This is a genomic window from Streptococcus sp. 116-D4 (assembly GCF_009731465.1).
Lineage (GTDB): Bacteria > Bacillota > Bacilli > Lactobacillales > Streptococcaceae > Streptococcus > Streptococcus pseudopneumoniae_E.
Map to the genome: position 1 here is coordinate 295,343 of NZ_AP021887.1, position 115,343 is coordinate 410,685.

Genomic DNA, 115,343 nt, shown 5'->3' on the forward strand with positions numbered 1-115,343 from the left:
ACCGAAGTTGAAATAGAAGAAGAAACAGAATAAACTAGAGGCTTTTGTCACCATGCGTGACGGAGCCTTTTTCAGTTGATTTCAAAAGGGGATTGTGTCCTCGAAAAGCTTAGCCCCAAACTTACCCCAAAAGTTTTTAAAAGTTATACGTATTGATTCGAGGAAAAAGAAAAAAGCCCTTTATACTGGGCTTTCTGTTTAAATGAAACCTGATAAATCAAGTTATAGAAGGCGGTAGACGGATTTGAACCGACGATCAAGCTTTTGCAGAGCCGTGCCTTACCACTTGGCTATACCGCCTTAACGTTTATTATTATACCTTGAAAATGATTTTCAGTCAATAGCTTTTTCAGATTTTTTGTATCAATAAGCCTAAATATTCTGAAAATTCGTTTACTTTTCTTGAAATCTATGATATAATTGATGATAACCTATACTTTATAAAGAGGAGTAAATAAATGAAAAAAAGTCAAGTGCTTGCTGTAGCGGGGGCTACCTTATTAGCGTCAGGAGTTCTAGCTGCGTGTTCAAACACTAGTTCAAATAATGCTAAACTAGCAAAAGATTACCAATATGTTTATCAAACAGACCCAGAAACTTTGGATTATATCGTTAGCAATATCGATTCAACATCTTTTATCACAACAAATGCTGTAGATGGTTTGTTGGCTAACGATAAATATGGTAATCTGGTTCCTTCTATCGCTGAATCATGGACAGTTTCAAAAGATGGTTTGACTTATACCTATAAAATCCGTCAGGATGCTAAATGGGTGACAGCAGAGGGAGAAGAATACGCTCCTGTAACTGCTAAAGACTTCGTTACTGGTTTGAAACATGCTGTAGATGGAAAATCAAAAGGACTTTCAATCGTTAGCTCTTCTATTAAGGGGTTAGAAGGCTACATCAAGGGTGAAACAAGCGATTTTTCAACCGTTGGTGTAAAAGCACTTGATGACCAAACACTAGAATATACCTTGAACCAGCCAGAAACTTTCTGGAATGACAAGACAACTAGTGGTGTTTTGATGCCAGTTAATGAAGAGTTCTTAACTTCAAAAGGGGAAGGTTTTGGTGCCCCAACAGATGCTAACTCTATTCTTTATAACGGTCCATTTGTCTTGAAGGCTGTAACTCCAAAATCATCCATCGAGATGGCTAAAAATGACGCTTACTGGGACAAAGAAAATGTAAAAATTGAGAACGTTAAGTTCACTTTCTGGGATGGTAAGGACCAGGATGTGATTGCTAAAGGTTTTTCTGATGGTCAATATAGCAAGGCTCGTATCTTCCCTACAAGTTCTACATATGAAAAATATGCAGCTGACTTCAAAGATAACATTTACTTTAATGAACCAGGTGCGGGTGTTGCAACTGTCAGCTTGAACTATGGCCGTACAACCTATAACCACACTGCCAAAACAAGTGATGCTCAAAAGACATCTACTCAGAAAGCATTGCTAAACAAGGAATTCCGTCAAGCCTTGAACTTTGCAGTCGATCGCAATTCTTATTCTGCTCAAACAAATGGTACTGATGGAGCTGCAGTAGCCATCCGCAATACGTTTGCACCTTATAATCTTCAAGTTGGTAAGAAAACATTTGGTGAATTGGTACAAGATAGCTTGGCTAAGACAAATTCTTCTACTTGGTCAAACGTGTCTCTAGCGGATTCTCAAAATGGACTTTACAATGAAGAAAAAGCGAAAGAAGTCTTTGCTAAAGCTAAATCAAGCCTGCAAGCTGAAGGTGTTGAATTTCCAATTCACTTGGATGCTTTGGTTATCCAAGAATCAACAGCGGTTGTAAACCGTGTTCAATCATTGAAACAATCAATTGAAAAAGTATTGGGTTCAGATAATGTTGTTGTAGACTTACAACAAATGACTCAAGCAGAAGCTTTACCAATTTCATTTAGCGCTCCAACAGCTAAAGAGCAAGACTGGGATATCCATACCTTACTAGGATGGAACCCTGACTATCAAGATCCTTCTACTTTCTTGGATCAGTTCGTCCTTAAGGGAGGAAGTACTCGTCTTTACCTTGGTATTGACCAAAATACAGATGCATCAGTAGTGGGCAAACTTGCTTTAGCTGATTATGGAAAATTACTTGATGACGCAAACAGTGAAAACCAAGATGTTCAAAAACGTTATGAAAAATACGCAGTAGCACAAGCTTGGTTGACTGACAACGCTTTGACAATTCCAGTAATGGCTTCTCCTAAAGAAACAGCCGTTTCATATGTTTCAAAAGTTCTACCATTTAGTTCTTCATATTCTGTAGCTGGCCTTAAAGGTGAAAATGCAGGATACCTGAAGTACACTGAAGTTGGTGAAAAAGCAATCACCAAAGAAGAGTATGAAAAAGCTCGTGAAAAATGGTTGAAAGAAAAGACTGAATCAAACGAGAAAGCTCAAAAAGAATTGGCAAGTCATGTGAAGTAAATAATGTTCAATAGAACTTTCTCTCCATGAGGAGAAGGTTCTTTTGGGATTTTTAAAGGAAATGATATGAAAAAATATATTTTTATGCGTGTTTTACGGTCATTGGTTTCTATCTTCTTAGTAACAACTTTGACTTACACGATTATCTATACAATGGTTCCTCGAAAATTGATTTTCAAACAGGATACCAACTATAACAAAATTGCGACAACTGCTGATAAACGTGATAACTATGAAAATACTGTTTATGAGCGTATGGGCTATATCGAGTACTACGATACCAAAGAGTTGCAAGAAAAAGCTAGTCAGATGGATGCTTCTGTAACCGTTGAAGCAAATGATACCAACAAGGCTATCTACGAAAAATACATCAAACAAATCGGTCATGGTTGGACCTTGGGAGAATTTACTGAAAGTGGCCAATTCTACGCTACTCGTGAAATCCCAATTTTCGAGCGTGTGTTCAAATTCTATGCAAACTTGCTTGACATTGACCATACAAACAAGATTCAAGACCCGGAAAATCCTAATTTAGAGCGTTATTTGCGATTTGAAAACGATCCGGCTATTGGATGGTCTCTAGTAGGTTCAGGGACTAAACATAAATACCTCTTGTACTTCAACAGTCAATTCCCATTTGTTCACCAAAACTTTGTCAACTTGAACTTAGGAGATTCTTACCCAACTTATGCCAATACTCCTGTTCTTCAAGTTATCACACAAGGTCAAGGACAAACCAAGACTTCAGAAGTTCAATTCCCAACTGGTAAGAAAACTTCTTCTGTAAATATTTACTCAAGAACCTACAAGTCTCCTAGTCAGGCTGATTCACGTGAAATAGCCAATTATGGGAAAGATGATCCTTATACAGCTACAGAAAGCAACTACCAATATCCTTCTATGATTGCTAGCTCTGCAGTCGTTGGATTGATTGGTTTGGTAATTTCTTATGCGATTGCTGTGCCACTTGGTTCAGCAATGGCTCGCTTCAAGAATACTTGGATTGATAGCTTTTCAACAGGGGTTTTGACCTTCTTGATGGCTCTTCCAACCATTGCCTTGGTTTACATTGTTCGTTTGATTGGATCATCAATTGGTCTTCCAGATTCATTCCCTATTTTGGGTGCTGGAGATTGGCGTTCGTATGTTTTACCAGCAGTGATTCTTGGTTTGTTGGGTGCTCCTGGTACAGCTATTTGGATTCGTCGTTACATGATTGACTTGCAATCACAGGACTTTGTTCGTTTTGCTCGTGCCAAAGGTTTGTCTGAAAAAGAAATTTCAAACAAACACATCTTTAAAAATGCCATGGTTCCGCTGGTTTCAGGAATTCCTGGTGCCGTTATCGGGGTTATTGGTGGTGCAACCCTTACTGAAACAGTCTTCGCCTTCCCAGGTATGGGTAAAATGTTGATTGACTCTGTAAAAGCATCTAATAACTCTATGGTCGTTGGTCTTGTCTTCATCTTTACATGTATTTCTATCTTCTCACTTCTTTTGGGAGATATTTGGATGACTATTATTGACCCACGTATTAAATTGACTGAGAAAGGAGGCAAATAATGTCTACAATCGATAAAGAAAAATTTCAGTTTGTAAAACGTGACGATTTTGCCTCTGAAGCTATTGATGCGCCAGCTTATTCATACTGGGGTTCAGTGTTTAGACAATTTATGAAGAAGAAATCAACTGTAGTCATGTTGGGAATCTTGGTAGCTATCATTTTGATGAGTTTCATCTACCCAATGTTTTCTAAGTTTGATTTCAATGATGTCAGCAAGGTAAACGACTTTAGTGCTCGTTATATCAAGCCAAATGCTGAGCATTGGTTCGGTACAGACAGTAACGGTAAATCTCTTTTTGACGGTGTCTGGTTCGGAGCTCGTAACTCTATCCTCATTTCTGTGATTGCGACAGTAATTAACTTGGTTATCGGTGTTTTTGTCGGTGGTATTTGGGGAATTTCAAAATCAGTTGACCGCGTGATGATGGAAGTTTATAACGTCATCTCAAACATCCCATCTCTTTTGATTGTCATTGTCTTGACTTACTCAATCGGAGCTGGATTCTGGAATCTGATTTTTGCCATGAGTGTGACGACATGGATTGGGATTGCCTTCATGATCCGTGTGCAAATCTTGCGTTATCGTGACTTGGAATACAACTTGGCGTCACGTACTCTGGGAACACCAACCTTGAAGATTGTTGCCAAAAATATCATGCCTCAATTGGTATCTGTTATTGTGACAACCATGACTCAAATGCTTCCAAGCTTTATCTCATACGAAGCCTTCTTGTCATTCTTCGGTCTTGGATTACCAATTACCGTGCCAAGTTTGGGTCGTTTGATTTCGGATTATTCACAAAACGTAACAACCAATGCTTACTTGTTCTGGATTCCATTGACAACTCTTGTCTTGGTATCCTTATCCCTTTTCGTAGTTGGTCAAAACTTAGCGGATGCTAGTGATCCACGTACACATAGATAGGAGTAGAAATGACAAAAGAAAAAAATGTAATTTTGACTGCTCGCGATATTGTCGTGGAATTTGACGTTCGTGACAAAGTATTGACAGCCATTCGCGGCGTTTCCCTTGAACTAGTTGAAGGAGAAGTATTAGCCTTGGTAGGTGAGTCAGGATCAGGAAAATCTGTTTTGACAAAGACCTTCACAGGTATGCTTGAAGAAAACGGTCGCATTGCCCAAGGTAGTATTGACTACCGTGGTCAAGATTTGACAGCTTTATCTTCTCACAAGGATTGGGAACAAATTCGTGGAGCTAAGATTGCGACTATCTTCCAAGATCCAATGACTAGTTTGGACCCAATTAAAACAATTGGTAGTCAGATTACAGAAGTTATTGTAAAACACCAAGGAAAAACAGCTAAAGAAGCGAAAGAATTGGCCATTGACTACATGAATAAGGTTGGGATTCCAGATGCAGATAGACGTTTTGATGAATACCCATTCCAATATTCTGGAGGGATGCGTCAACGTATCGTTATTGCGATTGCCCTTGCCTGCCGGCCTGATGTCCTGATTTGTGATGAGCCAACGACCGCCTTGGATGTAACTATTCAAGCTCAGATTATTGATTTGCTAAAATCGTTACAAAAGGAGTATCATTTCACAACAATCTTTATTACCCACGACCTTGGTGTGGTGGCAAGTATTGCGGATAAGGTAGCGGTTATGTATGCAGGAGAAATCGTTGAGTATGGAACTATTGAGGAAGTCTTCTATGACCCTCGCCATCCATATACATGGAGTCTCTTGTCTAGCTTACCTCAGCTTGCTGATGATAAAGGGGATCTTTACTCAATACCAGGAACACCTCCGTCACTTTATACTGACCTGAAAGGGGATGCCTTTGCCTTGCGTTCTGACTATGCAATGCAGATCGACTTCGAACAAAAACCCCCTCAGTTCTCAGTATCAGAGACACATTGGGCTAAAACTTGGCTACTTCATGAGGATGCTCCAAAAGTAGAAAAACCAGCTGTGATTGCAAATCTCCATGATAAGATTCGTGAAAAAATGGGATTTGCCCATCTGGCTGACTAGGAGGAAGGAAATGTCTGAAAAATTAGTAGAAATCAAAGATTTGGAAATTTCCTTCGGTGAAGGAAGTAAGAAGTTTGTCGCGGTTAAAAATGCTAACTTCTTTATCAACAAGGGAGAAACGTTCTCGCTTGTTGGTGAGTCAGGTAGTGGGAAAACAACTATTGGTCGTGCCATCATTGGTCTAAATGATACAAGTGGTGGTGATATTATTTTTGATGGTCAAAAGATTAATGGTAAGAAATCGCGTGAACAAGTTGCGGAATTGATCCGTCGAATCCAGATGATTTTCCAAGACCCTGCCGCAAGTTTGAATGAACGTGCGACTGTTAATTATATTATTTCTGAAGGTCTTTACAATCACCATTTATTTAAGGATGAAGAAGAACGTAAAGAGAAAGTTCAAAATATTATCCGTGAAGTAGGTCTTCTTGCTGAGCACTTGACTCGTTACCCTCATGAATTCTCAGGTGGTCAACGTCAACGTATCGGTATTGCCCGTGCCTTGGTCATGCAACCAGACTTTGTTATTGCGGATGAGCCTATTTCAGCTTTGGACGTTTCTGTGCGTGCCCAAGTCTTGAACTTGCTCAAAAAATTCCAAAAAGAACTTGGCTTGACCTATCTATTTATTGCCCATGACTTGTCGGTCGTTCGTTTTATTTCAGATCGTATCGCGGTTATTTACAAGGGTGTTATTGTAGAGGTTGCAGAAACAGAAGAATTGTTTAACAATCCAATTCACCCATATACTCAAGCCTTGCTTTCAGCGGTACCAATCCCAGATCCAATCTTGGAACGTAAGAAGGTCTTGAAGGTTTACGACCCAAGTCAACACGACTATGAGACTGATAAGCCATCTATGGTAGAAATCCGTCCAGGTCACTATGTTTGGGCTAACCAAGCCGAATTGGCGCGTTACCAACAAGGGTTAAACTAATAATGGTTTTATAATTTCCATGTCAACTTTTTATGGGAATTATAAACCTTTTTTGTTGGACTAATTTGAAAAACTTTGAAAGCAGCTTGAAAGAATTTTCGAAAGAAATAGAATTCTTAGAAAATCATTGAATTATAGTGAGATGAAATAAAATCTGAACAACTCGATTAGGAAAGTCAAATTAATTTCTAGAAATGATTTAGAAGTCGCGGCGTATTATTCTAGCTTCAATCTACTATAGTCTAATACTCTTCGAAAATCTCTTCAAACCACGTCAGCGTCGCCTTACCGTAGATATAGGTAACTGACTTCGTCAGTCTTATCCACAACCTCAAAGCAGTGCTTTGAGCAATCTGCGGCTAGCTTCCTAGTTTGCTTTTTGATTTTCATTGAGTCTAATATCTATAATGTAAAAAACTCTAGCTATCAGGTAGTCGATAGTTAGAGTTTTTTCCTATTCATATGATTTAATGAGATTAAATAAGGCTTCTGCTTCTGATGACAGTGTAGCTGATTTGAGATAAGCGTAATAAACTGTAAATGTTATCTGGTCCTCCGGTATTAGAGGAATTTTTATTAAATCATCATCTTCATCAGAAAGTGCGATATCAGCCAGTAAACTAAGGCCAATCCCTTTCTTTAAAAGTTCTTTAATGATGACAATGTCGTCACTCTTAAAGAATATTTCTGCCTTGTTTTGATACTTTTGATTAAGCATTTCAAAAGCTTTCAGGTGAACAAAGTGTTCGTCTAAAAGTATAAAGGATTGATCTACTAAATCTTCAAAAGTGAGGGAAGGAGCAGTAGCAAGAGGATGGTTCTTTGATAAAACGACATACAGTTCTTTATGAAAGAGTTCATGTGTCTCTATTGAAGGATGATTGAGTGGTTCAATCAAGCCGAGTAGGCTTGCATCAAGGTCTCCTTTGAGGAGAAGATTTAATAACTCTACGGAGCCACCGCGGATAGGGCGTACTTTTTTTAAAAAATCGAATTTATCTTTTTCGTTTAAGGCAGCAAAGAGATACTGAATGATAATAGGAGGAAATCCTACAGTAGAGTATTGGGCCAAGGAACGATTGATTTCTTTGCGAGTAGAAATAACCTCAGGTAGGATCTTTTCTGTATGCTTTAGAAGGATTTGCCCTTGAGGAGTGAGTTTGAAGGAACGATGCGAGGGATCGTGGTGAATCAATTTGCAATTAAAAGATTCCTCTAAGCGCTTGATGGCATAAGAAATAGATGGTTGGCTGACTTTATGTAGTTTTGCTACTTCCGTATAGGATTGAAGCTGGCAGAGGTCATAAAAATATTGTAGATCTTTTAAATTCATATGGGCTCACTTTCATTAGTTGGAGAAGGAAAATAAGTGGAAATCACCAGATAAATACTTTTTATCCGTACACTACAATTTGACTATACGAGTATTCACCAGTTAAAATGTAAGTGAGTCAGGGATATCAAAGGTTATCTAAGATACTTTCAAAAATGACCAACATCTTTTCTCGTTTATCAATAGGGAGTTGTTTAATCTTCATGTTGATTCTTTTGAGTGAAAGATTGTCACTCTTATCAGAGGTTAATTCAAGGCTATCAAAATTGAAAAATTCCTCTGGGGTCATTTCTAGGGCATCAATCACTTTTTCAAGACTGTGAATGGTCAGATTCACATTTTGGTTTTCAAGTTGATTGATATACTTAAGTCCGAGTCCTGCTTGTTCCGAAAGTTCTTCCTGGCTCATTTTATTCTGTGTTCGAAAATATTTCACTTTTTGGGAAATATATTGTTGTAAATAGTTTTTATTCGTCATATAAATAGAATACAAGTTTTATATGACAAAAAAACACCTTGAAAAATACAAAGTATTATATAACATACTTATATGATATTTATTTTAATTCGGATTATCAATTTGTATGATTGGTTTCTTTTACTCGAAACTTTTAATAAAGAGTGATTATCGAGAGTTTGATGAGTTCAGAAATTTATAAAATAGAACAACTTAAAGTGCCATTAATAATAGTGTTTTAAGTATAAAAGAGCCTATTAGAAAATGTCTTCGTAGACTCATTATAACATATGCGTACACAATAGTATTTTTTAAACAACAAAGTTTTCCAAACAATTCATTTAAGTGGTATAATAGAAGTAAAAAGGAGGTTGCACTATGACTGCACATGATATTTTAAACAACCCTTTCCTGAACAAGGGGACTGCCTTTACCTTAGAGGAGCGAAAGGAACTAGGTCTTATTGGTTTATTGCCACCGTATGTTCAAACGATTGAAGAACAAGCGGCGCAAACTTATGCACAAATGCAAACAAAAGCCAATGATTTGGAAAAACGTCTTTTCCTAATGGAAATTTTTAATACCAACCGGACTCTTTTCTATTACCTCTTTTCTCAACATTTGGAGGAATTCAATCCAATTGTATATGATCCAACCATTGCAGATACCATTGAAGGCTATAGTGACCTCTTTGTAGATCCCCAATATGCGGGATATCTTGATATCAATCATCCTGAAAATATTGAAGCCACTTTGAAAAATGCTGCTGGGGATCGCGAGATTCGTCTCATTGTTGTAACAGATGCAGAAGGAATCCTTGGAATCGGTGACTGGGGAACAAATGGTGTCGATATTTCTGTCGGGAAATTGATGGTCTACACGGGTGCTGCTGGAATCGATCCTGCTATGGTCCTTCCTTTAGTTATTGATGCAGGGACTAACCGTGAAGAACTTCGTAACAATCCTAATTACTTAGGAAATCGTCACGAACGGGTTCGCGGAGATCGTTACTACGACTTTATTGACCAATTTGTTCAAACAGCAGAACGTCTCTTTCCTAAACTCTACCTTCACTGGGAAGATTTCGGCCGCTCGAATGCTGCCAATATTCTTGAAAAATACCGGAAACAAATTCCAACTTTTAATGATGATATTCAAGGTACAGGAATCGTTACCTTGGGTGGTATCTTTGGATCACTGGATATTAGTGGTGAAAAATTAACAGATCAAGTTTATCTCTGCTATGGTGGTGGGACTGCAGGTGCAGGAATTGCCTCTCGTGTTCTTCGTGAAATGGTGAGCGAAGGTCTTTCTGAGGAAGAAGCCTATAAACGTTTCTTTATGGTTGATAAACAAGGTCTTCTCTTTGATGATATGGATGACTTAACACCAGAGCAAAAACCATTTGCTAAGAAACGTGCTGACTTTAGTAACGCAGACAAGTTGACTGACTTGCTTGAAGTAGTGAAGACTGTGAAGCCAACCATTCTTGTAGGAACTTCGACTCAACCTAATACCTTCACTAAAGAAATAGTAGAGGCTATGTGTGAAAACACAGAACGCCCGATGATTTTCCCTTTGTCAAATCCAACCAAACTAGCAGAAGCTAGTGCCAAAGATTTGATTGAATGGTCAGATGGCAAAGCTTTTGTCGCAACAGGAATTCCTGCTGATACGGTTTCTTATAAAGGTGTCGACTATGTGATTGGTCAAGCCAATAATGCCTTGATTTACCCAGGTCTTGGTCTAGGTATGCTGGCTTCTGAAGCAAGTCTTTTGACTGATGAAATGATTGGAGCAGCAGCTCATTCATTGAGTGGTATTGTCAATCCAGGTCAACCAGGAGCTCCTGTCTTGCCACCATTCAAGTATGTAGCAGATGTTTCTATTAAAGTAGCAGAAGCAGTCGCTAAAAAAGCACAAGAGCAAGGCCTTGCGCGTGCTAAAGAAACTGATATGGCTAAAGCAGTTCGTGATTTGAAATGGTATCCAGAGTATAAATAATTCATTCCTGCTGTCTATCCTTCACTAGCGACAGATTTGTATGGACTGTGGACTTAAGTAATTTAGAAAGGATACCTATGTCACTCTTTTTAACCTCGATTACGAGTATCATTCCGATTATTGCTATCATTGTTTTGGGGTATATTCTTCAGGTGAAGGGATGGTTTGGAGATGCCTTTGGACCTAACCTGTCTCGTTTGATCATGAATGTAGCCTTGCCAGCGTCAATCTTTGTGTCGGTGATGAAATACCTAACTCTAGATAAACTAATCAGTCTTTCTGGAGGTCTCCTTTATACATTTGTGGCCTTTATCTTGGGCTATATCGTAGCTTATATTGCAGTTATGGTTTTCAAGGTTCGTCCAGGACGGCGAGGAACCATGATTAATACCTTTGTGAATGCCAACACTATTTTTATTGGTTTACCTTTAAACGTTGCTCTTTTTGGGGATCAGGCTCTTCCTTATTTCTTAATTTACTATATCACCAACACGATTTCCACCTGGACATTGGGCGTGTATTTGATGACGAGTGATAGTAAGTCGGGTCAAAGCAAGAAGACAAGTAAATTTGACTGGAAGAAATTGCTACCAGCTCCGCTTGTAGGTTTTCTTGTGGCTCTACTGTTTTTGATTCTCCGAATCTCTATTCCAGATTTCGCAACGAATACCTTAACTTATGTTGGAAATATCGTCACTCCCCTATCTCTGATTTATATTGGTATCGTTCTTGCAAAGGCAGGCTTGAATACGATTACTTTTGATAAAGATACAATTGTCACTTTAGTTGGACGCTTTATCCTAGCCCCTCTAATCATGCTTCTTGTATTGAAGTTCTTTGCACCAAATATGGCGACAGTAGAATTTAAGACCTTTATGATTCAGTCCGCTACACCAGCTTTAGCTGTTCTCCCGATCCTTGCTAATCAGGGAAAAGGAGATGTTGAATTTTCAACGAATGTGGTCACTCTAAGTACGGTTCTATTTATCCTTGTTATTCCAATATTACAAACTTTATTAGGATAAGAGGAAGATGGAAGATATCATACAAGAACTGGAGAAGGAAGTTATAAAGTTCACCCTTAATCGGCGATGGACCAGAATACCTTTTGAAAGTAGATGAGTATAAAAATCTTTGAAATTATCCTAAAAGAATTGGAAGAATTTGCCAAATTGAAAGCAGCTGTCAAGAATTTTCGAAAAATTTTAAAAAATTCTGAAATATTCTTGACAGGTGAAGAAAAAGGTGGTAGGATAGGAAACATCAAAAAAGAAAGCAGAAAAAGAAATGAATAAGAGACAAGCTGTAACGATGAATCAAAACTTTTACTTTAGCTACTTTAGATAGTGTTTGTAGACATGTCACCATGGATGCAAACAGTTCAAGCAATTTGTTTGTATCTATGTGGCTAAGATTTTTGATTGTGGTCCATATAGATGAATATCTAAATGGACTAGCTAAGTTATAACTTGTTAGATTATTTCAAGCATCCGTTTAGGTATTATCTAGGCGGTTTTTTGTTTTATACTCTTCGAAAATCAAATTCAAACCACGTCAACGTCGCCTTGCCGTACTCAAGTACAGCCTGCGGCTAGTTTCCTAGTTTGCTCTTTGATTTTCATTGAGTATTATCTTTTCTGAGAAGGAGTTTCATTATGAAAGTTGTTCGAAAATTACTAGCCCCCCTCTTGGTAGTAGGGATTCTCTTGACCTCTCTGATCAGTTTGCATCAGTTGAAGGCAGATAAGAAAAAAGATGTTTTTCGTATCGGTATTTCGCAGTTTATTACTCATCAATCTTTGGATGCTACTAGAGAAGGTTTTGTGGATGAGCTGGCCAAGCAAGGCTATGTTGAAGGGGAAAATATCGAGATTGATTTGCAAAATGCACAGGGTGAGCAAAGAAATCTAAAAACTATTTCTCAGCAGCTAGCAGAATCTAGTGATGTCGTTCTAGCTATCGCAACGCCTTCTGCTCAGAGCTTGGCCAATACAACACAAACGACACCGGTTATCTTTTCAGCGGTAACAGATCCTGTCAGTGCCAAGTTGGTTGAGTCAAGAGAGCACCCTGGGGGCAATGTAACTGGGACAAGTGATCAGTCATCAGATGCCATTTTAACCCAAATCAATTTGATAAAGAAAGTGTTACCAAAGGCTAAAACGATTGGAATCCTCTATACTCAGAGCGAGGCAAACTCAGTTGTCCAAAAGGATGAAGCTAAGCGCCTTCTGGAAGAAAAAGGCTTTACCGTTGTTGAAAAAACAATCTTGGACAGTAACAACGTCAAGGCAGCAGCAGAAAGCTTGATGGCAGAGGTGGATATGGTTTTTGTACCAACGGATAATATCATTTCATCAACCATGGAAACAGTCAAGCAGATTTCTATTAAACACAAGGTTCCAGTATTTGGTGGTTCAACAGAAATGGTTGCGGTTGGTGGCTTGTATAACTACGGTACTAATTATGAAGAATTGGGAAGACAGACAGCACGCATGTTGATTCGTGTTTTAAAAGGTGAGAAGCCAGAAAATATAGCAGTTGAGTTGCCTGAAAAACTGGAATTGCATACCAATCAAGAAATGGCAGAAGCATTGGGAATTGATATTAGTAAGTTAGAAGGCAAGGAATAAGGAGGTTTAAGATGAATTTTGTATTATCTAGTTTATCAGAAGGTTTACTATGGTCGATTATGGCGATTGGGGTCTACTTGACTTTCCGTATTTTGGATATTGCGGATATGACTGCTGAAGGAGCCTTTCCACTGGGGGCGGCTGTTGTCGTATCTCAGATACAGGCAGGGACAAATCCTTGGATTGCGACCTTACTTGCTTTGCTGGCGGGTATGGTAGCAGGTCTTGTATCAGGAATGCTCCATACCAAGATGAAAATTCCAGCTCTCTTGACAGGAATTGTGACCTTGACAGGGCTTTATTCAATCAATATTAAAATCATGGGAAGTGTCCCCAATCTTTCCTTGGGAGATTCTTCGACTGTCTTTAAACAATTGGCGAGTTTGGGGGTGTCAAATGAAGAAGCTGTTTTCTCATTCAGTTTAGCCTGTCTCTTACTTGTCTGTCTAGTCTTGACTCTTTTGATGAAAACAGAGATTGGCTTGGTCTTGCGTTCGACTGGAGACAATATTCCGATGAGTGAGGCCAATGGGGTCAATGTAGACACCATGAAGATTGTTGGTTACATGATTTCAAACGGTTTGATTGCCCTATGTGGTTCCTTGTTTGCCCAAAATGATGGATTTTCGGATGTAACTTCTGGGACAGGAACTATCGTTGTTGGTTTGAGTGCAGTCATTATTGCGGAAGTTTTGATACACGACTTGACCATTGGAGGCCGCTTATTATCCATCGGAATCGGTGCTATTGTTTACCGTTTGATTATTTTAAATATCTATGAGATTCCAAATCTAGATCAAAATCTAGTTCGTCTCTTTAATGCAATCTTGTTAGCCTTAGTTTTATTTGCGCCAGAATTGCAAAAGAGATTAAAGATTCGTGGCCTGAAATTGAGAAATGAATAGGAGGAGAAAGTTATGGCAAGTTTGTTAACACTTGAAAATATTCACAAAACATTTGAAGCAGGGACGGTCAATGAGAATCATGTCCTCAAAGGATTAGATTTAGAGGTTGAAGAGGGAGATTTTATCTCTGTGATTGGTGGAAATGGAGCAGGGAAATCCACTTTGATGAATATCTTGGCTGGCAATCTATCGGTGGACGAAGGTGACCTTTTATTGGCAGGCAAATCCATTAAAAATCTGAGTGTAAGAAAGAGGGCCAAGGATATCGCCCGTGTTTTTCAAGATCCGAAGATGGGAACGGCTTCTCGTTTGACGATCGAGGAGAATATGGCTATTGCCTTGAGACGTGGACAAAAAAGAGGTCTTGGTTGGGGCGTGAAAGAGAAGGATAGAATCCGGTTCCAAGAGGCCTTAAAAGAGTTGAATATTGGCCTTGAAAATCGCTTGAAAGTGGATACCCAATACCTCTCAGGAGGACAAAGACAGGCCTTGACCCTAGTCATGGCAGCTCTGGTGAAACCCAAACTTTTGCTTCTGGATGAACACACTGCAGCCCTTGACCCGAAAACGAGTCAAATGGTGATGGATTTGACGCAAAAGATTGTGGAACAACATCAATTGACGACGTTGATGATTACCCATGATATGAACCATGCGATTGAGTATGGCAATCGTCTCATTATGCTCTATCAAGGCAAGATAGTGGTGGATGTCAAGGGAGAGGAGAAAAAGCATCTAACGGTTGAAGACCTCATGCATCTCTTCCAGAAAAATAGTGGCCAAAGCCTAGTCAGTGATGAATTGGTTTTAGGATAAAGAAAAAGGCTGAGATCTAGTGTCTCAGTCTTTTATTAGTACAAATGGATAGGAAGAAATATGAAATTGATACTCTTCTAAAATCTATTCAAACAACGTAAGCTTTATCTGCAACCTGCGGCTAGCTTCCTAGTTCGCTCTTTGATTTTCATTGAGAATGAATTTGTATAGTTGTGTGATTATTTATGACTAGAAATTCTTCAAAGGATAGACACTAGGTTTAACTGTAATCTATCAGATGGTAACTAGATATACGATATTAAAACCAGTCCTCAAGACAAAAAGGACTGGTTTGTAGTTTAGAATATTATCTTAAAAGATATCAGTTAAATGGTAAATGAAATGCTACATACCAAACTTGTGTCACTCTCGGATGAGATAGCTCTCTAAATCACTCTTAAAAGTTTGTAGTTTTAATCCTTCTTGTTTTTTAATAAGAAGATTGATGTTAAGACTAAACTAAGTCCTGCTAAGAAGAGGAGTAAATTTGAGAATTCACCAGTTTCTGGAAGTTGTTCTCTGTGATGAGTATTTTCCAGCTGAGTTGGACTATCGGTAGTTGAAGCCTGTTCAAGGTTTATTGAAGTTGGTTCTGAAGGGGTTTCCATTGTCTTGTTTGGTGTAGTTTCTTGAGAATGGCTAGATTGATAGACTACCGCGTAGGTGCTAAAATGGCTAGTGGTAAATTCTGCCATACCATCTCGAACTGTAAAATCAAGTGCTTCCAATTCCTTAGTTGGACTTAGGTAATAGACATTTTCTACTTTAGATGAAATTGGTAAGCGAACCAAAACAGGGCCTTTTGGTTGCATATTGCTATTTGATTGGTTTTTAAGTTGAATATCATAAGCATCATATGTCTTACCAAATAGTTCTTGAGCTAGTACTTTCTTGCTAGAGACATATAAAATTCCCTCTAAGTTATTGCTATCACCGATAATTTCAACTCCAGTTTTTTCATCTTTTAAGACATGTGTCTGGATTTTAGGGACACTAAGAGTTGAAGGAGATTGGTCGTTATTGCTTCCGATAGGTTGATTAGGCTTAGGTGTGTTGACTTCAGATGGTTTGACTTCAGATGGTTTGACGTGTCCAGCGGTTCCAATAGGTTGAGTGTATTCAGGGCTGTTTACTACAGGTGGTTGTTCCTGTCCAGCGGTTCCGATAGGTTTAGTATACTCAGGGCTGTTTACTACAGGTGGTTGTTCTTGTCCGGCTGTACCTATAGGTTTAGTATACTCCGGAATATTTACTACAGGTGGTTGTTCCTGTCCAGCTGTAGCAATAGGATTTGTGTACTCAGGAATTTCAACTGTAGGAGCTGGCCCATTTCCTTTGCTTGTCGTTGATTGCTCTGTATCATTCTGGTTATCATCGACATTAGGAGTGAAGATACCAACAACTGGGCTACTTGTTGTATTTCCTTGGATAGAATAAGCCTCTATCACATTTCCAACCTTCCGATTAGTTTTATCAGGAATAGGGATTTGTACCTGATTTTCTTGGACTGATAGCACCGTCTGATCTCCAGTTGTAAGCAGGTGATGATCATCAACTTTTCGCAAAACGAGTGGATCTTTGACACCTGGGAAATTGATTGCAATTGCTTCCCAGTCTCCGGTTGGTAGAGTTAAGGAGACAGTTTTATCATTTGTCTTAAGAGGAGCAATACTTGGAAGGTCTAAACCAATAGCTGGAGATTTTATAATATCAAATGAGTCGAGGGAAATTTTCTTGCGTCCTTCTGGTGAGTTAGGATCAACTCTCAACGTCAAGGTATGTGGACCATCAGCCAGATTTGTGAATTCTCCAATAAAGGCTCTCTTTTCAGTTGCTTCTGAAGTATAGAAATCTAAACTAGGCATCTCTTTTCCATCTAGTGTCACCAGTGCTTTGCCCAATTCAGAGGTTTTTAAACCATAAATACGAATTCCTGTACCTGTGAAGGAAATAGTTGCTTGAGATTCTGAAGCTGCACTGGATGAATTGTTATTGATATCAGCATATTTCTCTGTAGCTTCGTAGAGCTCAGGGTCGCTCCAGTTTTTAAATTGAGAACCGTATTGGATTCGAGGGTCTCTGTCATCCATTTTTTCAATAGTACGCCCCTTTCCAGATAGAATTTTGAAGTAGTCAAGAATGATTCTTGATCCCTCATTATCTCGTCCTTTATTAGTTCGTTTCACACTGATAGTGAGTGTATGAGGCTTTTCTGATAATCCGGTGAAGCGACCGATTAAGCTGCTTTTTTCTGTTTCTCCAGCGGTATGGAAATCAAGTTCACCGACTTCTTTACCATCGATTTTTGCAGTTGCAAGGCCTAAATCAGATGATTTTTGCCCATAAACTTCAATTCCAACCCCAGTGAAAGGAATTGTGGCAGTGATATCTTCATCAGAATAATCATAGTATGAAAGATCAGCATATTTTTCAGTTCCTCTATATAACTCTGAATCTGTCCAGCTTCCAAATCCGGCACCGTATTGAATTCGACTATCTCGATCGTCCATCACTTCACTATAGGTTTCTGCACTTGCTTTTTCAGAAACTTGTGTCGAGACATCTCCGAACATGGCTTTAACAGTATAGGTATAAGCAAGCTTAGGATCTAGTGAGCTGTCGATAAAGTGAGTTTGATTGGTAACAAATTCTTTAATTACAGGAGCTTGACCTGAATCATTCTTTACTTCTCTTCGGATGATATAATTTGTCGCTCCATCTACTTGATTGAAGTTGAGTTCAGCAGCTAAGCCATTTTGTCTAGCGGCAGTTAAAAGTGTCACTCGGCCAGGGACCTGTTCGAAAGAAACAACATCACCTTTTTGAGTAGTAAGTTGGATACGATTGTTTTTAAGAACAGTTGCTTTGACAGGTTTGCCATTAACCTTGATTTGGCTAGCTTCGATATTTGGATAGTCTACGACGAGGTCTCCACCAACATTTGAAAGGAAGGACAGATTTTGAAGATTTTTATCTTTCCACTTCATATTGACTTCAAAGTTGCCACGAGCAATTAAACCGGATACTTGTCCATCTTTCCATACATCTGGGAGGGCAGGCAATGGTGAGATATAGCCAGTATGAGATTGAAGAAGCATTTCTGAAATACCACTGGTTGCACCAAAATTTCCATCGATTTGGAAAGGCGCGTGTGTATCCCAAAGGTTTTCAAGAGTTGAATACTTAAGTTGTTCTGCAAGTAGGCGATGGGCACGGTTACCGTCTAGCAGACGAGCCCAGAGGTTGATTTTATTTGCCTTAGACCAACCAGTCCCCCCATCACCTCTATGGTTCAAGGTAGTACGCGCGGCCTCTAAGTATTCAGCTTGGTCTTTGTTAAAGAGAGTACCTGGGAAGAGACCAACTAGGTTGGAAACATGCCGGTGATGCTTTTCTATCCCTTCATTGGTGAATTGCGGACTGTCCTCCTCGTACCATTCCTTGATGCGTCCTTCTTTGTTGATGTGAAGTGGTTTGAGTTTGTCAAATTTATCCTTGACCTCTGTGACTAAGTCTTGGTCGACTTTTAGATGGTTGGCTGCTTCCATATAATCATGGAATAATTGCCAAACAAGTGATTGGTCAAAGGTATTTCCAATGGTAATAGTACCGTGTTCTGGTGAGTAAGAAGGAGAAGACACCCAACGATCACTAGATTTGTCATAATGTAAGAAGGAATTCCAAAACTTAGCTGTTTCCTTGAGCATTGGGTAAATCTTTTCTTTGAGATAAGTTTCGTCCTTGGTGAATTTATAGTAGTCATAGACGTTCTGCATCATCCAAGCATTAGCAGCTGGAGACCAACCCCAATAGTAGTTCCAACCCGGAGTAGTCCAGCCAAAGGGTGTTGCTTGAGTGTGGACCAGCCAACCATTTTCTTGTCCATCTTTGGATTCGATGCCAGCGTATTCCTTAGCAGCAATACGACCATAAAAGCGCATGTCATCAATATAATTGATCATTGGCTTGGCGGTTTCAGCTAGATTGCTCATGTAGGCAGGCCAATAGTTCATTTGCAAATTGACATTGAGATGGTAGTCAGCGTTCCAAGGTGGATTGTCTACAGCATTCCAAACTCCTTGTAGGTTGGCAGGAAGGGCATCTGTGCGATCACGAGATGAACTAATCAATAAATAACGTCCGTATTGGAAGAAGAGTTCTTCCAGTTTTTGCCCTTTGGTAGGCGTGTAAGTTCGAAGTGCCTCTTTTGTAGTCAGGTTAGAGTTATTTCCGCCTAGATTTAATTTAACACGGTTGAAGAGCTTTTGATAGTCTTTGATATGGTCTTGCTTTAATGCTTCGTAGTCCTTTGCTTTAGCAACCTCTACGATATTTTTAACAGTTTTTTCGAGGTCAATTTCTTTTCGATAGTTTGTTTTTGGATTTTGAGCAAAGTTGGTTTTGGCACTGAGATACAAGGTGGCGTAATTCGCCCCTGTGACCGTTAAACTATCATCATGGACAGTAACGTTTCCGTCCGTTTTAATTCCTAGATAGGATGCAAACTGGAGGCCATTATCTTTGACCGTACCTTTTAGTAGGATACCATTCGGGTCTGTCGTAACATGGCCACTCTTGTAGTTAGAATACTCCGCTGAGTAGTCTCCGTTAGCAATCAAATCTTCTGTTAAGCTATTCCAAACTGTAAAATCAAGTTTTTTGTCCCCTTTTTGAGTCAAGTGGGTAACTGTAACATCATCAGGGTAGCTTGAGAAGGTTTCTCTTTTAAAGGTAGTCCCATCTTGGGTGTAAGAAGTTGTAGTAGTAGCTTCTGTTATATCCAAACTACGATGATAGTCTGTGACGTTCTCTAATCCTTTCTTTTGGTTGGTGAATACCATAGAGATATCACCAAAAGCTAGATAGCGACCATATTGGGGATTATTTGGACCAACTAGATTCTGTTCAGCGAGTTGTTTTGCTTTTTGACGATCTCCGTCTTCAAGAGCCTTACGAATTTCTGCTAAAATTTTATACCGCTCCTGGTAGTTTCCTCCATTATAGTCGGTACTGTCGGGACGTGGTCCACCCGACCAAAGAGTTTTTTCGTTGTATTGGATTCTCTCCTCACCGATGAGACCAAAAACCTTAGCACCCATCTCACCGTTCCCAACTGGAAGGGCTTGTTTTTCCCATCCATCATAGGAAGGAGCTGTTGGCTGATCGTAGTTGAGTTGATAGTTGTTTTGTTTTGTCACAGGTAGTTCTTGTTTTTCGGTTTCCTTATTTTCGTTAGGTTTGACAATAGCTTCGGTACTTGCTTGGTTAGCTGTAGCAGAAGTAATATCAGCCTCAACGGGTTTGCTTTCAGATGCACTATTGTCGGCTAGAACTGGTTTTGTATGATCAATTGGTTCGTTTGGCTGTGTGTGCTCAGTTAATTCACTTGCTTTCGTTACAGTGTCTGTCTTAACTGTAGTCTTCTCTAATGCAAGTTCGTTTTGCTTTACTTCGATAGTATCAGCAGAGACGGTATGACTAGCTAGAAAAACCGCTCCAAGCAAAACAGAGGCTGTGCCGACCGTTAGCTTCCGAATACTGTAGCGACAGGATTTCTCCCTACAAATTTTTTCCATAGAAACCTCCTTCATTAATTAAAAGCGCTTTCATTTTTTAAAAAGCGAACTTTCTTGTTTCTATATTGTGTTCTTACTCTAATTTTAAGAGCTAACGAGGTATTGTCAAGGGGATTTAAGAAGGATATATATTTGATATTGTTTTATATTAAAAAAGTGGAGGAAATGAATGGTAAGGGAGTGTTTTTTTATATTATTTCTAGTTTTAACTAGAAAGATAAGCCAACTTTAATTACAGCCCACCCCTCCCTGAAAGCGTAAAACAAACTGGTCAGGGTGGCTAGTTTGTGGTATAATGAAAGAGACTCAAAAAGAAACAGGAGAAATATGATGGATTTACTATTAGCAATTGTATTGATTGTGCTAGCTTTTCTAGGAGGAGCTCTTGGAGGAATGTACTTGGTTCGTAAGCAAATTGAAAAAGAATTCGCTGACAACCCACGTTTGAATGCTGAAGCAGTTCGTACTCTTTTGAGTGCAAATGGTCAAAAACCAAGCGAAGCTAAGGTACAACAAGTCTACCACCAAATCATTCGCCAACAAAAAGCAGCCCTCGCTAACAGCAAAAAGAAAAAATAAAAGCTCTTTTGAACTATAAATAGGAAAAGTCTGGGATGAAAGTTCCAGACTTCTCACTATGTTGGCTAAGAGTTTAAGGATGAGACTTTTTCCTTGCATTCTATTGATATTTGATTATGATTAATAGAGATAGTTGTTGATGAGGCAGTTATTCAGTTCTTACAGACAAGTAATCATAATGAACTATCAATCAGAAAAAAGACTAGAAAGAAGACTGTATGGATAATCGACCAATTGGTTTTTTGGATTCGGGTGTCGGGGGCTTGACCGTTGTGCGCGAGCTCATGCGCCAGCTTCCCCATGAAGAAATCGTCTATATTGGAGATTCGGCACGGGCGCCTTACGGGCCCCGTCCTGCTGAGCAAATTCGTGAATATACTTGGCAGTTGGTCAACTTTCTTTTGACCAAGGATGTCAAAATGATTGTCATTGCTTGTAATACTGCGACTGCGGTCGTCTGGGAAGAAATCAAGGCTCAACTAGATATTCCTGTCCTGGGTGTAATTCTGCCAGGAGCTTCGGCAGCTATCAAGTCGAGTCAAGGTGGGAAAATCGGGGTGATTGGAACGCCCATGACGGTCCAATCAGACATCTACCGTCAGAAAATTCATGATCTGGATCCGGACTTACAGGTGGAGAGTTTGGCCTGTCCAAAGTTTGCTCCCTTGGTGGAGTCGGGTGCCCTGTCAACCAGTGTCACCAAGAAAGTTGTATATGAAACCTTGCGTCCCTTAGTCGGAAAGGTGGACAGCTTGATTTTAGGTTGTACTCATTATCCGCTTCTTAGGCCTATCATCCAAAATGTTATGGGCCCTAAGGTTCAGCTGATCGATAGTGGAGCTGAGTGCGTACGGGACATCTCAGTCTTACTCAATTATTTTGAAATCAATCGTGGTCGCGATGCTGGACCACTCCATCACCGTTTTTACACAACAGCCAGCAGCCAAAGTTTTGCACAAATTGGTGAAGAATGGCTTGAAAAAGAGATTCATGTGGAGCATGTAACATTATGACAAATAAAATTTATGAATACAAGGATGACCAGGACTGGTATGTTGGGTCCTATAGTATTTTGGGTGGCATTCGGACTTTGACGGATGATGACTTAGAGTTTCCTTTGTTTGATTTAGCCAAAATCTTTCGAGATGAGGAGCGAGGTTTTCCTATTTCTGTGATTGTTTTACGCTATGATTCTCTCTACCGTTTATTGTCTTTTGTGGTAGATATTCTTAACCAAGAAGCAGGACGAAATTTGGAAGTCATTCAACGTCAGGGAGCTTTGCTCTTAGTTGAAAATGGGCAACTCCTGCATGTAGAATTGCCTAAAGAAGGTGTTGATGTAGAAGCCTTCTTTGAGACAAAGAAGGTCAAAGAAACCTTATTGATTGCGACTCGTAACGAGGGCAAGACCAAGGAATTTCGTGCTATCTTTGATAAGCTAGGCTATGATGTAAAAAATCTTAATGACTATCCTGACCTACCTGAAGTAGCAGAAACAGGCATGACATTCGAAGAAAATGCCCGTCTCAAGGCAGAAACGATCTCTAAATTAACAGGCAAGATGGTTTTGGCTGATGATTCTGGACTTAAAGTCGATGTCCTGGGTGGCTTGCCAGGTGTCTGGTCAGCTCGTTTCGCAGGTGTGGGAGCTACTGACCGTGAAAACAATGCCAAGCTCTTGCACGAATTGGCCATGGTCTTTGAACTCAAGGACCGCTCGGCTCAATTCCATACAACCCTAGTCGTAGCCAGTCCAAACAAGGAAAGCTTGGTTGTTGAAGCAGAATGGCCTGGCTACATTAACTTTGAACCTAAGGGTGAAAATGGCTTTGGCTATGATCCTCTCTTTCTTGTAGGAGAGACAGGCAAGTCCTCAGCTGAATTAACCCTTGAAGAAAAAAATAGTCAATCCCACCGTGCCTTAGCCGTTAAGAAACTTTTGGAGGTATTTCCATCATGGCAAAGCAAACCATCATTGTAATGAGTGATTCCCATGGCGATAGCTTGATTGTCGAAGAAATCCGTGACCGCTATCTGGGTAAAGTTGATGCCATTTTTCACGATGGTGACTCAGAACTCCGTCCTGATTCTCCCCTTTGGGAGGGTATCCATGTCGTCAAAGGCAATATGGACTTCTACGCCGGCTACCCAGAACGTTTGGTGACTCAACTTGGTCCTACAAAGATCATCCAGACTCACGGACATTTATTTGATATCAATTTCAACTTTCAAAAGTTGGACTACTGGGCTCAGGAAGAAGAGGCTGATATCTGCCTCTATGGGCACTTGCATGTGCCAAGTGCTTGGATGGAAGGCAAGACCCTTTTCCTAAATCCAGGCTCCATCAGCCAACCACGAGGAACCATCAGAGAATGTCTCTATGCTCGTGTGGAGATTGATGATAGTTATTTTAAAGTGGACTTTTTGACACGAGACCATGAGGTGTATCCGGGCTTGTCTAAGGAGTTCAGCCGATGATTGCCAAGGAGTTTGAGACTTTCTTGTTGGGGCAAGAGGAAACTTTTTTGACTCCTGCTAAAAATTTAGCTGTGTTGATTGATACCCACAATGCAGATCACGCGACCCTCTTGCTCAGTCAGATGACCTATACCCGTGTTCCCGTTGTGACAGATGAAAAACACTTTGTTGGGACGATTGGGCTCAGAGATATTATGGCTTATCAGATGGAGCATGACTTGAGTCAAGAAATCATGGCAGATACGGATATCGTTCATATGACGAGAACAGACGTAGCGGTCGTCTCGCCTGATTTTACTATTACGGAGGTCTTACACAAGCTGGTAGATGAGTCCTTCTTGCCGGTTGTGGATGCGTCAGAGGTTTTCCAAGGGATTATCACGCGCAAGTCTATCCTCAAGGCTGTCAATGCTCTCTTGCATAACTTTAGTAAGAAATATGAGATTCGATGCAAATGAGAAACAGGATTTCAGATTTCTTAGAGGACAAGCAAGGTTTGTCTGCCAATTCTAAGCAGTCCTACAAGTATGATTTGGAGCAATTTTTAGACGTTGTGGGTGAACGGATTTCTGAGACCAGTCTCAAGATTTACCAAGTCCAGCTAGCCAATCTAAAAATGAGCGCCCAGAAGCGAAAGATTTCGACCTGTAACCAATTTCTCTACTTCCTCTATCAGACAGGAGAGGTGGAAAGTTATTATCGTTTGGAATTAGCTAAACAAGCTGAAAAGAAGGCCGCTAAGCCAGAACTGTTAAACCTAGACTCTTTTTGGCAGGAAAGTGCCTATCCAGAGGGTCGCTTGCTAGCACTCTTAATCCTAGAAATGGGGCTCTTGCCCAGTGAGATTTTAGCTCTCAAGGTTGCGGATATCAATCTGGACTTTCAAGTGTTGAGAATCCAGAAGGATTCCCAACAGAGGATTGTCAGCATTCCCACGCCCTTACTTTCAGAATTGGAACCCTTGATGGGGCAGACCTACCTCTTTGAAAGGGGAGGGAAAGCCTATTCTCGTCAGTGGGCCTTTCGTCAGTTAGAATCTTTTGTCAAGGAGAAAGATTTTCCATCCTTATCAGCCCAAGCTTTGCGGGAACAGTTCATTCTAAGACAAATAGAAAACAAGGTCGATTTGTACGAAATTGCAAAAAAATTAGGATTAAAAACAGTCCTGACCTTAGAAAAATATAGATAATGGATATTAAACTAAAAGATTTTGAAGGACCTCTGGACCTGCTCTTGCACTTGGTTTCTAAGTACCAGATGGATATCTACGATGTGCCCATTACGGAAGTCATCGAACAGTATCTAGCCTATGTCTCGACCCTGCAGGCTATGCGGCTGGAAGTGACGGGGGAGTATATGGTCATGGCTAGTCAGCTCATGCTGATCAAGAGCCGTAAACTCCTCCCCAAGGTAGCGGAAGTAACAGATTTGGAAGATGACCTGGAGCAGGATCTTCTTTCCCAAATTGAAGAATACCGCAAGTTCAAGCTCTTGGGGGAACACTTGGAAGCCAAGCACCAAGAACGGGCCCAGCACTATTCCAAAGCGCCGACAGAGTTGATTTACGAAGATGCGGAGCTTGTGCATGACAAGACGACCATTGATCTCTTTTTGGCTTTTTCAAATATCTTAACTAAGAAAAAAGAGGAGTTTGCACAAAATCACACGACCATCTTGCGGGATGAGTATAAGATTGAGGACATGATGGTTATCGTGAAAGAGTCCTTGACTGGACGAGATCAATTGCGCTTACAGGATTTGTTTAAGGAAGCCCAGAACGTCCAAGAGGTCATCACCCTCTTTTTGGCAACCCTAGAGTTAATCAAAACCCAGGAGCTGATCCTCATGCAAGAGGAAAGTTTCGGAGATATTTATCTCATGGAAAAGAAGGAAGAAAGTCAAGTGACCCAAAGCTAGACGTCATAGAGAGGAAAGATGAGTACTTTAGCAAAAATAGAAGCGCTCTTGTTTGTAGCGGGTGAAGATGGGATTAGAGTCCGCCAGTTAGCTGAACTCCTCTCTCTGCCACCGACAGGCATTCAGCAGAGTTTAGAAAAAATAGCCCAGAAGTATGAAAAGGACCCAGATTCCAGTTTGGCTCTGATTGAGACAGGGGGCGCTTATAGATTGGTGACGAAACCTAAATTTGCAGCTGTTTTGAAGGAATATTCCAAGGCACCAATCAACCAGAGCTTGTCTCGGGCTGCCCTTGAGACCTTGTCCATCATTGCCTACAAACAACCCATCACACGGATAGAAATTGATGCCATCCGTGGGGTAAACTCGAGTGGGGCTTTGGCAAAGTTGCAGGCTTTTGACTTGATACGAGAAGATGGGAAAAAAGAAGTGTTGGGTCGCCCCAACCTCTATGTGACTACGGATTATTTCCTAGATTACATGGGAATTAACCATTTGGAAGAACTGCCAGTGATTGATGAGCTTGAGATTCAAGCCCAAGAAAGCCAATTATTTGGTGAAAGGATAGAAGAAGATGAGAATCAATAAGTATATTGCCCACGCAGGTGTGGCCAGTAGGAGAAAAGCAGAAGAGTTGATCAAGCAAGGTTTGGTGACGGTTAACGGCCAAGTGGTACGTGAACTAGCAACGACCATCAAGTCAGGCGACAAGGTCGAAGTTGAAGGTCAACCTATCTACAACGAAGAAAAGGTCTATTATCTGCTTAACAAACCACGCGGTGTCATTTCCAGTGTGACAGATGACAAGGGGCGTAAGACGGTTGTCGACCTCTTGCCCAATGTGAAGGAGCGCATCTACCCTGTAGGTCGTTTGGACTGGGATACATCAGGAGTCTTGATTTTGACCAATGATGGGGATTTTACGGATGAGATGATTCACCCTCGTAATGAGATTGACAAGGTCTATGTCGCGCGTGTTAAAGGTGTGGCCAATAAGGACAATCTCCGTCCCTTGACCCGTGGACTTGAGATTGATGGTAAGAAAACCAAGCCAGCTGTCTATGAGATTCTCAAAGTGGATCCAGTCAAAAACCGCTCTGTGGTGCAGTTGACTATCCATGAAGGGCGTAACCACCAGGTTAAAAAGATGTTTGAAGCTATCGGTCTTCAAGTGGACAAGTTGTCACGGACTCGTTTTGGACATCTAGACTTGACAGGACTCCGTCCGGGAGAATCTCGTCGTCTTAATAAAAAAGAAATCAGTCAACTACACACCATGGCTTTAACCAAGAAATAATGAAACGAATTTTAATAGCGCCTGTGCGCTTTTACCAACGGTTTATCTCACCAGCCTTTCCACCCTCTTGTCGCTTTGAGCCTACCTGCTCAAACTACATGATTCAGGCTATTGAAAAACATGGCTTCAAGGGTGTTTTGATGGGCTTAGCTCGGATTTTACGTTGCCATCCCTGGTCAAAAACAGGGAAGGACCCCGTCCCAGACCATTTTTCCCTCAAACGGAATCAAGAAGAAAAATGAGGCTAGGTAAAAATATTTTAGTGAAATGATAAAAACGCATCCTATCAGGTTTGAGTGAGCTTGATAGGATGCGTTTTATCATGTAAAGATGTGATTGAGTTTGAAGCAGCTTATTTTAAAGCTTTTTGTGCGTCTTCAATCATGAGTTTAGTTGATTCAAGACCGCCTCCACTTAGATACCAGAGGTCTGGTGTTAGTTGGATAATTTTACCATTTTTAGCTGCAGGTGTTTCAGCAATGAGGGCATTTTCTAGGACGCCATCGTTGCTTGAGTTGTCACCACCGATAGCAAGGGTACGGTTGATGACAAAGAGGATGTCAGGATTGATTTCTTTGACACTTTCAAAGCTGACTTCTTGTCCGTGGCGTGAGTCTTCGAATTTAGTGTCAGTTGGCTTGAATTTCAAGGTTTGGTACAAGAAAGAGAAACGAGATTGGGCACCAAAGGCAGCCATTTTTCCTTCGTTGAGGAGGATAGCAAGGGCTTTTTTGTCAGAACTTTCGTTTTTAGTTGCGACTTCTTGGATGCTCTTGTCTAGCTTGGTCAATTCTTCCTTGGCTTTCTGTGTACCAGTTTCACCAAAGGCGCTTGCTAAGGATTCGATATTAGCCTTGGTAGAAGTCCAGTAGTCTTCTTTTCCTGCTTCAAAGAGCACGGTTGGAGCGATTTCTTTGAATTTGTCTACGAACTTTTGGGTACGTGGTGAAGCAATGATCAAATCTGGCTCAAGAGCAGCAATGGCTTCTAGGTCTGGCTCAACCATAGAACCAACATTGTTAACTTTTCCAGCTAGGTCTTTGAGATAATTCGGAACAGTTTTTGTAGGCATTCCAACGATATTCTTTTCAAATCCTAGAGCACGAATAGTATCCGCAGCGCCGAGGTCAAAGGTAACAATCTTTTCAGGGACTTTTGAAAGTGTGACTACACCTAGTGAACTTTTAATGGTTACCTCTGTTGGAGCAGAGCTACTTGACTCCGTCTTACTAGTGCTTGAGTTTGTGTTTGTACTACATGCACCAAGTAGAAGCAAGAAGCTGGCTGCTAGGGCAGTGAGGTAAAGTTTAAGGGATGTTTTCATGATTTCTCCTTTTTAAAATGTGATAACGATTTAGGGAGTCTCTAGGTTTTATTGACTAAGAGACTGAAGGTTCTATAACTTGAGTTTCTATGTTACTAGCTATAGATACAGATCTTTTTGCCATTGATATCAGCTAGCGTGATGGGAATCTCATAGAGTTGACTGAGCAGGTCAGCCTGCATGATTTGATTGGTTGTTCCCTTGCTAAAGACTTGACCGTCCTTGAAGGCAACAATTTCATCCGCATATTGGCTAGCCATGTTGATATCGTGGAGGACGATGATAATGGTCTTGCCGAGCTCTTCCACTAGTCGCTTGAGAATCTGCATCATACTGACACTTTGTTTGATGTCGAGATTATTGAGTGGTTCGTCCAGCAAGATAAAGTCTGTATCCTGGGCCAGTACCATAGCGATAAAGACCCGCTGGAGTTGTCCTCCAGACAGGCTATCGATGTAGCGGTCTTTTAGGTTAGTCAGTTCTAAATAGGTCAGGGTTTCTCGGATTTTTTCCCAATCTTCTGGTCTCAGTCGACCTCGGCTGTAGGGAAAACGTCCAAAACTGACTAGTTCTTCAACCGTCAATTTGGCTTGGTAATTGATCTTCTGCTTTAGGATAGTCAGCTCTTGAGCCAGTTCTTGCGAATTCCAACTTTCAATTTCACGACCTTTGATACTGAGAATCCCCTGATCCTTCTTGGTCAGTCTGCTCATGATGGAGAGGAGAGTCGATTTTCCAGCACCATTGGGACCAATAAAGGCTGTCAGTTTCTGAGGACTGACTTCAAGCGAAATGCCTTGCAAAATATCCTGTTTTTGAATGGATTTGCCAATGTTTTCCAGTTTCACTGACGCGCCCTCCTGTAGAGTAAGATAAAGAATAAAAGGCCACCCACGCTCTCGATAATCATGCTGATGCGAATTTCCAGTGCAAAGACTCGTTCAATCAGGGCCTGTCCCAAGGTTAAGCTAATAAATCCAATCAGAATGGCCACGATAAAGAGTAGCTTGTGCCGATAGTCTTTGACAATCAGGTAGGTGAGGTTGGCTAGCATAAAACCGAAGAAGGCCATAGGTCCTACTAAAGCTGTGGCCGTTGAGGTCAAAAGCACGATACCCCAGAGGAGTTCTCTCTGTTCTTTTTCAACATCGAGTCCCAATATCTGAGCTGTTTCTCTTTGCAAGTGCAAGACATCCAGAATGACTGCTTTTCGAAAGAAAAAGATGGTCAAAGCAAGGATAATCAGAGAACCAATGGCTAGGATGGAAGTGTTGAGATGTTGAAAGGAAGCAAAGAGACTGTTTTGCAGTTTATCGTATTCGTTTGGATCCATCAGAACCTGAAGGAAGGTACTGCTATTTCGAAAGAGACTTCCAAGGGCTAGACAGATTAACAGAATGAAGACCAGATCTTGTTTCATCAGTTTCTTCAAGTAGCCTTGCAAGGCGAGAAAGAAGAGGGATTGGACGAGAAGTAAGATTAGAAATTCTAAGATAGGAGACTTGCCAAGTTGAAGAAACTTGCTTTCAAAAACTAGTAGTAGAGTTTGCAGTAGGATATAGAAGGATTCGATTCCCAAAATACTTGGCGTCAGGAAGCGATTTTCTGTCAGGGTTTGAAAACTAATGGTCGAAATCCCTGTCGCGATAGCTACTAAGAGATAGACGATGATCTTTTGGGAACGCAACTTCCAAGCAAAGGCAGACAGCTGGGTGATAGACCAAAAGTAGAGGAGAGAAGCTCCGATGGCTAGAATAATGAGAAGCCAGAAGAGCTTGGTATGTTTGCTTTTAAACTGCATCTTTTCGTCCCCCTCTCCATAGAAGTAGGATAAAGAAGAGGCTACCGATGATTCCTAGCAAGAGACTAACAGACAGCTCATAGGGCCGAATCAGAACTCGAGAGAGGATATCGCAGGCCAGAACCAGATTGGCTCCGACCAGCGCGACCATGAGTTTGGTCTGACTTAGATTATCTCCATAGCGCTTACGGACTAGATTAGGAACGATAACCCCGAGAAATGGTAAGGCACCTACGGTAATCATGGTGACACTTGTCGTTAGCGCCACCAAAAAGAGGGCCAGCTTTTCAAGTAGGGAGTAAGAAATCCCCAAACTTTCACTGGTTTCTTTGCCTAAATTCATGATGGTAAAAGTTTGGGATAATTTCCAAACGGTCATCAGGATAATGAGCCCTAAGAAGAGCCACTCATACTGATGGGTCTGAATCATGGTGAAGGATCCCTGGGTCCAAGCTGTCATACTCTGAACCAGATTGAAACGGTAGGCGATAACTTCTGTTATAGAACCGATAATCCCACTATAGATAATCCCGATCAGAGGTAACATCCCCCTTTCCTTTATAGAAAAAATAGTCATAAAGGCTAGGAAGAAGAGAGTAAAAACAATCGATGAAACAAAAGCAAAGAGCATCTTTTGGGTCAGACTAGCTGATGGAAAGACAAAGAGGCTCAATACCATTCCTAGTTTGGCGGCTTCAGTAGTTCCAACTGTACTCGGTGCAGCAAATTGATTTTGAGTGATGGTCTGCATGAGGAGCCCTGCCATGCTCATACTAGAGGCGGCCAGGAGAATGCTGATGGTTCTTGGGAGACGCGATTCTTGAAAGAGAAGCCAGGTCTGCTGGTCAAAAGCAAAGAATTTTGCCCAAGAAAAATCACTGGTTCCAATGGTGATGGAGAGAAAGACCAGGAGTAGAAGTAAACCTGTTAAAAGATGAGAGAGTTTCATACCCCGTCCTTTCATGTAGATTTGGTACCCAAAGATACCTGCGGATATAAATGTAACATGATTTCTTTAATCTGTCAATAAATTTTCTGACAATTTAATAAATAAAACAAGGAGAGAGCCACAAGACTTTCTCCTTTGTTAACCTATTCTAAAATATTTTTACCTTCTTTAACACGCCAACGATAATCTGATAAAATAATATCTTCGAGGGAGTAGCTAGTCTTCCAATCGAGATATTTTTTTGCTTTTGATGCGTCTGCTAGGACGCTAGCTGGGTCACCAGCACGGCGAGCAACAATTTCGTGTGGTATTTTTTGATTCAGTAATTCTTCAGCAGTTTTAAAGATTTCTTTGACGGTATAGCCTTTTTCAGTTCCTAAGTTAAAGATTTGAGAAGAACTGTCTTCTTGAAAGAGGTAGTTCATTCCTTTAACATGAGCTTGTGCAAGATCCAAGACATGAATGTAATCTCGAATACATGAACCATCACGTGTATCGTAGTCATCTCCAAATATTTTTAGACTATCATTTTGTCCCAATGCAGTTTTGTTGATATTGGGAATGATATGAGTTGGATTTTTTACACGTAGACCATTTGAAGCATCCATTTCAGCCCCAGCTACATTAAAGTAACGGAAAATGACATATTTCCAATCGTAGCGATTGGCCATCCAGTAAATCATTCGTTCGCCCATCAATTTTGTTTCTGCATAAGGATTGACAGGGTCGAGCAGGGTATCTTCAGTAGCTGGTTTGTCAATACAGTTATTACCATAGAGGGAAGCAGTCGAAGAGAACATGATTTTTTGAATGCCAACTTCAGATAGGACTTTGAGAACTTGGTTCATACCAGCAACATTGGCAGTGAAGTATTTACTTGGATTTTCAATACTTTCGCTCACAACAATTTCACCTGCACAATGGAGAACAGCATCAATTTGATTTTCTTCCAAATAAGCCTTTAAGGCGCTAGCATCATAAACATCCAGTTGTTTAAAGCTAGCACGACTATCTACAGCCGCTCGATTTCCTGTAGAGAGATTATCTAGGACATGCACCTGGTAGTCAGCATTTAAAAGAGCTTTAACGGTATGGGAGCCAATGTAGCCAGCCCCACCTGTAACAAGAATTGTTTTGGTCATGATTTTTTCCTTTTCTAGTTTTGTACTATTTTAAAGAAATAAGAAAAGAAAGTCAACTACTTTCTGCAAATTTCATGAAAAACTGAACAAATATAGCATGGAATTGTTTTTTTGTTTGGGAATTAATAGTTTGCTTGGTCTTGAAATCGTTCTTAGAATTCACCTCATATGCAAGAAAATACTATCCTTTTCTAAGATAGAGCAAGACTAATACTCTTCGAAAATCTCTTCAAACCGCGTCAATGTCACCTTGCCGTAGATATAGGTAACTGACTTCGTCAGTCTTATCCATAACCTCAAAGCAGTGCTTTGAGCAACCTGCGGCTAGTTTCCTAGTTTGCTTTTTGATTTTCATTGAGTATAGGATACTAACATAGAAATCCAACTTCCCGCTATCCTTCTCCTATAAAAAGTGGTAAAATGGATGAAAGAAAGAAGGAACTGAAATGACAACATTATTTTCAAAAATCAAAGAAGTAACAGAACTTGCTGCGATCTCAGGTCATGAAGCGCCTGTCCGTACCTATCTTCGTGAGAAGTTGACTCCGCACGTGGATGAAGTGGTGACAGATGGCTTGGGTGGTATTTTTGGTATCAAACATTCAGAAGCTGCAGATGCACCGCGCGTCTTGGTCGCTTCTCATATGGATGAAGTTGGTTTTATGGTTAGCGAGATTAAGTCAGATGGTACTTTTCGTGTCGTAGAAATCGGTGGTTGGAATCCTATGGTGGTTAGTAGCCAACGTTTCAAACTCCTGACTCGTGACGGTCGTGAAATTCCTGTGATTTCGGGTTCTGTTCCTCCACATTTGACTCGTGGTAAGGGCGGGCCAACTATGCCTGCTATTTCAGATATCGTCTTTGACGGTGGTTTTGCAGATAAGGCTGAGGCAGAAAGCTTTGGCATTCGTCCTGGCGACACCGTCGTACCTGATAGTTCTGCAATCTTGACAGCCAATGAAAAAAATATCATTTCAAAAGCTTGGGACAACCGCTACGGAGTTCTCATGGTGAGTGAGTTGGCAGAAGCTCTGTCAGGTCAAAAACTGGGAAATGAACTCTATCTTGGCTCTAATGTCCAAGAAGAAGTTGGCCTTCGTGGTGCTCATACTTCTACAACTAAGTTTGACCCAGAAGTCTTTCTGGCAGTTGACTGCTCACCAGCAGGTGATGTCTACGGTGGTCAAGGCAAGATTGGGGATGGAACCTTGATTCGCTTCTACGATCCAGGTCACTTACTCCTCCCAGGTATGAAGGATTTCCTTTTGACAACGGCTGAAGAAGCCGGTATCAAGTACCAATACTACTGTGGAAAAGGCGGAACAGACGCTGGCGCAGCTCATCTGAAAAATGGCGGTGTCCCATCTACAACTATCGGTGTCTGCGCTCGTTATATCCACTCTCACCAAACCCTCTACGCTATGGATGACTTCCTAGAAGCTCAAGCTTTCTTACAAGCCTTGGTGAAAAAATTGGATCGTTCAACGGTTGACTTGATTAAACATTATTAAAAATAAGGGAGGTGGTAGGAATGGGAAAACCAAACCTAGAAAGCCTTATAAAAGATCTTTACAATCATGCTCGACATGATTTGAGTGAGGATTTAGTTGCTGCTCTCCTAGAGACTGCTAAAAAACTGCCTTCTACAAATGAGCAATTGCTGGCAGTTCGTCTCTCAGGCATGGTCAATCGTGAATTGTTCCTTAATCCCAAACATCCGGCACCTGAGTTGCTCAACTTGGCTCGTTTTATCAAAAGAGAAGAAGCCAAGTACAAAGGAACCGCAGCTTCTGCGCTTATGTACGGGGAGGCCTTTAAAATGCTTTGATTCCATTGTGAATCAAAGCATTTTTCTATATGTTAAAAAAGCAATTCTTAGGTAGGCAAAGAAAAAAGCCATCCTAATTAGGATAGCTTCTTGGTTCTTAAATTTGTTCAGCGATGACCTTTTCAGCTAGATTCATAGCGTGATCAGACACACGAGTATAGTGGGAAATGATGTCGATAAAGTTGACCCCAGCTCGTGTTGAACATTCACCCTTGTTGAGGCGTTTGATATGGGTCTTTCTGAGAACACGTTCCATATTGTTGATTTCTTTATGGCGTTCAATCAGACTTTGAGCTTTTTCAATATCATTGTTTTCTACACTATCAAGGGCATCCTTGATAAAGTCAGTGGTTTTTTGATAGATATCAGCCAATTCCCGCAAAGCGGCTTCAGAGAACTCAACATTTTTACGTTGAAGATAGTCAGTTAGGTTGAGAAGAGCTTCTGCGTGGTCCCCAATCCGTTCCAAATCGCGGGATGAATCAAGGATGTTGGTCAAGACTTCACTTTCTTTCTGGCTAAGGGCTTCACTTGAAAGGGTAATGAGGTAACGAGTCAATTTTTCATCAATGGTGTTGATGGCTTCTTCCGTCTTGTGGCCTTTTTCAGCGACCTTTTCATTGAGGTCAATGATGTAGTTGTATGAAAGGTCAAAGGCTTTAGAAGCATAATTTCCCAAGTGAAGGAGTTCTTTCTTGGCATTTCCGAGAGCGATTGATGGAGCTTGTTTAATCAAATGCTCATCAAGATAAAGTGGCTCGTACTTGACAACTTCGTCTTCACCAGGAATGAGCTTGGTTACAAAGTAGGCCAAGGCTCCGATGAAGGGAAATTGTACAATGGTGTTACTTACGTTAAAGGCACCGTGAGAGAAGGCTATGGTCATCTCAGGTGAGAGATGAAGGAGTGCCTGGAAGTATTCAATCATTGACGTAAATGGGCCTAATAAGATTAAGCAAAGAATAGTCCCTAAAACGTTAAAGATAACGTGGGTTGCAGCAACTCGTTTCGCAGAGATATTGGCTCCAGCTGCCGCGAGGATAACTGTTAGGGTTGTCCCGATATTATCTCCGAAGAGAACTGGTAGAGAACCTTTAAGGTCAAGGAATCCACCTGCATAGAGACCTTGCAAAATCCCGATTGTCGCAGAAGAAGCTTGGATGAGAACGGTAATTACTGCACCGGCCAAAACCCCCAACACAGGATTTTGGCCCAAGGTTACCATGTATTCCTTGAATTGTGGTAAATCTTTAAGAGGGCTCATACCGGCACTGATGAGGTTGAGGGCGTAGAAGATTCCCCCTACACCAAACAGGATGCGCCCGATATTGTTTGCTGTTCTATTTTTGGTAAAGAAGAGGAACATGGTTCCAAGGAAAATCAAAGGTAAAGCATACTCACCAAGTTTGAAACCGATGATAAAGGAAGTAACGGTGGTTCCGATGTTGGCTCCCATGATAATTCCGATAGCCTGCCTAAGAGTGAGAAGACTAGCGCTGACCAGTCCAACCGTGATCACTGTAACCCCTGTACTTGACTGAATCAGGGCAGTCACGATAATTCCAACTAGAACACCTAAAAAAGGATTGCTGGTGTACTTGTCAATGTAAAAACGAAGGCGGTCTCCAGCAGCTTGTTGTAAACCGTCTCCCATGGTCTTGATACTATATAAAAATAGTCCCAGACCACCTAAAAAGTGAAATAAAATTTCCTGCCAATTAATGGACATTTCTTTTTCCTCCGAAAAATAATAACGGAATTTCTCCTATTCTATTTTAAAGGATAAAAGTAAATCTAACAAGTATTAAACTAAGATTTTAGAAAGAAAATTCGTTAGAATGATCCTTAATTATATTAATTTTACCAATTTCTAACCTAGATATAGGTATTTCCTTTTATATATTGACATTTAAAAGAAATATTTTAAAATGAGGGAGGAATTATCTTGGTCCCTGTGATTGGGATAAAAATTTTATAAAGAAAGTTAAGCGCTTTCTTTTGTGCAACAAAATCAATCTTTTAGGAGGAGAAAATGAAGAATCCATTTTTTGAAAGACGTTGTCGCTACAGTATTCGTAAGTTATCAGTAGGAGCCTGCTCGCTGATGATTGGGGCTGTTTTATTTGCTGGTCCAGCCTTGGCCGAAGAAACTGTAGTTCCTGAAAATAGCGGAGCCAATACAGAGCTTGTTTCAGGAGAGAGTGAGCATCCAACTAATGAAGCTGACAAGCAGCATGAAGAAGAATCTGCTAGAGAAAACAAGTTAGAAAAGGCAGAAGGAGTAGCGACAGCATCTGAAATTGCTTCACCAGCAAGCAATGAAGCTACAACTACTGAAACTGCAGAGGAAACCAGTGTAGCTAAACCCGAGGAAAAACTAAGCGAGGTGGTTGCAGAAACACCATCTGCAGACGAAAAACCAAAGTCTGACAGAGAAGCAGAAGCAAAACCTGAAGCAACTAGCAAAGGGGATGAGTCTAAGCCAGCAGCAGAAGCTAATAAGACTGAAAAAGAAGTCCAGCCAGATGTTCCTAAAAATACAGAAAAAACATTAAAACCAAAGGAAATCAAAATTAATTCTTGGGATGAATTGCTGAAATGGGAACCCGGAGCTCGTGAAGATGATGCTATTAACCGCGGGTCTGTTGCCCTTGCTTCACGTCGGACAGGGCATTTGGTCAATGAAAAAGCTAGCAAGGAAGCAAAAGTTCAAGCCCTATCAAACACCAATTCTAAAGCAAAAGACCATGCTTCTGTTGGTGGAGAAGAGTTCAAGGCCTATGCTTTTGACTATTGGCAATATCTAGATTCAATGGTCTTCTGGGAAGGTCTCGTACCAACTCCTGACGTTATTGATGCAGGTCACCGTAACGGGGTGCCTGTATATGGGACACTCTTCTTCAACTGGTCTAATAGTATTGCAGATCAAGAAAAATTCGCTGAAGCTTTGAAGCAAGACGCAGATGGTAGCTTCCCAATTGCCCGTAAATTGGTAGATATGGCCAAGTATTATGGCTATGATGGCTATTTCATCAACCAAGAAACAACTGGGGATTTGGTTGAACCTCTTGGAGAAAAGATGCGCCAGTTTATGCTCTATACCAAGGAGTATGCTGCTAAGGTAAATCACCCAATCAAGTATTCTTGGTACGATGCCATGACTTATAACTATGGACGTTACCATCAAGATGGTTTGGGAGAATACAACTACCAATTCATGCAACCAGAAGGAGATAAGGTTCCAGCAGATAACTTTTTTGCTAACTTTAACTGGGATAAGGCTAAAAATGATTACACTATTGCAACTGCCAACTGGATTGGTCGCAATCCTTATGATGTATTTGCAGGTTTAGAATTGCAACAGGGTGGATCTTACAAGACAAAGGTTAAGTGGAATGACATTTTAGATGAAAATGGGAAATTGCGCCTTTCTCTTGGTTTGTTTGCTCCAGATACCATTACAAGTTTAGGAAAAACTGGTGAAGATTATCATAAGAATGAAGATATCTTCTTTACAGGTTATCAAGGTGATCCTACTGGCCAAAAACCAGGTGACAAAGATTGGTATGGGATTGCTAACCTAGTTGCAGACCGTACGCCAGCAGTAGGTCATACTTTTACTACTTCTTTTAATACAGGTCATGGTAGAAAATGGTTCGTAGATGGTAAGGTTTCTAAGGATTCTGAGTGGAATTACCGTTCAGTTTCAGGTGTTCTTCCAACATGGCGCTGGTGGCAAAAATCAACTGGCGATAAGTTGAAAGCAAGCTATGATTTTGAAGATGCTTATAATGGTGGAACTTCTCTCAAATTTGCAGGGGATCTTTCAGGCGCGACCAAGCAAGATGTGAATTTGTACTCTACTCGCTTGAAGGTGACAGATACCACCAAATTGCATGTTGCCCACAAAGGAGGCAAAGGGACCAAGGTTTATGTAGAATTTGCAACCAAGAAAGATTATACCTACGGTGATGAAGCTGCCCGTAAAGAATTAACAGTTTCAGATGACTGGACTACCAATGATTTTGATTTGAGTGCCTTGGCAGGTAAAACAATTTACGGTATTAAACTCTATTTTGAAAATGACAAAGACTTAAAAGGTTATCAATTTAATCTGGGGCAATTGACTATCAGCAATAATCAAGATGCTCCTCAGGCACCAACCACAGTAGCTGTAGCCAAACAAGTCCTTAAAAATGCCCAAGAAGCGGAAGCAGTTGTGCAATTTAAAGGCAACAAGGATGCAGATTTCTATGAAGTTTACGAAAAAGATGGAGACAGCTGGAAATTACTAACTGGCTCATCTTCTACAACGATTTATCTACCAAAAGTTAGCCGCTCAGCAAGTGCTCAAGGTACAACTCAAGAACTGAAGGTTGTAGCAGTTGGTAAAAATGGGGTTCGTTCAGAAGCTGCAACCGCAACCTTTGATTGGGGCATGACTGTAAAAGATACCAGCCTACCAAAACCACTAGCTGAAAATATCGTTCCAGGTGCAACAGTTATTGATAGTACTTTCCCTAAGACTGAAGGTGGAGAAGGTATTGAAGGTATGTTGAATGGTACCATTACCAGTCTGTCTGACAAGTGGTCCTCTGGACAGTTAAGCGGTAGTGTGGATATTCGTTTGACCCAGCCACGTACAGTTGTTAGATGGGTGATGGATCATGCTGGGGCTGGTGGAGAATCTGTTAACGACGGTTTGATGAACACCAAAGACTTTGACCTCTATTATAAAGATGCGGATGGTCAATGGAAGTTGGCGAAGGAAGTTCGTGGCAATAAAGCCCATGTTACAGATATTACCCTTGATAAACCAATCACAGCTCAAGATTGGCGCTTGAATGTGGTCACTTCTGACAATGGAACTCCATGGAAGGCTATTCGTATCTATAACTGGAGAATGTATGAAAAGCTTGATACTGAGAGTTTCAATATTCCGATGGCCAAGGCTGCAGCCCGTTCTTTAGGCAATAACAAGGTACAAGTTGGCTTTGCGGATGTACCAGCTGGAGCAACTATTACCGTTTATGACAATCCAAATTCTCAAACTCCTCTTGCAACCTTGAAGAGCGAGGTTGGAGGAGATCTAGCAAGTGCACCATTGGATTTGACAAATCAATCTGGTCTTCTTTACTATCGTACTCAGTTGCCAGGCAAGGAAATTAGTAATGTCCTAGCAGTTTCCGTTCCAAAAGATGACAGAAGAATCAAGTCAGTCAGCCTAGAAACAGGACCTAAGAAAACAAACTACGCCGAAGGGGAGGATTTGGACCTTAGAGGTGGTGTTCTTCGCGTTCAGTATGAAGGAGGAGCTGAGGACGAACTCATTCGCCTAACCCACGCAGGTGTATCGGTATCAGGCTTTGACACGCATCACAAGGGAGAACAAAATCTTACTTTACAATATTTAGGGCAACCGGTACATGCGAATTTATCAGTGACTGTTACTAGTCAAGATGAAGCGAGTCCGAAAACTATTTTGGGAATTGAAGTAAGTCAGGAACCGAAAAAAGATTACCTAGTTGGTGATAGCTTAGACTTGTCTGAAGGACGCTTTGCAGTGGCTTATAGCAATGACACCATGGAAGAACATTCCTTTACTGATGAGGGAGTTGAAATTTCTGGTTACGATGCTCAAAAGACCGGTCGTCAAACCTTGACGCTTCGTTACCAAGGTCATGAAGTCAACTTTGATGTTTTGGTATCTCCAAAAGCAGCATTGAACGATGAGTACCTCAAACAAAAATTAGCAGAAGTTGAAGCAGATAAGAACAAAGTGGTCTATAACTTTGCTTCACCAGAAGTAAAAGAAGCTTTCTTGAAAGCAATTGAAGCGGCAGAACAAGTGTTGAAAGACCATGAAACGAGCACCCAAGATCAGGTTAATGACCGACTTAATAAATTGACAGAAGCTCATAAAGCTCTGAATGGTCAAGAGAAATTTACGGAAGAAAAGACAGAACTTGATCGCTTAACAGGTGAGGCTCAAGAACTCTTGGCTGCCAAACCAAACCATCCTTCAGGTTCTGCCCTAGCTCCGCTTCTTGAGAAAAACAAGGTCTTGGTTGAAAAAGTAGATTTGAGTCCAGAAGAGCTTGCAACAGCGAAACAGAGTCTAAAAGATCTGGTTGCTTTATTGAAAGAAGACAAGCCAGCAGTTTTTTCTGATAGTAAAACAGGTGTTGAGGTACACTTCTCAAATAAAGAGAAGACTATCATCAAGGGCTTGAAAGTAGAGCGTGTTCAAGCAAATGATGAAGAGAAGAAATACTTTGCTGGAGAAGATACCCATATCTTTGAAATAGAAGGTCTAGATGAAAAAGGTCAAGATGTTGATCTCGCTTACGCTTCTATTGTGAAAATTCCAATTGAAAAAGATAAGAAAGTGAAGAAAGTCTTCTTCTTACCTGAAGGAAAAGAAGCAGTAGAATTGGCTTTTGAACAAACGGATAGTCATGTTATCTTTACAGCCCCACACTTTACTCATTATGTCTTGGTTTATGAAACTGCTGAAAAACCACAACCTGCTAAACCAGTAGAAGAAGTTATTGCAAGCAAGGAACCAGCTGAAGGTATCAAGAATTTGGTTGTGGATACTCCGAAATTAGAAGTCGAAGAAACAAGTATCGCCTTCGAACACCAAGAACGTCCAAATCAAAATCTCCCAGTCGGCCAACGTCAACTTGTCCAAGCGGGAGTTGAGGGGCAAATTCGCCGCTTGATTGAAGTAGATATCCAAGGCAATCGTACGCTTCGCGCTACAGAAGTTTTGAAAGAAGCAAGTCCTGAAATCGTAGAAGTAGGTACTGGTCTTATTCCTGCCAATCCAGCACCACAAAACACAGACCTTCCAAAACCTACGAATCAATCGGCGTCAGATCAACAAAAGGCTCCTAAATTGGAAGTTCAAGAGGAAAAGGTTCCTTTTGATCGTCAAGAACATGAAAATGCTGAGATGCTAGTTGGGGAACAACGAGTCATCATACAGGGACGAGATGGTCTATTAAGACATGTCTTTGAAGTTGGTGAAAACGGTCAGCGTCGCCTTCGTTCAACAGAAGTCATCCAAGAAGCGATTCCAGAAATTGTTGAAATTGGAACAAAAGTAAAAACTGAACCAGCAGTAGCGCCTACACAAGAAAAACCATCCCAAAATACAGCAGTTAAATCAGAAGAAGCAAGCAAACAATTGCCAAATACAGGAACTGCTGATGCCAATGAAGCCCTAATAGCAGGATTGGCCAGCCTTGGTCTTGCTAGTTTAGCCTTGACATTGAAACAGAAAAAAGAAGATGAAGATTAAATATCGAAAAATCTTGTGAAATCTTTCCTTATATTTCCAAAGTGTGATATAATAGTTTCGAATAAAATAAATAAAGGGGTTTTTGTAACATGGCAAAACTTACTGTTAAAGACGTTGACTTGAAAGGTAAAAAAGTCCTCGTTCGTGTTGACTTCAACGTACCATTGAAAGATGGTGTAATCACTAACGACAACCGTATCACAGCAGCTCTTCCAACTATTAAGTACATCATCGAGCAAGGTGGACGTGCAATTCTTTTCTCTCACCTTGGACGTGTGAAAGAAGAAGCTGATAAAGCTGGTAAATCACTTGCTCCTGTAGCAGCAGACTTGGCAGAAAAACTTGGTCAAGACGTTGTTTTCCCAGGTGTCACTCGTGGTGCTGAATTGGAAGCAGCGATTAACGCTCTTGAAGATGGACAAGTTCTCTTGGTTGAAAACACTCGTTTTGAAGATGTTGACGGCAAGAAAGAATCTAAAAACGATCCTGAACTTGGTAAATACTGGGCATCACTTGGAGATGGTATCTTCGTAAACGATGCCTTCGGTACAGCTCACCGTGCACACGCATCTAACGTTGGTATCTCTGCAAACGTTGAAAAAGCAGTTGCTGGTTTCCTTCTTGAAAACGAAATTGCCTACATCCAAGAAGCAGTTGAAGCCCCAGAACGTCCATTCGTGGCTATCCTTGGTGGTTCAAAAGTTTCAGACAAGATCGGTGTTATCGAAAACTTGCTTGAAAAAGCTGATAAAGTTCTTATCGGTGGTGGGATGACTTACACATTCTACAAAGCACAAGATATCGAAATTGGTAATTCACTTGTAGAAGAAGATAAATTGGATGTTGCGAAAGCTCTTCTTGAAAAAGCAAACGGCAAATTGATCTTGCCAGTTGACTCAAAAGAAGCAAACGCATTTGCTGACTACACTGAAGTGAAAGACACTGAAGGTGAAGCAGTTGACCCAGGTTTCCTTGGTCTTGACATCGGTCCAAAATCTATCGCTAAATTTGACGAAGCTTTGACTGGTGCCAAAACAGTTGTATGGAACGGACCTATGGGTGTATTTGAAAACCCAGACTTCCAAGCTGGTACAATCGGTGTGATGGACGCTATCGTGAAACAACCAGGCGTTAAATCAATCATTGGTGGTGGTGACTCAGCTGCCGCAGCAATCAACCTTGGCCGTGCAGATAAATTCTCATGGATCTCTACTGGTGGTGGAGCATCAATGGAACTTCTCGAAGGTAAAGTATTGCCAGGACTTGCAGCCTTGACAGAAAAATAAGATTTTATAAATAAATCAAAGAAGAGAGGGATGAAGGTTCCTCTTTTCTTTTGCTTAAAATAAAAACGCTTCCTCTCAACTATTCCTCATAAAATCACCCAAATTGTGATAAAATGGAAATAGAAAGTTGAGATTATGAGTTATTTTAAAAAATATAAATTCGATAAATCCCAGTTCAAACTTGGTATGCGAACCTTTAAAACAGGTATTGCTGTTTTTCTAGTTCTCTTGATTTTTGGCTTTTTTGGCTGGAAAGGTCTTCAAATCGGTGCTTTGACAGCCGTTTTTAGCCTCAGGGAGAGTTTTGATAAGAGTGTCCATTTTGGAACTTCGCGTATTCTTGGAAATAGTATCGGTGGCCTTTATGCACTGATCTTCTTCTTATTAAATACCTTTTTCCACGAAGCCTTTTGGGTGACCTTGGTAGTTGTCCCAATCTGTACCATGTTAACCATTATGACAAATGTAGCCATGAATAACAAAGCAGGAGTTATTGGTGGTGTAGCAGCTATGTTAATTATTACCCTATCGATTCCGAGTGGTGAAACAATTTTGTACGTTTTTGCTCGTGTATCAGAAACTTTCATGGGAGTTTTTGTCGCAATTCTCGTAAATTACGATATTGATCGTATTCGACTCTTTTTAGAGAAAAAAGAAAAATAATGTTATATTTTATAACATTATCGATTGACGTTTGTATTTTTTTAGACTATAATAGACAGAAAGAAGGAAATTGTAAATGAAGGAAAAAGAATTTCGCCGAAATATGGCTGTTTTTCCTATCGGCAGTGTTATGAAGTTGACCGATCTATCGGCGCGTCAGATTCGTTATTATGAAGATCAAGAGTTGATCAAGCCTGATCGAAACGAAGGGAACCGTCGCATGTATTCTTTGAATGACATGGATCGTCTGCTTGAAATCAAAGATTATATCTCTGAAGGTTATAATATCGCTGCCATTAAGAAAAAATATGCTGAACGTGAAGCGAAATCTAAGAAAGCAGTGAGTCAGACTGAGGTGCGTCGTGCACTTCACAATGAACTCCTCCAACAGGGTCGCTTTGCTTCAGTACGGTCACCTTTTGGTCGCGGTTAGGCAACCGCAAGTAGTTATAATTAAGGAGAAAACTCATGCCAATCACAGCTGCAGATATTCGTCGTGAAGTCAAGGAAAAAAATGTTACCTTTATTCGTCTCATGTTCTCAGATATTTTGGGAACCATGAAAAACGTCGAAATTCCTGCCACAGATGAACAGTTAGATAAAGTCTTGTCAAACAAGGCTATGTTTGATGGATCTTCTATCGAAGGTTTTGTACGTATCAATGAGTCAGATATGTACTTGTACCCTGACTTGGATACATGGACAGTCTTCCCGTGGGGAGATGAAAATGGAAGTGTTGCAGGTTTGATCTGTGATGTCTATACAACAGAAGGTGAGCCATTTGCAGGAGACCCTCGTGGCAATTTGAAACGTGCTCTTCGTCACATGGAAGAAGTAGGGTTCAACTCTTTCAACCTTGGACCAGAGCCAGAATTCTTCCTATTTAAGTTGGATGAAAATGGTGACCCAACACTTGAAGTAAATGACAAGGGTGGCTACTTTGATTTGGCGCCTACGGACCTTGCGGACAATACACGTCGTGAGATTGTCAATGTCTTGACCAAAATGGGATTTGAAGTAGAAGCCAGCCATCACGAGGTTGCGGTTGGACAGCATGAGATTGACTTCAAGTACGATGAAGTTCTCCGTGCTTGTGATAAGATTCAAATCTTTAAACTTGTTGTTAAGACCATTGCTCGCAAACATGGTCTTTACGCAACCTTTATGGCCAAGCCAAAATTTGGTATTGCTGGATCAGGTATGCACTGTAATATGTCCTTGTTTGATGCAGAAGGAAATAATGCCTTCTTTGATCCAAACGATCCAAAAGGAATGCAGTTGTCAGAAACGGCCTACCATTTCCTTGGCGGTTTGATCAAGCATGCCTACAACTATACTGCCATTATGAACCCAACGGTTAACTCATACAAACGTTTGGTTCCAGGTTATGAAGCGCCTGTTTACATTGCTTGGGCTGGTCGTAACCGTTCGCCACTTGTGCGCGTGCCTGCTTCACGTGGTATGGGAACTCGTCTTGAGTTGCGTTCAGTGGATCCAATGGCGAACCCTTATATCGCTATGGCAGTTCTGTTGGAAGTTGGTTTGCATGGTATTGAAAACAAAATCGAAGCACCAGCCCCTATCGAAGAAAATATCTACATCATGACAGCAGAAGAGCGCAAGGAAGCTGGTATTACAGACCTTCCATCAACCCTTCACAACGCTTTGAAGGCTTTGACAGAAGATGAAGTTGTCAGAGCAGCTCTTGGAGAACATATCTATACTAGTTTCCTTGAAGCCAAACGAATCGAATGGGCAAGTTATGCAACCTTCGTTTCACAATGGGAAATTGATAATTATTTAGACCTTTACTAATACTAATATAGAAGAAAGATTGCCTGTGGGTGATCTTTTTTCTTGTATTTTATATCGAGGTGTGATATATTTTATATAACGAAGTGCGATATATCGAACTGGATAGGAGGCAGCTATAAATGGAATTAACGGATAAGATTCGTCGAGTTTATCTTCCGATGACGGAAACGGGCTTTTATATCTTGTTCTGTCTGCAAAAGGAAGGTCATGGTTATAGTATTACGCAAAAGGTCAAGGAAATGACAGATTCGCAAGTTTCGATTAGTCCTGGGACTATGTATGGAACCTTGTCAAAAATGGAAAAGGATGGTTTGATTTCCTTTATCCGCGAAGAGGAAAAACGGAAAATCTATCAGATCACAGACTTGGGACGAAAAGTTTTAGATATTGAATTGAAACGTATTGAACGGCTCTATAGAAACAGTCGGGAGGAAGGGTGATGGAAAAGAAGGTTGTTTATAGAATTGCTACTATTGCGGATTATGATAGAGAGGCTTTATATTTTAGAAAAATGCATGCTGAGGGCTGGAAACTTAAGGAAGTGACCTACTCTAACTTAGTAGTTGCGGTTAAGTATACTTTTGAAAAGTGCCAATCGGAGCAGGTGTCTTATCAGTTGGACTTTTATCCCATGAAAAAATCCGATAGAGCCTCCTATTTACAATTATTTAAAGATTGTGGCTGGGAGCATATTACAGACTTTAATGGGTTTTCCTACTTTAGAAAGCTTCATTCTGGAATTGAGTCGGATGCCGAGTTTGAAATTTATAATGACGCGGCCGGGAAGCTAGCTATGGTCAAACGGATTTTAACGAGGCGGATGTTTCCTATTTTGCTTCTCTTTTTAGCTCTACTACCGGTTTTCTCAAAGTTTGTCACTGGAGGTAGTTCTTTCAGTTGGGAAATGTTTTTGATTGTTATAATAGATGGTGTTTTATTGATAGTCCATGCGATTCAGATTTCTTATATTTTTTGGAGATTGAGTCAAAAGTGGAAAGAATTATCTAATAAATAACACCAGGCATGTTTTCTAATTTTGGGGTAAGACAATGAATAGCAGAGTAGAATTTCGGATTTTCACTATTGTTGATTTAGACAAGGAAGAAGAATATTTACATGAGATGCATTTGAAAGGTTGGAAGTATAGAACGAGTCGTTTTGGTTTGTTCTATTTTGACCAATGTCAACCAGACGATGTCATCTACTGTATCTATGATTCTAGATTTCTTAAAAAATATAAGCATGAACTGCAAGATTTTAGAAATAGAGGTTGGGAATTGATAGAAACAGGTTTTTGTTCAATTCTTCGTAAATCATCTTCTGATTTACTTACGGAAGATCAAGTCTATATGAGTAAGGATCTCAGATGGGAAGTTATGCGGTATAGACTTCGTTCATGTACAGCTACTTTCTTAGGTGGTCTTGTTATTTGTATGAGTTTATTTAGAGAAGATCTTTCTATGTCTTTCTTCATTATTTTTGTTTTGTATGCTTTCATGATTTCTTATCTAATCTATGGTTATTTCAGACTAAAAAGGAAATATCGAGTAGATAAACAGTAAGGTTCTAGGTCTTTAGACTGATTTTTAGCACTCTTGGTAAAAGAGTGCTAATTTTTTGAGTTTTTGTCTTGACATTCTCTTTTAAGGGTGTATAATAGAATCATAAGTTAGCACTTAAGTGTATCGAGTGCTAATCGATCAGACAGAGAGGAGTGATGAGGTGGTTACAGAGCGTCAGCAGGATATTCTAAATCTGATTATTGACATCTTTACCAAAACGCACGAACCTGTCGGATCCAAAGCCTTGCAAGAGTCTATTAACTCTAGCAGCGCAACCATTCGTAATGACATGGCGGCTCTAGAAAAGCAAGGTTTGCTTGAGAAGGCTCATACTTCAAGTGGTCGAATGCCAAGTGTTGCTGGTTTTCAGTACTATGTGAAACACTCACTGGATTTTGACCGACTGGCTGAAAATGAGGTATATGAGATTGTCAAGGCCTTTGATCAGGAATTCTTCAAATTGGAGGATATTCTGCAAGAAGCTGCTAATCTATTGACAGACTTGAGTGGCTGTACGGTAGTAGCACTGGATGTTGAGCCGAGCAGGCAACGGTTGACAGCCTTTGATATCGTTGTTTTGGGGCAACATACAGCCTTGGCGGTATTCACCCTAGACGAGTCGCGAACGGTTACCAGTCAGTTTCTGATTCCAAGGAACTTCTTGCAGGAGGACTTGCTGAAACTGAAGAACATCATTCAGGAACGTTTCCTCGGCCACACCGTTCTAGATATTCACTACAAGATTCGGACGGAGATTCCGCAGATTATCCAGCGTTACTTTACAACAACGGATAATGTGATCAATCTCTTTGAACATATCTTTAAGGAAATGTTCAACGAAAACATTGTGGTGGCGGGCAAGGTCAATCTCTTGAATTTTGCTAATCTAGCAGCCTATCAGTTCTTTGACCAACCGCAAAAGGTGGCTCTGGAGATTCGTGAGGGGTTGCGTGAGGATCAGATGCAAAATGTCCGTGTTGCGGACAGTCAAGAGTCCTGTCTAGCTGAGCTAGCTGTGATTAGTAGCAAGTTCCTTATTCCTTATCGAGGTGTTGGAATTCTAGCCATTATCGGTCCGGTTAATCTGGATTACCAACAGCTAATCAACCAAGTCAATGTGGTCAATCGTGTTTTGACCATGAAGTTGACAGATTTTTACCGCTACCTCAGCAGTAATCATTATGAAGTACATTAATATTGAAATCATTAAAGGAGGCGAAAATGGCCCAAGATAAAAAAAATGAAGAAGTAGAAGAAGTTCAAGAAGAGGAAGTTGTGGAAACAGCTGAAGAAACAACTCCTGAGAAGTCTGAGTTGGACTTGGCAAATGAACGTGCGGATGAGTTCGAAAATAAATACCTTCGCGCTCATGCAGAAATGCAAAATATCCAACGCCGTGCCAATGAAGAGCGTCAAAACTTGCAACGTTATCGTAGCCAGGACTTGGCAAAAGCGATTCTCCCTTCTTTGGATAACCTTGAGCGTGCACTCGCAGTTGAAGGTTTGACAGACGATGTCAAAAAAGGATTGGAAATGGTGCAAGAAAGCTTGGTTCATGCTTTGAAAGAAGAAGGAATCGAAGAAATCGCAGCTGATGGCGGATTTGACCATAACTACCATATGGCCATCCAAACTCTCCCGGCAGACGATGAACACCCAGCAGATACCATCGCTCAAGTCTTCCAAAAAGGCTATAAACTCCATGACCGCATCCTACGCCCAGCAATGGTAGTTGTTTATAACTAGGATCCAAAGCCCGTAAAAAGCTCACAGTAAAAATAGGAGATTGACGAAGTGTTTGATGAACACAAGAAAATCTAACTTTTTTACTCAGAGCTTAGGGCGTGTTCGATTAGGCAATTCTGACGGTAGCTAAAGCAACTCGTCAGAAAACGGCAATCGCTATGGCGTTTTCCTAGCCTTCTTACTAACTCGTCGTTGAAATAAAATCAATTTCGACTTCTCGTGTCACAATCTACATAATAGAAAACTTGTCCGAAACGACAATAAACTATGAAGAAAGATAAGAGGCAAGCCGGAGGCTTGCAAGGAAGATATTTCCCACCGTGGTGAAAGTTTCAGTAGCTTGTGCTACTGAAACAGGGGATTTTTGAGACAATAGGCTCAAAAATAAGTGATGAAATCCCGAAGGGAGTTGCTCACGTCCCCACCACTTAAGGGAAATATCAAAAAATCAAAATTCGAATTAAAATTTAAGGAGAAAAACACATGTCTAAAATTATCGGTATTGACTTAGGTACAACAAACTCAGCAGTAGCAGTTCTTGAAGGAACTGAAAGCAAAATCATCGCAAACCCAGAAGGGAACCGTACAACTCCATCTGTAGTCTCATTCAAAAATGGTGAAATCATCGTTGGTGATGCTGCAAAACGTCAAGCAGTCACAAACCCAGATACAGTTATCTCTATCAAATCTAAGATGGGAACTTCTGAAAAAGTTTCTGCAAACGGAAAAGAATACACTCCACAAGAAATCTCAGCTATGATCCTTCAATACTTGAAAGGCTACGCGGAAGACTATCTTGGTGAAAAAGTAACGAAAGCAGTTATCACAGTTCCAGCTTACTTCAACGATGCTCAACGTCAAGCAACAAAAGACGCTGGTAAAATCGCTGGCCTTGAAGTAGAACGTATCGTCAACGAACCAACAGCAGCAGCCCTTGCTTACGGTTTGGACAAGACTGATAAAGAAGAAAAAATCTTGGTATTTGACCTTGGTGGTGGGACATTCGACGTCTCTATCCTTGAATTGGGTGACGGTGTCTTCGACGTATTGTCAACTGCAGGGGACAACAAACTTGGTGGTGACGACTTTGACCAAAAAATCATTGACCACTTGGTAGCAGAATTCAAGAAAGAAAACGGCATTGACTTGTCTACTGACAAGATGGCAATGCAACGTTTGAAAGATGCAGCTGAAAAAGCGAAGAAAGACCTTTCTGGTGTCACTTCAACACAAATCAGCTTGCCATTTATCACTGCTGGTGAGGCTGGACCTCTTCACTTGGAAATGACTTTGACTCGTGCTAAATTCGACGATTTGACTCGTGACCTTGTAGAACGTACAAAAACTCCAGTTCGCCAAGCCCTTTCAGATGCAGGTTTGAGCTTGTCAGAAATCGACGAAGTCATCCTTGTTGGTGGTTCAACCCGTATCCCTGCCGTTGTTGAAGCTGTTAAAGCTGAAACTGGTAAAGAACCAAACAAATCAGTGAACCCTGACGAAGTAGTGGCTATGGGTGCTGCAATCCAAGGTGGTGTGATCACTGGTGATGTGAAAGACGTTGTCCTTCTTGACGTAACGCCATTGTCACTTGGTATCGAAACAATGGGTGGAGTCTTTACAAAACTCATCGACCGCAACACAACCATTCCAACATCTAAATCACAAGTCTTCTCAACTGCAGCAGACAACCAACCAGCCGTTGATATCCACGTTCTTCAAGGTGAACGCCCAATGGCAGCAGATAACAAGACTCTTGGACGCTTCCAATTGACAGATATCCCAGCTGCACCTCGTGGTATCCCACAAATCGAAGTAACATTTGATATCGACAAGAACGGTATCGTGTCTGTTAAGGCCAAAGACCTTGGAACTCAAAAAGAACAAACAATTGTTATCCAATCTAACTCAGGCTTGACGGACGAAGAAATCGACCGCATGATGAAAGATGCAGAAGCAAACGCTGAAGCAGATAAGAAACGTAAAGAAGAAGTTGACCTTCGTAACGAAGTAGACCAAGCTATCTTTGCGACTGAAAAGACAATCAAAGAAACGGAAGGCAAAGGCTTCGATGCAGAACGTGATGCTGCCCAAGCTGCCCTTGATGACCTTAAGAAAGCGCAAGAAGACAACAACTTGGACGACATGAAAGCAAAACTTGAAGCGTTGAACGAAAAAGCTCAAGGACTTGCTGTGAAACTTTACGAACAAGCCGCAGCAGCGCAACAAGCTCAAGCAGGAGCAGAAGGCGAACAAGCAACAGGAAACGCAGGCGATGACGTCGTAGACGGAGAGTTTACTGAAAAATAAGATGCAAAGCCCGTTAAAACCTCACAGTGAAAATAGGAAATCTGACGCAGAAACTTTAGTTTCTAGAAAGATTTGTCTTTTTCACCAAGAGGTTAGGGCGTGCTCGATTTAGCATTACTAGCTTGATTTTTAAAACTCGAACGTCGTAATGATAGGAAGAAATCCAGAGGTTGCAACCCAGCCTCTGTTTTTCGGTAAAAAGGGCCTAAACCTGATTTATTTAGGGTTTGTTTCATCAATATAAAAGAAAGGAATTGAACCCGACCTAAATCCAGGTTTGATTCAAAAAATCAATAGAAAGGAACAAGGGTGTTCAGGGAATTGAACACGGGTTTCCAAATTTCTTACTCAATATAAAAGAAAGGAATTGAACCCGACCTAAATTCTCGGAAAAAAGATAAATCTGCCTAGGAGCATCGCTCCAGCGTCAGATTTTCTATTTTTCAGTCGAATTTTACGGTCTTGGTATCTTGTATGAATAATACTGAATTTTATGATCGTCTGGGGGTGTCAAAAAACGCTTCGGCAGACGAGATCAAAAAGGCTTATCGTAAGCTTTCAAAGAAATACCACCCAGATATCAACAAGGAGCCTGGTGCTGAGGAAAAGTACAAGGAAGTTCAAGAAGCTTATGAGACCTTGAGTGATGACCAGAAGCGTGCTGCCTATGACCAATATGGTGCTGCGGGTGCCAATGGTGGCTTTGGTGGTGCTGGTGGTTTTGGCGGATTTGACGGAGCAGGTGGCTTCGGTGGTTTTGAAGATATCTTCTCAAGTTTTTTCGGAGGAGGCGGAGCTTCGCGCAATCCAAACGCTCCTCGTCAAGGAGATGACCTCCAGTATCGTGTGAATTTGACTTTTGAAGAAGCCATCTTCGGAACGGAAAAAGAAGTCAAATACAACCGTGAAGCAAGCTGTAGTACATGTAATGGCTCTGGTGCTAAGCCAGGAACAAGTCCAGTCACTTGTGGACGCTGTCATGGCGCTGGTGTCATTAACGTCGATACGCAGACTCCGCTTGGTATGATGCGTCGTCAAGTAACCTGTGATGTCTGTCATGGTCGCGGAAAAGAAATCAAAGATCCATGTACAACCTGTCACGGAACAGGGCATGAAAAACAAGCCCATAGCGTACATGTCAAAATTCCTGCTGGTGTGGAAACAGGTCAACAAATTCGCTTAGCTGGTCAAGGTGAAGCTGGCTTTAACGGTGGACCTTATGGCGACTTGTATGTAGTAGTTTCTGTGGAAGCTAGCGACAAGTTTGAACGTGAAGGAACCACTATCTTCTACAATCTCAACCTCAACTTTGTCCAAGCAGCTCTTGGCGACACAGTAGATATCCCAACTGTTCACGGTGATGTTGAATTGGTTATTCCAGAGGGAACTCAGACTGGTAAGAAATTCCGTCTACGTGGCAAGGGAGCACCGAGCCTTCGTGGTGGTGCAGTTGGTGACCAATACGTTACTGTTAATGTCGTAACACCGACAGGATTGAACGACCGCCAAAAAGCAGCCTTGAAAGAATTTGCTGCTGCTGGTGATTTAAAAGTCAATCCAAAGAAAAAAGGTTTCTTTGACCATATTAAAGATGCCTTTGAAGGAGAATAAACAAAAAGAGCCGAGTGGCTCTTTTTGTTTATAGATTTTTTAAGACGTTCCTTAAGTAATGACGGACGGTAGTGACCTTCTTTGAAGTCCCATATCTAAACTTTGAGCCTAGGTCTCAAAGTTTCTGAACACTTAAAACTAAGCTGTTTCAGATATTTTCATTAAGGCGAAAAGTCTGGGAGAGTCTTTAATTTAGTTATGAAACGGTGAATGATACTCTTCAAAAATCTCTCCAAACCACGTCAGCGTCGGCTTGTCGTAGATATATGTAACTGACTTGGTCAGTCTTATCTACAACCTCAAAGCAGTGCTTTGAGCTGACTTGGTCAGTTCTATCCACAACCTCAAAACGGTGTTTTGAGCAGCCTGTGTCTAGCTTTCTAGTTTGCTCTTTGATTTTTATTGAGTATGAGTTTTCTAAATTATGATGTATAGTTGATGGGATATAACTTGTTTACCTTTTAAAAAAGAGCCGAGTGGCTCTTTTTACTTATCTTCAGGTTCCTGTGTTTCTTTGATGACAGCTAGATTAGTCTGGATATCTTTTTCCAAGACCTTAAACTTGTAAGTCAAGTCTTCTTGGTATTTCTTGATGAGTTCTTTTTGCTGGTCGATGATTTGCAGGCTGTTTTGGATAATATCCACATCATCCTTGATAGCTTGAACGCGGTCAGTGGTATTCAAGACTTCATCTGTGATGGTTTGGCGATTTTTTGTAACCAGATAACTTCCGGCTGCAGCTCCCGCAAATAGCAGTAGATTGGATAATTTCATAGCAACTCCTTATGCGTTTTTGATGGTTTCAGCGACTTGAGCAAGTTTGTCAAAGTCTGGTTCGTGGGCGATAAAATCAATCTTGAGGTCATCGTCCGCACTGTAGCGAGGCACGAGGTGAACGTGGGTATGAAAGACGGTTTGACCAGCGATTTCTTCACAGTTGGCAATGATATTCATGCCAGCAGCCTTGGTAGCTTTCATGACTTTTTGAGCTACTTTTGGTACTTGGGCAAAGAGTTGGCTGGCGCTAGTAGCATCCATTTCTAAAAGATTGCGATAGTGTTCTTTGGGTACGACCAAGGTATGTCCTGGTGTCACTTGAGAGATATCAAGAAAGGCAAGAACCTGCTCATCTTCATATACTTTTGAAGCAGGAATTTCCCCTGCGATGATTTTACAAAAAATGCAATCTGACATAAAATCTACCTCTACTGTATTGAATTTTGATATAATATAGCTACATTATACCAGATTTGGAGAAAATATGTTAGAAATTAAAAACCTGACAGGTGGCTATGTTCATGTTCCTGTCTTGAAAGATGTGTCCTTTACCGTTGAAAGTGGGCAGTTAGTCGGTTTGATTGGCCTCAATGGTGCTGGGAAATCAACGACTATTAATGAGATTATCGGTCTGTTGACACCTTATAGTGGCTCCATCAATATCAATGGACTTACTCTTCAAGAAGATGCAACTAGCTACCGCAAGCAAATTGGCTACATTCCTGAGACACCTAGTCTGTATGAGGAATTGACCCTCAGAGAGCATATCGAAACGGTTGCTATGGCTTATGGTATTGAGCAGAAAGTGGCTTTTGATCGAGTAGAGCCCTTGTTAAAAATGTTCCGTCTGGACCAGAAATTGGACTGGTTCCCTGTTCATTTTTCAAAAGGGATGAAGCAAAAGGTCATGATTATCTGTGCTTTTGTGGTGGATCCAAGTCTTTTCATCGTGGATGAGCCTTTCCTTGGTCTGGATCCGTTGGCTATTGCAGACTTGATTCAGCTTTTGGAAGTGGAAAAGCAAAAGGGCAAGTCCATTCTCATGAGTACTCACGTGCTGGATTCGGCGGAGAAGATGTGTGATGCCTTTGTCATTCTCCACAAGGGTGAGGTGCGTGCTAAGGGAAATCTCCTGCAACTGCGCGAAGCCTTTGACATGCCTGAGGCTAGTTTGAATGATATTTACTTGGCTCTGACCAAAGAGGAGGAGCTATGAAAGACTTGTTTTTAAAGAGAAAGCAGGCTTTTCGTAAGGAGTGTCTTGGTTATCTGCGCTATGTTCTCAATGACCACTTTGTCTTGTTCCTGCTTGTCCTGCTGGGCTTTTTAGCCTACCAGTACAGTCAACTCTTACAACATTTTCCTGAAAATCATTGGCCTATCCTTTTGTTTGTAGGAATTACCTCTGTTTTACTGTTGCTTTGGGGTGGAATTGCCACCTATATGGAGGCTCCAGACAAGCTCTTTCTCTTGGTTGGAGAAGAGAAAATCAAATTCCATCTCAAGCGTCAAACTGGCATTTCTCTAGCCTTTTGGCTCTTTGTCCAGACCCTTTTCTTGCTATTATTTGCGCCTTTATTTTTAGTAATGGGCTATGGCTTGCCTGTTTTTCTGGTCTATGTGCTTTTATTGGGAGTAGGTAAATATTTCCTCTTTCGTCAAAAGGCCAGCAAATTTTTCACGGAAACTGGACTGGACTGGGACTATGTCATTTCCCAAGAAAGCAAGCGTAAGCAAGTCTTGCTTCGTTTCTTTGCCCTCTTTACGCAGGTAAAGGGAATTTCAAACAGCGTCAAGCGTCGTGCCTATCTGGACTTTATCCTAAAGGTTGTTCAGAAGGTGCCTGGGAAGATTTGGCAAAATCTCTATCTGCGTTCTTATCTGCGAAATGGAGACCTCTTTGCCCTCAGTCTCCGTCTGCTCTTACTTTCCTTGCTGGCGCAGGTCTTTATCGAGCAAGCTTGGATTGCGACAGCAGTGGTAGTTCTCTTTAACTACCTCTTGCTCTTCCAGTTGCTGGCCCTCTATCACGCCTTTGACTACCAGTATTTGACCCAACTCTTTCCACTGGACAAGGGGCAAAAGGAAAAAGGCTTGCAGGCGGTAGTTCGAGGATTGACCAGTTTTGTTTTACTTGTGGAATTAGTTGTTGGGTTGATTACCTTCAAAGAAAAACTAGCCCTTCTAGCCTTACTGGGAGCTGGTTTGGTTTTACTAGTCTTGTACTTACCTTATCAGGTCAAACGTCAGATGCAGGACTAACATTGCTTATATGACACTAAAAAAGAAGTTGAGTTCAGTTTGTCTCAGCTTCTTTTTAGTTACTACAGGATAATGGTTGGTCCGTAGAGACACAACTTTGTCTTGACCTGGTCAAAGTGGAAGCGGTCATAAGCCCGCCAAGCAGCGCGAGTAGGAGCATCTGGATCAAGAGTGCTAAGTCCCATGAGAAGACTGGAAGTCTGGTAAAATTTTTCCAATTCGATCAAGACTCGATTGTCCACTGTCTCAGCCTTGGCTAGAAAACCAAGAATAGAGTTTAATTGCTCCTGAAAGTGGACGTCGTCAGCGCTTGCCTGTTTGCATGCCTGATAGGCTTTGTTTAAGTCCGTAATCAAAGTCTGAGCTCTTTTGATAGGGTTTGTATCTGTCATGAGAATTCCTCCTTTAATCTAGGTACAGTCTTGGTTCTAGTAACTGTGTTTTGATACTGTCAGTTTATCACTTTTCTCTCCTTTTTCAGCTTCAAATCTTTAATTGTCATTGAAATTTCCTGAATGGTACTGTTAAGATTTTATGATAAAATAGTTGTAAGTTCATCATAATCTTGTAGAAAAATAATCCTTTTAGGAGTTTTCAAAGACTGTTTAGGATTGGGTGGGCTTGTGCTAGACTTTTTCTGTTATTCTTTTCTTAGGAGGAGAATCCAATGAAACATATGATTATTCAGACACAGAAAACAGTCTATAAAGTAAACGTCGACGATATCTACTATATCCAAACACATCCAACTAAAGCCCATACCGTGCAGATTGTTACAGAAGAAGCTAGTTTTAATATGGTTCAAAATTTAAGTAATCTTGAGAACCAATATGGGGAAACCTTGATGAGATGTCATCGAAATTGTTTGGTCAATCTTGATAAAGTAAAATCGATTGATTTTCAAGAAAGAATCCTTTTTCTTGGAGAAGAAGGTCAATACGCTGTCAAGTATGCCAGACGTCGCTATAGAGAAATTCGTCAAAAATGGTTGAAAGAAGGAGAGTAAGAAGATGAGAATATTTGTTTTAGAAGATGATTTTTCCCAACAAGCTAGAATTGAAACGACGATTGAGAAACTTTTGAAAGAACATCATATCACTCCCAGCTCTTTTGAGGTCTTTGGCAAGCCAGACCAACTGCTGGAAGAGGTGCATGAGAAGGGCGCCCATCAGCTATTCTTTTTGGATATTGAGATTCGAAATGAGGAGATGAAAGGGCTAGAAGTGGCTAGAAAGATTCGGGATCGGGATCCGTATGCCCTAATCGTCTTTGTGACGACTCACTCGGAGTTTATGCCCCTGTCCTTTCGCTACCAAGTGTCAGCTTTGGACTACATTGATAAGGCCCTTTCGGCAGAGGAATTTGAATCTCGTATCGAGACAGCCCTCCTCTATGCCAATAGTCAAGACAGTAAAAGTCTGGCGGAAGATTGTTTTTACTTTAAATCAAAATTTGCCCAATTCCAGTATCCTTTTAAAGAGGTTTACTATCTCGAAACGTCTTCTAAATCTCATCATGTCATTCTCTATACCGAGACGGACAGACTGGAATTTACAGCGAGTTTAGAGGAGATTCTCAAGCAGGAGCCTCGTCTCCTGCAGTGCCATCGCTCTTTTCTCATCAATCCTGCCAATGTGATACATTTGGATAAGAAAGAAAAACTCCTTTTCTTCCCCAATGGGAGAAGTTGCCTAATCGCGCGTTATAAGGTCAGGGAAGTGTCTGAGGCTATCAATAACTTACACTTAGTGAGGTGATGGAATGGAAATAGTTTGGAAAATAGTTTATACATTTTTGGTATCTGGATTGGAGTTGTTTATATTTTTTAAGGTAGATGGAATTGGTCTCACTTTTGAGAGGATTTTTAAGGCCTTTCTTTTTAAGATACTGTTGGCCTTTGTTTTTGTAACAATTAACTATATAGTAGGAAATGATTACCTATCTTATTTTACGGAACCATTGTACGGTATCGGCTTATCTTTCTTATTGTTTAGAGGGCTTCCTAAAAAACTCCTTATCTTTTATGGTCTCTTTCCAATGATATTGGTAAATCTCTTTTATAGAGGTGTTTCCTATTTTTTGCTTCCGTTTTTAGAGCAAGGGCAACTATATAATGACTACTCATTTACTTGGTTATGTATAATAATTTTCAATTTCTTCATTTCTCTAGCCTTTTTGAGATGGTTAGACTATGATTTCACTAGCTTGAGAAAGGAGATTCTAGATAAAGGTTTTCAAAAGTCCCTGACTAAGATTAACTGGATAATGGGGGCTTACTATCTAGTGATGCAAAGTCTGTCTTATTTTGAATATGTACAAGGTATTCAATCAAAGACTGTTCGCCATCTGATTCTAGTGTTTTACTTGCTCTTTTTTATGGGTGTTATCAAGAAGCTGGATACCTATTTGAAGGAAAAACTTCAGGAAAAACTGAACCAAGAGCAGATCTTGCGCTATAGAGATATGGAACGCTATAGTCGGCATATAGAGGAGCTTTATAAGGAAGTGCGGAGCTTTCGACATGACTACACCAACCTCTTAACCAGTTTACGTCTGGGTATTGAAGAGGAGGATATGGAGCAGATAAAAGAGATTTACGACTCTGTTTTAAAGGATTCTAGTCAGAAATTGCAGGACAATAAATATGACCTGGGCAGATTGGTGAATATTCGTGACCGTGCCCTCAAAAGTCTCCTCGCGGGGAAATTTCTAAAAGCCATAGATAAGAAGATTATCTTTAATGTCGAAGTTCCTGAGGAGATTCAGGTAGAGGAGATGAGCCTGCTTGATTTTCTGACTATTGTGTCTATCCTTTGTGACAACGCTATTGAAGCTAGTATAGAGGCTAGTCAACCTCATGTTTCAATCGCTTTTTTTAAAAATGGAGAACAGGAGACCTTTATCATTGAAAACTCCATCAAAGAAGAGAGCATAGATATTTCTGAAATCTTCTCCTTTGGAGCAAGTTCTAAAGGGGAGGAGAGAGGAGTCGGTCTCTATACCGTTATGAAAATTGTGGAAAGTCATCCCAATACCAGTCTAAATACCACCTGTCAAGATCAAGTCTTTCGTCAGGTGCTTACTATGATACATACAGAATGATGAAAAAATAAGACCGAGAGTGCTTTCTCTTGGTCTTGTTTTTTTATAGTTGTATTGGTTGATGAAGTCCTTGTGTGATGTGAAGAGGATATATACGAATGTTATATAAAAGTTCTTCCCACAATCCTCCACCTGTAATTTGGTTGAGTTCGGTAGTTGTTAGTTCTTGAAATGAAGTTAGGTTTTGATTCTTATCCATGTTACAATTCTCCTTTTTGATAAGATAATAAATAGTTATAGAGTGTTATCTGAAAATTAATCAGAATGGGTTAAAATTTTATCTTTGAAATAATCAAAATATGTTTTCTTTGCAGTTACACTAGTGACGCGACCTTGTAAGCCATATTGGATGAGTTTACTATCCTCATTAGATAGTTTTGCAAGAGCGGTTAGTTTAAAGAGATTTCCTTGCTCTGTTCTGGTAGGAGTTTGATCAATTGTCTGAAGTTGGCCGATGATGGTAATGCCGTGATTTCCAATCTTCTCCAGTTTTAATCTTACAGTTTGTCCTTTATCTAGTAGAGGTAGATAGTCAGAAGATACGTAGTAAGTGATTAGTACTTCTCTTGTATCTGTGATGACAGGGAATATTTGAGCAATTTCTGTACCAGTTGGAATTCTATTTTTACCTTCAAATTCGCTGTTCAGATGAACGATACCTTTACTTGGAGCGGTTAAGGTATTGTTTTCTAAGCGCTGTGTCGCTTGATCTAGTTGTACTTTTAATTCTGTTAATTGATTTTCCACGGTTAGTTGTTGCTGAGAAGCTGTCTGTAAAAATTGAGTACGAAGTACTTCAATTTTGGTCGCTAAACTATTGTCATAAGTTGCTACACTTCCGATACCAGCTTGCTGAATTTTGAGGCTTGCGATAGATGATTCCAGACCTGCAATACTTTGATTAATTTGAGATAAAAATGGCTCTTCTGCAGTTCCTTGTGTTTGTCCTTGTGAGGCTACAAGATAACGATTCAAAATTGACTGGTGCGGATTGTCAGTTGGTAAGCGTGCTCTGTTATTTATGATAGCATCTCTCAGCTCTTGATATTCTCCAATTTGTTGTTGAACTTTTGTAATTTCTTGTTCGATGGCTGATGAACTGCTATTGGCAAGATTGGCTTGATTTGAAACTTCAGTGTTAGTCTTTGAGATACCTAACTCAATATCATGAGCTTGTTTAGTAAAATTCATAAAGGTATTATGGTAGCCAAACTCATCCTCATCAGAAAAAAGATCAGTAGCTTTTTCTAAGCTTTGTTTCAAAATTCCAAGTCCTTCTTTTTGCTTCTCAAGTCTTTGTAATTGAGTTTCTAAGGCAGTTTTCTGACTTTCTTCCATTGTTTCAGAGTATTTGATGAGTAACTCACCTTTTTCAACTACTTGATTTGCCACTAAATGATTAGCAAGGATAGGATTATCACTTGTTGACTGAATGGATGCAATGACACTTGTAGGGGTGATTTCCCCTTGGGAAGTAACAGTAATTTCTTTTGTGGCAACAAGGGAGAAAATCAAGATGAAAGTAAATAGTAATGAAAGAGGTATAATTAATACTGTCGCATAGTTATGGTAACGTCTCTGATAAAACTCGACGCTTCTAAAAAGATTAGGATTCATGACATTCTCCTTATTTATTGAATAGATGATGGTAGAAGCCTTGCGCCTGCATTAACTCTTGGTGACTACCAACTTCAATGATTTTCCCCTGATCAAGAACAATGACACGGTTAGTTCGTTCGGCTATACTGAGACGATGGGCTACAAAGAGAATGGTTTTATTAGTTAGAGACATAAGATTATCTATAACTTTTTTCTCAGTCAAGACATCAAGACCGCTAGTAGCTTCATCTAGTATTAGAACAGGAGCTTTAGTTAAAAGAGCACGAGCGAGGGCTATTCGTTGCTTTTGTCCTCCTGATAGACCAGCTCCATCAGAGAGCTGAGTTTGATAGCCCATAGGCATTCTTTCAATGTCTTGACGGATTTCAGCTAATTCACAAGCTCTTAGAATATCTTCTTGGCTAATCATATGATTACCACCCAAGGTTAAATTTTCCAATATAGATCCATTAAAGATATAGGCTTGTTGAGGTAGGTAATTAATATGACGGCGCAAGACTTTTTTATCAATGTTTTTAATATCCTGATGATTGATGGAAATATGTCCTTTGTAGGGTTCAAAGAAATTGACAATCATTTTGGCTAAAGTTGTTTTACCAGAACCACTGACTCCAACTAGGCTAACCTTATCTCCTTGTTTAATCGTGAGATTAATATCTGTTAAGGTATCTCGTCCAAAACCATACTTATAAGAAAGGTCATCAAATTCAATATCGCCCATCAAAAAATGTGAATGAACAGGGTTTTCTTGAACTTTAAATTCAGATTCGACTAGATAGACTTCGTTCAAACGGTTATTAGCGACCTTCGCAGATTGGAGTTTGGTTTGGAGGTTGATAATATTTTCCATAGGAGTTGTAAAGTAAGAAAGAAGTGTGTTAAAAGTAATCAGTTGACCGATAGAAATCTTATTAGACATGACTAATTGAGCGCCAAACCATAGGATAAGGATATTCAGAACTAATTTTGTTCCCTGTTTTAAACTCGTTTGTAAAATAGAATACTTACTGAGCTTAAAGGATTTTTCCAAATAATCTACAAATTCACTGTCTATATTTTGATAGCGATTTTCTTCACTCGTGAGCGACTTTATAGTTTCAATCCCGTTGATATCTTCGATAATGGCAGAGCTAACCATAGAATTACTTTGCATGACATCATGGTTCATTTTTTCGAAAGGCTTCATAAAAGAAAAGATGATGAACATGTATATAGGAATGGAAATAAGAGAAAGAAGGAAGAGATTAGGGTTTTGTGCCAGTAAGACGCCTCCTACAAGAATCAGAATAGAAACATCCAGAAAAAGAGAAAGAATGGTAGAAGCCAAGGCATCTATAATAGAGTTAGCATCTGTGAACCGTGAAATGATTTCTCCTGTACGACGTGTCGCAAAGAAAGACATAGGAAGTTCAAAAATATGGCGAATATAGGATAAAATCACATCAATACTTAATCTCTGACTCAGAACAGTTAGGAGATAATCTCTGGAGAAGCCCATGACTTGTTGGAGGATATAGGTAATAACCAGACCAACTGAGATGATTCCTAAAGTTGATTTCATCTGATTTGGAATGTATTCATCCAAGATTCCTTGGAGATAATAAGAACCACCGATATTGATAATAGTGACCAATAAGCTTGAGAGAACGATGTAAGCAATGAGAGATTTTTGTTTGAAAATCAGAGGAAGGAAGCTTAGTAGACCATTCTTTTTATCTTTATGGGGTTGATAGCTAGGTTTGGGAGCTAGAAAAATAGCTACTCCAGTCCATTCAGAGAAAAAGCGTTCTTTTGACATTTTAGTGATTTTTACAGAAGGGTCAGGATCACCAATAATCAGATAGTCTTTCTTTGTTTGATAGACAACATAGTAATGTTGGAGTTTTCCTTCTTTGTTAACGTGAACGATAAATGGATAGGGGACATCACTCATGTCAAAGAGAGTTTTATCTGCTTGAACAGGTCTTGTTTCAAATCCTATTTCATTTGCGGCTTTTACAATGCCAAGAGCAGTCGTCCCTTCTTTATTGGTCTTTGCAAGTTCTCTCAAGTGAGCTAGAGAAAAATCTGAACCATAGAATTTAGCAATCGAGGCTAAGGCAGCGACACCACAGTCTCTCGCATCTATTTGAGGAACAAATGTACGTTTATAAGAAGTCATTGGCAAGTCCTTTCATATAGTAGATAGATATATTATGCCATAATAATAAGTTCATATTTTATAAAATCTTGAATAGTCATTGAAATTTCCTGAATGGTAAAAAAGTGATTAGAAACTGTCTTTTTTTAAAAAATTTAGAGGTGATTTCAAATAAAAAAGCTAATTCAAGGCGTTTCGATGACAATTCAAGATTTAGATAAGAAAATTTTAAAAACAGTGCTATACTTAAACTGTCAAGGTTGCAACAGGACAAAAATTAAAAATAAAAAAGGAGTATTTGTCATGGATACAAAAATGATGTCACAATTTTCTGTTATGGATAATGAAATGCTTGCTTGCGTTGAAGGTGGAGATATTGATTGGGGAAGAACAATTGCTTGTGGAGCAGGGATTGCGTATGGCGCACTTGATGGGTATGCAACAACTTATGGTTCGACATTTCTATTGGGACCATATGCTATAGGAACAGGTGCAATTGGTGCTGTACTAGGTGGAATTGGTGGTGCACTTACCTGTTAGCATAGGAAAGGAGATAGTAATGAAAAAAATATTTGCAACAAAACACAATGTTTTCTTAGTGAGGTTGTTGTTCGGACAGATACCTTTGGTTGTTTCTACTTATCTATTTCTATCTCGTCAGTTTTTAAATTTTTCCTTGGTTTTCCAATTTCTTTTAGTGGTTATTAACTTGGCTTCTATTTTGGTCACTGTTTACCTCACTAGGGAAATGAGGATAAGAGAGTTTGAAGATGATGATTTGGTAAGTCCTAGAACCAATCAACTTATGTTCATTGGTTTGACAGGTTTTATGTCTATTATTTGTTTGTATAGAGGTATCACAGCAGGAGAATTCTACCAACAAATAATCGCTTATATTGGTGCTGTTCTCTGCTTAATCATCATGCTTCTGCTCATTTGGGGCTTGAAGTATTATAAAAAGTAGAGCTTAATGAAGTATAAAAGAAAAGGGTAAGTGTTTTCGCAATACTTACCTTTTATAATGAAGTTTTTGCAATTCAAGATGTTTCGATGACCATTTAAGATTTATATGAATTTGTAATCTTAAATAAGGTAAGATAAAGATAACAAATGTAAAGGAGTATTCTTATGAAGAATCAAAAGATAAAATCGCTATTACTTGTACCACTTGTATTTGCATCTATTATTACGGGTGTTGTATATGCAGAAGAACATCCTACTACTTCATCTATCCAGGCGAATGATAGTTCTCTTGTGGCACCAGATTTGCCATCGGCTAAGGAAAAGGTGGAGCATAAACCTTCTGTTGTAACCCCAGAAGAGTATGAGAAGAATGTTACGGACTTTAAAAAGATAGATATTGAAGCTGTACGTCAATCTTTTACAGAGGATCAATTGGAACATACTATTTATTTTGGTAGAAAAACTTGCTCTCATTGTCGTCAATTTTCTCCTGAATTGAAAGAATTTAATAACTTGATTGAAAAGAAGTTAGAGTATTATGATTTGGACGGTAAGGATTTTGATGGGGAAGCGAGAGAGTTTCTATTTAAAAAAGTCGGTATTCCAGGAACACCAACAATTTTGTATTTAAAAAATGGACATCCGATATCTGGATGGGTTGGTGGCGGAGCAACTGCACAGCAGGTGTATGATTATATGTACGCTAGAAACTCACCTAAGCAAACGGAGACAGTGAAATCTTATGAGGAAACAGTAACTGAAAGTGTCCGTGATGAGAAAACCAGAAATGACAGCATGAGTATTAGTGATAAAGTTGTAAGCGACAGCAAAGGTATGAGTGATGAAAAAAGAACCGAAATGAAAATATCCAATGATAATCCCAATTCTAATAGCGAAAATAGTGGGAAAGTGGAGAGTACAAACTCAACTTCTAAAGCTAAAACTACTCAATCTGGCAATTTAGCAATGTTAGACAATAAGAATCAATTGGAAACTCCCAAACCTATTTTTGATGTTGCTCAAGAAAATAAAACTCCTTCAACTGATGTTAAGGGGACTGATTATGTAAGCAAATCTATTACTTCGAATGAAAAATTATTACCGAAAACAGGAGAGGAAGAAAGTTACCAACTGCTTCGGCTGGCTGTCGCGTTTTTTATGGCTTCTATAATGATTAAAGTGAAACAAAAAATTCATAAATAAAAATAGTGGTAAACAGGTGAAATGATACTCTTTGTTTGTAATAACATATAGCTAGAATTTGCCTATAGACAAGAGTGAGAAGATAGGTGTATTTATTTTATATATAAAAGATTATAATTGTATATGAAGTGGACTGAATGGTAAAAGGTCAAGTATTGCCGAAATGCTTTCTTTTTCAATTCTTTTAACGCCTCAAGATGTTATGGTGACTATTTATGATTTGGATGGAAAAAATTAATAAACGATGATATACTAAACTTGTCAAAGTTGCAACAGGGCAAAAATTAAAAATAAAAAGAAGTATTTGTCATGGGTGCAAAAATGATGGAACAATTTGAAATTATGGATACTGAAATGCTTGATCATATAGAGGGTGGGGATGTATCTGATATTTATAGAGGGCACGCTTATCAGGAAGGTCCATTTGGTGCTTACCCTTCTATATTAAAAAATTCAGGTCCTTTTCCAGTAAGTGGGTCCTGCCCGCGTGGTTATCATGACCGTGGTTATATAGGAGAAGGTTTTCATTTATGTGGAATATAGGCTGAAATATAAGAAATGAGGAAGGATTTCTATGAAAAAGTATCAACTTCTATTCAAAATAAGTGCAGTCTTCTCTTACTTATTTTTCGTATTTGGTCTTTCTAAGCTGACGCTTATCGTCCAAAATTATTGGCAATTTTCTTCCCAGATTGGCAATTTCGTCTGGATTCAAAATATCTTGAGTTTACTATTTAGTGGAGTCATGATTTGGATTCTGGTTAAGACAGGCCATGGTTATCTCTTTCGCATTCCAAGAAAAAAATGGCTTTGGTATTCGATTTTGATAGTATTAATGGTAGTGCTCCAGATCTCTTTTAACGTTCAGATAGCTAAACATGTTCAGTCAACTGCTGAAGGTTGGGCTGTATTGATCGGTTATAGTGGGACCAACTTTGCTGAGCTAGGTATCTATGTAACCCTGTTTTTCCTGACTCCACTAATGGAAGAGTTGATTTATAGGGGATTACTTCAACACGCCTTCTTTAAGCATTCGCGATTTGGCCTCGATTTGCTTCTTCCTTCCATTTTGTTTGCTCTTCCTCATTTTTCAAGTCTGCCTAGTCTGTTAGATATTTTCATTTTTACAACATTTGGCATCATCTTTGCTAGTTTGACCCGCTATACCAAGAGTATTTATCCATCCTATGCGGTACATGTGATTAATAATATTTTCGCAACATTACCATTTTTGCTCACTTTTCTACATAGGGTCTTGGGGTAAAAAAATAAAAGGCTTGCTTTTCAGCCATAGAGGAGGTCATCATGTATAAACACTTATTTTTCCTAGATTCCAAAACCTTAGACTGGTTGACACCTTATATTCTAGTCTTGGCTTCTGACACCATTGCCTTTAATGTTTTTGTGCTAACCTTTGTATATGCGGTGGTCTTTAATTCCCTAAATTCCATGCTAGCTTTAATGGCTATCTTCTTAGGGGCTGGCTATGTGGTCGGATTTTGGTTACGAATACTCAATGAAAATCAAAGAGCAAACTAGGAAACTAGCCGCAGGCTGTACTTAAGTACGGCAAGGCGACGTTGACGTGGTTTGAAGAGATTTTCGAAGAGTATAAAATGGTTTGTTTTGGAAAGGTTAGAGCTAAAGGATGACGTGTAGGAAAGTCTGCTGAGGAGGATAATTTTATGGAGTTTTTTGATAAATTTCATGCCTTGTGCTTTGGATTTTTAGTACTAATAATCGTCATTACAGTTCCTTATACGATTAACCATGGGGATTTTTTTCAAAATGAGCCTGCACTGATGATTGTAAGTCTTCTAGTAACCTCTCTGAGTGTTGCTTATGCTAGAAAGTTTGAAATGATTTCTTTTGGGATGTTAAGCAGGAAACAACTTTTACTTTTCATTGCAATCTTTCTTCTAAGTGTGCTTGAGATGCTGGTTTATATTCATTTCTTCGCTATTTCTTCTGGCGCGGGAGTTCAACACTTGGCGGAAGTCAGCAGAGGAATTTCTCTGTCTTTGATTTTGACTTCCTCAGTTTTTGGCCCCATCCAGGAGGAACTCATTTTCAGAGGACTTCTTCAGGGGGCTATATTTGACAATTCTTGGTTAGGGCTTGTGCTAACTTCCTCTATCTTTTCTTTCATGCATGGACCTTCTAATGTTTCTTCGTTTATTTTTTATCTACTTGGGGGCTTGTTGCTGGGCTTTGCTTATAAAAAGAGTCAAAACTTATGGGTTTCTACTCTAGTTCACATGTTTTACAATGCTTGGCCACTCTTAACTTATTTCTAAAAATTATGAAAAGGTAAGCAGAAGATGGTGCTTGCCTTTTTCTTTCTAGAATCCTAGCCCAAGCCAATCCAGATGCCTTTCTTTGAGAATCGGGTGTGGAGCGGTTGACGAATAGACCAAAAACTAGTAGAATAGTAAGGAAACTTTATACGGAGGAAAGAAATGGATTTGGGTGATAATGAGCTAATACTGACTCCCATACCTGGGAAAAGTGGCAAGGCTTATATGGGTAGCTATCCTGATGGGAAGCGCATCTTTGTAAAAATGAACACCTCTCCAATCCTACCTGGTCTAGCTAGAGAACAAATTGCTCCACAATTATTATGGAGTCGCCGTTTGGCAGATGGTCGTGATATGAGTGCTCAAGAATGGTTGACAGGCAAGATATTGACCCCCTATGATATGAATCGTAAACAAATCGTCAATATTTTAACCCGTCTTCATCGCTCACGTCCGTTGATGACACAGTTGAGTCGTTTGGGATATGTCATGGAAACACCTGTAGATTTACTACAGTCTTGGCAGGAAACGGCTCCAGATGCTTTGCGTAAAAATCATTTTATCAGTGAAGTGATGGCTGATTTACGTCAGACTATTCCAGGATTTAGAGAGGACTATGCGACCATTGTCCATGGAGATGTACGACATAGTAATTGGATTGAGACAGACAGTGGCTTGATTTATTTGGTGGATTGGGACTCGGTTCGCTTGACCGACCGCATGTTTGATGTGGCCCATATGCTCTGCCATTATATTCCAGAACATCAGTGGAAGGAATGGTTGACCTACTACGGTTACAAGTATAATCAAACGGTATTAAATAAATTGTACTGGTATGCTCAATTATCTTATTTGAGCCAGATTTCCAAGTATTATATGAACCAAGATTTAGAAAATGTCAATCGGGAGATCCATGGCTTGCGTCACTTCCGAGACAAGTATGGAAAGAGAAGATGAGAGTTAGAAATCGTAAAGGGGCAACAGCATTACTAGAGGCAAATCCCCAGTATGTGGTCCTCAATCCCTTGGAAGCCAAGGGGAAATGGCGGGACTTGTTCGGAAACGACAATCCCATTCATGTGGAGGTTGGAAGTGGAAAGGGTGCCTTTGTTTCAGGTATGGCCAAGCAAAATCCTGACATCAACTATATCGGGATTGATATTCAAAAGTCTGTTTTGAGCTACGCTTTGGACAAGGTGCTTGAAGTTGGAGTGCCTAATATCAAGCTACTGTGGGTGGATGGTTCTGATTTGACAGACTACTTTGAAGACGGTGAGATTGATCGCTTGTATCTGAACTTTTCAGATCCATGGCCGAAAAAACGCCATGAAAAGCGTCGTTTGACTTACAAGACCTTTTTGTATACCTTCAAGCGTATCTTGCCTGAAAATGGAGAAATTCATTTCAAGACAGATAACCGTGGCTTGTTTGAGTACAGCCTAGTGAGCTTTTCTCAATATGGCATGAAGCTCAATGGTGTCTGGCTTGATTTACATGCCAGTGATTTTGAAGGCAATGTCATGACAGAATACGAGCAAAAATTCTCCAACAAGGGGCAAGTTATCTATCGAGTTGAGGCTCAGTTTTAATCTAAAGAGATGTGAAAAACTGTTTCGCACTTAAAAAGTTAAACAAATCATATATTCTAAGGATTTAGTTCTGTATTGCGCAGGATTAGGTCCTTTTAGTTTGATTTCAAAACAGGTGGTTTTTGCTAAGAGTGTATTTGCGGCCAGATAAGTGGTATAATGGAAAGGTTATGAGAAATAGTATAAATCCTCTTGTATTCTATCTTTTCTTTTTTCTTGTCATACTTGGTTTGATTTTTTCTGATTATCAACAACAGAGACAAGTAGAGGTGCAGGTAGAAAAAGAGGTTCAAGTAGAAAAAACTGAAACAACTATTGAAACTAGTGAAGGAGAGAAAAATAAGGTTATCGAAGACAGATTAGCCACGATGACCTTGGAAGAGAAAGTAGGACAATTATTTTGGGCTAGAGTTCCTTCTAATCATCAGATAGAAGATCTTCGATCCTATCATTTGTCTGGTTATATCTTATTTGGCAGAGATTTTGAGGGTCGAAGCATAGAGGATATAAAGGCTTTGACAAAGAGCTACCAAGCTGCTGCAAAAATTCCTTTGTTGATTGGTTCAGATGAAGAGGGAGGGACAGTGACTCGTATCAGTTCGATTTTAGAAACTCCTTTTCAATCTCCAATGGCACTTTATCAGCAAGGGGGATGGAGGCGGTGCTTTCTGATACGAAGGAAAAGGCAGAGCTGTAAAATCTGTTGGCATCAATGCTGGCCTTTTCCCCGTTGCGGATCTTGCAAGGAATCAATCAGCCTTCATTTATGATCGAACGATTGGACAAGATGCCTCAACAACTGCAAGCTATGTTCAGCAGGTTGTAGAAGAACTTAAAAAGAGCAAGATTGGGTCAACCTTGAAACATTTTCCAGGATATGGCGATAATGGAGATAGTCATACCGCTATTATCCAAGACAACCGTTCTCTGGATGAATTAAGACAAGTTGATTTTCTTCCCTTTCAAGCTGGGATAGATGCAGGGGCAGATAGCATCTTAGTCTCTCACAATATCCTATCTAAAATTGACACGGTGCCATCATCTATCTCACCGAAAATCACGGACCTTCTTCGTAAGGAACTGCATTTCAAAGGTGTCATTCTGACAGATGATTTTGATATGGCAGGATTAGCCGATTTTGTCAGTCAGGAAGAAGCTGCTTTTCAAGTGATTGTAGCTGGAAATGATTTGATCCTAGGGTCTTCCTATCAAACTCAGATTCCTTATCTATTAAAGAAAATTTCCTCTGGAGAGTTGACAGAAGAGCGTATTGATGAGTCTGTCAGACGCATTTTAAATTGGAAATACGACTTGGGCTTATTAGGAGCGTCTCAGTAAGTCTTTTAAGCCCAGACAAAAAGCTTCAAGGTCAAATCCTTGCAGGTTGGCTTGATTTGTGTTATAATTATAACAAGAATATGAGAAAGTGAGGCGGGGAAATATCTTCGCCTCTTGCTTGTGAGGAGGTGGACACAATCGCAACTATCGTAGAATTAGTCAGAGAAGTCGTAGAACCTGTCATTGAAGCTCCCTTTGAACTCGTTGATATCGAGTACGGAAAGATTGGCAGTGACATGATTCTTAGTATTTTTGTAGATAAACCAGAGGGAATTACCTTGAACGACACAGCGGACTTGACAGAGATTATCAGTCCTGTCCTTGATACTATCAAGCCAGATCCCTTCCCGGAACAATATTTCCTAGAAATCACCAGCCCAGGCTTGGAGCGTCCTTTGAAAACTAAGGAAGCAGTCGCTGGAGCAGTTGGGAAATACATCCATGTTGGACTTTACCAAGCCATCGATAAGCAAAAGGTCTTTGAAGGAACCTTGCTAGCCTTTGAAGAGGATGAGTTGACTATGGAATATATGGACAAGACGCGTAAGAAAACGGTCCAAATTCCATACAGTTTAGTATCAAAAGCACGTTTAGCAGTAAAATTATAGTAAAAGAAAGGAAGCTTTTGAGGATTCAAAAGTGAAGAAAAAATGAGTAAAGAAATGCTAGAGGCCTTCCGCATTTTGGAAGAAGACAAGGGAATCAAAAAAGAAGACATCATTGATACAGTGGTGGAATCACTTCGTTCAGCCTATCGCAGACGTTATGGGCAGTCTGACAGTGTGGCCATTGATTTCAACGAAAAGACAGGTGACTTTACAGTTTATACTGTTCGTGAAGTTGTTGATGAAGTATTTGATAGCCGTTTGGAAATCAGTTTGAAAGATGCTCTTGCCATTAATTCAGCCTATGAACTTGGTGACAAAATCAAGTTTGAAGAAGCACCTGCTGAGTTTGGTCGTGTAGCAGCTCAATCTGCCAAACAAACCATCATGGAAAAAATGCGCAAGCAAACACGTGCCATCACTTACAATACTTACAAAGAGCATGAACAAGAAATCATGTCTGGTACTGTAGAACGCTTTGACAACAGATTTATCTATGTCAATCTCGGCAGTATCGAAGCCCAATTGTCAAAACAAGACCAAATTCCTGGAGAAGTTTTTGCTTCTCATGATCGTATCGAAGTATATGTTTACAAGGTTGAAGACAACCCTCGTGGTGTCAACGTCTTTGTTAGCCGTAGCCATCCAGAAATGATCAAACGCTTGATGGAGCAAGAAATTCCAGAAGTTTATGATGGAACTGTTGAAATCATGAGCGTGGCTCGTGAAGCTGGTGACCGTACTAAGGTTGCAGTTCGTAGCCACAATCCAAACGTGGACGCTATCGGTACAATCGTTGGACGTGGTGGTGCTAATATCAAGAAGATTACTAGCAAGTTCCACCCAGCTCGCTACGATGCCAAGAGCGACCGTATGGTCCCAATCGAAGAAAATATCGACGTTATCGAGTGGGTAGCAGATCCAGCTGAATTTATCTACAATGCCATCGCTCCTGCTGAAGTTGACCAAGTTATCTTTGATGAAAACGACAGCAAACGTGCCTTGGTGGTTGTTCCTGATAACAAGCTTTCTCTTGCCATTGGTCGCCGTGGACAAAACGTTCGTTTGGCAGCTCATTTGACAGGCTATCGTATCGATATCAAGTCTGCAAGTGAGTTTGAAGCCATGGAAGAAGCTGATTTGGTAGACTTGGAAGCAGAAAACGATACTGTTGAAGAATAAAAACTGCTAGAGGAGGGAAAGATGAAAACGAGAAAAATCCCTTTGCGCAAGTCTGTTGTGTCTAACGAAGTGATTGATAAGCGTGATTTGCTTCGTATTGTCAAGAACAAAGAAGGACAGGTCTTTATCGACCCGACAGGCAAGGCCAATGGCCGTGGCGCTTATATCAAGCTAGACAATAAAGAAGCCCTAGAGGCGAAAAAGAAGAAGGTCTTTAACCGCAGCTTTAACATGGAAGTGGAGGAAAGCTTTTATGACGAGTTGATTGCTTATGTGGATCACAAAGTAAAAAGAAGAGAGTTAGGACTTGAATAAGCAAAAGATAAGCAATCTCTTGGGACTTGCTCAACGAGCAGGGCGTATCATATCGGGTGAAGAATTGGTCGTTAAAGCGATTCAAGATGGCAAGGCCAAGTTGGTCTTTCTCGCCCATGATGCTGGACCCAACCTAACCAAGAAGATTCAAGATAAAAGTCATTATTATCAAGTAGAAATTGTAACCGTGTTTTCAACACTGGAATTAAGCATAGCAGTCGGAAAATCGAGAAAGGTTTTGGCTGTAACAGATGCTGGATTTACAAAGAAAATGAGGTCTCTTATGGAATAGAAGAGGAGGACATGATTTGTCTAAGAAAAGATTGTACGAAATCGCAAAAGAACTTGGAAAAGAAAGTAAAGAAGTTGTAGCGCGTGCAAAAGAGTTGGGCTTGGATGTGAAAAGCCACTCATCAAGTGTGGAAGAAGCTGCCGCTGCAAAAATTGCTGCCAGCTTTAAGTCTGCAGCTGCTCCGAAAGCAGAAGCGAAACTTGTAGCACCAAAAGCAAGTGCAGAAAAGAAAGCTGAAAAATCTGAGCCAGCAAAACCAGCTGTAGCCAAGGAAGGGGCAAAATCTGCAGAGCCAGTCGCTCCTAAAGCAGAAAAAGTAGCAGCTAAACCGCAAAGTCGTAATTTCAAGGCTGAGCGCGAAGCACGTGCCAAAGAGCAGGCAGAACGACGCAAGCAAAATAAGGGCAATAACCGTAACCAACAACAAAACGGAAACCGTCAGAAAAACGACGGCCGTAATGGTGGAAAACAAGGTCAAGGCAATCGTGACAATCGTCGCTTTAGTGACCAAGCTAAGAAACAGCAAGGTCAGCAAAATCGTGGAAATGAGCGTCGTAAACAAGAGGACAAGCGTCCAAATCAAGTGGCTCCACGTATTGACTTTAAAGCCCGTGCAGCAGCTCTAAAAGCAGAGCAAAATGCAGAGTACGCACGCTCAAGCGAGGAGCGCTTCAAACAATCGCAAGCTGCCAAAGAAGCCTTGGCTCAAGCTAACAAACGCAAGGAACCAGAGGAAATCTTTGAAGAAGCGGCTCAGTTAGCTTCACAAGCACAACAAGCAGAGCAAGTTCAAGCAGTGGTTGAAGTCGTCCCTGAGAAAAAAGCAGCTGTAATGGATACACGTCGTAAAAAACAAGCTCGACCAGAAAAAAATCGTGGCGATTATGATCACGAAGAGGATGGTCCTAGAAAACAACAAAAGAATCGAAGTAGTCAAAATCAAGTGAGAAATCAAAAGAATAGTAACTGGAATAACAACAAAAAGAACAAAAAAGGCAATAACAAGAACAACCGTAATCAGGCTCCAAAACCTGTTACAGAACGTAAATTCCATGAATTGCCAACAGAATTTGAATATACAGATGGTATGACCGTTGCGGAAATCGCAAAACGTATCAAACGTGAACCAGCTGAAATCGTTAAGAAACTCTTTATGATGGGTGTCATGGCCACACAAAACCAATCTTTGGATGGGGAAACAATTGAACTCCTCATGGTGGATTATGGTATCGAAGCCAAACAAAAAGTTGAAGTGGATAATGCCGACATCGAACGTTTCTTTGTCGAAGATGGTTATCTCAATGAAGATGAATTGGTTGAGCGTCCACCAGTTGTAACTATCATGGGACACGTTGACCACGGTAAAACAACCCTCCTAGATACCCTTCGTAACTCTCGTGTTGCGACAGGTGAAGCAGGTGGTATCACTCAGCATATCGGTGCCTACCAAATCGTGGAAAATAATAAGAAGATCACCTTCCTTGATACACCGGGACACGCGGCCTTTACCTCAATGCGTGCACGTGGTGCCTCTGTTACCGATATTACGATCTTGGTCGTAGCGGCAGATGACGGGGTTATGCCTCAGACTATCGAAGCCATCAACCACTCAAAAGCGGCCAACGTTCCAATCATCGTTGCCATTAACAAGATTGATAAGCCAGGTGCTAACCCAGAACGTGTGATCGGTGAATTGGCAGAGCATGGTGTTATGTCAACAGCTTGGGGTGGAGATTCTGAGTTTGTAGAAATCTCAGCTAAGTTTAACCAAAATATCGATGAACTCTTGGAGACTGTTCTACTTGTGGCTGAAATCCAAGAACTCAAAGCAGACCCAACAGTTCGCGCCATCGGTACTGTTATCGAAGCCCGTTTGGACAAAGGTAAAGGTGCGGTTGCAACCCTCCTTGTCCAACAAGGTACTTTGAATGTTCAAGATCCAATCGTTGTCGGAAATACCTTCGGACGTGTCCGTGCCATGACCAACGACCTTGGTCGTCGTGTTAAGGTTGCAGGGCCATCAACACCAGTTTCAATCACAGGTTTGAACGAAGCACCGATGGCGGGTGACCACTTTGCCGTTTACGAAGATGAAAAATCAGCTCGTGCAGCTGGTGAAGAACGTGCTAAACGTGCTCTTATGAAGCAACGTCAAGCTACACAACGTGTCAGCCTTGAAAACCTCTTTGATACGCTTAAAGCTGGTGAACTCAAATCAGTTAACGTTATTATCAAGGCCGACGTACAAGGTTCTGTTGAAGCTCTTTCTGCCTCACTTCAAAAGATCGATGTGGAAGGTGTTAAAGTTACCATTGTCCACTCAGCAGTTGGTGCTATCAATGAATCTGACGTGACTCTTGCCGAAGCTTCAAATGCCTTTATCGTTGGTTTCAACGTACGTCCTACACCACAAGCTCGTCAACAAGCTGATGCGGACGATGTAGAAATCCGTCTCCATAGCATCATCTACAAGGTGATCGAAGAGATGGAAGAAGCTATGAAGGGTATGCTTGATCCAGAATTCGAAGAAAAAATCATCGGTGAAGCACTTATCCGTGAAACCTTCAAAGTGTCTAAAGTGGGAACAATCGGAGGATTCATGGTTACTAGCGGTAAGGTTACCCGTGACTCTAAAGTCCGTGTTATCCGTGATGGTGTCGTTATTTACGATGGTGCTCTAGCTAGCTTGAAACACTATAAAGATGATGTTAAAGAAGTTACAAATGGCCGTGAAGGTGGTCTCATGATTGATGGCTACAATGATCTTAAGATGGATGATGTGATTGAAGCCTACATCATGGAAGAAATCAAGAGATAATTTTTTGCTCCTTTCTTAGGCGGTGAGGGACGCAAGCAAACCGATGGTTTCATTGCTTATTTTTGAGCCTAGGGTCTCAAAAATCCCATGTGATGGGACTGATAAATCAGTTCCATCACTTTCACCACAGCGAAAGAAGCAGGTGATTTCAAATTGAACTTCGTTTCAATTTGAAATGGTTATCAATAACTCAAGAAAAGCTGGGTCTGCTGGCCTAGCTGTTGGTTCAATTGAGAGAAAGGAAGAAATATGGCAAATCATTTCCGTACGGATCGTGTGGGCATGGAAATCAAGCGCGAAGTCAATGAGATTTTGCAAAAGAAAGTCCGTGATCCACGTGTCCAAGGTGTGACCATCACTGATGTTCAGATGCTAGGTGATTTATCTATGGCTAAGGTTTACTACACTATTTTGAGTAACCTGGCCTCAGATAATCAGAAAGCTCAAGTCGGGCTTGAAAAAGCAACTGGTACTATCAAACGTGAACTTGGTCACAATTTGAAATTGTACAAAATCCCAGACTTAACTTTCGTCAAAGACGAATCCATCGAATATGGAAACAAGATTGACGAGATGCTACGCAATCTGGATAAAAACTAAGTAGAAAGAGGGGCAACCCTCTTTTTTAGTGGAGAAATGAAAGATAATATAGGATACGAAAACGCTCTATATGGTATGATATTATATAATAAAAAAATAACAGGGAGATAGAGATGGCTAAAGAAGATGTGGCGATGCAAGTGTTGCAACAGGTAGTAAAACTTCCTGTCGTCAAAGTGAACCGGTCAAAATTTTTAATGGACAAATTCTCTAAGGAAGTAGTTTCAAAGGATATTCCTAAATTATTGGAAGAAGGGCCGACAGCTTTATTACCTCAGGAAACCTTAGATCGAGTGGCCAATGCCTGTATTAAAGATAATGTTTTGCTGGCAAGTGGGACATCTGTTTTGGCTGGATTACTTGGCGGTCTTGCCATGGCCGTTACAATTCCGACAGATGTAGCTCAGTTTTACGCATTTTCACTGAAACTAGCTCAGGAGCTAGGCTATATTTACGGCTATGATGATCTCTGGGCTTCGCGAAATGAGCTGAGCGAAGAAGCTAAAAATACCCTCTTGCTCTATCTGGGAGTGATGTTGGGAGTAAATGGTGCGGGCGCTCTACTTCGTTCTGGTGGTGTTACAGTTGCTAAGCAGGTCATGAAGACTGTTCCCCAGAAAGCCTTGACAAAGACACTTTGGTATCCCATTTTGAAGAAAGTGTTGAAAATCTTTGGAGTGAATCTGACCAAGGGAGGATTGGCTAAGGGGATGGGAAAAGTTATTCCTATCTTAGGTGGAGTCCTATCAGGTGGCTTAACCTTTGCGACCATGAAACCCATGGGTGAGAGATTGCAGAAGGAATTATCTAAATTGGTTAATTATGATGAAAATCAATACCAAGAAGATATAGAAACTATCCGGAAAGAAGTGGAAATCATAGAAGGAGATTGATATGGAATTCATAAAAGTGTTGGCCAAAACCTATGGTAATGATCTTCTTACAACCCAAGCTTTAACAGTTGCAGAAACCATAAAAAAAGATGAAAATACAGTCGTTAGTTTGGGAAAATTAGTTCTCGTAGATAAGCTTAAGGATACAGCTACTTGGTCAATGAAGCCTGAGGATAAAGAATGAAATCTTTTTGGAGGTTCTTCACTCTTTTTTATAACACCAATTGTTGGTTTTTCGAACTTGTCTGATGATCATGGTAAGGATAAGACTTTGAGGTTTTACTAGGAAAAGTCTATATAATTAGAAATAATGAAGTTATACGAAATAAAACTAGCAAGTCTTCTACTGCTAGTTTTTTAATCTTTGTCCTTGTGGTATAATAAAAAGAACAAAACTGTTAGAGAATATGATGGAGGTTATGATGGACAATATCATTGATGTATCTATTCCTGTTGCGGAAGTTGTGGACAAGCATCCAGAAGTTTTAGATATCCTAGTAGAGCTGGGTTTTAAACCACTTGCTAATCCCTTGATGCGCAATACAGTTGGTCGCAAGGTATCGCTTAAGCAGGGGTCTAAGCTTGAAGGAACTCCTATGGACAAGATTGTCCGCACGCTGGAAGCAAACGGCTACGAAGTGATTGGGTTAGACTAATGGCAGATGAACGGATTCATGTCCTGCGGGATATTTTGTTAGAATTGCACAATGGTGCCTCTCCTGAGTCAGTTCAGGAGCGTTTTGATGCGACCTTTACAGGTGTGTCAGCCATTGAGATTTCTCTCATGGAGCACGAGTTGATGAACTCAGACTCAGGTGTTACCTTTGAAGATGTCATGGAACTCTGTGATATCCATGCCAATCTTTTTAAAAATGCTGTTAAGGGTGTCGAAGTAGAGGATACCGAGCATCCTGGGCACCCAGTTCGTGTCTTTAAGGAAGAAAATCTGGCCCTCCGTGCGGCCTTGATTCGCATTCGGAGATTGTTAGATACCTATGAGTCCATGGAAGATGAAGAAATGCTTGCAGAAATGCGTAAGGGCTTGGTGCGTCAGATGGGACTTGTAGGTCAATTTGATATTCATTACCAACGTAAAGAAGAACTTTTCTTTCCTATCATGGAGCGCTATGGTCACGATTCGCCTCCAAAAGTGATGTGGGGAGTGGATGACCAGATTAGGGAACTCTTTCAAACAGCTTTAGCGACAGCCAAGTCATTGCCAGAAGTGTCTATTAGTAGTGTAAAGGAAGCTTTTGAAGTCTTTGCGACAGAGTTTGAAAGTATGATTTTTAAGGAAGAATCTATCCTCCTCATGATTCTCCTTGAGTCCTTTACTCAGGATGACTGGATTCAGATTGCGGAGGAGAGCGATGCCTATGGCTGTGCTATCATCCGGCCATCTGAGAAATGGATGCCAGAAAGACAGAGCTTTGTTGAGAAGAAAAGTGTAGAAGAACCAAGTCAGTCAGAAACTGTAGATGGACAGGTTCAGCAAGTTATCGATACGCCAGAAGGGCAGTTTACCATTACCTTTACCCCTAAAGAAAAGGAAGCAGTGCTGGACCGTCATAGTCAACAGGCTTTTGGCAATGGTTATCTTTCAGTCGAGCAGGCCAATCTCATCCTCAATCACCTCCCTATGGAGATTACCTTTGTTAATAAGGATGATATTTTCCAGTATTATAATGACAATACGCCAGCAGATGAGATGATTTTCAAGCGGGCACCGTCTCAGGTTGGACGCAATGTCGAACTCTGCCATCCACCTAAGTACTTGGACAAGGTCAAGACCATCATGAAGGGACTTCGTGAGGGAAGCAAAGACAAGTATGAAATGTGGTTCAAGTCTGAGTCACGAGGTAAGTTTGTCCACATCACCTACGCTGCAGTGCACGATGAAAACGGAGAATTCCAAGGTGTGTTGGAATACGTTCAGGATATCCAGCCCTACCGTGAGATTGACATGGACTATTTCCGTGGATTAGAATAAGGAGAAAAAATGAGTTACGAACAAGAATTTATGAAGGAATTTGAAGCTTGGGTCAATACCCAAATTATGATCAACGACATAGCGTACAAGGAAAGTCAAAAAGTTTACGAAGAAGACCAGGACGAGCGTGCCAAAGATGCCATGATTCGCTACGAAAGCCGCTTGGATGCTTATCAGTTTTTGCTTGGTAAGTTTGAAAACTTCAAAGCAGGCAAGGGATTCCATGATTTACCAGACGGCTTGTTTGGTGAGCGAAATTATTAAATGCTTAGATAAAAAGTGCAGTTATAAGAACCGCACTTTTTATTTTATACGTGGTGTGTATGTTTGGTAATCCATTGTTCCATTTTGATGTTCAACCAAAATGAATAAATTCCAAGCGTGATGATACAGAGTAAGAACCATTTAATCCAGTTTCCAAATAACTGGGCACCTGTACCATCAAAATAGAGACGACGTCCGTCAATGACAGTGTGTTTGATTTTCCAATTTTGCATGAGACAAACAGCCCATGGGGTAGCTATCCCTAAAGTAAGGACGATAATAATGAATGATAGAATTGAGTAACCAATATAACTCAAGAGCCCACCATCAAAGTAACTTTCAGTATTCATAAATTCATCTTCGTCAGCTTTTTGTGTGGATCAGTCTTGCACATTGAGGTATATTCTATCAACTTGTTAAAACATTGTCAACTTTTACTAGAAGTCAGAAAAGCTGATTTTTAGTCTAACTATATTTCATTTCTTGATTTTTTACTAAAATCTTGATAAAATACTCTTATTAAATCCTTGTTAGAGCAGGGATTTTTTATTGAAAGGATTTTATCATGTCAAAGAAACTCAATCGTAAAAAACAATTACGAAATAGCCTCCGTCGTGCAGGTGCTTTTTCAAGTACTATGACTAAGGTTGTAGAAGAGACAAAAAAAGTCGTGAAACGTGCAGAACAGTCAGCAAGTGAAGCTGGTAAGTCTGTTTCTAAAAAAGTTGGGCAAGCAGTAGAAGCTACCAAAGAGCAAACTCAAAAAGTATCCAATTCTGTAGAAGATTTTGCAGCTAACTTGGGTGGACTTCCACTTGACCGTGCCAAGACCTTCTATGATGAAGGAATCAAGTCTGCGTCAGATTTCAAAAACTGGACTGAAAAAGAACTCCTTGCCTTGAAAGGAATCGGCCCAGCTACCATCAAGAAATTGAAAGAAAATGGCATCAAGTTCAAGTAATCTTTCTTGTGCCTTGCATTTCCGAAAAAATATTGTTACAATAGAGCCATTAGAGGTGTTTTGAATCCCGCATTTTACAGAAAGTGGCGGCGCTGAGAAGTCCACAAATGTGTCAAAACTGGTTGCTAATGGATGAAAAATTGAAATAAAAGTGTCTTTTTGTTTTTAAAGACGAGAGTTGCGGGCAACTGCCCGAAATTGGGTGGTACCGCGGATAAATACATTCGTCCCTGTCATGTAGATGGCAGGGATTTTCTTTTGCGTCTTAGTAAAAGGAGGTTGTCATGAAACAATCTTTTAACACCAGCAAACTCTACTATGGTTTTCCTATCTTCATCTTGGGATATCAAGACGAGAACTTTGGACACAATATCACGACCTGCAGTTCCTCTTATAGTCTGGGAGATTGGCTGGTCATCGGTGTTGGTGCTGAGGAAAATGCGGCTGAGCAAATCAAGCATTATCAACAGTTTACCGTAAATATCCCTGATGAACGTCTCATGCTTGAGATGGAGCAGGCTGGTTTTATTAGCCATCGGGAGAAATTAAAATACTTAGAACTTGACTACGAGATTTCTGAACGAACTCAGGCACCGATTTTAGAGGCCTGTCCAGTAGTATTGGACTGTCGGGTAGATCGGATTATCGAGGAAGATGGCATCTGCCATATCTTTGCCAAGATTCTCGAGCGACTGGCTGATCCAGAGCTCTTGGATGATAAGGGCCATTTTAAAAATGACCGTTTTTCACCGACTTACTTTATGGGGGACGGTCATCAGCGCGTTTACCGTTATCTGGATGACCGAGTCGATCCCATGGGAAGCTTTATCAAGAAAGCGAGGAAGAAGGATGGCAAGAGCTGAACTGCCAGAACGCTTGGAAACAGAACATCTCGTGTTACGAGTCCGCACAGTCGCTGATGTCGAGGATATCTTTGACTATGCTAGTCGTCCAGAAGTCGCCTACCCAGCAGGATTTCTACCCGTCAAGACCTTGGAAGATGAGGTTTACTATCTAGAGCATATCCTTCCAGAACGCAATAAAAAGAAAAATCTCCCAGCTGGCTATGGTATTGTCGTCAAAGGAACCGATAAAGTCATCGGCTCTGTTGATTTCAACCATCGGCACGAAGACGATGTACTGGAGATTGGCTACACCTTGCACCCAGACTATTGGGGGCGCGGTTATGTGCCTGAAGCGGCGCGTGCCTTGATTGATTTATCTTTTAAAGAATTGAAGCTACACAAGATTGAACTATCTTGTTTTGGTTATAATGTCCAAAGTCAACGGGTCGCAGAAAAACTTGGATTTACCCTCGAAGCTCGCATAAGAGACCGTAAAGATGCCCAAGGAAACCGCTGTGACAGTCTGATGTATGGCTTGCTGAGGAGTGAGTGGGAGGTAATTTGATGCATCTTTTCATTATCGGTGCTCCGGCCTCAGGAAAAATGACGATTGGTCAAGAACTATCTCGACTGACGTATTCCACTCTCTTTTATAACCATCAAGCCATCGATTTTGCACTGGAAATCTATCAGGACTTTACAGAGGAAATGTGGGAATTTGTTCGTGGAATGATCTTTTCTTTCCTTGGAGCAAGTGCAAGAAATCAGCGATCAGTAATTTTAACTGACGTAATTGATTTTTCAAATCAGTACCAGCTGCTGTATTTGAAGCAAATTCAGGATTTGTTGGATGACTATCATCAAGAGATTCTGTTTGTTGAGTTGGAAACAAGTCTTGAGGAGCGCTTACATCGAAATCAAACGGAGAACCGGTTGAAGCACAAACCCTTAAAACGACATATTGAGGTGTCTGAAAGAGAAATTTTAGAGACCGCTGAAACACTTCAATTAAATTCCCAGCATCAACTGAATGAGTTGCACCACTACTTTAAAATAAATAATACGAATTTGTCTGCAGAAGAAGTTGCTAAGCAAATTCAAAATAGAATGAACAAAATAGAGAAAGGACAAACACATGTCTAAAGAACTTTCACCTAAATACAATCCAGCCGAGGTTGAGGCTGGTCGTTACCAAAAATGGCTTGATGCTGATGTTTTCAAGCCTTCAGGCGATCAAAAGGCGAAGCCTTATTCAATCGTGATTCCACCACCAAACGTAACTGGGAAACTCCACCTTGGTCACGCTTGGGATACAACTTTGCAAGATATCATCATCCGTCAAAAACGTATGCAAGGTTTTGATACGCTTTGGCTTCCAGGGATGGACCACGCGGGTATTGCGACTCAGGCTAAGGTTGAGGAGCGCTTGCGTGGTGAGGGCATTACCCGTTACGACCTGGGTCGTAAGAAATTCCTCGACAAGGTCTGGGAATGGAAAGACGAATATGCCACTACCATCAAGGAACAATGGGGCAAGATGGGTCTTTCTGTAGACTACTCTCGTGAGCGTTTCACTCTTGACGAAGGTTTGTCCAAAGCTGTTCGTAAGGTCTTTGTGGACCTTTACAAGAAAGGCTGGATCTACCGTGGTGAATTTATTATCAACTGGGATCCAGCAGCTCGCACAGCCCTTTCTGATATCGAAGTGATCCATAAGGATGTCGAAGGTGCCTTCTACCACATGAACTATATGCTAGAAGATGGCTCACGCGCCCTTGAAGTAGCGACTACTCGTCCTGAGACGATGTTTGGGGACGTTGCCGTTGCGGTCAATCCAGAAGACCCACGCTACAAGGACTTGATTGGAAAAAACGTCATCCTTCCAATCGCTAATAAACTCATCCCAATCGTTGGGGACGAACACGCCGATCCTGAGTTTGGTACTGGTGTCGTGAAAATCACGCCTGCCCATGATCCAAACGACTTCTTGGTTGGTCAACGCCACAACTTGCCACAAGTCAATGTTATGAACGATGACGGAACTATGAACGATTTGGCCTTCGAATTTGCAGGTATGGACCGTTTTGAAGCTCGTAAGGCAGTCGTTGCTAAATTGGAAGAAATCGGTGCCCTTGTAAAAATCGAAAAACGTGTCCACAGTGTTGGTCACTCAGAACGTACAGGTGTTGTGGTTGAACCACGCTTGTCAACGCAATGGTTCGTCAAGATGGACCAATTGGCGAAAAATGCTATTGCCAACCAAGACACAGAGGACAAGGTAGAATTCTACCCACCTCGTTTCAACGATACCTTCCTTCAATGGATGGAAAATGTCCACGACTGGGTTATCTCACGTCAGCTCTGGTGGGGTCACCAAATCCCTGCTTGGTACAATGCAGAAGGTGAAATGTACGTCGGCGAAGAAGCTCCAGAAGGTGACGGATGGACTCAAGATGAGGATGTCTTGGATACTTGGTTCAGTTCTGCCCTCTGGCCATTCTCAACCATGGGCTGGCCTGATGTCGACTCAGCAGACTTCAAACGTTACTTCCCAACTTCAACCTTGGTAACAGGTTACGATATCATCTTCTTCTGGGTGTCTCGTATGATCTTCCAATCCTTGGAATTCACTGGCCGTCAGCCATTCCAAAACGTCCTTATCCACGGTCTTATTCGTGACGAGCAAGGACGCAAGATGTCGAAATCCCTCGGTAACGGAATCGACCCTATGGATGTCATCGAGAAATACGGTGCCGATGCCCTTCGTTGGTTCCTTTCAAACGGTTCTGCACCAGGTCAAGACGTGCGCTTCTCTTACGAAAAAATGGATGCCTCTTGGAACTTCATTAACAAGATCTGGAACATCTCTCGCTACATCCTCATGAACGATGAAGGTTTGACCCTTGAGCAAGCAACTGCCAATGTGGAAAAAGTTGTTAACAAGGGAGCCGGAAATGTCACTGACCGCTGGATTCTCCACAACCTTAATGAAACCATCGGAAAAGCTACTGCCAACTTTGACAAGTTTGAATTTGGTGTAGCTGGGCACATCCTCTACAACTTCATCTGGGATGAGTTTGCGGACTGGTACGTTGAGTTGACCAAGGAAGTCCTTTATAGCGATAACGAAGAAGAGAAAGTTATCACACGTTCTGTTCTCCTTTACACTTTGGACAAGATCCTTCGACTCCTTCACCCAATCATGCCATTCGTTACAGAGGAAATCTTTGGACAAATTTCAGAAGGCTCTATCGTTACCGCAGAATACCCAACTGTTAACCCAGCCTTTGAAGACCTTGCGGCCCACACAGGTGTCGAAAGCCTCAAAGACTTGATCCGTGCTGTTCGTAATGCACGTGCAGAAGTGAACGTAGCACCAAGTAAGCCTATCACCATCCTTGTTAAGACAAGCGATAGCGACTTGGAAGCCTTCTTTAACAGTAATGTCAACTACATCAAACGCTTCACAAATCCAGAACACTTGGAAATCGCATCAACCATCCCTGCACCTGAACTCGCTATGTCAAGCGTCATCACAGGAGCAGAAATTTACTTGCCACTGGCAGACCTCCTCAATGTCGAAGAAGAATTAGCTCGTCTCGACAAAGAACTGGCTAAATGGCAAAAAGAACTGGACATGGTCGGCAAGAAGCTCTCTAACGAACGCTTCGTAGCTAATGCCAAACCAGAAGTCGTCCAAAAAGAACGCGACAAACAAGCCGACTACCAAGCTAAATACGATGCGACCGTCGCACGTATTGATGAGATGAAGAAGTTGGTGAAATAAACATAGAAACACGGTGGTAAACCGTGTTTTTTTGGTATAATAAAATCAATATCTATTGATGGAGAAAGTGATGTCTAATACTCGTCGAAAATCAAATTCAAACCACGTCAGCGTCGCCTTACCGTACTCAAGTACAGCTTGCGGCTAGCTTCCTAGTTTGCTTTTTGATTTTCATTGAGTATAAACACCCTCATTATGAATTGTTAAATTTAATTGGCTACGGTCTTGCCAAGTTTGACAAGCTTTTTATAAAAGAATTTTAATGTTCTAGTAAGTCGGAGTTTTATCGCCATGTGGTTTCTCTGGGAGTTGCTGAAACAACTGGAGTTGTAAAAAATAGAATGGATTTATTTGATCCTTATTTTGAAAATAATCGAAAAGGTTGGTGGCAGAAAGCTGAAGTTTATCGTTTTCGTAAAGATTTAATTGATATTATGTTTGGAAATGAAGATGTTCATAGTTATGCAGAAATCGTTAAAATGTTGCTTGCAAGCGAAGGGAAGAAAACAGGCATAACCATCGTTGAAAAACCAATAGTTCGAACTAAGTTCAAACGTCTACAAGAAACTGGAATGGAGGCAGAGAATTATTTTATCCTTCATTTTGATAAAGAAGAAAGATTCCAAGGTGGACTATTGACCGATGCCCGTATTTATGGTGATGGATATGATTTCCAAGTAGATGTGCAAGATCATTCCTACCTTGCCGAAGTAAAAGAAATTCGAAAACCTAAGGGTCGTATTCGTTTGACTGCCAATGAATTTGAGAAAGCTAAAGAGTTTCAATCAGATTTTATTTTATCTCTAGTCACCAACCTAGATGATATTCCAAAGATAGTGTTAATTGATAATCCTTTAAAACATTTTGAGTTTAAAAAAAATATTATCAAAAATGAAATTATTGAATATAGAAGCTTAGAAGATTTTTATTAGTTCTCCCTTAACCTTTGACTATTCCGCAAAATTATCGTAAAATAAAGAGTAAATGATAAAATGAGGTCAGAGTCTGTTCGCTCTGGCGATAGTAGTAAAAATGAGGAGAAACGCTTTGGAATTAGAAGTATTTGCTGGGCAAGAAAAAAGTGAACTATCTATGATTGAGGTAGCGCGTGCTATCCTGGAGCTTCGTGGTCGCGATCATGAGATGCATTTTAGCGATCTTGTAAACGAAATTCAAAACTACCTTGGAACATCAAACAGCGATATCCGCGAAGCTTTGCCTTTGTTCTACACAGAGTTGAACTTTGACGGTAGCTTCATCTCACTAGGAGACAACAAATGGGGTCTTCGTTCTTGGTATGGTGTAGACGAAATCGACGAAGAAATCATCGCTCTTGAAGAAAGTGACGACGATGAAGTAGCACCAAAAACTAAGAAAAAACGCGTCAATGCCTTTATGGATGGTGATTCAGATGCGATTGATTACAATGCTGATGATCCTGAAGACGAAGATGCATATGAAGCAGATCCAGCTCTGTCATATGATGATGAAAATCCAGATGATGAGAAAAACGAAGTGGAAGCTTATGATGCAGAAATAAACGAAATCGCTCCTGATGACTTGGATGAAGACGTCGATCTCAACGAAGAAGATGATGAGTTTTCAGATGATGACGCTGAAACGAGTGAAGGATAAAAGACTTCACAGAGGAGATCGCCTGATCTCCTTTTTGTTCCTTGAGCAGGTCATCCGTTTGGATGTGGATTTTTAGTTGGTCTTCTGAAAGCAATCTCCTTTTTTCATGCTTTACCAATTCGAGTTGACAAATGTTCTGCTTTAAGGTATCATATTGTTCGGGCACCTCTTTTAGAGGTCGGGGCTCCCTAGTTACTAGGGAGCTATTTTTGTTTTTTCAGGAAGTTTTCTTGAAAAGTCGTTATTCATAAGTGTCTTGTTTTCTATGTCCCCTCGTAGTTAACAAGACCTTGAGCATTTTAGAAAGAGGAATCTATGTCTATGAAATATATTTTTGTAACTGGTGGTGTGGTATCGTCTATTGGGAAAGGGATTGTCGCAGCAAGTCTGGGTCGTCTTTTGAAAAATCGTGGTCTCAAAGTAACCATTCAAAAGTTTGACCCTTATATCAATATCGATCCGGGAACCATGAGTCCTTATCAGCACGGGGAAGTCTTTGTGACAGATGATGGGGCTGAGACAGATTTGGACTTGGGTCACTATGAACGTTTTATCGATATCAACCTCAACAAATACTCCAACGTGACAACTGGTAAAATTTACAGTGAAGTTCTCCGTAAGGAACGCCGTGGAGAGTATTTGGGTGCAACGGTCCAAGTTATTCCTCATATTACAGATGCTTTGAAAGAGAAAATCAAGCGTGCTGCTCTAACGACTGACTCTGACGTTATTATTACAGAGGTTGGTGGAACAGTCGGCGATATCGAGTCACTTCCATTCTTAGAAGCTCTTCGTCAGATGAAGGCAGATGTGGGTGCAGATAATGTCATGTATATCCATACGACCTTGCTTCCCTACCTCAAGGCAGCTGGTGAAATGAAAACCAAACCAACTCAGCATTCTGTCAAAGAATTGCGTGGTCTGGGAATCCAACCAAATATGTTGGTTATTCGTACTGAAGAGCCAGCAGGACAAGGGATTAAAAATAAACTAGCCCAGTTCTGTGATGTGGCGCCAGAAGCAGTTATTGAGTCCTTGGATGTGGATCATCTTTACCAAATCCCACTTAATCTGCAAGCACAAGGCATGGATCAAAACGTCTGTGACCACTTGAAAATAGATGCACCTGCAGCAGATATGACAGAGTGGTCAGCCATGGTGGACAAGGTCATGAACCTGAAAAAACAAGTTAAAATTTCCCTCGTTGGTAAGTATGTGGAGTTGCAAGATGCCTACATCTCAGTAGTCGAAGCCTTAAAACACTCTGGGTATGCCAACGACGCAGAAGTGAAGATCAATTGGATCAATGCCAACGATGTGACAGCAGAGAATGTAGCAGAGCTCTTGTCTGACGCTGATGGAATCATCGTTCCAGGCGGTTTTGGTCAACGTGGGACAGAAGGTAAGATTCAAGCGATTCGCTATGCGCGTGAAAATGATGTTCCAATGTTGGGTGTCTGCTTGGGAATGCAGTTGACCTGTATCGAGTTTGCTCGTCACGTTTTAGGTCTTGAAGGTGCCAATTCTGCAGAGCTTGCACCAGAAACAAAATACCCTATCATTGATATCATGCGTGATCAGATTGACGTTGAGGATATGGGGGGAACCCTTCGCTTGGGACTTTATCCGTCTAAGTTGAAACGTGGCTCTAAGGCAGCAGCTGCTTATCACAATCAAGAAGTGGTGCAACGCCGTCACCGTCACCGCTATGAGTTTAACAACGCCTTCCGTGAGCAGTTTGAGGCAGCAGGCTTTGTCTTCTCAGGAGTTTCTCCAGATAATCGTTTGGTAGAAATCGTGGAAATTCCAGAAAATAAATTCTTTGTAGCGTGTCAGTATCACCCTGAACTGTCAAGCCGTCCAAATCGTCCAGAAGAACTCTACACTGCCTTTGTGACTGCAGCAGTTGAGAACAGCAATTAGCAAAATCAGAACCTTTGAGAAGAATCTCAGAGGTTTTTTGATTCCTTCAAAAAATTCTTGGCAACTCAGGCGCTTGGCAATAAGGATAAGCGGTCCTCTCTCCTCATTGAGGGAAAGGGATTTTCCCTGTCTAGATACGGCTTCCCTATTTGTCCTAAAGCCTTTTTTGTGTTAAAATGAATGGTATGAAAGCTAAAAAAATGTGGATGACAGGTCTGGCTCTGCTTGGCATTGGGAGCCTTGCACTTGCTACGAAAAAAGTTGCAGATGACCGTAAGTTTAGGAAGACTCAGGAAGAGTTGACAGAGATTGTGCGAGATCATTTTTCAGACATGGGGGAAATTGCGACCCTCTATGTTCAAGTTTATGAAAGCAGTCTAGAGAGCTTGGTTGGTGGCGTCATTTTTGAGGATGGTCGTCATTATACCTTTGTCTATGAAAATGAAGACCTGGTCTATGAGGAGGAAGTCTTATGATACAACCAGCAAGTATAGAAGAATTGGCATCTTTAGTAGAAAAAGATGGTAAGAAGGTTTTCCTTTTTGTGGCAGACTGGTGTGGCGATTGTCGCTATATCTATCCTGCCTTGCCAGAGATTGAAGAGACCAATCCAGAGTTCACCTTTATTCGAGTGGACCGAGACCAGTATATGGATTTGGCTAAACTCTGGGATGTTTACGGAATTCCTAGCCTTGTTGTTCTAGAAAAGGACAAGGAAATCGGCCGTTTTGTCAATCGTGACCGTAAAAGCAAACAACAAATTAATGACTTTTTAGCAGGACTGAAATAGGAGAAAAGGAAACAATGATTTTTACATATAACAAAGAACATGTCGGTGATGTCCTTATGGTCATCGTGAAAAACAGCGGCGATGCCAAACTGGATGTGGAGCGCAAAGGCAAGGTAGCCCGTGTTTTTCTCAAAGATAATGGAGATACAGTGGCTTGGAATATTTTTGAAGTTTCAAGTTTGTTTGAAATTGCAGAGCGCGGTCAAGTCTTTTTATCAGATGAGCAAGTCGCTCGTTTGAACCAAGAGTTGCAAGCGGCAGGTTTTACAGAAGAAATTATCAATGACAAAGAGCCTAAGTTTGTTGTCGGTGAAATTGTCGAGATGGTAGCTCATCCAGATAGTGACCACCTCAATATCTGCCAAGTTGCAGTCGCAAGTGACAAGACAGTGCAAATCGTTGCAGGAGCTCCCAATGCGCGTGTGGGGTTGAAAACCATTGTGGCTCTTCCAGGAGCTATGATGCCCAAAGGCAATCTTATTTTCCCAGGCGAACTTCGTGGTGAAAAGAGTTTTGGCATGATGTGTAGCCCTCGTGAATTGCACCTCCCAAATGCTCCTCAAAAACGTGGGGTGCTTGAGTTATCAGAGGATCAAGTTGTCGGAACTCCATTTGACCCAGCTAAGCACTGGACTGCCTAAGAAGTTGTTAGTATCTGAACCACCAGCTAGAAGGAAATAAGATGGCAAAAAATGTAGTGATTACTGGGGCTACCTCAGGAATTGGTGAAGCGATTGCGCGTGCTTATCTGGAGCAGGCTGAGAATGTTGTTTTAACAGGACGACGGACAGATAGACTAGAAGCTCTTAAGTCGGAGTTTGCAGAGACCTTCCCAAATCAAACAGTTTGGACTTTCCCGCTAGATGTCACGAATATGACCATGGTGAAGACTGTTTGCTCCAATATTCTAGAAACGATAGGTCAGATTGATATCTTGGTCAACAACGCTGGACTGGCTCTAGGTTTAGCACCCTATCAGGATTATGAAGAGTTGGATATGTTGACCATGCTGGATACCAATGTTAAGGGTTTGATGGCAGTTACTCGCTGTTTCTTGCCAGCAATGGTAAAAGCCAATCAAGGACATATCATCAATATGGGCTCAACCGCAGGAATTTATGCCTATGCAGGTGCCGCTGTTTACTCAGCCACCAAGGCGGCAGTTAAGACCTTTTCAGATGGTCTGCGAATTGATACCATCGCAACGGATATCAAGATAACAACCATTCAGCCTGGAATTGTCGAAACAGATTTCTCAACGGTACGTTTTCACGGTGACAAAGAGCGAGCTGCGTCCGTTTACCAAGGAATAGAAGCCTTGCAAGCCCAGGATATTGCAGACACGGTGGTCTATGTGACCAGTCAACCGCTCCGTGTTCAGATTACAGATATGACCATTATGGCCAATCAACAGGCGACAGGTTTCATGGTTCATAAAAAATAAAAAATTTCCTCGAAAAGTTACAAATTTCTGTAACTTTTTTTGATTTCCTACGAATAGATAAGTAGGAGGAAAAAATATGTATAATAAAGTTATCTTAATCGGACGCTTGACGTCTACACCAGAATTGCACAAAACCAACAATGACAAGTCAGTAGCGCGAGCAACTATCGCTGTGAACCGTCGTTACAAAGACCAAAATGGGGAGCGTGAAGCTGACTTTGTCAATATAGTTCTATGGGGCAGACTAGCAGAAACTTTGGCCAGCTACGCAACCAAAGGTAGTCTCATTTCAGTGGATGGAGAATTACGTACCCGTCGTTTTGAGAAAAATGGTCAAATGAACTACGTGACCGAAGTACTTGTTACAGGATTCCAACTCTTGGAAAGTCGTGCCCAACGTGCTATGCGAGAAAATAACGCAGGGCAGGATTTGGCAGATTTGGTCCTGGAAGAGGAAGAATTACCATTTTAAACATTGAAAAGTCTGAGTTGGTCTCAGGCTTTTTATCTTGCCAAAGTCAGACTTTTTTCTTGACTATTTCTGACCAAGTGATACAATAGAACTATGAATTAGCACTCAGGTATAAAGAGTGCTAATACTATCTATCTCATTATGGAGGAAATCAGATGTTGAAACCATTAGGGGACCGTGTGGTCTTAAAAGTAGAAGAAAAAGAACAAACTGTTGGAGGCTTTGTCCTTGCAGGCTCAGCCCAAGAAAAAACAAAAACAGCCAAAGTTGTAGCTACTGGACAAGGTGTTCGTACCTTGAATGGTGACTTGGTTGCTCCAAGTGTTAAAGCTGGAGACCGTGTATTAGTTGAAGCTCACGCAGGTCTTGATGTCAAAGACGGCGATGAGAAATACATCATCGTAGGTGAAGCTAACATCTTGGCTATCATTGAAGAATAGAAGGAGAAAGTAAGTATGTCAAAAGAAATTAAATTTTCATCAGATGCCCGTTCAGCTATGGTTCGTGGTGTCGATATCCTTGCAGATACTGTTAAAGTAACCTTGGGACCAAAAGGTCGTAACGTTGTGTTGGAAAAATCATTTGGCTCACCCTTGATTACCAATGATGGTGTGACTATTGCCAAAGAAATTGAATTAGAAGACCATTTTGAAAATATGGGTGCCAAATTGGTATCAGAAGTAGCTTCAAAAACCAATGATATTGCAGGTGATGGGACTACAACTGCAACTGTTTTGACCCAAGCAATTGTCCGTGAAGGAATCAAAAACGTCACAGCAGGTGCCAATCCAATCGGCATTCGTCGTGGGATTGAAACAGCAGTTGCCACAGCTGTAGAAGCCTTGAAAAACAACGCCATCCCTGTTGCCAACAAAGAAGCAATCGCTCAGGTTGCTGCCGTTTCTTCTCGTTCCGAAAAAGTAGGTGAATACATCTCTGAAGCCATGGAAAAAGTAGGCAAAGACGGAGTCATCACTATCGAAGAGTCACGTGGTATGGAAACAGAGCTTGAAGTCGTAGAAGGAATGCAGTTCGATCGTGGTTACCTTTCACAGTACATGGTGACAGATAGCGAAAAAATGGTGGCTGACCTTGAAAATCCGTACATTTTAATCACTGACAAGAAAATTTCAAATATCCAAGAAATCTTGCCACTTCTAGAAAGTATCCTTCAAAGTAGCCGTCCGCTCTTGATTATTGCGGATGACGTTGATGGCGAAGCTCTTCCAACTCTTGTTTTGAATAAGATTCGTGGAACTTTCAATGTAGTTGCTGTTAAGGCACCTGGTTTTGGTGACCGTCGCAAAGCCATGCTTGAAGACATTGCTATCTTGACAGGCGGAACAGTTATCACAGAAGACCTTGGTCTTGAGTTGAAAGATGCGACAATTGAAGCTCTTGGTCAAGCAGCTAGAGTAACAGTGGACAAAGATAGCACTGTTATCGTAGAAGGTGCTGGAAATCCTGAAGCGATTTCTCACCGTGTTGCGGTTATCAAGTCTCAAATCGAAACCACAACTTCTGAATTTGACCGTGAAAAATTGCAAGAGCGCTTGGCAAAATTGTCAGGTGGTGTTGCAGTCATCAAGGTCGGAGCCGCAACTGAAACTGAGTTGAAAGAAATGAAACTCCGCATTGAAGATGCCCTCAACGCTACTCGTGCAGCCGTGGAAGAAGGAATCGTTGCTGGTGGTGGTACTGCCCTTGTAAATGTTATCCCTGCCGTAGCTGATTTGGAGTTGACAGGAGACGAAGCAACGGGCCGCAATATTGTTCTCCGTGCTTTGGAAGAACCTGTTCGTCAGATCGCCCACAATGCAGGATTTGAAGGGTCTATCGTTATCGATCGTTTGAAAAATGCCGAGCTTGGTACAGGTTTCAACGCAGCAACTGGCGAGTGGGTTAACATGATTGAAGAGGGAATTATAGATCCTGTTAAGGTTAGCCGTTCAGCCCTACAAAATGCAGCGTCTGTAGCCAGCTTGATATTGACAACAGAAGCAGTCGTAGCCAATAAACCAGAACCAGTAGCTCCGGCTCCAGCAATGGATCCAAGCATGATGGGAGGCATGATGTAAGCTTTCTGTAGAAAATAACTTATAAACATCACAAAAGGAGGGAATGATTAACCCTCCTTTTTATGCTATTCACTTCTAAACTGATTTGAGCTCTCCTAACTTATATGATAAAATAAGACTAGAAAAAGGAGAAGAACATGATCGATATAGAAGAAATTCTGAGCAAGATGAACCCCAATCAGAAGATTAATTATGACCGTGTCATGCAGAAGATGGTACAAGTATGGGAGAAAAATGAGCAACGGCCAACCATTCTCATGCATGTTTGTTGTGCCCCTTGTAGCACCTATACTCTAGAATATTTGACAAAGTATGCAGATGTGACCATCTATTTTGCCAATTCTAATATCCATCCCAAGGCAGAATACCATAAGCGGGCTTACGTCACCAAGAAATTTGTCAGTGATTTCAATGAGCGGACAGGAAATACGGTCCAGTATCTAGAAGCTCCTTATGAACCTAACGAATATCGTAAACTGGTTCGAGGTTTGGAAGAAGAGCCAGAAGGAGGCGACCGTTGCAAGGTTTGCTTTGACTATCGACTGGATAAGACAGCGCAAGTGGCTATGGACTTGGGTTTTGACTACTTTGGCTCAGCCTTGACCATCAGCCCTCATAAGAATTCTCAAACCATTAACAGTATCGGAATTGATGTGCAAAAAATTTATACAACCCACTATCTTCCAAGTGATTTCAAGAAAAATCAAGGCTACAAGCGTTCAGTTGAGATGTGTGAAGAGTATGATATCTATCGTCAATGTTATTGTGGATGCGTCTATGCAGCCCAAGCCCAGAATATTGACCTGGTTCAAGTGAAGAAGGACGCCACAGCATTTCTGCTTGATAAGGATGTTGAAAAAGACTATTCCCACATCAAATTTACAGTGACTAAATTAGATATATAAGAATAAGCCCAGCTGCAAAGCTGGGTTTTTAAAATAAAAAACCAGGGCCTTGACCCCAGTTTGACAACTTTACCGATTCTTTAGTTCTACATAGCGCTTGTACCAAATGTTGACATAGGCTTCTGAGAAAGGACCTCGCTCATTGTTAATCCAATCAACAAGAATCTTAACATGCTCTTTCAGAATATAGTCTAGATCAGAAGAATACTTCATTTTACGTTTGTGACGCTCGTACTCTTCAACGTCCAAGAGACGTTTTTCCCCATCTGTAAAAATTTTAACATCCAAATCGTAATCAATATACTTTAGTGCTTCTTCATCCAGATAGTAGGGGCTAGCCATATTGCAATAGTAGGAAATTCCATTATCACGAATCATAGCGATAATATTAAACCAATATTTCTTGTGAAAGTAAACAATAGCCGGTTCTCGAGTGACCCAACGACGACCGTCACTTTCGGTAACAAGTGTGTGGTCGTTGACGCCGATAATAGCGTTCTCTGTTGTTTTTAGTACCATGGTGTCCCGCCAAGTACGGTGGAGACTCCCATCATGCTTATAACTTTGAATTGTAATAAAGTCGCCTTCTTTTGGAAGTTTCATAACTAACCAACTTTCTACAATTTATAAGTTTATCGTTTACTATTGTACCATAAAATTACCTAAAATCTGTAAATTTTACGTGAAAATATTAAAGATATTCTCTGAGAGCGCTGGCTATATCCGAAAAATCGTAGCCTTTTCGAGCTAAAACTTGAGTTAAACGCTGTTTAAGTTCGTATCCCTCATATTTGCGAGTATACTTAGCATATTGCTTGTCAAGTTCCTTGAAGATGAGTTCCTGAGTCGTTTCTTGGTCAACTTGACTATCCAATTCGTCAAAGGCACTTTTAGCATCAGAATAGGAAAACCCCTTGTTGGTCAGATTTTGGATTATCTTATCTTGCAAGGCACGAGCTGGAAGTTTTCCCTCATATTTTTTCAATAGTTTATTAGCTACACGTTGAGCAACTTCAGAAAAATCAAATTCTTTCAAGTTCTCTTCTATAGTAGATTTTGAAATCCCTTTTTGTGCTAATTTCTGAGTCAGTACATAAGGCCCCTTATCTCCTGAAAGTTGATTGGCATTGGCGATAGCATAAGCGTACTGGGCATCATTAATCCAATTATCCTCTTTGAGGTTAGCAATGACTTGTGAAATTATGTTTCCATCAATATCGTATTTTTTCAAATATTCTCTGACTTCTTTTTCAGTGCGAGCTTTAAAGGATAAGTGGTAGAGGGCTAGATTCTTACCATAAGAAAATTGGGCAAAGTCCTGAATCTCTTTTAATTCTTCTTCGCTTATCACCTTATCTCTCGATAACATAAAACGAACAATAGTATCTTCAGTAATGTAGCATTTGTTGTCATTATCAAGCTCCATCAGATAGAGCCTTTTTTTCTTTTCAAGTTTTGTGATTTTCATATTTTCCTCTTACCCAAATGCTTCGAAGGCAGCAACGAGTCGAAGTTTGTTGCTATCAACCAGCTCTCTCCCGTAATAGTCGAGAAAAAGCTCAGCATATTTGGGATCTTTTAAGTTGTAATTGAGGGACCAAATTGCCCAAAAGAGATCGATATGCCGATCACTGAAATCAGCCAAACCAAGATCAATGAAGCAAGAGAAATGGCTAGCATCTTTTAGAATAAAGTTCGGTAGACAGGCGTCCCCGTGAATGAAGGCATCTGTCTTTAAAAGGTGCCCTTGTTCTTGTATGAGTTGGAAGGCCTCTTTGCGACTGTTAATATGGAATTGGGGTAGGAGTGCTTTGGCGTAGAACTCCCCTTTTTCATAGTTTTTAAAGGCTCTGTCTTTATAGGTCTGTAAATGATTTTCTGATGGAAAATTGTGTGGGTTTAAGTTGTGAAGCTTTTTAAGAGCCTCTGCCATTGTTCGGCAGATTTTTTCTGGTTGGTCTAAAAAAGCGAGAGCATCATGACCAATAGCCTCTTTAGTCAGGAAGTAGTCTTTATCTGTAGATAAATAGTGGATGACTGGAGTTCCCAGTCCTTTGGTTTCAAACCACCTTGCAATGCTAGCTTCTCGCTCTAAACTCCCATTTTGATCTATTTTTAAATAGTAACCTGAGTCAAGATAAAGGACCCTTGCGCCTGAATGAGAAGAGCTGTCAGAAAGGCTCGACCCCTCTATATAAGTTCGTAATTGCGCAGGAAAATCCAATGAGGAAAAAGATATCTTTGTATTCATGGTTTTATTGTAACATATTCTTAACCATTGGGGAACTACGTGGTATAATAGACTTATGAATCTAAAAGTCAAACAAAAAATTCCATTAAAAATCAAGCGCATGGGAATTAATGGTGAGGGAATCGGTTTTTATCAAAAAACATTAGTCTTTGTGCCTGGTGCTCTAAAAGGAGAAGATATCTATTGTCAGATTACTTCTATTAAACGTAACTTTGTAGAAGCAAAATTACTGAAGGTCAACAAGAAGTCTAAATTTCGTGTTGTGCCAGCATGTACTATTTACAATGAGTGCGGAGGCTGCCAAATCATGCACCTACATTATGATAAACAGCTAGAGTTCAAGACGGACTTACTTCATCAAGCGCTGAAAAAATTTGCTCCTGCAGGATATGAAAACTATGAAATCCGTCCAACTATTGGAATGCAGGAGCCAAAGTACTACCGTGCTAAGTTACAATTTCAGACTCGAAAATTTAAAAATCAGGTCAAGGCAGGTCTGTATGCACAAAACTCTCATTATTTGGTAGAGTTGAAAGACTGCCTAGTACAAGATAAGGAAACCCAAGTGATTGCTAATCGCCTAGCAGATTTGCTTACTTATCACCAGATTCCAATCACGGATGAGAGAAAAGTTCTAGGTGTTAGGACTATTATGGTTCGACGAGCAAGAAAGACTGGACAGGTTCAGATTATTATTGTTACAAATCGTCAGCTTAATTTAACCCAACTAGTAAAAGACTTGCTTAAAGATTTTCCAGAGGTTGTGACAGTAGCTGTGAATACAAATACAGCTAAAACCAGTGAGATTTATGGTGAAAAGACAGAGATTATCTGGGGAAAAGAGAGTATTCAAGAAGGTGTACTCGATTATGAATTCTCACTATCTCCTCGTGCTTTCTATCAACTAAATCCTGAACAAACAGAAGTTCTTTATAACGAGGCGGTAAAAGCCTTGGATGTTACTAAAGAAGACCATTTGATTGACGCTTATTGTGGAGTTGGAACGATTGGATTTGCCTTTGCAAAGAAAGTTAAAACACTTAGAGGTATGGATATTATTCCCGAAGCTATTGAAGATGCCAAGCGAAACGCTAAAAAAATGGGATTTGACAATACTCATTATGAAGCTGGAACAGCAGAGGACATTATTCCTCGATGGTATCAGGAAGGCTACCGAGCAGATGCTCTGATCGTGGATCCACCACGTACAGGTCTGGACGATAAGTTATTAGATACTATTCTTACCTATGTACCAGAAAAAATGGTCTATATTTCTTGCAATGTTTCGACCTTGGCTCGTGATTTAGTACGCTTAGTAGAAGTCTATGATCTCCATTATATCCAGTCGGTCGATATGTTCCCACATACAGCTCGAACTGAAGCTGTTGTAAAATTAATTAAAAAAGTTTAAAAAAGGTGTTGACAAAGTTTAAAAAGTCGGTATAATAGTAAGAGTTGAAAATAGCAACTCCGGTCCGTTGGTCAAGGGGTTAAGACACCGCCTTTTCACGGCGGTAACACGGGTTCGAATCCCGTACGGACTATGGTATGTTGCAGTTGAAACACTTGATGAAAAAAATTAAAAAAAGTTTCAAAAAAGTGTTGACAAGCGAAAGCGGCTGTGATATACTAATATAGTTGTCGCTTGAGATAAGCGAGTGACAAAGACCTTTGAAAACTGAACAAGACGAACCAATGTGCAGGGCACTACAACTAAGGTTGTAGTACTGAACAATGAAAAAACAATAAATCTGTCAGTGACAGAAATGAGTGAGAACTCAAACTTTTAATGAGAGTTTGATCCTGGCTCAGGACGAACGCTGGCGGCGTGCCTAATACATGCAAGTAGAACGCTGAAGGAGGAGCTTGCTCTTTCCGGATGAGTTGCGAACGGGTGAGTAACGCGTAGGTAACCTGCCTGGTAGTGGGGGATAACTATTGGAAACGATAGCTAATACCGCATAACAGTAGATGTTGCATGACATTTGCTTAAAAGGTGCAATTGCATCACTACCAGATGGACCTGCGTTGTATTAGCTAGTTGGTGAGGTAACGGCTCACCAAGGCAACGATACATAGCCGACCTGAGAGGGTGATCGGCCACACTGGGACTGAGACACGGCCCAGACTCCTACGGGAGGCAGCAGTAGGGAATCTTCGGCAATGGACGGAAGTCTGACCGAGCAACGCCGCGTGAGTGAAGAAGGTTTTCGGATCGTAAAGCTCTGTTGTAAGAGAAGAACGAGTGTGAGAGTGGAAAGTTCACACTGTGACGGTATCTTACCAGAAAGGGACGGCTAACTACGTGCCAGCAGCCGCGGTAATACGTAGGTCCCGAGCGTTGTCCGGATTTATTGGGCGTAAAGCGAGCGCAGGCGGTTAGATAAGTCTGAAGTTAAAGGCTGTGGCTTAACCATAGTACGCTTTGGAAACTGTTTAACTTGAGTGCAAGAGGGGAGAGTGGAATTCCATGTGTAGCGGTGAAATGCGTAGATATATGGAGGAACACCGGTGGCGAAAGCGGCTCTCTGGCTTGTAACTGACGCTGAGGCTCGAAAGCGTGGGGAGCAAACAGGATTAGATACCCTGGTAGTCCACGCCGTAAACGATGAGTGCTAGGTGTTAGACCCTTTCCGGGGTTTAGTGCCGTAGCTAACGCATTAAGCACTCCGCCTGGGGAGTACGACCGCAAGGTTGAAACTCAAAGGAATTGACGGGGGCCCGCACAAGCGGTGGAGCATGTGGTTTAATTCGAAGCAACGCGAAGAACCTTACCAGGTCTTGACATCCCTCTGACCGCTCTAGAGATAGAGTTTTCCTTCGGGACAGAGGTGACAGGTGGTGCATGGTTGTCGTCAGCTCGTGTCGTGAGATGTTGGGTTAAGTCCCGCAACGAGCGCAACCCTTATTGTTAGTTGCCATCATTCAGTTGGGCACTCTAACGAGACTGCCGGTAATAAACCGGAGGAAGGTGGGGATGACGTCAAATCAGCATGCCCCTTATGACCTGGGCTACACACGTGCTACAATGGCTGGTACAACGAGTCGCAAGCCGGTGACGGCAAGCTAATCTCTTAAAGCCAGTCTCAGTTCGGATTGTAGGCTGCAACTCGCCTACATGAAGTCGGAATCGCTAGTAATCGCGGATCAGCACGCCGCGGTGAATACGTTCCCGGGCCTTGTACACACCGCCCGTCACACCACGAGAGTTTGTAACACCCGAAGTCGGTGAGGTAACCTTTTAGGAGCCAGCCGCCTAAGGTGGGATAGATGATTGGGGTGAAGTCGTAACAAGGTAGCCGTATCGGAAGGTGCGGCTGGATCACCTCCTTTCTAAGGATAAGGAACTGCGCATTGGTCTTGTTTAGTCTTGAGAGGTCTTGTGGGGCCTTAGCTCAGCTGGGAGAGCGCCTGCTTTGCACGCAGGAGGTCAGCGGTTCGATCCCGCTAGGCTCCATTGGTGAGAGATCACCAAGTAATGCACATTGAAAATTGAATATCTATATCAAATAGTAACAAGAAAATAAACCGAAAACGCTGTAGTATTAATAAAGAGTTTATGACTGAAAGGTCAAAAAATAAGGTTAAGTTAATAAGGGCGCACGGTGGATGCCTTGGCACTAGGAGCCGAAGAAGGACGTGACAAACGACGATATGCCTTGGGTAGCTGTAAGTAAGCGATGATCCAGGGATTTCCGAATGGGGGAACCCAACAGGTACTACCTGTTACCCATATCTGTTAAGGATGTGAGGAGGAAGACGCAGTGAACTGAAACATCTAAGTAGCTGCAGGAAGAGAAAGCAAAAGCGATTGCCTTAGTAGCGGCGAGCGAAACGGCAGGAGGGCAAACCGAAGAGTTTACTCTTCGGGGTTGTAGGACTGCAATGTGGACTCAAGGACTATAGAAGAATGATTTGGGAAGATCAGCCAGAGAGAGTAATAGCCTCGTAATTAAAATAGTCTTTGTGCCTAGCAGTATCCTGAGTACGGCGGGACACGCGAAATCCCGTCGGAATCTGGGAGGACCATCTCCCAACCCTAAATACTCCCTAGTGACCGATAGTGAACCAGTACCGTGAGGGAAAGGTGAAAAGCACCCCGGGAGGGGAGTGAAATAGAACCTGAAACCGTGTGCCTACAACAAGTTCGAGCCCGTTAATGGGTGAGAGCGTGCCTTTTGTAGAATGAACCGGCGAGTTACGTTATGATGCGAGGTTAAGTTGAAGAGACGGAGCCGTAGGGAAACCGAGTCTGAATAGGGCGAATTAGTATCATGACGTAGACCCGAAACCATGTGACCTACCCATGAGCAGGTTGAAGGTGCGGTAAGACGCACTGGAGGACCGAACCAGGGCACGTTGAAAAGTGCTTGGATGACTTGTGGGTAGCGGAGAAATTCCAAACGAACTTGGAGATAGCTGGTTCTCTCCGAAATAGCTTTAGGGCTAGCGTCGACATTAGAGATTCTTGGAGGTAGAGCACTGTTTGGGTGAGGGGTCCATCCCGGATTACCAATCTCAGATAAACTCCGAATGCCAATGAATTATGGTCGGCAGTCAGACTGCGAGTGCTAAGATCCGTAGTCGAAAGGGAAACAGCCCAGACCACCAGCTAAGGTCCCAAAATAATTGTTAAGTGGAAAAGGATGTGGGGTTGCACAGACAACTAGGATGTTAGCTTAGAAGCAGCTATTCATTCAAAGAGTGCGTAATAGCTCACTAGTCGAGTGACCCTGCGCCGAAAATGTACCGGGGCTAAAACAATTTACCGAAGCTGTGGATACCTTTTATAGGTATGGTAGGAGAGCGTTCTATGTGTGAAGAAGGTATACCGTGAGGAGTGCTGGAACGCATAGAAGTGAGAATGCCGGTATGAGTAGCGAAAGACAGGTGAGAATCCTGTCCACCGTAAGACTAAGGTTTCCAGGGGAAGGCTCGTCCGCCCTGGGTTAGTCGGGACCTAAGGAGAGACCGAAAGGTGTATCCGATGGACAACAGGTTGATATTCCTGTACTAGAGTATGTAGTGATGGAGGGACGCAGTAGGCTAACTAAAGCAGACGAATGGAAGAGTCTGTCTAAGCAGTGAGGTGTGATATGAGTCAAATGCTTATATCTATAACATTGAGCTGTGATGGGGAGCGAAGTTTAGTAGCGAAGTTAGTGACGTCACACTGCCAAGAAAAGCTTCTAGCGTTTAAACATACTCTACCCGTACCGCAAACCGACACAGGTAGTCGAGGCGAGTAGCCTCAGGTGAGCGAGAGAACTCTCGTTAAGGAACTCGGCAAAATGACCCCGTAACTTCGGGAGAAGGGGTGCTGACATATGTCAGCCGCAGTGAATAGGCCCAAGCAACTGTTTATCAAAAACACAGCTCTCTGCTAAATCGTAAGATGATGTATAGGGGGTGACGCCTGCCCGGTGCTGGAAGGTTAAGAGGAGTGCTTAGCGTAAGCGAAGGTATGAATTGAAGCCCCAGTAAACGGCGGCCGTAACTATAACGGTCCTAAGGTAGCGAAATTCCTTGTCGGGTAAGTTCCGACCCGCACGAAAGGCGTAATGATTTGGGCACTGTCTCAACGAGAGACTCGGTGAAATTTTAGTACCTGTGAAGATGCAGGTTACCCGCGACAGGACGGAAAGACCCCATGGAGCTTTACTGCAGTTTGATATTGAGTGTCTGTACCACATGTACAGGATAGGTAGGAGTCTAAGAGATCGGGACGCCAGTTTCGAAGGAGACGTTGTTGGGATACTACCCTTGTGTTATGGCCACTCTAACCCAGATAGGTGATCCCTATCGGAGACAGTGTCTGACGGGCAGTTTGACTGGGGCGGTCGCCTCCTAAAAGGTAACGGAGGCGCCCAAAGGTTCCCTCAGAATGGTTGGAAATCATTCGCAGAGTGTAAAGGTATAAGGGAGCTTGACTGCGAGAGCTACAACTCGAGCAGGGACGAAAGTCGGGCTTAGTGATCCGGTGGTTCCGTATGGAAGGGCCATCGCTCAACGGATAAAAGCTACCCTGGGGATAACAGGCTTATCTCCCCCAAGAGTTCACATCGACGGGGAGGTTTGGCACCTCGATGTCGGCTCGTCGCATCCTGGGGCTGTAGTCGGTCCCAAGGGTTGGGCTGTTCGCCCATTAAAGCGGCACGCGAGCTGGGTTCAGAACGTCGTGAGACAGTTCGGTCCCTATCCGTCGCGGGCGTAGGAAATTTGAGAGGATCTGCTCCTAGTACGAGAGGACCAGAGTGGACTTACCGCTGGTGTACCAGTTGTCTTGCCAAAGGCATCGCTGGGTAGCTATGTAGGGAAGGGATAAACGCTGAAAGCATCTAAGTGTGAAACCCACCTCAAGATGAGATTTCCCATGATTTTATATCAGTAAGAGCCCTGAGAGATGATCAGGTAGATAGGTTAGAAGTGGAAGTGTGGCGACACATGTAGCGGACTAATACTAATAGCTCGAGGACTTATCCAAAGTAACTGAGAATATGAAAGCGTATGGTTTTCTTGATTTGAATAGATATTCAATTTTGAGTAGGTATTACTCAGAGTTAAGTGACGATAGCCTAGGAGATACACCTGTACCCATGCCGAACACAGAAGTTAAGCCCTAGAACGCCGGAAGTAGTTGGGGGTTGCCCCCTGTGAGATAAGGAAGTCGCTTAGCTAAAGGGAGTTTAGCTCAGCTGGGAGAGCATCTGCCTTACAAGCAGAGGGTCAGCGGTTCGATCCCGTTAACTCCCATAGGTCCCGTAGTGTAGCGGTTATCACGTCGCCCTGTCACGGCGAAGATCGCGGGTTCGATTCCCGTCGGGACCGTTTAAAATAATGAAAGTTATTTTAGACTCGTTAGCTCAGTTGGTAGAGCAATTGACTTTTAATCAATGGGTCACTGGTTCGAGCCCAGTACGGGTCATATATGCGGGTTTGGCGGAATTGGCAGACGCACCAGATTTAGGATCTGGCGCTTAACGGCGTGGGGGTTCAAGTCCCTTAACCCGCATTGAGATATAATAAATGAGCCGGCTTAGCTCAGTTGGTAGAGCATCTGATTTGTAATCAGAGGGTCGCGTGTTCAAGTCATGTAGCCGGCATTTTTAGATAGAAGGAAACAGTGCGAACGTAGTTCAGTGGTAGAACACCACCTTGCCAAGGTGGGGGTCGCGGGTTCGAATCCCGTCGTTCGCTTAGAGAGGCCGGGGTGGCGGAACTGGCAGACGCACAGGACTTAAAATCCTGCGATTGGTAACGATCGTACCGGTTCGATTCCGGTCCTCGGCATAATATAATGAGCACCCTTAGCTCAACTGGATAGAGTACCTGACTACGAATCAGGCGGTTAGAGGTTCGACTCCTCTAGGGTGCATTTTTCTTTTTAACTCGGGAAGTAGCTCAGCTTGGTAGAGTACTTGGTTTGGGACCAAGGTGTCGCAGGTTCGAATCCTGTCTTCCCGATATATGGCGGTGTAGCTCAGCTGGCTAGAGCGTCCGGTTCATACCCGGGAGGTCGGGGGTTCGATCCCCTTCGCCGCTATAATGATCTTGTTGGACCTTTAGCTCAGCTGGTTAGAGCTCTCGGCTCATAACCGAGTGGTCGTAGGTTCAAGTCCTACAAGGTCCATTTGAATAGTATGGAGGATTACCCAAGTCCGGCTGAAGGGAACGGTCTTGAAAACCGTCAGGCGTGTAAAAGCGTGCGTGGGTTCGAATCCCACATCCTCCTTTTATATCAACGCGGGATGGAGCAGCTCGGTAGCTCGTCGGGCTCATAACCCGAAGGTCGTAGGTTCAAATCCTGCTCCCGCAATAAGGCTCGGTAGCTCAGTTGGTAGAGCAATGGATTGAAGCTCCATGTGTCGGCGGTTCGATTCCGTCTCGCGCCATTTTTGTTATTAGTATGTATGCGGGTGTAGTTTAGTGGTAAAACTACAGCCTTCCAAGCTGTTGTCGCGAGTTCGATTCTCGTCACCCGCTTTGAACTTTGTTCAATTACCAAGTTTTTAACTTGGGCGCGTAGCTCAGGTGGTTAGAGCGCACGCCTGATAAGCGTGAGGTCGGTGGTTCGAGTCCACTCGTGCCCATTAATTGGAGAATTACTCAAGAGGCTGAAGAGGACGGTTTGCTAAATCGTTAGGTCGGGTAACTGGCGCAAGGGTTCGAATCCCTTATTCTCCGTTTAATGAGAGTTTATAAAGGACTCTTTATCAACTGTAGTGGGTTGAATTCAGCTAAGATCAAGAAAGGACAAAATTGTCCTTTCTTTTTTGATATTCAGAGCGATAAAAATCGGATCTTTGTCAACTGTAGTGAGTTGAAGAAAAATCAAAATTTTTAACTATTGCTCATTTTAAGGTTGTATAGTGGATTGAAATAAGATATGTACAAATCAATTAGAAAAGTCAAATTAATCTCTAGAAATACTTCAGCAGCCACAGCATACTACTCTAGATTCAATACACTATACTAGTTTATCATTTTTTCCAAGTTTTTAATGAAATTTCTCCGCTATTGAGCCAGATTTCTTTTCCGTTATCACATTGAACTAAAAGTTTTCCGCTTTCTGAGATATCTTTAGCAAGTCCTTTGTAGTCTTTTTGATCTAGTGTAAAAGTAACTTCTTTTCCTAGAACGAAGGACTGTTTTTTGTATAGGTATAATAGCTCTTCTGCAGGTGTTTCGAAGAAAGCACGCCAGATTTCTATGATTAATTCATTTCTGGTAATAGGTGCTGGTGCTTTAAATAAACTAGCAGCTTTTTCTTTTAATTCTTGAGGGAAATCTTTAATAGTGAAGTTGATTCCTACTCCAATAATGATATCTGTGACTAAGCCAGTTTCTACAGAGGTCATTGCCTCAGTAAGGATTCCTCCAATTTTATGATTGTTTAGGTAGATATCATTGACCCATTTGATGTCGACATCTATTAAAGTAAGGTTTTTAATGGCTTTGTAGATAGCTCCTGCTACAAGTAGTGTGTAGGATGGTAATTGGTCATAGGGTAGATTGGGTTTAAGGTGGAGTGACATATAAATACCACCTTGTGGCGAGTAGAAGGAACGCTGAAAACGGCCTCGCCCTGCTGTTTGATAGGAAGCTAGATAGAGGGTGTTTGTTTCATATCCTCTATCTATTGCTTCTTTTGCATCAAGTTGTGTTGATCTTGTTTCGGGTTTAAAACTGATTTTAATTGGAAGATTTGCTTCTAGAAGTTCTGGAAGAATAAGGTCTCCACTAACCAGTTTATAGCCTTTGTTTTTGATACTATCAATTTCAATGCCTTCTTGTTCTAGACGCTTGATGGCTTTCCAAATTGATGTTCTGCTCAGGGATAGTTCTTCTGCAATCTTTTCTCCGCTGATATAGTCGGTTTCTTTAGCTAGAATCTGATAGACAGCTTGGTAGGATTTCATAGTGTTTCCTTTCTCACTAGTTGGTATTGAGAGTATTCTTTTCTTGTTTGACTTGGAGTCTGATTAAAGTATTGTTTATAAGCTTTCGAAAAATGGAGTGGATCTGAAAAGCCTACCGAGTATGCAATTACCTTGATTGACTCTTGGGTATTTTCGAGAAGTTGTTTAGCTCGGTGCATTCGAACGTAGAGTAGGTATTCTTTGGGTGATAAGGTATTAAATTCTTTGAATACGCTTGATAAGTAGCTTCTGTGAACGGATAGTTCTTTTGCTAAATCTTGAATTGTAAGTGATTGAGGATAGTGGCTATCAATTAATCGTTTGCATTCAAGATAGAGTTGGTGGGTTGATGAAATATTCTTTTTTTTCTGATTGGGAGCAATAGTTCCCAGATGAAACATCAGTTCATGAAGTTGTCCCATGATATGGAGTTGAGCTAATTCATTTGATTTTGTAATCTGAGCGAAGCGGACAATGTCTGAGATGAGTTTTGCGGTAGTCTGGGTATGACAAGTTTCAGATTGGATGAGATAGCATTTGTCAGAAATTTGAGAAAGAGCAAAATAGTCAGGAGCTTTCCCTCCAGTGATTCCTAACCAGTAGTAGGCCCAAGGTTCTTCACTATCTGCTTGATAAAAGGTTAATTCATCTGGTTTTAAAAGAAAGAAATCTCCTTCTTTTAAATCAACAATTTTACCCTTGTAATGAAATTTTCCTTGTCCTTTAGTAATGTAATGTAGAACGTATGTATCACGAATGGCTGGACCAAAAGAGTAATTAGGTGTGCATTCCTCATATCCATAAAAGCTTAGGGAAAGGTCAATTGTTCCAGTCTGGTATTCTGAAAAAACTAGCATGTGCTACCTCCTACCTAACATTTTACCATATTCTTGAGACATTTTTCTATTTTAGAAAGCGGTTTCAGATGATAAAATATAGTCAATAAAGTGATGAGGTGAAGTAAATGGGAGTTAGGATAGAGAATAATCTATTTTATGTTGAGAGTAAAAATCTAAGTTTGATTATTGAAAATCGTGATGGGTACTTACTTTTGAAACATTTAGGAAAGCCTATTAAGAACTATAAAGGTGTCAATAGTGTTTATGAACGAGATCATGCCTTTTCAGGAAATCCAACGGCTACTAATCGAACCTTTAGTTTAGATACTCAACGTCAAATTTTTGGACAACATGGTTTGGGTGACTTTAGAAAACCAACTTTACAGATTCAGCATGATGCAACTGAAGTAACAGACTTTCGATTTGTAGAAGCAAAGATTTTAAAAGGTCAGAATGGTCCACAGGGCTTACCTTCTCCACATAGTATGGACGATACAGAGACGCTTGTCTTGATGTTAGAAGATCCTAAGGCTCAACTTAGTCTGAATTTGTATTATACTGCTTTTGATAATGATGCGACAATTGCTAGTTACAGCAAATTGGAAAATAAGAGCAATCAGGAAGTTGTCATCCATAAAGATTTTTCTTTTATGACTGATGTTCCAGCTGCAGATTACGAAATTGTAACTTTGCAGGGTACTTATGCTCGAGAAAAGACTGTCAGACGTCAACAGGTAGAACAAGGAATCTTTTCGATTAGTTCGAACCGTGGTGCTTCTGGTCATGCTCAAACACCAGCTCTTCTATTATGTGATCAAGGAGTCACAGAGGATGCTGGAAATGTGTTTGCTATTCAACTAATGTATAGTGGAAACTTTGAAGCTTTTGTTCAAAAGAATCAATTGAATGAAGTTCGGCTGGCTATAGGGATTAATCCGGAAAACTTTTCTTGGAAGTTAGATCCTGAGGAATACTTTGAAACACCGGTAGCTTTAGTGACCTATTCAGATAAGGGATTAACTGGTGTTAGTCAGAAAAGTCAGAATTTTGTACGGAAGCACATTATGCCAAGTAAATTTTCTAAAAAAGAACGTCCAATTCTAATCAATAACTGGGAAGCTACTTACTTTGACTTTCAGAGAGAAAAACTGTTAGAGTTAGCAGATGAAGCGAAGAAAGTTGGCATTGAACTTTTTGTATTAGATGATGGGTGGTTTGGCAATCGCTTTGATGATAATCGTGCTTTAGGGGATTGGGTTGTTAATGAGGAAAAACTGGGTGGAAGTCTAGAAAGTCTGATTTCAGCTATCCACGAAAGAGGTTTGCAGTTTGGGCTTTGGTTAGAACCTGAGATGATTTCTGTAGATAGTGATTTGTATCGTCAACATCCTGACTGGGCTATTCAGATTCCTGGTTATGAGCATACTTATTCTAGAAATCAATTAGTCCTTAATCTTGCCAATCCTCAGGTAGTAGAATATTTGAAAAATGTCTTAGATGAACTCCTATCTTATCATGAGATTGATTACATTAAATGGGATATGAATCGTAATATGACTAACCTAGGAAATGGATCAAACTACCTAGAGACAAAAATGCAATCTCACCAGTATATGCTGGGGCTTTATGAACTCGTTTCTTATCTGACAGAGAAGCACAGCCATATTCTCTTTGAGTCCTGCTCTGGTGGTGGTGGACGAAATGATCTTGGTATGATGCGCTATTTCCCACAAGTCTGGGCTAGTGATAATACTGATGCCATTGCACGTTTACCAATTCAATACGGGTCATCTTATCTCTATCCAACTATTTCTATGGGGGCTCATGTGTCAGCAGTACCGAATCATCAGATGGGACGAAAGACACTGTTAGAAACACGTGGTCATGTGGCAATGATGGGAAATTTGGGCTATGAGCTTGATTTGACAAGTTTATCCGATGAAGAGAAAGCTACGATTGCTAATCAGGTGAACTTGTATAAAGAATTGCGACCAGTAGTTCAGTTAGGACAACAGTATAGACTAATTAATCCTGATACTGCATCCAATGAAGCAGCTGTACAATTTAACTACGGAAATCAAACGATTATAACCTATGTTCGTGTGTTATCAGTTGTAGAGACCATGGAAACAACGTTAAAGTTAAAAGATTTGGCTGAAGAGGGACTATATGAATTACAGGAAAATGGAGAAGTTTACTCAGGTGCAGAACTAATGTATGCAGGTCTAACTGTTATCTTATCCCAAGGAGATTTTTTGAGTAGACAATATACTTTTAGAAGACTATAATAAAGGTGTGAATTTATAAAGGAGGCATTCCAATGAAATGGTATAAGAAAATCGGACTTCTTGCAACTACAGGTTTAGCTTTGTTTGGGCTCGGCGCTTGCTCCAACTATGGTAAATCTGCGGATGGCACAGTGACCATCGAGTATTTCAACCAGAAAAAAGAAATGACCAAAACCTTGGAAGAAATCGCTAGTGATTTTGAGAAGGAAAACCCTAAAATCAAGGTCAAAGTCGTCAATGTACCAAATGCTGGTGAAGTATTGAAGACACGCGTTCTCGCAGGCGATGTGCCTGATGTGGTCAATATTTACCCACAGTCCATTGAACTGCAAGAATGGGCAAAAGCAGGTGTCTTTGAAGATTTGAGCAATAAAGACTACCTGAAACGCGTGAAAAATGGCTACGCTGAAAAATATGCTGTAAACAAAAAGGTTTATAATGTTCCGTTTACAGCTAATGCTTATGGAATTTACTACAACAAAGATAAATTTGAAGAACTGGGCTTGAAGGTTCCTGAAACCTGGGATGAATTTGAACAGTTAGTCAAAGATATCGTTGCTAAAGGACAAACACCATTTGGAATTGCAGGTGCAGATGCTTGGACACTCAATGGTTACAATCAATTAGCCTTTGCGACAGCAACAGGTGGAGGAAAAGAAGCCAATCAATACCTTCGTTATTCAAAACCAAATGCCATTAAATTGTCGGATCAGATTATGAAAGATGACATCAAGGTTATGGACATCCTTCGCATCAATGGCTCTAAGCAAAAGAACTGGGAAGGTGCTGGCTATACCGATGTTATCGGAGCCTTCGCACGTGGGGATGTCCTCATGACACCAAATGGGTCTTGGGCGATCACAGCGATTAATGAACAAGAACCGAACTTTAAGATTGGGACCTTCATGATTCCAGGAAAAGAAAAAGGACAAAGCTTAACCGTTGGTGCGGGAGACTTGGCATGGTCTATCTCAGCCACCACCAAACATTCAAAAGAAGCCAATGACTTTGTGGAATATATGACCCGTCCAGAAGTCATGCAAAAATACTACGATGTGGACGGATCTTCAACAGCGATTGAAGGGGTCAAACAAGCAGGAGAAGATTCACCGCTTGCTGGTATGACCGAATATGCTTTTACGGATCGTCACTTGGTCTGGTTACAACAATACTGGACCAGTGAAGCAGACTTCCATACCTTGACTATGAACTATGTCTTGACCGGTGATAAAGTAGGCATGGTCAATGATTTGAATGCCTTCTTTAACCCGATGAAAGCGGATGTGGATTAGGAGCAGAGAGACTATGAAAAAAGTATTACAAAAATATTGGGCATGGGCTTTTGTGGTCATCCCCCTCTTCTTACAAGCAATTTTCTTCTATGTGCCGATGTTTCAAGGAGCCTTTTACAGTTTTACCAACTGGACAGGATTGACTTATAACTACAAATTTGTCGGCTTAAACAACTTTAAGCTCCTCTTCATGGATCCAAAATTCATGAATGCGATTGGCTTTACCGCAATCATTACGATTGCCATGGTGGTTGGTGAGATTGCACTGGGGATCTTCATTGCGCGTGTCTTGAACTCTAAAACCAAAGGCCAAACCTTCTTCCGTGCTTGGTTCTTCTTCCCAGCTGTTTTGTCTGGTTTGACAGTGGCTTTGATCTTCAAGCAAGTCTTCAACTACGGTCTTCCAGCGATTGGGAATGCCCTTCATATTGAATTTCTCCAAACTAGTCTTTTAGGGACTAAGTGGGGAGCAATCTTTGCGGCTGTCTTTGTCCTTCTTTGGCAAGGGGTGGCTATGCCCATTATCATCTTCCTAGCTGGTTTGCAATCTATTCCAACTGAGATTACAGAGGCAGCAAGGATTGATGGTGCGACTAGCAAGCAAGTTTTCTGGAATATTGAATTGCCTTACTTGCTACCAAGTGTCTCTATGGTCTTTATCCTAGCCCTAAAAGGTGGGCTGACTGCCTTTGACCAAGTCTTTGCCATGACCGGTGGTGGTCCAAACAATGCCACAACTTCACTTGGACTCTTGGTTTATAACTATGCCTTTAAAAACAACCAATTTGGTTATGCCAATGCCATTGCCGTAATCTTGTTCTTCTTAATTGTAGTGATTTCGATCATCCAATTGAGAGTATCTAAGAAATTTGAAATTTAAGAGGAGAAGTATGATGAAACAAGATGAAAGAAAAGCCCTGATTGGCAAATACATTCTATTGATTCTAGGATCGGTTCTGATTTTAGTGCCGCTCCTTGCGACCCTCTTTAGTTCCTTCAAACCCACTAAGGATATTGTAGATAATTTCTTTGGCTTTCCAACCAACTTCACATGGGACAACTTTAGCCGTCTCTTAGCTGATGGGATCGGAGGCTATTATTGGAACTCTGTCGTCATCACTGTCTTGTCTTTACTTGCAGTAATGATCTTTGTCCCTATGGCAGCCTACTCCATCGCTCGCAATATGAGTAAAAGGAAAGCCTTTACCATCATGTATACCCTCTTAATCCTCGGAATCTTCGTACCTTTCCAAGTCATCATGATTCCGATTACGGTCATGATGAGTAAACTCGGTTTGGCTAATACCTTTGGTTTGATCTTGCTCTACTTGACCTATGCGATTCCACAGACCCTCTTTCTTTATGTTGGCTATATCAAAATCTCGATCCCAGAAAGTCTGGATGAAGCTGCGGAGATCGATGGGGCTAATAAATTTACAACCTATTTCCGCATCATCTTCCCAATGATGAAACCGATGCATGCGACAACCATGATCATCAATGCCCTTTGGTTCTGGAATGACTTCATGTTGCCACTCCTTATCTTGAACCGGGATTCCAAAATGTGGACTTTGCCTCTCTTCCAATACAACTACGCAGGCCAATATTTCAACGACTACGGACCAAGCTTTGCCTCTTACGTGGTCGGCATTATCAGTATCACCATTGTCTATCTCTTCTTCCAACGCCATATCATCGCAGGAATGAGCAACGGCGCAGTGAAGTAATAAGATACAAAGCCCGTTAAAAGCTCACAGTGAAAATAGGGAATCTGAATAAGAAGCCTTGGCTTCTTGGAGGATTCATCTTTTTCATACAGAGCTTAGGGTGTGTTCAATTCTAGATACAAAGAGACGATTCAGCTTGCTGATTTCAATCGTACCCTATGAAGCAATTCTTAAAATAGATAAACTCAAAAAAGCCAGGTCATATGAGACTTGGCTTCAATTAGAAAAAGGAGAGTAATGATGCCAATTCAGAATAAAACCATGTTGATTACCTATTCAGATAGTCTGGGGACTAATCTTAAAGACTTATATGAGAATTTGGAAGAGCATTTTGGAGATGCTATTGGAGGAGTTCACCTTCTACCATTTTTTCCATCAACAGGTGATCGTGGATTTGCGCCAGTTGACTATGACGAAGTGGATTCAGCTTTTGGTGATTGGGAGGATGTTCAGCGTTTAGGTGAGAAATATTATCTTATGTTTGACTTTATGATTAACCATATTTCTCGTCAATCCAAGTACTATAAGGACTATCAAGAAAAACATGAAGCCAGTGAATTTAAAGATCTCTTTTTAAACTGGGATAAGTTTTGGCCAGAAAATCGTCCGACACAGTCTGATGTAGATTTAATTTACAAGCGTAAGGATCGCGCTCCAAAGCAAGAGATTCTTTTTGTAGATGGGTCAGTGGAACATTTGTGGAATACTTTTGGTGAGGAGCAGATTGATCTTGATGTGACCAAAGAAGTAACGATGGAATTTATCCGTAAGACCATTCAGCACTTGGCAAGTAATGGGTGTGATTTGATTCGTCTAGATGCCTTTGCTTATGCAGTGAAGAAATTGGATACTAATGATTTCTTTGTGGAACCAGATATTTGGGATTTATTGGACAAAGTTCGAGATATCGCTGCGGAATATGGGACAGAGCTCTTACCTGAGATTCATGAACACTACTCGATTCAGTTTAAAATAGCGAATCATGATTACTATGTTTATGATTTTGCTCTGCCAATGGTGACACTTTATACTCCTTACAGTTCCAGAACAGAGCGTTTGGCTAAGTGGTTAAAGATGAGCCCAATGAAGCAATTTACGACGCTAGACACCCATGATGGGATTGGAGTGGTAGATGTCAAGGATATCCTGACTGATGAGGAGATTGACTATGCTTCAAATGAGCTCTATAAGGTTGGAGCGAATGTCAAACGTAAGTACTCTAGTGCAGAGTATAACAATTTAGACATCTACCAAATCAATTCAACTTACTATTCTGCTCTTGGAGATAATGATATCAAGTATTTCCTTGCACGTTTAATTCAAGCTTTTGCTCCAGGTATTCCTCAGATTTACTATGTAGGGCTATTAGCAGGCAAGAATGACTTGAAATTATTAGAAGAAACCAAGGAAGGTCGCAATATTAATCGTCATTACTATAGCAATGCGGAAATAGCAGAAGAAGTCCAACGTCCTGTGGTAAAGGCACTTCTCAACCTATTTTCTTTCCGTAATCGTTCAGAAGCCTTTGATCTAGAAGGGACTATTGAGATAGAGACACCAACAGCTCACAGCATTGTCATCAAACGTCAAAATAAAGATAAGTCCGTAACAGCAGTTGCAGAAATTGATCTGCAAAGTCAGACTTATCGAGTAATTGAAAATGGAGTTGAGGTAATATTTTGAAAACTTCATATGGTTAATACGCTAGGGTTTTTATTTTAGGAAACGTTTCCTTTGTTTTCAAATTGCTAAAAAAGTGGTACAATATAGGGTAGCTTACTATTATCTGAATCAACTGATTTGGAGAGAAAGGATTCATTTTGAAATCAATAGGCTTTATTGAAAAGCTGAAAGGGTTGTCTAGTAAAGAGCTGATTTTATTGGGAATTATCCTGAGTATCTTTTTACCCTTTTATCTTTTTGTAGTTGTATTCTGTTTATATATTATTAGTTTGATTTTTACAGGAGACATGAAAAGTATTCTTCAGAAAATGGGGGAGCATCCGATGCTACTTCTTTTTCTTGGCTATAGTACTGTTATATCCATTTTTGCACAAAATTGGATGGGTCTTGTGGCTTCAGTAGGAATTTTTTTATTTACTGTTTTCTTTTTGCACTATCAGTCGATTTTATCACATAAATTCTTTCGATTGATTTTGCAGCTCATCTTGTTTGGTAGCGTCTTGTCAGCTGCTTTTGCGAGTTTAGAACATTTCCAAATTGTGAAGAAATTCAACTATGCTTTTCTTTCACCCAATATGCAGGTCTGGCATCAGAATCGGGCAGAAGTGACCTTCTTTAATCCTAATTATTATGGAATTATTTGTTGTTTCTGTATCATGATTGCTTTCTATCTGTTTACAACGACCAAGTTGAATTGGTTGAAAATATTCTGTGTGATGGCAGGCTTTGTGAATCTCTTTGGTTTGAACTTTACGCAAAATCGAACTGCCTTTCCTGCTATTATCGCTGGAGCCATTATTTATCTCTTTACGACCATTAAAAACTGGAAGGCCTTTTGGCTTAGTATTGGGGTCTTTGCAATTGGCTTGAGCTTCCTCTTTTCTAGTGATTTGGGAGTTCGGATGGGGACGTTAGACTCTTCTATGGAAGAACGAATTTCTATCTGGGATGCTGGGATGGCCTTGTTTAAGCAAAATCCTTTTTGGGGTGAGGGACCATTGACCTACATGCACTCTTATCCTCGGATCCATGCTCCTTATCATGAACATGCTCATAGTCTTTATATTGACACGATTCTGAGTTACGGAATTGTGGGGACCATTTTATTAGTTTTGTCTTCGGTTGCTCCTGTTCGCATGATGATGGATATGAGTCAGGAGTCAGGGAAACGTCCGATTATCGGTCTTTATCTATCTTTCCTTACAGTGGTTGCTGTGCACGGAATCTTTGACTTGGCCCTCTTCTGGATTCAGTCAGGTTTTATTTTCTTGCTAGTTATGTGCAGTATTCCATTGGAGCATCGAACGTTGGTATCGGACATGACGGATTAAGTTTTATAAGATTGAAATCTTCTACCTTGGGTGGGAGATTTTTTTACTTGGAAAAATTATTTCTAAATCGAAATAGTTGACAGATGAAATGTTGAGTGTTAGAATGGGTTTATTCATTTCGATATCGAAATAAATTGGAGGTATCATGAAAGATAGTCATTTGCTAGCCCATCATATTCGTTTGTTGAATGGGCGGATTTTTCAAAAGTTACTGAGTCAAGATCCTGAGTCTCTTTATAGGGGTGAACAGGGCAAGATTTTAGCGGTTTTATGGAATAGTGAGACAGGTTGTGCAACTGCGACAGACATTGCGCTTGCGACTGGGCTTGCGAATAATACGCTGACTACTATGATTAAAAAGCTAGAGGAACAAAATCTTGTAACTATTAGTCCATGTGGAGAAGATAAGCGTAAGAAGTATTTGGTTTTAACAGAGTTGGGCAAGTCCCAGAAAGAAGTGGGGAATCGTGTTAGTCAGAAGTTGGATTCGATCTTTTATAAAGGATTTTCAGAGGTAGAAATTCGTCAGTTTGAAGGTTTTCAAGAAAGAATTTTGGCTAACCTGAAAGAGAAGGAAAATGAGTTTTAAAATGGAGCAGATTAGCTGTTTATAAGTAAAGGCCACTTTTGACTTTGTTTTCCAACTCTTAGGACAAGGAAACTAGGTGGTTCGCTATGGTCAGACTTAGACTGATGGAGTTGCCCATGCCCAGTATGATATCTTTCGTCTAGAAAACAGGAAAATGGTGGAGCATTGAGGCAATAAGAAAGTCATGCCTAGGGTAGAAGACTTGACCAATCGAGGCAAGTTTTAAATTGAGGATACAGAATGATTGAATACAAAAATGTGGCGCTACGCTACACAGAAAAAGATGTCTTGAGAGATGTCAATTTACGGATTGAGAATGGGGAATTTATGGTTTTAGTTGGTCCATCTGGCTCAGGTAAGACGACCATGATTAAGATGATTAACCGTCTCTTGGAACCGACTGATGGAAATATTTATATGGATGGCAAGCGCATCAAAGATTATAATGAGCGTGAACTTCGTCTTTCTACTGGTTATGTCTTACAGGCTATTGCTCTCTTTCCCAATCTTACGGTCGCGGAAAATATTGCCCTGATTCCTGAAATGAAGG

Annotated in this window: 106 protein-coding genes, 20 tRNA genes, 3 rRNA genes and 4 pseudogenes (2 of these 133 running past the window's edge); 111 read left to right on the forward strand and 22 right to left on the reverse strand. The window is 41.0% G+C overall.

The annotated features are described in order from the left end of the window. Nucleotides 1–33, forward strand: partial view of a hemolysin family protein gene (locus tag UKS_RS01540; protein ID WP_049496219.1) — the end only. It extends 1,299 nt beyond the left edge of the window; the window shows 33 of its 1,332 coding nt (coding positions 1,300–1,332); its start codon lies off the left edge, out of view; it ends in the stop codon at nt 31–33. A gap of 196 nt (nt 34–229) precedes the next feature. Here UKS_RS01540 and UKS_RS01545 read toward each other — a convergent pair. Beyond that, nucleotides 230–300: transfer RNA gene (locus UKS_RS01545), tRNA-Cys, on the reverse strand. Between the two features lie 158 nt (nt 301–458). Here UKS_RS01545 and UKS_RS01550 point away from each other — a divergent pair. From UKS_RS01550 to UKS_RS01570, 5 genes are all read left to right on the forward strand, one after another. Continuing rightward, entirely contained in the window at nt 459–2,447 is a 1,989-nt protein-coding gene (locus UKS_RS01550) for a peptide ABC transporter substrate-binding protein (RefSeq protein WP_156011487.1), read from the forward strand. 66 nt (nt 2,448–2,513) lie between these two features. Beyond that, entirely contained in the window at nt 2,514–4,010 is a 1,497-nt protein-coding gene (locus UKS_RS01555) for an ABC transporter permease (protein WP_156011488.1), read from the forward strand. Next, nucleotides 4,010–4,936: an oligopeptide ABC transporter permease OppC gene (oppC, locus tag UKS_RS01560; RefSeq protein ID WP_000103691.1), complete on the forward strand. Its 927-nt coding sequence runs from the start codon at nt 4,010–4,012 to the stop codon at nt 4,934–4,936. The genes UKS_RS01555 and oppC overlap by 1 nt, the downstream gene beginning before the upstream one ends. Before the next feature lie 8 nt (nt 4,937–4,944). Beyond that, nucleotides 4,945–6,012 carry an ABC transporter ATP-binding protein gene (locus UKS_RS01565; RefSeq protein WP_156011490.1) on the forward strand — a complete coding sequence of 356 codons (1,068 nt, stop codon included), beginning with the start codon at nt 4,945–4,947 and terminating at the stop codon, nt 6,010–6,012. Nucleotides 6,013–6,022: 10 nt separating this feature from the next. Continuing rightward, nucleotides 6,023–6,949, forward strand: a complete 927-nt coding sequence (locus tag UKS_RS01570) for an ATP-binding cassette domain-containing protein (RefSeq protein ID WP_156011492.1) — start codon at nt 6,023–6,025, stop codon at nt 6,947–6,949. Nucleotides 6,950–7,403: 454 nt separating this feature from the next. On the opposite strand, the gene UKS_RS01575 is transcribed toward UKS_RS01570, so the two are convergent. Continuing rightward, nucleotides 7,404–8,282, reverse strand: coding sequence for a LysR family transcriptional regulator (locus UKS_RS01575; protein WP_156011494.1), 879 nt, complete (start codon nt 8,280–8,282; stop codon nt 7,404–7,406). A 127-nt stretch (nt 8,283–8,409) separates the two neighbouring features. After that, nucleotides 8,410–8,760: a helix-turn-helix domain-containing protein gene (locus tag UKS_RS01580; RefSeq protein WP_156011497.1), complete on the reverse strand. Its 351-nt coding sequence runs from the start codon at nt 8,758–8,760 to the stop codon at nt 8,410–8,412. Between the two features lie 357 nt (nt 8,761–9,117). Between UKS_RS01580 and UKS_RS01585 the strand changes: the two genes are divergently transcribed. The 6 genes from UKS_RS01585 (at nt 9,118) to UKS_RS01610 (ending at nt 15,097) form a co-directional block, all read left to right on the forward strand. Next, a complete protein-coding gene (locus UKS_RS01585) occupies nt 9,118–10,743 on the forward strand; it encodes a malolactic enzyme (protein WP_156011499.1) in 1,626 nt (541 codons plus the stop codon). Nucleotides 10,744–10,820: 77 nt separating this feature from the next. Next, nucleotides 10,821–11,768, forward strand: coding sequence for an AEC family transporter (locus UKS_RS01590; RefSeq protein ID WP_156011501.1), 948 nt, complete (start codon nt 10,821–10,823; stop codon nt 11,766–11,768). Nucleotides 11,769–11,861: 93 nt separating this feature from the next. Beyond that, nucleotides 11,862–12,038: a hypothetical protein gene (locus UKS_RS01595; protein WP_156011503.1), complete on the forward strand. Its 177-nt coding sequence runs from the start codon at nt 11,862–11,864 to the stop codon at nt 12,036–12,038. 360 nt (nt 12,039–12,398) lie between these two features. Further along, a complete protein-coding gene (locus UKS_RS01600; RefSeq protein ID WP_156011505.1) occupies nt 12,399–13,376 on the forward strand; it encodes an ABC transporter substrate-binding protein in 978 nt (325 codons plus the stop codon). Between the two features lie 11 nt (nt 13,377–13,387). Further along, nucleotides 13,388–14,281, forward strand: a complete 894-nt coding sequence (locus UKS_RS01605) for an ABC transporter permease (protein WP_156011507.1) — start codon at nt 13,388–13,390, stop codon at nt 14,279–14,281. Nucleotides 14,282–14,293: 12 nt separating this feature from the next. Beyond that, on the forward strand, nt 14,294–15,097 hold the full coding sequence (locus UKS_RS01610; RefSeq protein WP_156011508.1) for an ABC transporter ATP-binding protein: 804 nt from the start codon (nt 14,294–14,296) through the stop codon (nt 15,095–15,097). Nucleotides 15,098–15,510: 413 nt separating this feature from the next. Here UKS_RS01610 and UKS_RS01615 read toward each other — a convergent pair whose 3' ends face one another. Next, nucleotides 15,511–20,673: an SIALI-17 repeat-containing surface protein gene (locus UKS_RS01615; protein WP_156011517.1), complete on the reverse strand. Its 5,163-nt coding sequence runs from the start codon at nt 20,671–20,673 to the stop codon at nt 15,511–15,513. Between the two features lie 330 nt (nt 20,674–21,003). On the opposite strand from UKS_RS01615, the gene UKS_RS01620 reads away from it, so the two are divergent. The 10 genes from UKS_RS01620 (at nt 21,004) to yidD (ending at nt 27,186) form a co-directional block, all read left to right on the forward strand. Then, nucleotides 21,004–21,252 (forward strand): YneF family protein, encoded by a 249-nt coding sequence (locus UKS_RS01620; RefSeq protein WP_156011520.1) that lies wholly within the window; start codon nt 21,004–21,006, stop codon nt 21,250–21,252. A gap of 218 nt (nt 21,253–21,470) precedes the next feature. Next, nucleotides 21,471–22,265 carry a glutamate racemase gene (racE, locus tag UKS_RS01625; RefSeq protein ID WP_156011521.1) on the forward strand — a complete coding sequence of 265 codons (795 nt, stop codon included), beginning with the start codon at nt 21,471–21,473 and terminating at the stop codon, nt 22,263–22,265. Beyond that, on the forward strand, nt 22,262–23,233 hold the full coding sequence (locus UKS_RS01630) for a nucleoside-triphosphate diphosphatase (RefSeq protein WP_156011522.1): 972 nt from the start codon (nt 22,262–22,264) through the stop codon (nt 23,231–23,233). The genes racE and UKS_RS01630 overlap by 4 nt, the downstream gene beginning before the upstream one ends. After that, nucleotides 23,209–23,730, forward strand: coding sequence for a metallophosphoesterase (locus tag UKS_RS01635; RefSeq protein ID WP_156011524.1), 522 nt, complete (start codon nt 23,209–23,211; stop codon nt 23,728–23,730). The genes UKS_RS01630 and UKS_RS01635 overlap by 25 nt, the downstream gene beginning before the upstream one ends. Then, nucleotides 23,727–24,188 (forward strand): cyclic-di-AMP-binding protein CbpB, encoded by a 462-nt coding sequence (cbpB, locus tag UKS_RS01640; RefSeq protein ID WP_156011526.1) that lies wholly within the window; start codon nt 23,727–23,729, stop codon nt 24,186–24,188. The genes UKS_RS01635 and cbpB overlap by 4 nt, the downstream gene beginning before the upstream one ends. Continuing rightward, nucleotides 24,185–24,919, forward strand: a complete 735-nt coding sequence (gene xerD, locus UKS_RS01645) for a site-specific tyrosine recombinase XerD (protein WP_332066853.1) — start codon at nt 24,185–24,187, stop codon at nt 24,917–24,919. The genes cbpB and xerD overlap by 4 nt, the downstream gene beginning before the upstream one ends. Further along, nucleotides 24,919–25,647 carry a segregation/condensation protein A gene (locus tag UKS_RS01650; protein WP_156011530.1) on the forward strand — a complete coding sequence of 243 codons (729 nt, stop codon included), beginning with the start codon at nt 24,919–24,921 and terminating at the stop codon, nt 25,645–25,647. Before xerD ends, UKS_RS01650 begins: the two co-directional genes overlap by 1 nt. Before the next feature lie 18 nt (nt 25,648–25,665). Beyond that, nucleotides 25,666–26,235, forward strand: coding sequence for an SMC-Scp complex subunit ScpB (scpB, locus tag UKS_RS01655; RefSeq protein ID WP_156011532.1), 570 nt, complete (start codon nt 25,666–25,668; stop codon nt 26,233–26,235). Beyond that, the gene (locus UKS_RS01660; protein WP_156011534.1) at nt 26,222–26,944 is read left to right on the forward strand and encodes a pseudouridine synthase; all 723 of its coding nucleotides are present in this window, start codon (nt 26,222–26,224) and stop codon (nt 26,942–26,944) included. Before scpB ends, UKS_RS01660 begins: the two co-directional genes overlap by 14 nt. After that, on the forward strand, nt 26,944–27,186 hold the full coding sequence (gene yidD, locus UKS_RS01665; protein ID WP_000821624.1) for a membrane protein insertion efficiency factor YidD: 243 nt from the start codon (nt 26,944–26,946) through the stop codon (nt 27,184–27,186). Before UKS_RS01660 ends, yidD begins: the two co-directional genes overlap by 1 nt. 110 nt (nt 27,187–27,296) lie before the next feature. Here yidD and UKS_RS01670 read toward each other — a convergent pair whose 3' ends face one another. The 5 genes from UKS_RS01670 to galE form a co-directional block, all read right to left on the reverse strand. After that, nucleotides 27,297–28,268, reverse strand: coding sequence for a siderophore ABC transporter substrate-binding protein (locus UKS_RS01670; protein ID WP_156011536.1), 972 nt, complete (start codon nt 28,266–28,268; stop codon nt 27,297–27,299). A 95-nt stretch (nt 28,269–28,363) separates the two neighbouring features. Next, nucleotides 28,364–29,116, reverse strand: a complete 753-nt coding sequence (locus UKS_RS01675; RefSeq protein WP_156011538.1) for an iron ABC transporter ATP-binding protein — start codon at nt 29,114–29,116, stop codon at nt 28,364–28,366. Next, nucleotides 29,113–30,069 carry an iron chelate uptake ABC transporter family permease subunit gene (locus tag UKS_RS01680; protein WP_156011540.1) on the reverse strand — a complete coding sequence of 319 codons (957 nt, stop codon included), beginning with the start codon at nt 30,067–30,069 and terminating at the stop codon, nt 29,113–29,115. The genes UKS_RS01675 and UKS_RS01680 overlap by 4 nt, the downstream gene beginning before the upstream one ends. Then, nucleotides 30,059–31,018: an ABC transporter permease gene (locus UKS_RS01685; protein WP_173020433.1), complete on the reverse strand. Its 960-nt coding sequence runs from the start codon at nt 31,016–31,018 to the stop codon at nt 30,059–30,061. The genes UKS_RS01680 and UKS_RS01685 overlap by 11 nt, the downstream gene beginning before the upstream one ends. A gap of 143 nt (nt 31,019–31,161) precedes the next feature. Continuing rightward, on the reverse strand, nt 31,162–32,160 hold the full coding sequence (gene galE / locus UKS_RS01690) for a UDP-glucose 4-epimerase GalE (RefSeq protein ID WP_156011543.1): 999 nt from the start codon (nt 32,158–32,160) through the stop codon (nt 31,162–31,164). A 446-nt stretch (nt 32,161–32,606) separates the two neighbouring features. Between galE and pepA the strand changes: the two genes are divergently transcribed. Next, complete coding sequence (gene pepA, locus UKS_RS01695) at nt 32,607–33,671, forward strand: glutamyl aminopeptidase (RefSeq protein WP_156011545.1); 1,065 nt, start codon at nt 32,607–32,609, stop codon at nt 33,669–33,671. Nucleotides 33,672–33,691: 20 nt separating this feature from the next. Next, nucleotides 33,692–33,988, forward strand: coding sequence for a bacteriocin immunity protein (locus tag UKS_RS01700; RefSeq protein ID WP_156011547.1), 297 nt, complete (start codon nt 33,692–33,694; stop codon nt 33,986–33,988). 97 nt (nt 33,989–34,085) lie between these two features. Here the strand turns inward: UKS_RS01700 and UKS_RS01705 are convergent, their stop codons facing one another. Next, nucleotides 34,086–35,717: a Na/Pi cotransporter family protein gene (locus UKS_RS01705; RefSeq protein WP_156011549.1), complete on the reverse strand. Its 1,632-nt coding sequence runs from the start codon at nt 35,715–35,717 to the stop codon at nt 34,086–34,088. A 303-nt stretch (nt 35,718–36,020) separates the two neighbouring features. Between UKS_RS01705 and UKS_RS10015 the strand changes: the two are divergent. From UKS_RS10015 to dnaJ, 13 genes and pseudogenes are all read left to right on the forward strand, one after another. Further along, nucleotides 36,021–36,083: pseudogene (locus UKS_RS10015) on the forward strand (YSIRK-type signal peptide-containing protein); the annotation flags it as partial. Between the two features lie 204 nt (nt 36,084–36,287). Next, nucleotides 36,288–41,294, forward strand: a complete 5,007-nt coding sequence (locus UKS_RS01710; RefSeq protein ID WP_443031391.1) for an endo-beta-N-acetylglucosaminidase — start codon at nt 36,288–36,290, stop codon at nt 41,292–41,294. An 89-nt stretch (nt 41,295–41,383) separates the two neighbouring features. Beyond that, nucleotides 41,384–42,580 (forward strand): phosphoglycerate kinase, encoded by a 1,197-nt coding sequence (locus UKS_RS01715; RefSeq protein ID WP_156011552.1) that lies wholly within the window; start codon nt 41,384–41,386, stop codon nt 42,578–42,580. Nucleotides 42,581–42,715: 135 nt separating this feature from the next. Then, nucleotides 42,716–43,243, forward strand: a complete 528-nt coding sequence (locus UKS_RS01720) for an FUSC family protein (RefSeq protein WP_049543772.1) — start codon at nt 42,716–42,718, stop codon at nt 43,241–43,243. A gap of 76 nt (nt 43,244–43,319) precedes the next feature. Then, nucleotides 43,320–43,676 (forward strand): transcriptional repressor GlnR, encoded by a 357-nt coding sequence (gene glnR / locus UKS_RS01725; RefSeq protein WP_000659548.1) that lies wholly within the window; start codon nt 43,320–43,322, stop codon nt 43,674–43,676. Nucleotides 43,677–43,711: 35 nt separating this feature from the next. Then, entirely contained in the window at nt 43,712–45,058 is a 1,347-nt protein-coding gene (glnA, locus tag UKS_RS01730) for a type I glutamate--ammonia ligase (protein WP_070526519.1), read from the forward strand. Between the two features lie 119 nt (nt 45,059–45,177). After that, complete coding sequence (locus UKS_RS01735; RefSeq protein WP_156011554.1) at nt 45,178–45,498, forward strand: PadR family transcriptional regulator; 321 nt, start codon at nt 45,178–45,180, stop codon at nt 45,496–45,498. After that, nucleotides 45,498–46,073 (forward strand): DUF2812 domain-containing protein, encoded by a 576-nt coding sequence (locus UKS_RS09950; RefSeq protein WP_156011556.1) that lies wholly within the window; start codon nt 45,498–45,500, stop codon nt 46,071–46,073. Before UKS_RS01735 ends, UKS_RS09950 begins: the two co-directional genes overlap by 1 nt. Before the next feature lie 34 nt (nt 46,074–46,107). Continuing rightward, the gene (locus UKS_RS01745) at nt 46,108–46,620 is read left to right on the forward strand and encodes a DUF2812 domain-containing protein (RefSeq protein WP_156011557.1); all 513 of its coding nucleotides are present in this window, start codon (nt 46,108–46,110) and stop codon (nt 46,618–46,620) included. Nucleotides 46,621–46,780: 160 nt separating this feature from the next. Next, nucleotides 46,781–47,815, forward strand: coding sequence for a heat-inducible transcriptional repressor HrcA (gene hrcA / locus UKS_RS01750; RefSeq protein ID WP_156013026.1), 1,035 nt, complete (start codon nt 46,781–46,783; stop codon nt 47,813–47,815). A 26-nt stretch (nt 47,816–47,841) separates the two neighbouring features. Further along, entirely contained in the window at nt 47,842–48,366 is a 525-nt protein-coding gene (gene grpE, locus UKS_RS01755; RefSeq protein WP_156011559.1) for a nucleotide exchange factor GrpE, read from the forward strand. 483 nt (nt 48,367–48,849) lie between these two features. After that, nucleotides 48,850–50,673 (forward strand): molecular chaperone DnaK, encoded by a 1,824-nt coding sequence (gene dnaK, locus UKS_RS01760; protein WP_049496358.1) that lies wholly within the window; start codon nt 48,850–48,852, stop codon nt 50,671–50,673. Between the two features lie 474 nt (nt 50,674–51,147). Further along, entirely contained in the window at nt 51,148–52,284 is a 1,137-nt protein-coding gene (dnaJ, locus tag UKS_RS01765; RefSeq protein WP_156011561.1) for a molecular chaperone DnaJ, read from the forward strand. Between the two features lie 486 nt (nt 52,285–52,770). Here the strand turns inward: dnaJ and UKS_RS01770 are convergent, their stop codons facing one another. Together UKS_RS01770 and UKS_RS01775 are read right to left on the reverse strand one after the other, a co-directional pair. Further along, nucleotides 52,771–53,058, reverse strand: a complete 288-nt coding sequence (locus UKS_RS01770; RefSeq protein WP_156011563.1) for a hypothetical protein — start codon at nt 53,056–53,058, stop codon at nt 52,771–52,773. A gap of 9 nt (nt 53,059–53,067) precedes the next feature. Further along, nucleotides 53,068–53,478, reverse strand: a complete 411-nt coding sequence (locus UKS_RS01775) for an HIT family protein (RefSeq protein WP_001278317.1) — start codon at nt 53,476–53,478, stop codon at nt 53,068–53,070. Nucleotides 53,479–53,545: 67 nt separating this feature from the next. Here UKS_RS01775 and UKS_RS01780 point away from each other — a divergent pair, with 67 nt between their 5' ends. Together UKS_RS01780 and UKS_RS01785 are read left to right on the forward strand one after the other, a co-directional pair. Beyond that, complete coding sequence (locus tag UKS_RS01780; RefSeq protein ID WP_000889954.1) at nt 53,546–54,277, forward strand: ABC transporter ATP-binding protein; 732 nt, start codon at nt 53,546–53,548, stop codon at nt 54,275–54,277. Continuing rightward, nucleotides 54,274–55,323 (forward strand): ABC transporter permease, encoded by a 1,050-nt coding sequence (locus tag UKS_RS01785; RefSeq protein WP_156011565.1) that lies wholly within the window; start codon nt 54,274–54,276, stop codon nt 55,321–55,323. The genes UKS_RS01780 and UKS_RS01785 overlap by 4 nt, the downstream gene beginning before the upstream one ends. 62 nt (nt 55,324–55,385) lie before the next feature. On the opposite strand, the gene UKS_RS01790 is transcribed toward UKS_RS01785, so the two are convergent. Continuing rightward, nucleotides 55,386–55,715: a helicase BlpT gene (locus tag UKS_RS01790; RefSeq protein ID WP_156011567.1), complete on the reverse strand. Its 330-nt coding sequence runs from the start codon at nt 55,713–55,715 to the stop codon at nt 55,386–55,388. Nucleotides 55,716–55,990: 275 nt separating this feature from the next. On the opposite strand from UKS_RS01790, the gene UKS_RS01795 reads away from it, so the two are divergent. The 3 genes from UKS_RS01795 to UKS_RS01805 are packed head-to-tail and all read left to right on the forward strand — an operon-like array spanning nt 55,991 to nt 58,425. After that, a complete protein-coding gene (locus tag UKS_RS01795; RefSeq protein WP_033684769.1) occupies nt 55,991–56,329 on the forward strand; it encodes a LytTR family DNA-binding domain-containing protein in 339 nt (112 codons plus the stop codon). A gap of 4 nt (nt 56,330–56,333) precedes the next feature. Beyond that, nucleotides 56,334–57,080 carry a response regulator transcription factor gene (locus UKS_RS01800; protein WP_064276246.1) on the forward strand — a complete coding sequence of 249 codons (747 nt, stop codon included), beginning with the start codon at nt 56,334–56,336 and terminating at the stop codon, nt 57,078–57,080. Between the two features lie 4 nt (nt 57,081–57,084). Beyond that, a complete protein-coding gene (locus tag UKS_RS01805) occupies nt 57,085–58,425 on the forward strand; it encodes a sensor histidine kinase (protein WP_156011569.1) in 1,341 nt (446 codons plus the stop codon). Between the two features lie 43 nt (nt 58,426–58,468). Here UKS_RS01805 and blpC read toward each other — a convergent pair whose 3' ends face one another. Genes blpC through blpA form a run of 3 tightly spaced genes read right to left on the reverse strand, consistent with a single transcriptional unit; the run spans nt 58,469 to nt 62,206 of the window. Next, nucleotides 58,469–58,624 carry a quorum-sensing system pheromone BlpC gene (gene blpC / locus UKS_RS01810; protein WP_064276248.1) on the reverse strand — a complete coding sequence of 52 codons (156 nt, stop codon included), beginning with the start codon at nt 58,622–58,624 and terminating at the stop codon, nt 58,469–58,471. A gap of 56 nt (nt 58,625–58,680) precedes the next feature. After that, on the reverse strand, nt 58,681–60,042 hold the full coding sequence (gene blpB, locus UKS_RS01815) for a peptide export ABC transport accessory protein BlpB (protein WP_156011571.1): 1,362 nt from the start codon (nt 60,040–60,042) through the stop codon (nt 58,681–58,683). A gap of 10 nt (nt 60,043–60,052) precedes the next feature. Further along, on the reverse strand, nt 60,053–62,206 hold the full coding sequence (blpA, locus tag UKS_RS01820) for a peptide cleavage/export ABC transporter BlpA (RefSeq protein WP_156011573.1): 2,154 nt from the start codon (nt 62,204–62,206) through the stop codon (nt 60,053–60,055). 282 nt (nt 62,207–62,488) lie between these two features. Between blpA and UKS_RS01825 the strand changes: the two genes are divergently transcribed. The 21 genes and pseudogenes from UKS_RS01825 to UKS_RS01925 all read left to right on the forward strand — a co-directional run bounded on the left by UKS_RS01825 (nt 62,489) and on the right by UKS_RS01925 (nt 78,534). Further along, nucleotides 62,489–62,725, forward strand: coding sequence for a Blp family class II bacteriocin (locus UKS_RS01825; protein ID WP_033684811.1), 237 nt, complete (start codon nt 62,489–62,491; stop codon nt 62,723–62,725). Nucleotides 62,726–62,744: 19 nt separating this feature from the next. Further along, the gene (locus tag UKS_RS01830; protein WP_156011574.1) at nt 62,745–63,149 is read left to right on the forward strand and encodes an immunity protein; all 405 of its coding nucleotides are present in this window, start codon (nt 62,745–62,747) and stop codon (nt 63,147–63,149) included. 164 nt (nt 63,150–63,313) lie between these two features. Beyond that, nucleotides 63,314–64,351, forward strand: a complete 1,038-nt coding sequence (locus UKS_RS01835; protein ID WP_156011576.1) for a thioredoxin domain-containing protein — start codon at nt 63,314–63,316, stop codon at nt 64,349–64,351. Nucleotides 64,352–64,660: 309 nt separating this feature from the next. Further along, a complete protein-coding gene (locus UKS_RS01840) occupies nt 64,661–64,894 on the forward strand; it encodes a bacteriocin class II family protein (protein WP_156011578.1) in 234 nt (77 codons plus the stop codon). A 31-nt stretch (nt 64,895–64,925) separates the two neighbouring features. Next, nucleotides 64,926–65,615, forward strand: a complete 690-nt coding sequence (locus tag UKS_RS01845; RefSeq protein WP_156011580.1) for a CPBP family intramembrane glutamic endopeptidase — start codon at nt 64,926–64,928, stop codon at nt 65,613–65,615. Between the two features lie 41 nt (nt 65,616–65,656). Then, nucleotides 65,657–65,890, forward strand: a complete 234-nt coding sequence (gene blpZ / locus UKS_RS01850) for an immunity protein BlpZ (RefSeq protein ID WP_156011582.1) — start codon at nt 65,657–65,659, stop codon at nt 65,888–65,890. A gap of 146 nt (nt 65,891–66,036) precedes the next feature. After that, nucleotides 66,037–66,648, forward strand: a complete 612-nt coding sequence (locus UKS_RS01855; RefSeq protein WP_156011584.1) for a CPBP family intramembrane glutamic endopeptidase — start codon at nt 66,037–66,039, stop codon at nt 66,646–66,648. A 162-nt stretch (nt 66,649–66,810) separates the two neighbouring features. Next, on the forward strand, nt 66,811–67,605 hold the full coding sequence (gene ccrZ / locus UKS_RS01860) for a cell cycle regulator CcrZ (RefSeq protein ID WP_049494967.1): 795 nt from the start codon (nt 66,811–66,813) through the stop codon (nt 67,603–67,605). Beyond that, nucleotides 67,602–68,237, forward strand: a complete 636-nt coding sequence (trmB, locus tag UKS_RS01865; RefSeq protein ID WP_156011585.1) for a tRNA (guanosine(46)-N7)-methyltransferase TrmB — start codon at nt 67,602–67,604, stop codon at nt 68,235–68,237. Before ccrZ ends, trmB begins: the two co-directional genes overlap by 4 nt. Nucleotides 68,238–68,407: 170 nt before the next feature. Further along, nucleotides 68,408–69,575, forward strand: a pseudogene (locus UKS_RS01870) (glycoside hydrolase family 3 protein). Nucleotides 69,576–69,703: 128 nt separating this feature from the next. Next, nucleotides 69,704–70,183, forward strand: coding sequence for a ribosome maturation factor RimP (gene rimP, locus UKS_RS01875; protein WP_156011587.1), 480 nt, complete (start codon nt 69,704–69,706; stop codon nt 70,181–70,183). Between the two features lie 42 nt (nt 70,184–70,225). Then, nucleotides 70,226–71,362 carry a transcription termination factor NusA gene (gene nusA / locus UKS_RS01880; protein ID WP_156011589.1) on the forward strand — a complete coding sequence of 379 codons (1,137 nt, stop codon included), beginning with the start codon at nt 70,226–70,228 and terminating at the stop codon, nt 71,360–71,362. A 21-nt stretch (nt 71,363–71,383) separates the two neighbouring features. Continuing rightward, entirely contained in the window at nt 71,384–71,677 is a 294-nt protein-coding gene (gene rnpM / locus UKS_RS01885; protein ID WP_117305675.1) for an RNase P modulator RnpM, read from the forward strand. Then, complete coding sequence (locus UKS_RS01890) at nt 71,670–71,969, forward strand: YlxQ-related RNA-binding protein (protein ID WP_001041390.1); 300 nt, start codon at nt 71,670–71,672, stop codon at nt 71,967–71,969. The genes rnpM and UKS_RS01890 overlap by 8 nt, the downstream gene beginning before the upstream one ends. 16 nt (nt 71,970–71,985) lie before the next feature. Then, nucleotides 71,986–74,787: a translation initiation factor IF-2 gene (gene infB, locus UKS_RS01895; protein ID WP_156011591.1), complete on the forward strand. Its 2,802-nt coding sequence runs from the start codon at nt 71,986–71,988 to the stop codon at nt 74,785–74,787. A 249-nt stretch (nt 74,788–75,036) separates the two neighbouring features. Further along, the gene (gene rbfA, locus UKS_RS01900; protein ID WP_049494957.1) at nt 75,037–75,387 is read left to right on the forward strand and encodes a 30S ribosome-binding factor RbfA; all 351 of its coding nucleotides are present in this window, start codon (nt 75,037–75,039) and stop codon (nt 75,385–75,387) included. Between the two features lie 113 nt (nt 75,388–75,500). Further along, on the forward strand, nt 75,501–76,280 hold the full coding sequence (locus UKS_RS01905; protein ID WP_156011593.1) for a hypothetical protein: 780 nt from the start codon (nt 75,501–75,503) through the stop codon (nt 76,278–76,280). Between the two features lies 1 nt (nt 76,281). After that, on the forward strand, nt 76,282–76,464 hold the full coding sequence (locus UKS_RS01910) for a hypothetical protein (protein ID WP_156011595.1): 183 nt from the start codon (nt 76,282–76,284) through the stop codon (nt 76,462–76,464). A gap of 238 nt (nt 76,465–76,702) precedes the next feature. Next, nucleotides 76,703–76,936, forward strand: a complete 234-nt coding sequence (locus UKS_RS01915) for a DUF1858 domain-containing protein (protein ID WP_000368732.1) — start codon at nt 76,703–76,705, stop codon at nt 76,934–76,936. After that, nucleotides 76,936–78,270 (forward strand): DUF438 domain-containing protein, encoded by a 1,335-nt coding sequence (locus UKS_RS01920; RefSeq protein ID WP_156011597.1) that lies wholly within the window; start codon nt 76,936–76,938, stop codon nt 78,268–78,270. The genes UKS_RS01915 and UKS_RS01920 overlap by 1 nt, the downstream gene beginning before the upstream one ends. 9 nt (nt 78,271–78,279) lie before the next feature. Further along, nucleotides 78,280–78,534 carry a DUF1912 family protein gene (locus UKS_RS01925; RefSeq protein ID WP_156011599.1) on the forward strand — a complete coding sequence of 85 codons (255 nt, stop codon included), beginning with the start codon at nt 78,280–78,282 and terminating at the stop codon, nt 78,532–78,534. 44 nt (nt 78,535–78,578) lie between these two features. Here the strand turns inward: UKS_RS01925 and UKS_RS01930 are convergent, their stop codons facing one another. Next, the gene (locus UKS_RS01930; RefSeq protein WP_049494950.1) at nt 78,579–78,884 is read right to left on the reverse strand and encodes a DUF898 family protein; all 306 of its coding nucleotides are present in this window, start codon (nt 78,882–78,884) and stop codon (nt 78,579–78,581) included. Between the two features lie 215 nt (nt 78,885–79,099). Between UKS_RS01930 and UKS_RS01935 the strand changes: the two genes are divergently transcribed. The 16 genes and pseudogenes from UKS_RS01935 to UKS_RS02010 all read left to right on the forward strand — a co-directional run bounded on the left by UKS_RS01935 (nt 79,100) and on the right by UKS_RS02010 (nt 93,374). Then, on the forward strand, nt 79,100–79,495 hold the full coding sequence (locus UKS_RS01935; protein WP_156011601.1) for a helix-hairpin-helix domain-containing protein: 396 nt from the start codon (nt 79,100–79,102) through the stop codon (nt 79,493–79,495). 284 nt (nt 79,496–79,779) lie between these two features. Next, nucleotides 79,780–80,358, forward strand: coding sequence for a flavin reductase family protein (locus UKS_RS01940; RefSeq protein WP_156011603.1), 579 nt, complete (start codon nt 79,780–79,782; stop codon nt 80,356–80,358). Next, nucleotides 80,345–80,905 carry a GNAT family N-acetyltransferase gene (locus UKS_RS01945; protein WP_156011605.1) on the forward strand — a complete coding sequence of 187 codons (561 nt, stop codon included), beginning with the start codon at nt 80,345–80,347 and terminating at the stop codon, nt 80,903–80,905. The genes UKS_RS01940 and UKS_RS01945 overlap by 14 nt, the downstream gene beginning before the upstream one ends. Then, nucleotides 80,905–81,483 (forward strand): AAA family ATPase, encoded by a 579-nt coding sequence (locus tag UKS_RS01950; RefSeq protein WP_156011607.1) that lies wholly within the window; start codon nt 80,905–80,907, stop codon nt 81,481–81,483. Before UKS_RS01945 ends, UKS_RS01950 begins: the two co-directional genes overlap by 1 nt. After that, nucleotides 81,476–84,127, forward strand: coding sequence for a valine--tRNA ligase (locus tag UKS_RS01955; protein WP_156011609.1), 2,652 nt, complete (start codon nt 81,476–81,478; stop codon nt 84,125–84,127). Before UKS_RS01950 ends, UKS_RS01955 begins: the two co-directional genes overlap by 8 nt. 173 nt (nt 84,128–84,300) lie before the next feature. After that, nucleotides 84,301–85,059 (forward strand): annotated as a pseudogene (locus tag UKS_RS01960) (DUF3883 domain-containing protein). Between the two features lie 115 nt (nt 85,060–85,174). Next, complete coding sequence (rpoE, locus tag UKS_RS01965) at nt 85,175–85,762, forward strand: DNA-directed RNA polymerase subunit delta (protein WP_049494940.1); 588 nt, start codon at nt 85,175–85,177, stop codon at nt 85,760–85,762. Nucleotides 85,763–86,077: 315 nt separating this feature from the next. Then, nucleotides 86,078–87,685, forward strand: a complete 1,608-nt coding sequence (locus UKS_RS01970) for a CTP synthase (RefSeq protein WP_156011611.1) — start codon at nt 86,078–86,080, stop codon at nt 87,683–87,685. Nucleotides 87,686–87,861: 176 nt separating this feature from the next. Beyond that, on the forward strand, nt 87,862–88,161 hold the full coding sequence (locus tag UKS_RS01975) for a DUF4651 domain-containing protein (protein WP_156011613.1): 300 nt from the start codon (nt 87,862–87,864) through the stop codon (nt 88,159–88,161). Continuing rightward, nucleotides 88,158–88,475, forward strand: coding sequence for a thioredoxin family protein (locus tag UKS_RS01980; protein WP_156011615.1), 318 nt, complete (start codon nt 88,158–88,160; stop codon nt 88,473–88,475). Before UKS_RS01975 ends, UKS_RS01980 begins: the two co-directional genes overlap by 4 nt. Nucleotides 88,476–88,489: 14 nt before the next feature. Next, a complete protein-coding gene (gene ytpR, locus UKS_RS01985; protein ID WP_156011617.1) occupies nt 88,490–89,116 on the forward strand; it encodes a YtpR family tRNA-binding protein in 627 nt (208 codons plus the stop codon). Nucleotides 89,117–89,157: 41 nt separating this feature from the next. Continuing rightward, a complete protein-coding gene (locus UKS_RS01990; protein WP_156011619.1) occupies nt 89,158–89,919 on the forward strand; it encodes an SDR family NAD(P)-dependent oxidoreductase in 762 nt (253 codons plus the stop codon). Between the two features lie 76 nt (nt 89,920–89,995). Next, nucleotides 89,996–90,391 (forward strand): single-stranded DNA-binding protein, encoded by a 396-nt coding sequence (locus UKS_RS01995; RefSeq protein WP_000282434.1) that lies wholly within the window; start codon nt 89,996–89,998, stop codon nt 90,389–90,391. Nucleotides 90,392–90,546: 155 nt separating this feature from the next. Continuing rightward, a complete protein-coding gene (gene groES, locus UKS_RS02000) occupies nt 90,547–90,831 on the forward strand; it encodes a co-chaperone GroES (RefSeq protein ID WP_049499818.1) in 285 nt (94 codons plus the stop codon). A gap of 15 nt (nt 90,832–90,846) precedes the next feature. After that, complete coding sequence (gene groL, locus UKS_RS02005) at nt 90,847–92,469, forward strand: chaperonin GroEL (protein ID WP_156011621.1); 1,623 nt, start codon at nt 90,847–90,849, stop codon at nt 92,467–92,469. Between the two features lie 137 nt (nt 92,470–92,606). Further along, nucleotides 92,607–93,374 (forward strand): epoxyqueuosine reductase QueH, encoded by a 768-nt coding sequence (locus UKS_RS02010; RefSeq protein ID WP_156011622.1) that lies wholly within the window; start codon nt 92,607–92,609, stop codon nt 93,372–93,374. Nucleotides 93,375–93,443: 69 nt separating this feature from the next. Here UKS_RS02010 and ntdP read toward each other — a convergent pair whose 3' ends face one another. The 3 genes from ntdP to UKS_RS02025 form a co-directional block, all read right to left on the reverse strand. Then, nucleotides 93,444–93,977: a nucleoside tri-diphosphate phosphatase gene (gene ntdP, locus UKS_RS02015; protein WP_049494921.1), complete on the reverse strand. Its 534-nt coding sequence runs from the start codon at nt 93,975–93,977 to the stop codon at nt 93,444–93,446. A gap of 88 nt (nt 93,978–94,065) precedes the next feature. Then, complete coding sequence (gene recX, locus UKS_RS02020; protein ID WP_156011624.1) at nt 94,066–94,842, reverse strand: recombination regulator RecX; 777 nt, start codon at nt 94,840–94,842, stop codon at nt 94,066–94,068. Nucleotides 94,843–94,851: 9 nt separating this feature from the next. Then, complete coding sequence (locus UKS_RS02025) at nt 94,852–95,625, reverse strand: aminoglycoside 3'-phosphotransferase (RefSeq protein WP_156011626.1); 774 nt, start codon at nt 95,623–95,625, stop codon at nt 94,852–94,854. 55 nt (nt 95,626–95,680) lie between these two features. Between UKS_RS02025 and rlmD the strand changes: the two genes are divergently transcribed. The 23 genes from rlmD to UKS_RS02140 all read left to right on the forward strand — a co-directional run bounded on the left by rlmD (nt 95,681) and on the right by UKS_RS02140 (nt 103,809). Then, nucleotides 95,681–97,036, forward strand: coding sequence for a 23S rRNA (uracil(1939)-C(5))-methyltransferase RlmD (gene rlmD, locus UKS_RS02030; RefSeq protein WP_156011628.1), 1,356 nt, complete (start codon nt 95,681–95,683; stop codon nt 97,034–97,036). 61 nt (nt 97,037–97,097) lie between these two features. Continuing rightward, nucleotides 97,098–97,169, forward strand: a tRNA-Glu gene (locus tag UKS_RS02035). A 241-nt stretch (nt 97,170–97,410) separates the two neighbouring features. Beyond that, nucleotides 97,411–98,958: ribosomal RNA gene (locus UKS_RS02040) — 16S ribosomal RNA — on the forward strand. 51 nt (nt 98,959–99,009) lie between these two features. Then, nucleotides 99,010–99,082 (forward strand) — tRNA-Ala (locus UKS_RS02045). 125 nt (nt 99,083–99,207) lie between these two features. Then, nucleotides 99,208–102,109, forward strand: a 23S ribosomal RNA gene (locus UKS_RS02050). Between the two features lie 76 nt (nt 102,110–102,185). Continuing rightward, a 5S ribosomal RNA gene (rrf, locus tag UKS_RS02055) occupies nt 102,186–102,301 on the forward strand. The 16S, 23S and 5S rRNA genes sit together here with 19 tRNA genes alongside, the layout of an rRNA operon. Before the next feature lie 4 nt (nt 102,302–102,305). Then, a tRNA-Val gene (locus tag UKS_RS02060) sits at nt 102,306–102,378 on the forward strand. A gap of 2 nt (nt 102,379–102,380) precedes the next feature. Further along, nucleotides 102,381–102,453, forward strand: a tRNA-Asp gene (locus UKS_RS02065). Nucleotides 102,454–102,477: 24 nt separating this feature from the next. Then, nucleotides 102,478–102,550 (forward strand) — tRNA-Lys (locus UKS_RS02070). Nucleotides 102,551–102,555: 5 nt separating this feature from the next. Continuing rightward, nucleotides 102,556–102,637: transfer RNA gene (locus UKS_RS02075), tRNA-Leu, on the forward strand. 18 nt (nt 102,638–102,655) lie between these two features. Beyond that, a tRNA-Thr gene (locus UKS_RS02080) sits at nt 102,656–102,728 on the forward strand. A gap of 22 nt (nt 102,729–102,750) precedes the next feature. Next, a tRNA-Gly gene (locus UKS_RS02085) sits at nt 102,751–102,822 on the forward strand. A gap of 7 nt (nt 102,823–102,829) precedes the next feature. Next, nucleotides 102,830–102,915: transfer RNA gene (locus UKS_RS02090), tRNA-Leu, on the forward strand. Nucleotides 102,916–102,926: 11 nt separating this feature from the next. Beyond that, nucleotides 102,927–103,000, forward strand: a tRNA-Arg gene (locus UKS_RS02095). A gap of 15 nt (nt 103,001–103,015) precedes the next feature. Further along, nucleotides 103,016–103,089: transfer RNA gene (locus UKS_RS02100), tRNA-Pro, on the forward strand. Between the two features lie 5 nt (nt 103,090–103,094). Further along, nucleotides 103,095–103,168: transfer RNA gene (locus UKS_RS02105), tRNA-Met, on the forward strand. Between the two features lie 13 nt (nt 103,169–103,181). Next, nucleotides 103,182–103,255 (forward strand) — tRNA-Ile (locus tag UKS_RS02110). A 12-nt stretch (nt 103,256–103,267) separates the two neighbouring features. Beyond that, nucleotides 103,268–103,357: transfer RNA gene (locus UKS_RS02115), tRNA-Ser, on the forward strand. Nucleotides 103,358–103,367: 10 nt separating this feature from the next. Further along, nucleotides 103,368–103,441: transfer RNA gene (locus tag UKS_RS02120), tRNA-Met, on the forward strand. 3 nt (nt 103,442–103,444) lie between these two features. Continuing rightward, nucleotides 103,445–103,517: transfer RNA gene (locus UKS_RS02125), tRNA-Phe, on the forward strand. Nucleotides 103,518–103,537: 20 nt separating this feature from the next. Beyond that, nucleotides 103,538–103,608, forward strand: a tRNA-Gly gene (locus tag UKS_RS02130). A 33-nt stretch (nt 103,609–103,641) separates the two neighbouring features. Further along, a tRNA-Ile gene (locus UKS_RS02135) sits at nt 103,642–103,715 on the forward strand. Between the two features lie 6 nt (nt 103,716–103,721). Further along, a tRNA-Ser gene (locus UKS_RS02140) sits at nt 103,722–103,809 on the forward strand. A 296-nt stretch (nt 103,810–104,105) separates the two neighbouring features. Here UKS_RS02140 and birA read toward each other — a convergent pair. After that, nucleotides 104,106–105,044 (reverse strand): bifunctional biotin--[acetyl-CoA-carboxylase] ligase/biotin operon repressor BirA, encoded by a 939-nt coding sequence (gene birA, locus UKS_RS02145; RefSeq protein WP_156011631.1) that lies wholly within the window; start codon nt 105,042–105,044, stop codon nt 104,106–104,108. Next, entirely contained in the window at nt 105,041–105,901 is an 861-nt protein-coding gene (locus tag UKS_RS02150; protein ID WP_156011633.1) for an AraC family transcriptional regulator, read from the reverse strand. Before UKS_RS02150 ends, birA begins: the two co-directional genes overlap by 4 nt. A 107-nt stretch (nt 105,902–106,008) precedes the next feature. Between UKS_RS02150 and UKS_RS02155 the strand changes: the two genes are divergently transcribed. The 9 genes and pseudogenes from UKS_RS02155 to UKS_RS02190 all read left to right on the forward strand — a co-directional run. Beyond that, nucleotides 106,009–108,171 (forward strand): alpha-galactosidase, encoded by a 2,163-nt coding sequence (locus UKS_RS02155; protein WP_156011635.1) that lies wholly within the window; start codon nt 106,009–106,011, stop codon nt 108,169–108,171. Between the two features lie 32 nt (nt 108,172–108,203). Then, a complete protein-coding gene (locus UKS_RS02160) occupies nt 108,204–109,463 on the forward strand; it encodes an extracellular solute-binding protein (RefSeq protein WP_156011637.1) in 1,260 nt (419 codons plus the stop codon). Between the two features lie 13 nt (nt 109,464–109,476). Then, a complete protein-coding gene (locus UKS_RS02165) occupies nt 109,477–110,343 on the forward strand; it encodes a carbohydrate ABC transporter permease (RefSeq protein WP_173020434.1) in 867 nt (288 codons plus the stop codon). A 13-nt stretch (nt 110,344–110,356) separates the two neighbouring features. Next, entirely contained in the window at nt 110,357–111,190 is an 834-nt protein-coding gene (locus tag UKS_RS02170; protein ID WP_049497503.1) for a carbohydrate ABC transporter permease, read from the forward strand. A 240-nt stretch (nt 111,191–111,430) separates the two neighbouring features. Continuing rightward, nucleotides 111,431–112,873, forward strand: coding sequence for a sucrose phosphorylase (gene gtfA / locus UKS_RS02175; RefSeq protein WP_156011640.1), 1,443 nt, complete (start codon nt 111,431–111,433; stop codon nt 112,871–112,873). 137 nt (nt 112,874–113,010) lie between these two features. Continuing rightward, nucleotides 113,011–114,204, forward strand: a complete 1,194-nt coding sequence (locus UKS_RS02180; RefSeq protein WP_156011642.1) for an O-antigen ligase family protein — start codon at nt 113,011–113,013, stop codon at nt 114,202–114,204. Nucleotides 114,205–114,349: 145 nt separating this feature from the next. Further along, nucleotides 114,350–114,793: a MarR family winged helix-turn-helix transcriptional regulator gene (locus tag UKS_RS02185; RefSeq protein ID WP_156011644.1), complete on the forward strand. Its 444-nt coding sequence runs from the start codon at nt 114,350–114,352 to the stop codon at nt 114,791–114,793. 34 nt (nt 114,794–114,827) lie between these two features. Further along, nucleotides 114,828–114,962: pseudogene (locus UKS_RS09795) on the forward strand (nuclear transport factor 2 family protein); the annotation flags it as partial. A gap of 71 nt (nt 114,963–115,033) precedes the next feature. After that, on the forward strand, nt 115,034–115,343 hold the beginning of the coding sequence (locus tag UKS_RS02190) for an ATP-binding cassette domain-containing protein (protein ID WP_156011645.1). It continues 419 nt past the right edge of the window; the window shows 310 of its 729 coding nt (coding positions 1–310); it begins with the start codon at nt 115,034–115,036; its stop codon lies beyond the right edge, outside the window.

Coding starts and splice junctions, on each gene's coding strand:
- UKS_RS01550 (WP_156011487.1), top strand. CDS start 459: ATGAAAAAAAGTCAAGTGCTTGCTGTAGCGGGGGCTACCTTATTAGCG.
- UKS_RS01555 (WP_156011488.1), top strand. CDS start 2,514: ATGAAAAAATATATTTTTATGCGTGTTTTACGGTCATTGGTTTCTATC.
- oppC (WP_000103691.1), top strand. CDS start 4,010: ATGTCTACAATCGATAAAGAAAAATTTCAGTTTGTAAAACGTGACGAT.
- UKS_RS01565 (WP_156011490.1), top strand. CDS start 4,945: ATGACAAAAGAAAAAAATGTAATTTTGACTGCTCGCGATATTGTCGTG.
- UKS_RS01570 (WP_156011492.1), top strand. CDS start 6,023: ATGTCTGAAAAATTAGTAGAAATCAAAGATTTGGAAATTTCCTTCGGT.
- UKS_RS01575 (WP_156011494.1), bottom strand. CDS start 8,282: ATGAATTTAAAAGATCTACAATATTTTTATGACCTCTGCCAGCTTCAA.
- UKS_RS01580 (WP_156011497.1), bottom strand. CDS start 8,760: ATGACGAATAAAAACTATTTACAACAATATATTTCCCAAAAAGTGAAA.
- UKS_RS01585 (WP_156011499.1), top strand. CDS start 9,118: ATGACTGCACATGATATTTTAAACAACCCTTTCCTGAACAAGGGGACT.
- UKS_RS01590 (WP_156011501.1), top strand. CDS start 10,821: ATGTCACTCTTTTTAACCTCGATTACGAGTATCATTCCGATTATTGCT.
- UKS_RS01595 (WP_156011503.1), top strand. CDS start 11,862: ATGAGTATAAAAATCTTTGAAATTATCCTAAAAGAATTGGAAGAATTT.
- UKS_RS01600 (WP_156011505.1), top strand. CDS start 12,399: ATGAAAGTTGTTCGAAAATTACTAGCCCCCCTCTTGGTAGTAGGGATT.
- UKS_RS01605 (WP_156011507.1), top strand. CDS start 13,388: ATGAATTTTGTATTATCTAGTTTATCAGAAGGTTTACTATGGTCGATT.
- UKS_RS01610 (WP_156011508.1), top strand. CDS start 14,294: ATGGCAAGTTTGTTAACACTTGAAAATATTCACAAAACATTTGAAGCA.
- UKS_RS01615 (WP_156011517.1), bottom strand. CDS start 20,673: ATGGAAAAAATTTGTAGGGAGAAATCCTGTCGCTACAGTATTCGGAAG.
- UKS_RS01620 (WP_156011520.1), top strand. CDS start 21,004: ATGGATTTACTATTAGCAATTGTATTGATTGTGCTAGCTTTTCTAGGA.
- racE (WP_156011521.1), top strand. CDS start 21,471: ATGGATAATCGACCAATTGGTTTTTTGGATTCGGGTGTCGGGGGCTTG.
- UKS_RS01630 (WP_156011522.1), top strand. CDS start 22,262: ATGACAAATAAAATTTATGAATACAAGGATGACCAGGACTGGTATGTT.
- UKS_RS01635 (WP_156011524.1), top strand. CDS start 23,209: ATGGCAAAGCAAACCATCATTGTAATGAGTGATTCCCATGGCGATAGC.
- cbpB (WP_156011526.1), top strand. CDS start 23,727: ATGATTGCCAAGGAGTTTGAGACTTTCTTGTTGGGGCAAGAGGAAACT.
- xerD (WP_332066853.1), top strand. CDS start 24,185: ATGAGAAACAGGATTTCAGATTTCTTAGAGGACAAGCAAGGTTTGTCT.
- UKS_RS01650 (WP_156011530.1), top strand. CDS start 24,919: ATGGATATTAAACTAAAAGATTTTGAAGGACCTCTGGACCTGCTCTTG.
- scpB (WP_156011532.1), top strand. CDS start 25,666: ATGAGTACTTTAGCAAAAATAGAAGCGCTCTTGTTTGTAGCGGGTGAA.
- UKS_RS01660 (WP_156011534.1), top strand. CDS start 26,222: ATGAGAATCAATAAGTATATTGCCCACGCAGGTGTGGCCAGTAGGAGA.
- yidD (WP_000821624.1), top strand. CDS start 26,944: ATGAAACGAATTTTAATAGCGCCTGTGCGCTTTTACCAACGGTTTATC.
- UKS_RS01670 (WP_156011536.1), bottom strand. CDS start 28,268: ATGAAAACATCCCTTAAACTTTACCTCACTGCCCTAGCAGCCAGCTTC.
- UKS_RS01680 (WP_156011540.1), bottom strand. CDS start 30,069: ATGCAGTTTAAAAGCAAACATACCAAGCTCTTCTGGCTTCTCATTATT.
- UKS_RS01685 (WP_173020433.1), bottom strand. CDS start 31,018: ATGAAACTCTCTCATCTTTTAACAGGTTTACTTCTACTCCTGGTCTTT.
- galE (WP_156011543.1), bottom strand. CDS start 32,160: ATGACCAAAACAATTCTTGTTACAGGTGGGGCTGGCTACATTGGCTCC.
- pepA (WP_156011545.1), top strand. CDS start 32,607: ATGACAACATTATTTTCAAAAATCAAAGAAGTAACAGAACTTGCTGCG.
- UKS_RS01700 (WP_156011547.1), top strand. CDS start 33,692: ATGGGAAAACCAAACCTAGAAAGCCTTATAAAAGATCTTTACAATCAT.
- UKS_RS01705 (WP_156011549.1), bottom strand. CDS start 35,717: ATGTCCATTAATTGGCAGGAAATTTTATTTCACTTTTTAGGTGGTCTG.
- UKS_RS01715 (WP_156011552.1), top strand. CDS start 41,384: ATGGCAAAACTTACTGTTAAAGACGTTGACTTGAAAGGTAAAAAAGTC.
- UKS_RS01720 (WP_049543772.1), top strand. CDS start 42,716: ATGAGTTATTTTAAAAAATATAAATTCGATAAATCCCAGTTCAAACTT.
- glnR (WP_000659548.1), top strand. CDS start 43,320: ATGAAGGAAAAAGAATTTCGCCGAAATATGGCTGTTTTTCCTATCGGC.
- glnA (WP_070526519.1), top strand. CDS start 43,712: ATGCCAATCACAGCTGCAGATATTCGTCGTGAAGTCAAGGAAAAAAAT.
- UKS_RS01735 (WP_156011554.1), top strand. CDS start 45,178: ATGGAATTAACGGATAAGATTCGTCGAGTTTATCTTCCGATGACGGAA.
- UKS_RS09950 (WP_156011556.1), top strand. CDS start 45,498: ATGGAAAAGAAGGTTGTTTATAGAATTGCTACTATTGCGGATTATGAT.
- UKS_RS01745 (WP_156011557.1), top strand. CDS start 46,108: ATGAATAGCAGAGTAGAATTTCGGATTTTCACTATTGTTGATTTAGAC.
- grpE (WP_156011559.1), top strand. CDS start 47,842: ATGGCCCAAGATAAAAAAAATGAAGAAGTAGAAGAAGTTCAAGAAGAG.
- dnaK (WP_049496358.1), top strand. CDS start 48,850: ATGTCTAAAATTATCGGTATTGACTTAGGTACAACAAACTCAGCAGTA.
- dnaJ (WP_156011561.1), top strand. CDS start 51,148: ATGAATAATACTGAATTTTATGATCGTCTGGGGGTGTCAAAAAACGCT.
- UKS_RS01770 (WP_156011563.1), bottom strand. CDS start 53,058: ATGAAATTATCCAATCTACTGCTATTTGCGGGAGCTGCAGCCGGAAGT.
- UKS_RS01775 (WP_001278317.1), bottom strand. CDS start 53,478: ATGTCAGATTGCATTTTTTGTAAAATCATCGCAGGGGAAATTCCTGCT.
- UKS_RS01780 (WP_000889954.1), top strand. CDS start 53,546: ATGTTAGAAATTAAAAACCTGACAGGTGGCTATGTTCATGTTCCTGTC.
- UKS_RS01785 (WP_156011565.1), top strand. CDS start 54,274: ATGAAAGACTTGTTTTTAAAGAGAAAGCAGGCTTTTCGTAAGGAGTGT.
- UKS_RS01790 (WP_156011567.1), bottom strand. CDS start 55,715: ATGACAGATACAAACCCTATCAAAAGAGCTCAGACTTTGATTACGGAC.
- UKS_RS01795 (WP_033684769.1), top strand. CDS start 55,991: ATGAAACATATGATTATTCAGACACAGAAAACAGTCTATAAAGTAAAC.
- UKS_RS01800 (WP_064276246.1), top strand. CDS start 56,334: ATGAGAATATTTGTTTTAGAAGATGATTTTTCCCAACAAGCTAGAATT.
- UKS_RS01805 (WP_156011569.1), top strand. CDS start 57,085: ATGGAAATAGTTTGGAAAATAGTTTATACATTTTTGGTATCTGGATTG.
- blpC (WP_064276248.1), bottom strand. CDS start 58,624: ATGGATAAGAATCAAAACCTAACTTCATTTCAAGAACTAACAACTACC.
- blpB (WP_156011571.1), bottom strand. CDS start 60,042: ATGAATCCTAATCTTTTTAGAAGCGTCGAGTTTTATCAGAGACGTTAC.
- blpA (WP_156011573.1), bottom strand. CDS start 62,206: ATGACTTCTTATAAACGTACATTTGTTCCTCAAATAGATGCGAGAGAC.
- UKS_RS01825 (WP_033684811.1), top strand. CDS start 62,489: ATGGATACAAAAATGATGTCACAATTTTCTGTTATGGATAATGAAATG.
- UKS_RS01830 (WP_156011574.1), top strand. CDS start 62,745: ATGAAAAAAATATTTGCAACAAAACACAATGTTTTCTTAGTGAGGTTG.
- UKS_RS01835 (WP_156011576.1), top strand. CDS start 63,314: ATGAAGAATCAAAAGATAAAATCGCTATTACTTGTACCACTTGTATTT.
- UKS_RS01840 (WP_156011578.1), top strand. CDS start 64,661: ATGGGTGCAAAAATGATGGAACAATTTGAAATTATGGATACTGAAATG.
- UKS_RS01845 (WP_156011580.1), top strand. CDS start 64,926: ATGAAAAAGTATCAACTTCTATTCAAAATAAGTGCAGTCTTCTCTTAC.
- blpZ (WP_156011582.1), top strand. CDS start 65,657: ATGTATAAACACTTATTTTTCCTAGATTCCAAAACCTTAGACTGGTTG.
- UKS_RS01855 (WP_156011584.1), top strand. CDS start 66,037: ATGGAGTTTTTTGATAAATTTCATGCCTTGTGCTTTGGATTTTTAGTA.
- ccrZ (WP_049494967.1), top strand. CDS start 66,811: ATGGATTTGGGTGATAATGAGCTAATACTGACTCCCATACCTGGGAAA.
- trmB (WP_156011585.1), top strand. CDS start 67,602: ATGAGAGTTAGAAATCGTAAAGGGGCAACAGCATTACTAGAGGCAAAT.
- nusA (WP_156011589.1), top strand. CDS start 70,226: ATGAGTAAAGAAATGCTAGAGGCCTTCCGCATTTTGGAAGAAGACAAG.
- rnpM (WP_117305675.1), top strand. CDS start 71,384: ATGAAAACGAGAAAAATCCCTTTGCGCAAGTCTGTTGTGTCTAACGAA.
- rbfA (WP_049494957.1), top strand. CDS start 75,037: ATGGCAAATCATTTCCGTACGGATCGTGTGGGCATGGAAATCAAGCGC.
- UKS_RS01905 (WP_156011593.1), top strand. CDS start 75,501: ATGGCTAAAGAAGATGTGGCGATGCAAGTGTTGCAACAGGTAGTAAAA.
- UKS_RS01910 (WP_156011595.1), top strand. CDS start 76,282: ATGGAATTCATAAAAGTGTTGGCCAAAACCTATGGTAATGATCTTCTT.
- UKS_RS01915 (WP_000368732.1), top strand. CDS start 76,703: ATGGACAATATCATTGATGTATCTATTCCTGTTGCGGAAGTTGTGGAC.
- UKS_RS01920 (WP_156011597.1), top strand. CDS start 76,936: ATGGCAGATGAACGGATTCATGTCCTGCGGGATATTTTGTTAGAATTG.
- UKS_RS01925 (WP_156011599.1), top strand. CDS start 78,280: ATGAGTTACGAACAAGAATTTATGAAGGAATTTGAAGCTTGGGTCAAT.
- UKS_RS01930 (WP_049494950.1), bottom strand. CDS start 78,884: ATGAATACTGAAAGTTACTTTGATGGTGGGCTCTTGAGTTATATTGGT.
- UKS_RS01935 (WP_156011601.1), top strand. CDS start 79,100: ATGTCAAAGAAACTCAATCGTAAAAAACAATTACGAAATAGCCTCCGT.
- UKS_RS01940 (WP_156011603.1), top strand. CDS start 79,780: ATGAAACAATCTTTTAACACCAGCAAACTCTACTATGGTTTTCCTATC.
- UKS_RS01945 (WP_156011605.1), top strand. CDS start 80,345: ATGGCAAGAGCTGAACTGCCAGAACGCTTGGAAACAGAACATCTCGTG.
- UKS_RS01950 (WP_156011607.1), top strand. CDS start 80,905: ATGCATCTTTTCATTATCGGTGCTCCGGCCTCAGGAAAAATGACGATT.
- UKS_RS01955 (WP_156011609.1), top strand. CDS start 81,476: ATGTCTAAAGAACTTTCACCTAAATACAATCCAGCCGAGGTTGAGGCT.
- UKS_RS01970 (WP_156011611.1), top strand. CDS start 86,078: ATGTCTATGAAATATATTTTTGTAACTGGTGGTGTGGTATCGTCTATT.
- UKS_RS01975 (WP_156011613.1), top strand. CDS start 87,862: ATGAATGGTATGAAAGCTAAAAAAATGTGGATGACAGGTCTGGCTCTG.
- UKS_RS01980 (WP_156011615.1), top strand. CDS start 88,158: ATGATACAACCAGCAAGTATAGAAGAATTGGCATCTTTAGTAGAAAAA.
- ytpR (WP_156011617.1), top strand. CDS start 88,490: ATGATTTTTACATATAACAAAGAACATGTCGGTGATGTCCTTATGGTC.
- UKS_RS01990 (WP_156011619.1), top strand. CDS start 89,158: ATGGCAAAAAATGTAGTGATTACTGGGGCTACCTCAGGAATTGGTGAA.
- UKS_RS01995 (WP_000282434.1), top strand. CDS start 89,996: ATGTATAATAAAGTTATCTTAATCGGACGCTTGACGTCTACACCAGAA.
- groES (WP_049499818.1), top strand. CDS start 90,547: ATGTTGAAACCATTAGGGGACCGTGTGGTCTTAAAAGTAGAAGAAAAA.
- groL (WP_156011621.1), top strand. CDS start 90,847: ATGTCAAAAGAAATTAAATTTTCATCAGATGCCCGTTCAGCTATGGTT.
- UKS_RS02010 (WP_156011622.1), top strand. CDS start 92,607: ATGATCGATATAGAAGAAATTCTGAGCAAGATGAACCCCAATCAGAAG.
- ntdP (WP_049494921.1), bottom strand. CDS start 93,977: ATGAAACTTCCAAAAGAAGGCGACTTTATTACAATTCAAAGTTATAAG.
- recX (WP_156011624.1), bottom strand. CDS start 94,842: ATGAAAATCACAAAACTTGAAAAGAAAAAAAGGCTCTATCTGATGGAG.
- UKS_RS02025 (WP_156011626.1), bottom strand. CDS start 95,625: ATGAATACAAAGATATCTTTTTCCTCATTGGATTTTCCTGCGCAATTA.
- rlmD (WP_156011628.1), top strand. CDS start 95,681: ATGAATCTAAAAGTCAAACAAAAAATTCCATTAAAAATCAAGCGCATG.
- birA (WP_156011631.1), bottom strand. CDS start 105,044: ATGAAATCCTACCAAGCTGTCTATCAGATTCTAGCTAAAGAAACCGAC.
- UKS_RS02150 (WP_156011633.1), bottom strand. CDS start 105,901: ATGCTAGTTTTTTCAGAATACCAGACTGGAACAATTGACCTTTCCCTA.
- UKS_RS02155 (WP_156011635.1), top strand. CDS start 106,009: ATGGGAGTTAGGATAGAGAATAATCTATTTTATGTTGAGAGTAAAAAT.
- UKS_RS02160 (WP_156011637.1), top strand. CDS start 108,204: ATGAAATGGTATAAGAAAATCGGACTTCTTGCAACTACAGGTTTAGCT.
- UKS_RS02165 (WP_173020434.1), top strand. CDS start 109,477: ATGAAAAAAGTATTACAAAAATATTGGGCATGGGCTTTTGTGGTCATC.
- UKS_RS02170 (WP_049497503.1), top strand. CDS start 110,357: ATGAAACAAGATGAAAGAAAAGCCCTGATTGGCAAATACATTCTATTG.
- gtfA (WP_156011640.1), top strand. CDS start 111,431: ATGCCAATTCAGAATAAAACCATGTTGATTACCTATTCAGATAGTCTG.
- UKS_RS02185 (WP_156011644.1), top strand. CDS start 114,350: ATGAAAGATAGTCATTTGCTAGCCCATCATATTCGTTTGTTGAATGGG.